This window comes from Bacteroides salyersiae WAL 10018 = DSM 18765 = JCM 12988 (assembly GCF_000381365.1).
GTDB lineage: Bacteria > Bacteroidota > Bacteroidia > Bacteroidales > Bacteroidaceae > Bacteroides > Bacteroides salyersiae.
Genome location: NZ_KB905467.1, coordinates 525632 through 640974 on the forward strand (window position 1 = coordinate 525632; position 115343 = coordinate 640974).

77 protein-coding genes, 4 pseudogenes and 2 riboswitches (1 of these 83 cut by a window edge) are annotated in these 115343 nt (G+C 43.5%); of the genes and pseudogenes, 36 read left to right on the forward strand and 45 right to left on the reverse strand.

Annotation, left to right across the window (positions count from 1 at the left end; translation table 11 throughout):
* From pglZ to HMPREF1532_RS13515, 4 genes are all read left to right on the forward strand, one after another.
* On the forward strand, positions 1-2321 hold the 3' portion of the coding sequence (pglZ, locus tag HMPREF1532_RS13500) for a BREX-4 system phosphatase PglZ (protein WP_005930492.1). It extends 112 nt beyond the left edge of the window; the window shows 2321 of its 2433 coding nt (coding positions 113-2433); its start codon lies off the left edge, out of view; it ends in the stop codon at positions 2319-2321.
* Between the two features lie 12 nt (positions 2322-2333).
* Positions 2334-3824, forward strand: coding sequence for a BREX system Lon protease-like protein BrxL (gene brxL, locus HMPREF1532_RS13505; protein WP_005930496.1), 1491 nt, complete (start codon positions 2334-2336; stop codon positions 3822-3824).
* A gap of 34 nt (positions 3825-3858) precedes the next feature.
* A complete protein-coding gene (locus HMPREF1532_RS13510; protein WP_005930498.1) occupies positions 3859-5307 on the forward strand; it encodes an ATP-binding protein in 1449 nt (482 codons plus the stop codon).
* Positions 5308-5758: 451 nt separating this feature from the next.
* Positions 5759-7321 carry a glycoside hydrolase family 43 protein gene (locus HMPREF1532_RS13515; protein ID WP_025819083.1) on the forward strand — a complete coding sequence of 521 codons (1563 nt, stop codon included), beginning with the start codon at positions 5759-5761 and terminating at the stop codon, positions 7319-7321.
* A gap of 137 nt (positions 7322-7458) precedes the next feature.
* Here the strand turns inward: HMPREF1532_RS13515 and tnaA are convergent, their stop codons facing one another.
* The 9 genes from tnaA to HMPREF1532_RS13560 form a co-directional block, all read right to left on the reverse strand.
* Positions 7459-8835 carry a tryptophanase TnaA gene (tnaA, locus tag HMPREF1532_RS13520; RefSeq protein WP_005930503.1) on the reverse strand — a complete coding sequence of 459 codons (1377 nt, stop codon included), beginning with the start codon at positions 8833-8835 and terminating at the stop codon, positions 7459-7461.
* Positions 8836-8978: 143 nt separating this feature from the next.
* Entirely contained in the window at positions 8979-10331 is a 1353-nt protein-coding gene (locus tag HMPREF1532_RS13525) for a DUF5074 domain-containing protein (protein WP_005930506.1), read from the reverse strand.
* Between the two features lie 39 nt (positions 10332-10370).
* Positions 10371-12350: a DUF5074 domain-containing protein gene (locus HMPREF1532_RS13530; RefSeq protein WP_044094326.1), complete on the reverse strand. Its 1980-nt coding sequence runs from the start codon at positions 12348-12350 to the stop codon at positions 10371-10373.
* A gap of 17 nt (positions 12351-12367) precedes the next feature.
* Positions 12368-14416, reverse strand: a complete 2049-nt coding sequence (locus HMPREF1532_RS13535) for a TonB-dependent receptor plug domain-containing protein (RefSeq protein WP_005930511.1) — start codon at positions 14414-14416, stop codon at positions 12368-12370.
* A gap of 167 nt (positions 14417-14583) precedes the next feature.
* Positions 14584-14783, reverse strand: a riboswitch (cobalamin riboswitch).
* A 118-nt stretch (positions 14784-14901) separates the two neighbouring features.
* Positions 14902-15828, reverse strand: a complete 927-nt coding sequence (locus HMPREF1532_RS13540; protein WP_005930514.1) for a DUF5106 domain-containing protein — start codon at positions 15826-15828, stop codon at positions 14902-14904.
* Positions 15829-15892: 64 nt separating this feature from the next.
* A complete protein-coding gene (locus tag HMPREF1532_RS13545) occupies positions 15893-16126 on the reverse strand; it encodes a hypothetical protein (protein WP_025819085.1) in 234 nt (77 codons plus the stop codon).
* Between the two features lie 152 nt (positions 16127-16278).
* Positions 16279-18057 (reverse strand): sensor histidine kinase, encoded by a 1779-nt coding sequence (locus HMPREF1532_RS13550; protein WP_005930517.1) that lies wholly within the window; start codon positions 18055-18057, stop codon positions 16279-16281.
* A 137-nt stretch (positions 18058-18194) separates the two neighbouring features.
* Positions 18195-18884, reverse strand: a complete 690-nt coding sequence (locus HMPREF1532_RS13555; RefSeq protein ID WP_005930519.1) for a response regulator transcription factor — start codon at positions 18882-18884, stop codon at positions 18195-18197.
* A gap of 140 nt (positions 18885-19024) precedes the next feature.
* Entirely contained in the window at positions 19025-20152 is a 1128-nt protein-coding gene (locus HMPREF1532_RS13560) for a metallophosphoesterase (RefSeq protein WP_005930521.1), read from the reverse strand.
* A 221-nt stretch (positions 20153-20373) separates the two neighbouring features.
* On the opposite strand from HMPREF1532_RS13560, the gene HMPREF1532_RS13565 reads away from it, so the two are divergent.
* Positions 20374-21567 (forward strand): hypothetical protein, encoded by a 1194-nt coding sequence (locus tag HMPREF1532_RS13565; protein ID WP_005930524.1) that lies wholly within the window; start codon positions 20374-20376, stop codon positions 21565-21567.
* Between the two features lie 22 nt (positions 21568-21589).
* Here the strand turns inward: HMPREF1532_RS13565 and HMPREF1532_RS13570 are convergent, their stop codons facing one another.
* Positions 21590-22306, reverse strand: a complete 717-nt coding sequence (locus HMPREF1532_RS13570; RefSeq protein WP_005930526.1) for an SIMPL domain-containing protein — start codon at positions 22304-22306, stop codon at positions 21590-21592.
* A gap of 161 nt (positions 22307-22467) precedes the next feature.
* Here HMPREF1532_RS13570 and HMPREF1532_RS13575 point away from each other — a divergent pair, with 161 nt between their 5' ends.
* The 4 genes from HMPREF1532_RS13575 (at position 22468) to HMPREF1532_RS13590 (ending at position 27871) form a co-directional block, all read left to right on the forward strand.
* A complete protein-coding gene (locus HMPREF1532_RS13575) occupies positions 22468-23289 on the forward strand; it encodes a DUF3805 domain-containing protein (RefSeq protein WP_005930529.1) in 822 nt (273 codons plus the stop codon).
* Positions 23290-23517: 228 nt separating this feature from the next.
* The gene (locus HMPREF1532_RS13580; RefSeq protein WP_005930532.1) at positions 23518-25383 is read left to right on the forward strand and encodes an ABC-F family ATP-binding cassette domain-containing protein; all 1866 of its coding nucleotides are present in this window, start codon (positions 23518-23520) and stop codon (positions 25381-25383) included.
* The gene (locus tag HMPREF1532_RS13585) at positions 25380-26219 is read left to right on the forward strand and encodes a histidinol-phosphatase (protein WP_005930535.1); all 840 of its coding nucleotides are present in this window, start codon (positions 25380-25382) and stop codon (positions 26217-26219) included. Before HMPREF1532_RS13580 ends, HMPREF1532_RS13585 begins: the two co-directional genes overlap by 4 nt.
* A gap of 80 nt (positions 26220-26299) precedes the next feature.
* Complete coding sequence (locus HMPREF1532_RS13590) at positions 26300-27871, forward strand: ATP-binding protein (RefSeq protein ID WP_005930537.1); 1572 nt, start codon at positions 26300-26302, stop codon at positions 27869-27871.
* A gap of 156 nt (positions 27872-28027) precedes the next feature.
* On the opposite strand, the gene HMPREF1532_RS13595 is transcribed toward HMPREF1532_RS13590, so the two are convergent.
* Complete coding sequence (locus tag HMPREF1532_RS13595) at positions 28028-29263, reverse strand: hypothetical protein (protein WP_005930540.1); 1236 nt, start codon at positions 29261-29263, stop codon at positions 28028-28030.
* A gap of 176 nt (positions 29264-29439) precedes the next feature.
* Between HMPREF1532_RS13595 and HMPREF1532_RS13600 the strand changes: the two genes are divergently transcribed.
* Complete coding sequence (locus HMPREF1532_RS13600; protein WP_005930543.1) at positions 29440-30639, forward strand: pyridoxal phosphate-dependent aminotransferase; 1200 nt, start codon at positions 29440-29442, stop codon at positions 30637-30639.
* A gap of 79 nt (positions 30640-30718) precedes the next feature.
* Positions 30719-31963: an ABC transporter permease gene (locus tag HMPREF1532_RS13605; protein WP_005930546.1), complete on the forward strand. Its 1245-nt coding sequence runs from the start codon at positions 30719-30721 to the stop codon at positions 31961-31963.
* 39 nt (positions 31964-32002) lie between these two features.
* On the opposite strand, the gene HMPREF1532_RS13610 is transcribed toward HMPREF1532_RS13605, so the two are convergent.
* From HMPREF1532_RS13610 to HMPREF1532_RS13620, 3 genes are all read right to left on the reverse strand, one after another.
* Complete coding sequence (locus tag HMPREF1532_RS13610; RefSeq protein ID WP_025819087.1) at positions 32003-32935, reverse strand: endonuclease/exonuclease/phosphatase family protein; 933 nt, start codon at positions 32933-32935, stop codon at positions 32003-32005.
* Positions 32936-32972: 37 nt separating this feature from the next.
* Entirely contained in the window at positions 32973-34145 is a 1173-nt protein-coding gene (locus HMPREF1532_RS13615) for a glycosyltransferase (protein ID WP_005930551.1), read from the reverse strand.
* Between the two features lie 69 nt (positions 34146-34214).
* The gene (locus tag HMPREF1532_RS13620; protein ID WP_005930553.1) at positions 34215-35225 is read right to left on the reverse strand and encodes an AI-2E family transporter; all 1011 of its coding nucleotides are present in this window, start codon (positions 35223-35225) and stop codon (positions 34215-34217) included.
* A 767-nt stretch (positions 35226-35992) separates the two neighbouring features.
* On the opposite strand from HMPREF1532_RS13620, the gene HMPREF1532_RS13630 reads away from it, so the two are divergent.
* From HMPREF1532_RS13630 to HMPREF1532_RS13685, 11 genes and pseudogenes are all read left to right on the forward strand, one after another.
* A complete protein-coding gene (locus HMPREF1532_RS13630; protein WP_005930555.1) occupies positions 35993-37489 on the forward strand; it encodes a PAS domain-containing sensor histidine kinase in 1497 nt (498 codons plus the stop codon).
* 158 nt (positions 37490-37647) lie between these two features.
* Positions 37648-38196, forward strand: a pseudogene (locus HMPREF1532_RS13635) (hypothetical protein); the annotation flags it as partial.
* Between the two features lie 377 nt (positions 38197-38573).
* The gene (locus HMPREF1532_RS13640; RefSeq protein WP_005930559.1) at positions 38574-40616 is read left to right on the forward strand and encodes a hypothetical protein; all 2043 of its coding nucleotides are present in this window, start codon (positions 38574-38576) and stop codon (positions 40614-40616) included.
* Positions 40617-40630: 14 nt separating this feature from the next.
* Positions 40631-44605 (forward strand): hybrid sensor histidine kinase/response regulator transcription factor, encoded by a 3975-nt coding sequence (locus tag HMPREF1532_RS13645; RefSeq protein WP_005930561.1) that lies wholly within the window; start codon positions 40631-40633, stop codon positions 44603-44605.
* Between the two features lie 95 nt (positions 44606-44700).
* Positions 44701-45789 carry a metallophosphoesterase gene (locus HMPREF1532_RS13650; protein ID WP_005930564.1) on the forward strand — a complete coding sequence of 363 codons (1089 nt, stop codon included), beginning with the start codon at positions 44701-44703 and terminating at the stop codon, positions 45787-45789.
* Positions 45790-46285: 496 nt separating this feature from the next.
* Complete coding sequence (locus HMPREF1532_RS13655) at positions 46286-48169, forward strand: ELWxxDGT repeat protein (RefSeq protein ID WP_005930566.1); 1884 nt, start codon at positions 46286-46288, stop codon at positions 48167-48169.
* Positions 48170-48316: 147 nt separating this feature from the next.
* Positions 48317-51487: a SusC/RagA family TonB-linked outer membrane protein gene (locus tag HMPREF1532_RS13660; protein ID WP_224203260.1), complete on the forward strand. Its 3171-nt coding sequence runs from the start codon at positions 48317-48319 to the stop codon at positions 51485-51487.
* 11 nt (positions 51488-51498) lie between these two features.
* Entirely contained in the window at positions 51499-53178 is a 1680-nt protein-coding gene (locus tag HMPREF1532_RS13665; protein WP_005930572.1) for a RagB/SusD family nutrient uptake outer membrane protein, read from the forward strand.
* 20 nt (positions 53179-53198) lie between these two features.
* Complete coding sequence (locus HMPREF1532_RS13670; RefSeq protein WP_005930575.1) at positions 53199-54179, forward strand: DUF5017 domain-containing protein; 981 nt, start codon at positions 53199-53201, stop codon at positions 54177-54179.
* Positions 54180-54268: 89 nt separating this feature from the next.
* The gene (locus HMPREF1532_RS13675) at positions 54269-55054 is read left to right on the forward strand and encodes a glycerophosphodiester phosphodiesterase family protein (protein WP_224203258.1); all 786 of its coding nucleotides are present in this window, start codon (positions 54269-54271) and stop codon (positions 55052-55054) included.
* 818 nt (positions 55055-55872) lie between these two features.
* The gene (locus tag HMPREF1532_RS13685) at positions 55873-57468 is read left to right on the forward strand and encodes an arylsulfatase (RefSeq protein ID WP_005930589.1); all 1596 of its coding nucleotides are present in this window, start codon (positions 55873-55875) and stop codon (positions 57466-57468) included.
* A gap of 255 nt (positions 57469-57723) precedes the next feature.
* Here the strand turns inward: HMPREF1532_RS13685 and trxA are convergent, their stop codons facing one another.
* Positions 57724-58206, reverse strand: coding sequence for a thioredoxin (trxA, locus tag HMPREF1532_RS13690; protein ID WP_025819090.1), 483 nt, complete (start codon positions 58204-58206; stop codon positions 57724-57726).
* Between the two features lie 220 nt (positions 58207-58426).
* On the opposite strand from trxA, the gene HMPREF1532_RS13695 reads away from it, so the two are divergent.
* Together HMPREF1532_RS13695 and HMPREF1532_RS13700 are read left to right on the forward strand one after the other, a co-directional pair.
* Positions 58427-58999: a sugar O-acetyltransferase gene (locus HMPREF1532_RS13695; RefSeq protein WP_005930595.1), complete on the forward strand. Its 573-nt coding sequence runs from the start codon at positions 58427-58429 to the stop codon at positions 58997-58999.
* Positions 59000-59089: 90 nt separating this feature from the next.
* Positions 59090-59284: riboswitch (cobalamin riboswitch) on the forward strand.
* Between the two features lie 168 nt (positions 59285-59452).
* Positions 59453-66532, forward strand: coding sequence for a DUF4465 domain-containing protein (locus HMPREF1532_RS13700; RefSeq protein WP_005930597.1), 7080 nt, complete (start codon positions 59453-59455; stop codon positions 66530-66532).
* Between the two features lie 131 nt (positions 66533-66663).
* Here HMPREF1532_RS13700 and HMPREF1532_RS13705 read toward each other — a convergent pair whose 3' ends face one another.
* The 6 genes from HMPREF1532_RS13705 to bioA form a co-directional block, all read right to left on the reverse strand.
* Positions 66664-67755, reverse strand: coding sequence for a T9SS type A sorting domain-containing protein (locus HMPREF1532_RS13705; protein WP_005930600.1), 1092 nt, complete (start codon positions 67753-67755; stop codon positions 66664-66666).
* Between the two features lie 146 nt (positions 67756-67901).
* Positions 67902-68543 (reverse strand): dethiobiotin synthase, encoded by a 642-nt coding sequence (gene bioD / locus HMPREF1532_RS13710; protein ID WP_005930603.1) that lies wholly within the window; start codon positions 68541-68543, stop codon positions 67902-67904.
* Between the two features lie 96 nt (positions 68544-68639).
* Positions 68640-69440 carry a malonyl-ACP O-methyltransferase BioC gene (bioC, locus tag HMPREF1532_RS13715; protein WP_005930607.1) on the reverse strand — a complete coding sequence of 267 codons (801 nt, stop codon included), beginning with the start codon at positions 69438-69440 and terminating at the stop codon, positions 68640-68642.
* Entirely contained in the window at positions 69437-70138 is a 702-nt protein-coding gene (locus HMPREF1532_RS13720) for a DUF452 family protein (protein WP_005930610.1), read from the reverse strand. The genes bioC and HMPREF1532_RS13720 overlap by 4 nt, the downstream gene beginning before the upstream one ends.
* Positions 70139-70149: 11 nt before the next feature.
* Positions 70150-71295 carry an 8-amino-7-oxononanoate synthase gene (locus tag HMPREF1532_RS13725; RefSeq protein WP_005930613.1) on the reverse strand — a complete coding sequence of 382 codons (1146 nt, stop codon included), beginning with the start codon at positions 71293-71295 and terminating at the stop codon, positions 70150-70152.
* A gap of 130 nt (positions 71296-71425) precedes the next feature.
* Positions 71426-73867 (reverse strand): adenosylmethionine--8-amino-7-oxononanoate transaminase, encoded by a 2442-nt coding sequence (gene bioA, locus HMPREF1532_RS13730; RefSeq protein WP_005930616.1) that lies wholly within the window; start codon positions 73865-73867, stop codon positions 71426-71428.
* Positions 73868-74088: 221 nt separating this feature from the next.
* Between bioA and HMPREF1532_RS13735 the strand changes: the two genes are divergently transcribed.
* The 3 genes and pseudogenes from HMPREF1532_RS13735 (at position 74089) to HMPREF1532_RS13745 (ending at position 77077) form a co-directional block, all read left to right on the forward strand.
* Positions 74089-75648 (forward strand): ATP-binding protein, encoded by a 1560-nt coding sequence (locus HMPREF1532_RS13735; RefSeq protein ID WP_005930618.1) that lies wholly within the window; start codon positions 74089-74091, stop codon positions 75646-75648.
* A 318-nt stretch (positions 75649-75966) separates the two neighbouring features.
* Positions 75967-76167: pseudogene (locus tag HMPREF1532_RS13740) on the forward strand (helix-turn-helix domain-containing protein); the annotation flags it as partial.
* Between the two features lie 7 nt (positions 76168-76174).
* Positions 76175-77077, forward strand: a complete 903-nt coding sequence (locus HMPREF1532_RS13745) for a helix-turn-helix domain-containing protein (RefSeq protein ID WP_005930623.1) — start codon at positions 76175-76177, stop codon at positions 77075-77077.
* 414 nt (positions 77078-77491) lie between these two features.
* Here the strand turns inward: HMPREF1532_RS13745 and HMPREF1532_RS13750 are convergent, their stop codons facing one another.
* The 4 genes from HMPREF1532_RS13750 to HMPREF1532_RS13765 form a co-directional block, all read right to left on the reverse strand.
* Entirely contained in the window at positions 77492-78085 is a 594-nt protein-coding gene (locus HMPREF1532_RS13750; RefSeq protein ID WP_224206243.1) for a hypothetical protein, read from the reverse strand.
* A gap of 2 nt (positions 78086-78087) precedes the next feature.
* The gene (locus tag HMPREF1532_RS13755; protein ID WP_005930628.1) at positions 78088-79062 is read right to left on the reverse strand and encodes an RHS repeat-associated core domain-containing protein; all 975 of its coding nucleotides are present in this window, start codon (positions 79060-79062) and stop codon (positions 78088-78090) included.
* Between the two features lie 18 nt (positions 79063-79080).
* Positions 79081-80169: a hypothetical protein gene (locus tag HMPREF1532_RS13760; protein ID WP_005930630.1), complete on the reverse strand. Its 1089-nt coding sequence runs from the start codon at positions 80167-80169 to the stop codon at positions 79081-79083.
* A gap of 373 nt (positions 80170-80542) precedes the next feature.
* Positions 80543-81757: a DUF4421 domain-containing protein gene (locus HMPREF1532_RS13765; RefSeq protein WP_005930635.1), complete on the reverse strand. Its 1215-nt coding sequence runs from the start codon at positions 81755-81757 to the stop codon at positions 80543-80545.
* 199 nt (positions 81758-81956) lie between these two features.
* Between HMPREF1532_RS13765 and HMPREF1532_RS13770 the strand changes: the two genes are divergently transcribed.
* Together HMPREF1532_RS13770 and HMPREF1532_RS13775 are read left to right on the forward strand one after the other, a co-directional pair.
* Positions 81957-85085 carry a SusC/RagA family TonB-linked outer membrane protein gene (locus tag HMPREF1532_RS13770; protein WP_005930639.1) on the forward strand — a complete coding sequence of 1043 codons (3129 nt, stop codon included), beginning with the start codon at positions 81957-81959 and terminating at the stop codon, positions 85083-85085.
* A gap of 31 nt (positions 85086-85116) precedes the next feature.
* A complete protein-coding gene (locus tag HMPREF1532_RS13775; protein ID WP_005930641.1) occupies positions 85117-86580 on the forward strand; it encodes a RagB/SusD family nutrient uptake outer membrane protein in 1464 nt (487 codons plus the stop codon).
* A gap of 602 nt (positions 86581-87182) precedes the next feature.
* On the opposite strand, the gene HMPREF1532_RS13780 is transcribed toward HMPREF1532_RS13775, so the two are convergent.
* Entirely contained in the window at positions 87183-88361 is a 1179-nt protein-coding gene (locus HMPREF1532_RS13780; protein WP_005930643.1) for a DUF418 domain-containing protein, read from the reverse strand.
* Between the two features lie 582 nt (positions 88362-88943).
* Here HMPREF1532_RS13780 and HMPREF1532_RS13790 point away from each other — a divergent pair.
* The 3 genes from HMPREF1532_RS13790 to HMPREF1532_RS21930 all read left to right on the forward strand — a co-directional run bounded on the left by HMPREF1532_RS13790 (position 88944) and on the right by HMPREF1532_RS21930 (position 90099).
* Positions 88944-89144: a hypothetical protein gene (locus HMPREF1532_RS13790; protein WP_005930644.1), complete on the forward strand. Its 201-nt coding sequence runs from the start codon at positions 88944-88946 to the stop codon at positions 89142-89144.
* Positions 89145-89152: 8 nt separating this feature from the next.
* On the forward strand, positions 89153-89857 hold the full coding sequence (locus HMPREF1532_RS13795) for a hypothetical protein (protein ID WP_005930646.1): 705 nt from the start codon (positions 89153-89155) through the stop codon (positions 89855-89857).
* A 116-nt stretch (positions 89858-89973) separates the two neighbouring features.
* Positions 89974-90099 carry a hypothetical protein gene (locus tag HMPREF1532_RS21930; RefSeq protein ID WP_262359875.1) on the forward strand — a complete coding sequence of 42 codons (126 nt, stop codon included), beginning with the start codon at positions 89974-89976 and terminating at the stop codon, positions 90097-90099.
* 293 nt (positions 90100-90392) lie between these two features.
* Here HMPREF1532_RS21930 and HMPREF1532_RS13800 read toward each other — a convergent pair whose 3' ends face one another.
* The 16 genes and pseudogenes from HMPREF1532_RS13800 to HMPREF1532_RS13865 all read right to left on the reverse strand — a co-directional run bounded on the left by HMPREF1532_RS13800 (position 90393) and on the right by HMPREF1532_RS13865 (position 105118).
* Positions 90393-91409 (reverse strand): aldo/keto reductase, encoded by a 1017-nt coding sequence (locus HMPREF1532_RS13800; protein ID WP_005930648.1) that lies wholly within the window; start codon positions 91407-91409, stop codon positions 90393-90395.
* A gap of 103 nt (positions 91410-91512) precedes the next feature.
* A pseudogene (locus tag HMPREF1532_RS21635) lies at positions 91513-91737 on the reverse strand (alpha/beta hydrolase); the annotation flags it as partial.
* A 27-nt stretch (positions 91738-91764) separates the two neighbouring features.
* Positions 91765-92014 (reverse strand): annotated as a pseudogene (locus HMPREF1532_RS21835) (5-amino-6-(5-phosphoribosylamino)uracil reductase); the annotation flags it as partial.
* Between the two features lie 94 nt (positions 92015-92108).
* A complete protein-coding gene (locus HMPREF1532_RS13805) occupies positions 92109-93272 on the reverse strand; it encodes an aldo/keto reductase (protein ID WP_005930653.1) in 1164 nt (387 codons plus the stop codon).
* Between the two features lie 26 nt (positions 93273-93298).
* Positions 93299-94051, reverse strand: a complete 753-nt coding sequence (locus HMPREF1532_RS13810; protein WP_005930655.1) for an SDR family NAD(P)-dependent oxidoreductase — start codon at positions 94049-94051, stop codon at positions 93299-93301.
* Between the two features lie 111 nt (positions 94052-94162).
* Positions 94163-95335, reverse strand: a complete 1173-nt coding sequence (locus HMPREF1532_RS13815; RefSeq protein WP_005930657.1) for an iron-containing alcohol dehydrogenase — start codon at positions 95333-95335, stop codon at positions 94163-94165.
* An 11-nt stretch (positions 95336-95346) separates the two neighbouring features.
* The gene (locus HMPREF1532_RS13820) at positions 95347-95919 is read right to left on the reverse strand and encodes a flavodoxin (RefSeq protein WP_005930659.1); all 573 of its coding nucleotides are present in this window, start codon (positions 95917-95919) and stop codon (positions 95347-95349) included.
* Between the two features lies 1 nt (position 95920).
* Positions 95921-96754: a carboxymuconolactone decarboxylase family protein gene (locus tag HMPREF1532_RS13825; protein WP_005930661.1), complete on the reverse strand. Its 834-nt coding sequence runs from the start codon at positions 96752-96754 to the stop codon at positions 95921-95923.
* A 130-nt stretch (positions 96755-96884) separates the two neighbouring features.
* On the reverse strand, positions 96885-97697 hold the full coding sequence (locus tag HMPREF1532_RS13830; RefSeq protein WP_005930662.1) for an AraC family transcriptional regulator: 813 nt from the start codon (positions 97695-97697) through the stop codon (positions 96885-96887).
* A gap of 343 nt (positions 97698-98040) precedes the next feature.
* A complete protein-coding gene (locus HMPREF1532_RS13835; RefSeq protein WP_005930665.1) occupies positions 98041-99036 on the reverse strand; it encodes a flavin reductase in 996 nt (331 codons plus the stop codon).
* Positions 99037-99044: 8 nt separating this feature from the next.
* Positions 99045-100175: an aldo/keto reductase gene (locus tag HMPREF1532_RS13840; protein ID WP_005930668.1), complete on the reverse strand. Its 1131-nt coding sequence runs from the start codon at positions 100173-100175 to the stop codon at positions 99045-99047.
* Between the two features lie 584 nt (positions 100176-100759).
* Positions 100760-101461, reverse strand: coding sequence for a flavodoxin (locus tag HMPREF1532_RS13845; protein ID WP_005930672.1), 702 nt, complete (start codon positions 101459-101461; stop codon positions 100760-100762).
* A gap of 20 nt (positions 101462-101481) precedes the next feature.
* A complete protein-coding gene (locus HMPREF1532_RS13850; protein ID WP_005930675.1) occupies positions 101482-102207 on the reverse strand; it encodes a flavodoxin in 726 nt (241 codons plus the stop codon).
* 21 nt (positions 102208-102228) lie between these two features.
* Positions 102229-102714 carry a cupin domain-containing protein gene (locus HMPREF1532_RS13855; RefSeq protein WP_005930678.1) on the reverse strand — a complete coding sequence of 162 codons (486 nt, stop codon included), beginning with the start codon at positions 102712-102714 and terminating at the stop codon, positions 102229-102231.
* An 88-nt stretch (positions 102715-102802) separates the two neighbouring features.
* Positions 102803-104494 (reverse strand): alpha/beta fold hydrolase, encoded by a 1692-nt coding sequence (locus HMPREF1532_RS13860; RefSeq protein ID WP_025819095.1) that lies wholly within the window; start codon positions 104492-104494, stop codon positions 102803-102805.
* 111 nt (positions 104495-104605) lie between these two features.
* Complete coding sequence (locus tag HMPREF1532_RS13865) at positions 104606-105118, reverse strand: hypothetical protein (RefSeq protein ID WP_005930683.1); 513 nt, start codon at positions 105116-105118, stop codon at positions 104606-104608.
* Positions 105119-105279: 161 nt separating this feature from the next.
* On the opposite strand from HMPREF1532_RS13865, the gene HMPREF1532_RS13870 reads away from it, so the two are divergent.
* Positions 105280-106182 (forward strand): helix-turn-helix domain-containing protein, encoded by a 903-nt coding sequence (locus HMPREF1532_RS13870; RefSeq protein ID WP_044097540.1) that lies wholly within the window; start codon positions 105280-105282, stop codon positions 106180-106182.
* 342 nt (positions 106183-106524) lie between these two features.
* On the opposite strand, the gene HMPREF1532_RS13880 is transcribed toward HMPREF1532_RS13870, so the two are convergent.
* The 3 genes from HMPREF1532_RS13880 to HMPREF1532_RS13890 form a co-directional block, all read right to left on the reverse strand.
* The gene (locus tag HMPREF1532_RS13880) at positions 106525-107742 is read right to left on the reverse strand and encodes a PepSY-associated TM helix domain-containing protein (RefSeq protein ID WP_005930688.1); all 1218 of its coding nucleotides are present in this window, start codon (positions 107740-107742) and stop codon (positions 106525-106527) included.
* Between the two features lie 96 nt (positions 107743-107838).
* Positions 107839-109233, reverse strand: a complete 1395-nt coding sequence (locus HMPREF1532_RS13885; RefSeq protein WP_005930691.1) for a DUF4374 domain-containing protein — start codon at positions 109231-109233, stop codon at positions 107839-107841.
* A 47-nt stretch (positions 109234-109280) separates the two neighbouring features.
* Positions 109281-111581: a TonB-dependent receptor gene (locus HMPREF1532_RS13890; protein ID WP_025819097.1), complete on the reverse strand. Its 2301-nt coding sequence runs from the start codon at positions 111579-111581 to the stop codon at positions 109281-109283.
* 428 nt (positions 111582-112009) lie between these two features.
* On the opposite strand from HMPREF1532_RS13890, the gene HMPREF1532_RS13895 reads away from it, so the two are divergent.
* The 3 genes from HMPREF1532_RS13895 (at position 112010) to uxuA (ending at position 115211) form a co-directional block, all read left to right on the forward strand.
* Positions 112010-113083 carry a LacI family DNA-binding transcriptional regulator gene (locus HMPREF1532_RS13895; protein WP_005930697.1) on the forward strand — a complete coding sequence of 358 codons (1074 nt, stop codon included), beginning with the start codon at positions 112010-112012 and terminating at the stop codon, positions 113081-113083.
* A 19-nt stretch (positions 113084-113102) separates the two neighbouring features.
* Complete coding sequence (locus HMPREF1532_RS13900; protein ID WP_005930700.1) at positions 113103-113915, forward strand: SDR family oxidoreductase; 813 nt, start codon at positions 113103-113105, stop codon at positions 113913-113915.
* A gap of 117 nt (positions 113916-114032) precedes the next feature.
* Positions 114033-115211 carry a mannonate dehydratase gene (gene uxuA / locus HMPREF1532_RS13905; RefSeq protein WP_005930703.1) on the forward strand — a complete coding sequence of 393 codons (1179 nt, stop codon included), beginning with the start codon at positions 114033-114035 and terminating at the stop codon, positions 115209-115211.
* The last annotated feature ends 132 nt before the right edge of the window (positions 115212-115343 follow it).

Here is a 115343-nt window from a genome sequence, read left to right on the forward strand (position 1 = left end):
TGTTCGATAATTTTTCCGACTTCAATGAATTTATTGTAAACCGCCCGGTCGGTATTTACAAACATTCCATTGATACGATGATTGATGTTGAGCATCCTGATGACTTTCTGTCATATACCGAACTGTCCGGTGAGATACGCGCTTTTACAAAGAAAATACCAATAAATGATTTTATCATTTACCCGTTTTCTGAAATGGCTCGCTTCTATGACAACGAAGAATACAAGGAATTTGATGCTCTGATTACCACCATACGCGGTTCACAAGCTCCGGAAGATGCTCAAAGAGAGCATGTACGCATATATATACCGATAGTGGGAATGCAGAAGAAAATGGGCAAGTTTATGAACGATAATTCTACGTTTGTCTGGGAGCTTAAATCAGAAACCGATAAAGGCATTTATAATTTGGTTGTAACTAATGGCACTACCTATGGCGTTTCCGGACTTTCCGACAAATATACGTATGTCAAGAATTTACATGACTGGCTTAAATTGTGGGAGAAAGGGAGTAAGATACAACCAACTATCATCAGTAGCTCACCGAACATTTTTGCTAATGCACATTTTGCTAAACCTGATAATGCTTTTACATATACTGAATGCAAAAATGCTTACGAATTTCTTGTTAAAGGTTTGCATCTTGATTTTGGTGTAACAGAATACCCCTGTGAAGAAGAAATGTGCTATTGGGAACAACTGGCTGCAGAGATAGATGTAAACACTTTCAATTTTGACGAGTTCGTGAAAGAACGCCTTGATATATTTGCTCTGCAAGACGGTATTGATTTTATAAAATCATGGTTTGATTGCGAAACAGATTTTGACCGTTGGCTGTTATCAATGTATTTCCGTAAGATTGCCAACTCAACCGGATATATTTATCGCGTTCTTTGTCAATGCTCAAACCTTAGCAAGGCGGAGCTATTCTCAAATATCGCTACTCTCATATTTGAAGAACCGAATAAAGAAGTATATATTTCAGAGCGTTTCCAAGCGATGAATTTGGCAGCCCAAAAAGGTGTTAAAATCACCGATATGGCAAAGACTAAATTAAAAGCTAAACTTAAGTCTATTGTAACATCTCCCGAACAGGGCGGATATTATCTTGCCTCCAAACTTCTGACTCCGTTAACGGAAGAAGAATTGCAACTTGCCATTCTTTGGGTCGCTCAGGAAAATATCAATCTCAATGATGTAAAGAGTGTTTTTCCCGAGTTATATTCTTATATGCAACCTATAGAACTAAACTCTTTGGAGGCATCTAATCAGTGGATATTGGAATATTTCAATGGCTATCGCTTATCTAAAATCTCAAATAACATCAATGAACGTGTTTCTGAAATTATTTCTGATAAAAACGCTAATTCTGCATCTTTCTTAAGTTGGTATGACAATTTCAAAACAGTCAAAACAATATTACATAACCGTTCAGATATTGATGTTTTTTATTGGATAGATGGGTTGGGCGTTGATTGGATACCATTTATCCGAAATATTATAGGAATATTTTCAAAAGAGCACGTGTATCTTAACGAAATACATATTGCAGTGGCAGACCTGCCAACAACTACCGCAACCAACAAGCCTATTTTGCAATCGCTGTTACCAGAAGACCGACACCTTGAAAAGGTTGGTGATTTGGATAGCTTTGCTCATTCGTCAAAGAATTATCCCCAATATATTATTGACGAAATGAATATCTTAGAAAAAGCGATAACCCAAGTGCTTGATAAATACACAGGAAAGAAAATAGCTTTCATCTCTGACCATGGTGTTACTTACCTTTCACAACATTCAAAAGGTCTTAAACTGTCTGGGCTTACACCCAACCATGAAGGCAGATTAGCTGATATTATTGGAAATAATTATGTTTCTGATGACAACTATATTGTCCTTGACGACAAGAAAACAATATGTTCGTTGACCCACAAGTCATTAACAGACAAAGTGAACACCGGACACGGCGCTCACGGAGGTTGCCTTCCCGAAGAAGTATTAGTTCCCATTATTGTGGTTTCTTCTCAGAAAAACGCAAACACCTATTCTGTTGCTATTGATAATGACGAAATAAACGGCAGACAACCTACGCTGAAATTTACCATTAAGGGACTTGCTTCTGTAGATGTTCCCACGCTTGAATATAACGGTGTTATATATCATCTACTGAACCATGGCAATGATAAATTTGAGAGTGAACGTTTGAACTTGGTTGATACTGCTACTAAGGCAATTGTACGTATCAATAATGAAATTTTTAATACATTCAACATCAAAATCTCTACGGGTGCTACCGAAGATGATTTATTTGGTGATTTATAAATATTTATATAGATGGACAAATCCTTATCAGATAAGATTCGTGAGCAATTTGCTGCGATGACAATATATAAAGACCCAACTTCAACAGGCAGCCTTTTTGCAGGAAGAAATTTGCCGTCATTTGTAAAAGATTTTTTACTCAAACGGTATATCAATTTTGACGGTTCTGTTAATCGGCTTAAATTAACAGATTTTCTCGATTCGGTTATTCCTACCGAACAATCTACAGTTAAAGACCGATTGGATTGTGGAGAAGAGTTGACCCTTCTCACTCGCTTTATTGTGTATATTGACCTTGTTAAGGGCATTCGCCGTTTTTCGATACCCGATATGGGTATTAAACAAAATGAAGGGCAAATCCCTGAATATGTTTATAAAGCACACATGGGCGAACTTGTCGATGGTGAAAAATGGGGTATAATTAAATTGGCTCTCCTACCTGATGATGATGGCAAAAAGAACCATGTGGAAATGGTGGACTATAAGCCGTTCAAACCTTATAGGTCAGTTGATGTTGACTATTTAAAAAATGCACGTGAGGCATTCACTACAAAAGAGTGGATTGATATGTTACTATCCGCTATGGAATATGATGCTGATGGCTTCCAATCGCAAACGGAAAAGATAGAGTTCCTTACAAGGTTACTTATTTTCATAGAGCCTCGCTTAAATGTGATTGAACTTGCACCAAAAGGAACCGGTAAAAGTTATGTTTTCGGCAACCTCTCCAAATATGGTTGGTTGGTAAGTGGTGGTAAGGTTACTCGTGCCAAGTTGTTTTACGATAAACAAAAACAACAAAATGGCATTATGAAGAACCATGATTTTACAGCATTTGATGAAATTCAAACTATCGTATTTCAAGAACCTGCTGAAATTCAAGCCGCTTTAAAATCATACCTTGAATCGGGGAAAACCACAATTGACAATAACGAATTTACATCGGAATGCGGTTTGATGCTAATGGGAAATATCCCATTAAATGAGAAAAAACGACCGCTCAATTTCCGTTATTTTGATTCTTTACCTCATAACTTTCGTGAGTCAGCTTTGCTTGACCGTTTTCATTGTTTCATTGAGGGTTGGCATTTGCCTCGTATTCACAAGGGTATGATTTTCAAGGGATGGACTATTAATGTGGAATATTTTTCTGAAATTCTCCATGCTCTCCGCACGCAAAGTATTTATAGTATTGTATTCGACCAAATAGTAGACTATGATAAGAACGCAGATACACGCGATTTCAACGCTGTTAAACGTATTGCAGTGGGGTATATGAAGCTTCTCTTCCCTCATTGGACGAGCTCATCAAAAGTTGATTTTGAAGAATTTGACACCTATTGCTTACAACCTGCTATCCGTAGGCGCGGCATCATTAAGGAACAATGTCACTATATTGATTCTGAATTTAAAACTTCTATGCCTAATTTTTGGATTAACAAGGGCATAGTGAATAATACAGATTCAGATGATAAGGGTATGGAAGAAAATGAGTTATTTTAAGGATTGAATTATTTTTGAGTGATTTTATAGGCATATGGAAAATTTGGATAAGCTTGTACTTGAATTATGTAAACTGCCACAAGAAACAGGTTGGGTAGAGTTCAAACATAACAATTGCGATCCTAAAATGGTTGGCGAGGATATCAGTGCCTTAGCCAATAGTGCTGTTATTGCGGATAGGAGTTATGCCTATATGATATGGGGTATTGATGATAATACCCACGAGATAATTGGCACAAAAGTCAGTTTGAAAAAAGAGAAGAAAGGTAATCAAGAACTTGAGAACTGGTTGCGCTATTTGCTTTCCAAAAATGCCGATTTCGAAATGCACTCTGTTGATATTGATGGAAAGCACATTGAAATACTGATTATCTCAAAAGCAGTAGGCGTACCTGTTACTTTTGAAAAGGTGGATTATATCCGAGTAGGCAGTTATACGAAGAAAATCATTGAATTTCCTGCATTGCAAGCTCAATTATGGGATAAATTGCGAAATCAACAATTTGAAGATGCTTATGCTATATCCGATATACAATTACAGGATATACCTCACTATTTGAATTGCGAGGTATATTTTGATACTCTAAATATGCCAATTCCAACAAGCATTGATAAATATGCACATTATTTGGTAGAGGACGGTATTATTGTCAAACAGGACAATGGACTCTATGCCATAACAAACCTTGGGGCTATTCTCTTTGCAAAGAAACTTTCGGAGTTTCCGCGTGTAGGACGAAAAGCAATAAGAATTGTACAATACGAAGGTCTTAACAGACTTACAATACTAAAAGAAGAAACTACCACAGAAGGATATGCCATTAGTTTTGAAAACGCAGTAAAATATGTAAATACACTACTTCCTACAAAAGAAGATATTGATTCTGTGCGTAGAAAGTCTATAAGCACATTCCCCATACCGGCTATCAGAGAAGCAATAGCAAACAGCCTTATTCATCAGGATTTTTTCATTACTGGAACAGGACCGCTTATTGAAGTATTTGAAAACCGGGTAGAAGTTACAAATTCGGGAACACCATTAGTAGATATTATGAGAATAGTGGATAACCCACCCAAATCCAGAAACGAAAAATTAGCTTCTTTGATGCGCAGGTTGAACATGTGTGAAGAATTAGGGCGTGGATGGGATAGAATGGTTATTAGCTGTGAATTGCAAAAATTGCCGGCTCCGCGAATTCAAATATATCAAGAATCAACCAAGGTTTCATTATTCTCTCGTTTAGATTTCACAAATATCCCAGTGGAAGATAAAATATGGGCAACATACTTACATGCTTGTATAAAATATATAGAAGGTAATGCTCTTACCAATAGCTCATTAAGGGAAAGGTTTGGTGTTGCAGAATCTTCATCAGGCAGTATTTCACGATTGATAAAGGAGGTTCTAAACAATAAACTGATAAAACCAGTAGATCCTAATACAGCCCCTCGGTACATGAAATACATTCCAACATGGGGGTAATTTAACTTGCTGGTAACTTGCTGTATTTGCAATACCTGCATTAATACACTTGATTAACAGGGATTTGACTATTAAATCTAACTTGCTGGCAAGTTGCTGAATAAGATTATAGAGAATAATACAATTCTTGATTTTGTGAAAAGTCAGGAAAAAATTAAGGCGAAATAAACTGATAATCTATTTATTTTCGCTATCTTTGTTGGTAGCTAATCATACCACTTCTATTTGAAGCAAGATAAAGAAGATAGCACGTTACAAATCCATTACCTATTGCCATAAAATGGTTTTGTAAATATTTGAAAGATAGTGATATACTATTAGGAAAAAGCATTGTTGCTAAATCGTTACCTCTATTTCTCAAATAATTCGCTAAAAGTTTATTCTTCAATCGGTTAAGTCAAACCGATAAAAATCTAAAATAAAACATAAAAACTATTTGAACACAAAATTTATGAAAACAATGACACTACTTTTAGGATTGGCTTTGAGCTTATCCTGTTTTTCGCAAAATCAACAAGGGTATCAGAATCCGGTTATTCCCGGTTTTTATCCAGATCCGAGTGTTTGTAGCGTAGGTGATGATTATTATTTGGTCGCCAGCAGTTTCCAGTATTTCCCCGGTGTGCCGTTATTCCACAGTAAAGATTTGATCCATTGGGAACAGATCGGTAATTGTCTGACCCGTCCCTCGCAAGTATCACTTCAAGGGGCCAGTATCTGGGGCGGTATCTATGCACCTACTATTCGTTATAATGACGGTACGTATTACATGATTACGACCAATGTTACCGATAAAGGAAACTTTATCGTACATACCACTGATTTGTATGGGGAATGGTCGGAACCTGTATCAGTTAAGCAAGGTGGCATCGATCCTTCTCTTTATTTCGAAGGAGGGAAATGCTATCTGGTCAGCAATCCGGACAACTGCATTCAATTGTGTGAGATAAATCCGATGACCGGTGAGCAGTTGACCGAATCTAAACGTATATGGAATGGTACCGGTGGACGCTATCCCGAAGCACCGCATATTTATAAAAAGGATAATTGGTATTATTTGCTGATTGCCGAAGGGGGCACGGAATACGGGCATAAAGTTACTATTGCCCGTAGCCGGCATATAGACGGCCCCTACGAGTCTAATCCCGCCAATCCGATTCTTACACATATCAATATGAATGCGCAGGGCAATCCGATACAGGGGGTAGGACATGCAGAGTTCGTACAGGCTTCTGACGGTTCCTGGTGGGTACTTTGCCTTGCGTTTCGTCCGCAGACCGGTTATCATCATCTGTTAGGTCGTGAAACGTTTCTTGCCCCCATGCGTTGGGATAAAAATGCGTGGCCGGTGGTGAATGGAGATGGAACCATTGCACTGCAAATGGATGTTCCGACTCTTCCTCAGCAACCTCTTGCCAAGAAATCGCCCCGTACTGATTTTAAGGGGGAGAAACTTGGCCCGGAGTGGGTGCATATAAGAAACAATCACCTTGAGAATTACACGCTTGTTTCCGGCAAATTACGTCTGAAAGCAGCTCCTGTCAGTTTGAATGATGACAAAGCCAGTCCTACTTTTGTCGGACGCCGGCAGCAACATACCGATTTTACAGCTACCACTTCTATGCAGTTGCAAAAGGCATCTCCTGCCGATGAAGCGGGATTGACAGTATATATGTGCGAATCGTCTCACTATGATCTTTATGTCAAGCAACTGGCGGATGGAAAGCAGGCAGTCGTACTACGCTATCGTTTAGGTGAATTGACACACACGCAAAAGGAAGTGATTGTGCCGCAAGGAAAAATTCAGCTTCGTGTAAAAGGTAACAATGAGTTTTATTCGTTTGAGTATGCTACGGATGGAAAGAATTTCCGCAAATTGGATAAAATGAACACACGCTATGTAAGTACGGAGACTGCCGGTGGTTTTACAGGAATTATTTTAGGATTATATGCTGTTGCTACTTCCGACAGTTCAAAAGCACATGCCGATTTCGAGTATTTCGAATATGAATAATAATGTGCCAATGTGCCAATGAAAGAGTGAAGGAATGAATCATAATGTACCAATATGTCAATTATGCTGAAGTGTGTTGTTTATAACACATTTATAGCGTAGTAATTGGCATATTAGTACATGATTCAATTGGCACATTATTCAATTCTTTCCAATTGCACTGTGAAGTGTCTCATCAGAGGAGCTTCCCATGCAATGCGTACGCCGCGTGTAATTTCTTCTCTGCGGTCGTATACGTTTTTGAGTGCGGCGGCAATTACATCCATGTGGTTATCGGTGTAAACACGACGTGGGATAGCAAGGCGTAGTAGGTCTAATCCGTTGAAACGGTTTTCGTGGGTTATCGGATCACGATCTGCCAATAAATAACCTATTTCACATCCGCGTATGCCGGCTTCAAGATACAGTTCAACAGTCAGTGTTTGTGCCGGGAATTCTTGTTTGGGGACGTGGGTCAATACCTTTGGGGCATCTACGAAGATGGCGTGCCCACCGGCAGGACGTTGATAGGGAATACCGTATTCATCAAGTTTTTTTGCCAGATATTGCACTTGATGAATGCGTGTCTCCAGATTATCGAATTCTGTGTTTTCGTCCAGGCCGATGGCAAGGGCATTCATATCCCGTCCGTTCATTCCACCATAGGTAAGATAGCCTTCGAATTGTACACAGAATCCTTTGGCACCTTCGTACCATTCTTTGTGGCGGGTGGCAATGAAACCTCCCATGTTGACGATACCGTCTTTTTTTGCGCTCATGGTCATACCGTCGGCCAGATCGAACATTTCCCGTGTGATTTCCTTGATTGTTTTCCCGGTATATCCTTCTTCCCGTGTTTTAATAAAATAGGCATTCTCGGCAAAACGTGCCGAATCGAAAAGTACCGGCTTTTTGTATTTATCGGCCAAGGCGCGTACTTCCTTTAGGTTTTGTATGGAAACGGGTTGTCCGCCTGCTGTGTTGTTGGTGATGGTTACTATGATAAAGGGAATTTTGTCGGCATGTTCCTGCAATGCTTTTTCCAGTTTGACAGGGTCTACATTGCCCTTAAAGGGGATTTCCAATTGGGTTTGTTTGGCTTCGTCAATGGTGCAGTCTAATGCTATGGCTTTGCGCCCTTCGATGTGTCCTTTGGTAGTATCAAAATGCGAATTTCCCGGTACGATGTCTCCTTCATGAACTAAATAGGAGAACAATACATTCTCGGCTGCGCGTCCTTGATGGGTTGGTATGATATATTCAAAACCGGTGAGCCGGGTGATCATTTCTTTCAGTTTGAAAAAGGAAGAAGCGCCGGCATAGCTCTCGTCTCCCAACATCATTCCTGCCCATTGACGGTCACTCATGGCACCCGTACCGGAGTCGGTAATAAGGTCGATGTATACTTGTTCGGCTTTCAGTTGAAATACATTGTAGTGCGCCTCTTTTATCCATTGCTCGCGTTCCTGACGGGTACTTTTACGGATAGGCTCTACCATCTTGATTTTCCATGATTCTGCAAAAGGTAATTCCATATTCTTAGATATTTGGTTTTATTCGTCGAATTTAAGGAAAACCTTTGGAATATGCAATAAACATATGACATTTTGATATTCGGATATAAAAAAGAGGAGAGTACGAATATGGTACTCCCCTCTGATTATAATATGATTGAATTTTATTTAAATACAATTTTGGATGGGAACCAGAAGTAACCGGAATAGTCAATAATTTCAAGAGGCGTTTCATTGATGCCGTCTGCTATGACAATTTTATTATTCTTATAGTGATCACCATATCCGTCTTCCGTAAATGTACCATAAACATTTCCGGTAAAAGGGGCAACGGCCAGTCCGGCACCATAGAAAGAGTAGTTTTCCGGTGCTGTCATGATCTTTTTCAAGTCTCCGGAAGTGATATCGTATTTGTATGCATCTTTAGAATTCCATCCGTCTTTTTTGACAAAGTATAAGGCGTTCTCGGAAATTGACGCACACAAACAGGAAGGGGTATATGCAAAACTATTATAGTTTACTGCATAACCTTCCGGCAAGTCGATTGTTTCAGATGTTAGGTCTTTGATATTTATTTTTGCCAATTGGGTCTCGTTAGCTGCCCAAAGGGAACCGTCTTTAGCTCTGGCAAAACCTGTATTAGCGGCTTCTAAATCTTTTATGTAAGAGAGGTCGTTCGATTTATATACCTTAATAGTATTGTCTACGATGATAAATAAATAATCTCCAGATACATACATGTCTTTGCAAGAGCCGTCTATTACTTTTTCCGCTTTTGTACCTTCGGCTGGTAATGGGTTTATGGTTATTTTATATGCTCCACGGGCAGTTGCAATGATGCCGGTAGTGCTGTTGATGACAGCAAAGTTGTACGCTTGATTATCGTCAATAACAGCTTTGGTTATAGAAGATGTTTTCTTGAAAGTGGCAGCATCGGCTTCTACCAAACAAGGATTATCTTTGGATACGATGTATACTTTTCCGTTATTGAATACAGCTGTCGTTGAAGTTGTGCCCAGTTTCTCATCGGCATTGCTTGCCTGATAGATGTTGTAGTTCCATGTTCCATCGTTATCGTAAAAACAGATAGAACCATTAGCTTGCCCTTCATTGACTACATAAAAACTACGGTTTTGGGCAACATTTATTGTTAAGGTTGCTTCGGCTTCAACAGTTTTATAAGTGGCACGATATAAGATAGTGTGTGAACCTATACCTGCTTCGGCAGCATTGAATGTATAGCTTGATTTATCTGATACCTTTGTACCGTCTACAATCCATGCGTATGAGATGTTTTCTGCCTGACTTAGTACAGGGGTAATAGTAAGGGACTCATCAATGGCAATTGTGAATGTTAATCCGGACTCTGGGGCATGGTTACCAATTCCCAAGTCTAATATTGATAGTTCATCTTGAGGTGTTTCATTATCATCATCTTCACAAGATACAAATACCATTGGTAATGCCAATAGCATTACCATACATAGTCTGCTGAAAAAAGAATTTAATTTTCTCATGTTGTTTTTTTAAATGTAATTATTGATAATAAAATATTTCTATTTATTGTAATGCAGGTCTTCCACTGCCTGTATCTCTGTTGATATTTCTCCTGTCCATCCGCAGTCTTGGTTGACAGCCGTGTATATCTTTACAAAATCAATTCCGTCAAGATGTACCGGATTACCGTTTTTGTCTACTGCCCAATCGATTTTGAATTTAGAATATTCCGTATCATTCGGGTGATTGTCGGCATATCCCCAAGCATAGCAATAGCCTACCCAATGTTCCGGCATGTCAGGACGTGGCTCGTTTACTGCATTGTCGGCTAAGCGGCTTCCGGAGAAGGTGATCCGGTCTTCTTCTATCCATTGCGGATAATAGGAGTATTGGGTATTAAAGTCATTTCTTTTTATCTCTCCTTGACCACCTTGGTTATCCGTCCATTGTACATTGTCTCCGGGCAGTTCGGGACGGTAATAGGTGATTTCATAATTCCGGATGGTGGAGGGAGAGTTGTATTCGCTTCCTGCCAGTTCATACCACTCGTCATCGGGAAGTCCGTTTCCATTGGTGTCTTTGGAAACCAGTACGATGCCTGGTTCTGCGCTTCCGCCGGGTTTGTCTTCATTGGTGCCATATATGTCATAGGCGGCATTCCCGTATATCTTGAAATCATATTCGCCCGATACATTAGGTACAGTATGGTCGAAACCTACTGTAATGTATCCCCCGAAAGCACCTAATGAAAGTAAGCATACATTCCGGTCTGATAACAGTTCCGTAGCATATTCCAATACTTGCTGATAGGTAAATCCCTCCTTATAAGCGGTGGCGGTGGTATTCATGAACTGCGTCGGGGCGGGGCGATACTCCAATACTTTGTTGGCGAAGGCGGCTGCCTGCGGGGTATCCGGATCGTCGTTGCCACTTTGCGTATCTTTGTCGGAGAAAACCACTGTATTGGGATTTTGTCCGATATTAGTGAGACGGTATATTAATTTTCCTTGTGGATTGAAACAGAGTACATCACCTCTTACCAAATAGTTATAGGCGTCTGTAATGTATATATTTCCACTATACGGATTGACATGGATGCCATAAGGGGTGTTGATCTCGGTCTCGTCTGTAATGAAATCCTCGCGCAGGGTAGTTCCCGTTTGCAGGTTGAATACCTTTATCTGCGAATCCTGTGTGGTGTAGTTGAAATTATATAAGTAAGCAAGTTGGTCGTTGATGGCAAAATTCATTACCTTTTCGTCATAAATCTGTTTCACTTCATCCGTGCGGGTGTCTATCTGAACAAAGTTATAATCGCCCGCACTGATGTCTTTACCGCGTGTTGCCACATAGACGTGGCCGTAATTGTCCGCCCTGATCCGCCCCGGATTGTAACCTACCTGTATTTTCTTTATTTCTTTGAACGGTTCTGTGCTGACTACGGACACGGTGTTGTCCACGCCAATTCCGTCCCAATCCAACCCTCCGGAATTGGATACATAGAGTTTATCTCCCTGCACGCAAATTCCGTCCGGATTCCGTCCTACTGTGGCATACTCTTCGATTTCCAATGAGGTGGTATCTATTCGGGCCACAGTGCCGTCGAACGAGCAGACATATGCTTTGTCTTTATGAAAAGCGATGTAACGCGGTTGCCGCGAACTACCGTTCTCATTCAGTACCGGTATCCGTTTCAGAGAGAGTCCTGATACCCGGTCTATTACCTCGATCTGGCTCGAAACATTCACTACGATATAGAGTTTGCTGCCGTAAATAGCCATATCATTGGCGGTATCGCCCAATCCTCGATGGTTTTTACTGCGGAAATAATCAGTGTCCGTCTGCCCGTTTTTGAGTGAATGAAACATGAGTGTGCTGTTGTTCAGGTTAAACAGTCCTTCACTCAATACATAAATACCGGCGGTTCCGGTTTCTGTGTTGCTCCCTTCGTTGTCTTCGGGGCTATCTTTATCTGTAATATCATCACAGGCATGAATTAACAAGCCGAATACGAATAATATGAGATATTTATATTTCATCATAAGATATATGTATTTTAATAAGTAATTTTCAATGTTGCACGTACCGAACGTCCCGGCATAGGGAAGCTCTTTATGATTTCGTAATTCTTGTTCAGCAGGTTGAGCACCTCGATGCTGAGTGATGTATTTATATTGCGTATTTTTAAATTGCGGCTGGCCGAAAGACTGTGGTCACTATAGCCATCCAGACGGTTCTGGCTTATGTTTTCTCCTTGTGTGTAGCGTTTGCCCGAGAAGAGGAAAGCGTAGGACAGGTTGATCCAGGGTGTTTCGATGCCTGCCTGCCCCGAACCGGATACACGCGGAGTATAGGCGATCTGGTGTTTATAAGTTTTTTTATAAGTATTGTCTGTTGCACTGGTGACATCCAGTGCACGTTGGTAAGTATAGTTTCCGGAAAGGTTGATTTGTAATTTCTCCATTGGATGCAAGGATATGCTTCCGGTGACATCCAAACCTTTTATATCTACTTTTCCCAGATTGGTCATGGTCCATACAAAAATGTTCTTGTTGGGAATAGCGACTATTTTATCCGTCACTTTATTGTAATAGGCATCTATCGTGGCCGATACATAGGGCAGAAATGTACAGACAGATTTACTGTACGTAATGCCTATATTATACTGCCGGGTGCTTTCCGGACGCAAATCTCTCGTTCCTACCCGGCTGTAATACAGATCGTTGAAATTGGGTAACCGGAAAATGTCTTTATAGAAGAAGCGGATACGGAACTCTTCACTCCTGAACGGTTTGAAAGAAGCGCTGACGTAAGGGGTCAGTCTGCGGTGATTATCCGCTTTGGTGCCTTGCTGCACCTTTTCATTGGTGACCGTGGCCAATGCCGAAGCGGAGAACGTAAGCCATTCGTTCACGTACTTTCCGGCGAGTGCGGTCAGCCATGAATATCGTGTAGGATAAGCAAAATCGGTTAAGTTGGCATTCAGCGTATTGATGCTACCGTCTGTGGAAAGAGAAAAAGACAGATTATCCAATACCCGGTAGAGTGCCGAAGCCGACAGATAGTATTCTTGTTGGTAATAACTGTTATCTTCTTTACCGGCTGAACTGGCATAATCAGGGTTCAGGTAACGCTGATAACTCCAATTCCATTTGGCCGATGCCTGGAATGCCCATTTCCGGTTGAATTCTTTTTTATATTGGCTTTGTACGAACGTGTTTTTATCCCACAAGTGTTGGTTGGCAAAGTCGTAATAGAAGGTAGTGGCATTGGGCAACCCGCGAGACGATTGGTAGTAGTATGCTTTCAGCCTCCATTGTTCGTTGTCGGAGAGGTTACCGAACAGGCCGGCTTCGGCACGCAGGCTTTCCACTTGCGTGTTTTTTCTTTTCTCGCGTGAGGTTAAATCATCCTTATCGCCATAATAGAGGGTATAAGGGTAGTGGCCGTCTGCCGACATCCATTCGGCATTGGCAGATAGTGCCCATTTCCGGGCTAATTTCTGCTCTATCAGTACGGACGGATTCACCAATCCCCAAGAACCGGTTTTGAACGAACCGATGATATGGGTGTTTTTATTATTCTTGAATTGCGGGGTCAGTGTCTGGATATTCAGTAGACCTGCGGAAGCGAAAAAGCGTGCCGGTTGGAATATGTTATCACTCTGCCCGTTGTTGAGGGAAAGGCGGTCTACATTATCCAAGGAGAAGCGTCCGATGTCGATTTGTCCTGTCTGGCAGTCGGTTATGGCAATGCCGTCATATCCTATGGCGGTATGTTGTGCTCCCAAGCTGCGGATGGATACGGTTTTCAATCCGCCAATGCCTCCATAGTCTTTTACAGTTACTCCTGCAAAGTGTTTTACAGCATCGGAAACCTGTAATACATGCAAGTTGTTTAATTCTTCTTTGGAAAATATCTGGGTGGGTGCCGTTGCGCGTACTTCCCGTGTCTGATATCGGTCGGAAACCACTACTTCGGGAATAGAATAAACATGTGTCGTATCTACCTTCTGCTGTTGGGCGGAAAGTAATGCAACAGGGCAAAGGCAGTAAACTACTGCACTGAAAAATTTGTATTCAAAGATCCGGTTCAATCTGTTCATCTAATCAGTTTTGATTAAAATGTCCGGGCGAAATCACTTCGACCGGACACATCAATAAACTTGGCAGAGTTTATTTGTAAATTATACTTTCTCTGAATCAGAGTGATGAATGAAATGATGGATAGAATTTATCCGGTTCATTAGACTCAACGCTTTTTCCACGAAAGCAATGAAAAGATTGCATGGCAGGTCTTCTGACTTGTTCCTGTGGCGGACGCCTTCCCGGGATTTCCCAGTGGCTAAAGGTAGTTGTCCGTAACGTTTTTATGGAACTTACAGCAGCGGGACTGTTCAGGATTTGCACCTGATTCCCTTTTTAATCACATCTTCCGAAGGAAGACTATGAACCAATGCGTGGCAAAGATAGAAAGAATATTCAGAATGGCAAAGGAATGGTACGGACTTATTATTGTGCCGATACATCATTTATCTATCTATAATCTATTTGGCTATAATATACTTTGCCGGACTGTATGGAGTATACTTTATTTCATCAGATATTGGGTTATTGCTTGCACGGTGGCATCTTTCAATAGCACTTTCTTATTTGCATCCAGCAGATAAAGGGTGGGTACTGCTTTCAGGTCATATAGATTTTGGGTTTTGATGGTAAGTGATTTGTCATATCCGTTGATCCACTCTTGGGGAAACTCATCACGGTGTCGTCTCCATTCGTCCAGTTCTTCGTCCGGATAGAGGGCAATTACTACCAGCTGTTTCTTTTGGATCAACTCATTGATAATAGGAGAGTCTTTTAGTGCTTCTATGTTTTCCGTACAGGCATGGCAGCCCGGGTTATTGATAAACAATACGGTGTATTGGGATTTTATTTTATAGAGTGTGCTTTGCGCACCCGATTCTAATGTATAGGTAAAATCGATCGCTTTTGTATCGACCCGGTTTTTGTATGCCATCTCTATGCGTGCTTGAGGACGGATTTTTTCTGTTTCTGTCAGAACAGATGAAGAGATCATTGCTTCCAGCACCGGAATATAAAATTCTTCATTTCTTAAAGGGGAATTCGGGTCATAAAGGTATTTGTCGGCCAGTCCGGTGATATAATCGAAAACTTTTTTCTCGGTTTCTGTTCGGGCGATTGTTTTCTTTATCGCCTCCTGCGCCGTACTCAAAGGAACGTGATTCAGTAAATCGCAGTAATCGGCCCAGGCCTGTTCCGTAATATCAGGATGATGGATATAGTTTGTATCGGCAAAGTTTACATTGTCCCAATAATGCTTCACCAGAAAATCCGCCCGTAGTTCGGGAGTGTTCAGCATGGCCGGTATAGCCGGTAAATAAAAGGCAGTGAGGGTATCTTGTGGTATATAGGATACTTGACTTGAAGATTTTCCGTTTTTACAGGAAAAGAGACAGAATACGAGAGCTATCGGAAGATGTTTTATATAATTCATTTTTCTTGTTTTAATCGTTCTACAAAATTATGCGATTATTCCGTCGAAACAACAAGAATCCGTTTTATTTTTCCTTTTTATTGTGACGATAGCTTAAATCTCTTCTTAATTTATATTGCTCCATATAATGGTGTAAATATTTGTGCTGTAAAGTAAGATTTGAAAATACAGTGATACGATTTGTTTTGAAATGAAAATGTATAACAACTTGCTTTGCTTGTAATGCTTTGTTTATCAGAGTGCTATATAATATTGTTTTTGCCCGTAGAGAAACAAGTCTTTTCTCTACGAGTTTCATCTCGTTTCTCTACGGGAAACGGGTCGTTTTTCGTAGAGAAACGAACAAGATGGTTAGGTAATATGACAAGAGGTGCTTTATTGAATCTTGGCTGTCATTGTTAGGTGTAAATTTAATTCTGGAAGAAGAACTTCCTTGTTGCCGGATGCTTTTTATCTTTCCTTTGCTAACGTGAATACGAATTCCAGTCCTCCGCCTTGATTGTTTTTGGCAGAGATGCTACCGCCATGTATGATTACCGCATTTTTCACAATGGCCAGCCCTAACCCGGTACCGCCCAATTTACGTGAACGGCCTTTATCTACCCGGTAGAATCGTTCGAACAGGCGGTTCAAATGTTCCGGAGATACTCCTATGCCGGTATCGGCAAAACTAAAATAATAGAAATTCTCGTCTTCGCGGAAACAGTTGATATTGATTTGGATATTGGTACCGGCATAGGCAATGGCATTATCCATCAAGTTTCGGAAAATGGAATACAATAGCGAATAGTTACCCCGTATCTGAATATCTTTTTTCAGAGAGTTGACCACTGTGATCTGCTTTTCTTCGAGTTCCAGAGAAACTTCATTGACGATATTGGTGACCAGTACGCTGATATCCACCTTTTCCATATCTATCATGTTGGCTGCTTCGTCCATGCGGGTCAGCACCGAGATGTCGCGTAACAGGCGGCTCAGACGATTGCTTTGTGCATAGCAGCGTTCCAAGAATACGTTTATTTTATCATGTGGGATGTGATCGTTGTTGACGATGGTTTCCAGATATCCCTGAATACTGCTTACGGGAGTTTTCAATTCGTGTGCGATATTTTGGGTTAGCTGGCGTTTCAAGCGTATCTGTTCTTCCTCCATCGTCACGTCATTGATACTTATTTCGAAGCTCATATCCTGAAAGATGATACATTCTACAATAAATGTTTTCCCGTTTTTATTGATAGTGATAGACATTCGTTTTTCTTCTTTACCGGAAGGCCGTTTAGGGGCTTTGTTGATAAAGTCGGTGATCTCTTTCAATTCATTGATTGTAAACACTTCTTCGGCTGTCTCTAAGTTGGAGTCAGAGATGAGATTGCTATATTGTGTAAAGAGGTTATTGACAAGAATTTCTTTTTTATCTTTGTTGAACACACCAAGTCCTTCGTGAGAAATTTGCAGGTGGGTGATCAGTTTTTCCCGTTCGATGTAAAGGGCTTCTTTGGTTTCGTGCAGTCGTTTGTATATCTGGATGATGTGCTGTGATATTTCTCCCAATTCGTTATGAGGAAAAGCGGATTGCATGGCCATTTCGATCGGCTCATTCCGGTCGGCACGCATGGCGAATTCTCTCAACTGGCTAATGGAGGTACCTAATTTATTGGTGAATTTGTAGAAGATGACGACCAATAACAGGGTCACAATAGCAGTGAACCAGAGGTAATGCGAATCGGCTTTCAGATTGTTAATCAGGCTGACATTGTAAGGCAATGCCGAGCGTATGATATAATCATTGTAAAGAGTAGCCGAATAAAAATAAGGTACTCCTGTTGTTTCCGAAGTACGGCGAACATCAAATCCGCTACCGGTTGCCAATGCTTTTTCTACCTCCGGGCGAGTGATATGGTTTTCTAAAAGGGAGTTGTTTGTTTTATAGCTGTCATACAATACATTTCCCTGGAGATCGATAACTGTCACGCGTAAATCTTGCAATGCGTGGTTATTGATATACTCATTCATTTCATTCCGGATGCCCGAAAGCGTATCTATCTTTTCATTCAAACGTGCGTTATAGTCTTGCAATTGGGAATGAAGAAGCTCTACTTTGTACTCTTTTTCCCGTTGGTACTGATAAGCAATGAAGCAAGCGGCAAAAACCAGAAACAATGATATGACCGAAAGAAAGAGCTTCCGGCTGAATGAAAGAAAATGCTTTTGATTGACAGGTAGGTTCATGGTGGAATGATGAAAAAATGAAAGAATGAAGGAATGAAAAATAGGAGGGCTATGTGGTGTGTCTCTTTATCACGCATTTATGGCGCAGCCAATTGGCACATTGGCACATTGCCCGATTGGCACATTATTTTATTATTTCATTCTGTTTCAAAGCAATATCCGTATCCCAGGCGGGTGACGATCCGCTTGCCATATATGCCGATCTTTTTACGCAGACGGGTGATGTTGACATCGATCGTACGGTCGAGTACGTATACTTCATCGCTCCATACGCGGGCAAGGATGTCCTCGCGCGAAAATACCCGTCCTTTGTTCTGTAATAGCAGGAATAGGATTTCGAATTCTTTTTTGGTCAGTGCCACTTCTTCTCCGTCTATGCTGACTTTCTTTTTTGTAATGTCGATTACCAACGTCTGGTAAGTGATCTGTTCCGGTGCTTTTTCGGTTTCGGGGGTAACGGTACGCCGCAGAACCGCTTTTACGCGTGCTATCACTTCACGCAGGGAGAAAGGCTTCGAGATATAGTCGTCCGCACCGAGGTTAAAGCCGGTCACCGTATCATTTTCCGTATCTTTGGCGGTGATGAAGATGATAGGTACATGAGCCGTCTTTTTATCTTTTTTCAGTATATTAGCCATTTTGAATCCGGAGATTTCTCCCATCATCACATCCAGCAATAGCAAATGATAACTGCTGATATCCATTTTCAGAGCTTCTTCGGCGGAATTGGCAGTATCTACTTCATAACCTTCATTTTCAAGATTGAATTTCAGGATTTCACAAAGGTCTTCTTCGTCGTCGACAACTAAAATGCGGTAATCGTTCATTGTATTCTCTGTTTATATGACATTACAAATATAATCTTTTATTTTATTTCGCAGCAAAGGTGAGCGATTTTTGTTACGACGGGGTGAAACACGTGTTACAATTACGTTACAATTTGTAGCTTTTCAATAAAAAGGGATTATTAAAGTAATGGCGATGAGGTATTTGAGATGTCGGTACTTCCGGCAGACAGTTCGAACACCACCATTTCGCTTTCTGTTCCTATCCGGAAGGGAGGTCCCCATAGTGATAATCCACTGGATACATATATGTGCGTGTCTCCCCATTGGCGGTAACCGTGGCTCTGTTCATAGATATAATCCGTAACCAGACTCATAGGCCACACCTGTCCGTGGTGGGTATGCCCGCTGAATTGCAGGTCGATGCCGGCAGCTTCTGCGTCTGTCAGGTTATAGGGTTGGTGATCCAGCAGGATGATGGGACGGCTTTTATCGATATTCTCCATCAATTCCTGTAAGGAACGGCGGGAGGGGTTATGCCGGTCGTCACGTCCTATCAATTGTATGCCATTGGGCAAAGTTACCACCGAATCTATCAGGAGTTGTATCGGAGTACTTTTTATGAACCGGGCACTTTCGTCGATGCCACTGATGTATTCGTGATTACCGGGAACCATGTAGATACCCATCGGTGCTTTTAATTCCGATAATTCTTCGCTCATTTTTTCGGTGTAGAGGGGAACGACACTGTTGTCGATCAGATCGCCGCCGATCAGTATAAGGTCCGGCTTCTGTTCATTAATCATATCGACGTACTTTTTCAAGGCGCTTTTTCCCGTTCCGTATCCTAAATGAATATCGCTTACAGCTACGATTTTTATCGGTTGCGAGTTGTTTTCATACGGTTTGTTGATTGTTATATCGACTGCATTCGTTTTCGGATGGCGGTAATTGTAGTATCCGCATCCCAATAGGATGAATGTTAACAGCAATGACACGGGAAATCCGTATCTGAAAGGCGTATAGAATCGTTTCAGTATGTCGGTCAACAACAGGAATATCACCATGTATAGGGTGAATATCAACCAGCCTGTACCTATTTCGTACATCGTATGCGAAATGAAAGAGGGCATTTCTACATTGCGGCTCAGCAAACTGCCGAATAGTGACAAGGCACCGCACCAGAACAGAATGCCTGCTGCTACTTTTATTCCCGAATGGCAGGTAGGCAGTGCCCGTAATCCTTTGATAAATATGTAAATGTTTCCTGCGAGGTATACGCTGATAAGAATAATGAAGAATGTCGGCATAAGTCAATGTATTTGGAGTCTGTTTTTAGAAATGGACAAAGATAAGCCATATTCATGAATAAAAAGAGCGAATATTACTGATATGAACCTAAAAAAATGAAATAAGGGTAGGGCAGGCATCCGATGAGAAATACAACCTTTTCTTAAATGTTGTATTTCATTCAATCTATCGATTTTATTTTTTTACCTTTGTATGTGCTACAAAAAAAGTAGAGGGAAAAATGATAAAGATAGATTTGAAACAGCGAAAGCGGGAAGTGCTGGGAGTGATTGCCATATTATTTGTTATTGTGACAGGAATGTCCATCTATAAATATGCCTCTTTCAGTTCCGGTTTTGAAATAACGGATGATTTGGGAGGAAACATATTTCCTTCTGCTATCCTGTCTGTGGCTACTACCGATGCCCAGGTCATCGAACCGTCCGATTCTTTTTATATCGGTAATCCGAAATCGTGCATCGCCATCAGGGTGAAATCCCGTTCGGCATATAGCCGGGTACGTATTGAAGTGGCGGAGACTCCTTTCTTTTCACGTTCCGTATCCGAGTTTATTCTTGAGAAACCGCATAGAGAATATATGATTTATCCCGATATTATCTGGAACTACGAAGCGTTGAAGAATAACGTGCAGGCAGAACCGGTCAGTGTAGCGGTAACGGTAGAGATGAATGGGGATGATCTGGGGCAGAGGGTACGTACCTTTTCGGTGCGAAGTATCAATGAATGTCTGTTAGGATACGTCACTAACGGTACGAAATTCCATGATACCGGCATATTCTTTGCCGCCTATGTCAATGAAGAGAATCCGATGATCGATAAATTGCTGCGTGAAGCATTGAATACCCGGATTGTGAATCGTTTCTTAGGATATCAGAATGCAAAGGCGGATGCGGTGGATAAACAGGTGTATGCCCTTTGGAACGTGTTGCAGAAGCGTAAGTTCCGTTACAGTTCGGTGTCCAATACCAGCTTATCCAGTAATGTGGTTTTCTCACAGCGGGTACGTACGTTCGATGATGCTTTGGAATCGTCGCAGATAAACTGTGTGGATGGCAGCGTACTGTTCGCTTCTCTGCTTCGTGCCATCAATATCGATCCGATTCTGGTGCGTACGCCGGGGCATATGTTTGTGGGATATTATACGGACAGTTCCCATCAGGATATGAATTTCCTGGAAACGACGATGATCGGTGATGTCGATCTGGACGACTTTTTTCCGGATGAGCAATTGGACTCTACCATGGTGGGAAAATCTCAGAACCAGATGTCTCTGCTTACTTTTGAGAAGTCGAAACAGTATGCCAACAAGAAATATAAGGAGAATGAAGAAGGTATTCATTCCGGTAGGTTGAACTACATGTTTCTGGAAATATCAAAAGAGGTACGGAGGAAAATCCAGCCGATAGGGAAGTAAGATCTTCCTCCGTGTGGGGTAACTATTCGGCAGGGAGTATTTCAAAACGGGCCGTCATCTGGTATCTGAGCTTGATCGTTCTGAAATTTTCCGGATTACTGTCATAACTTGGTATTGCCACGTTGCTCATAGCCGACTGTGGTTGGAAATAGCTGAAACTCCGTTCTTCCGGCTCCACGATACGAAGAACGTTCCCGAGTTTCTGTCCCATTGCCGCCACCAGATAATCCGCCTTTTGGCGTGCTGCTTTTAAGGCTTCTATTTTTCCTTGTTTGCGGTATTCCTGCAAATCTTTATTTTTTAGTTCGCCGATGTTCATCGATTGAATCCCTTTGGTATTTACTGTCTGTATGATCCGGTTGATCTGGTCGGGATTTTGTAACTTTATATCAAAGGTTTTGGATATGAGAAAATCTTTTCCACGTTCGCGCCAGTAATCACCTACTTCTTTGGTCTGAATATCCGACGGAGCGATACCCGCTTGCTTTAAGGCGCTCATCAGGTTATGTTCAATCTCATTGACGGGTACTTTGGTCTGGTAATCTTCCGGCTTGCTTTTTTTTTCGAATTCTTCCTGCCAGTATTCCTTTATGGTAATCATAAAATGAATTTCGTCCGGGATGATTTCCGTTTCGGAACTGCCGGTCACTTCGATGTAGCGGGAGTTGTTGTCTTCTTGTGCGGAGATTGCCAGGATGCCACTTAGCCATAGAGTGACAAGTACTACGAATGTTTTCATATTCTTGCGGTTTTAGTTATTGCATTTGCTCCAAAGATAAAGGTTCTTTGAAGGAAAAACAAATGAGACAACATTTATTGTTTCCTGTTTTTTGCATATCCGCTTCGGGAGTGTTATTTTTGTCGAAATATCTGTTGAGTAGAAGAAAAAAACAAAATAAGATGATACAAGGTAAGAAATTTATTTCTCCGGGAGCGTGGTTCACCATGGTTTATCCTTCAGATTGGAATGAGTTTGAAGACGGTGAAGGTTCCTTTCTGTTTTACAACCCCGATACCTGGACAGGGAATTTCCGGATTTCGGCTTTCAAGGCGGATGCTGCTACACGCGGCGCTATGGATTATGGCAAAGAAGCTGTGAAGCAGGAGCTAAAAGAGAATCCTTCGGCTTCATTGGTGAAAATCGGAAAATTAGCATGTGCTTACAGTAAAGAAATGTTTCAGGAAGAGGGGGCTTATTACACCACTCACCTTTGGATTACCGGCATTGGGAATGTGGCGTTCGAATGTTCGTTTACCGTGCCTAAAGGCGGAAGCGTGAAAGAAGCGGAACAAGTGATCGGTACGTTGGATATACGCAAAGACGGACAGAAGTACCCGGCGGAAGTAATTCCCGTGCGTTTGTCCGAAATCTACGTGATTAATGAGGGGTATGAATGGGCCGTGAATACCGTAAAGAAGGAGTTGAAAAAAGATTTCCAAGGTTTGGAAGAAGATTTACCGAAACTCCAGCAGGTGATTGATAGCGGCGTGATAGGAAAAAAGAAGAAGGAAGAATGGCTGGCTATCGGCATCACTGTCTGTACCATATTGGTCAATGAAGCGGAGGGATTCGAATGGATGACTTTAATCGATGGTAACCGGGAAGTGCCCGTACTGCAATATAAAGATGGAAAACTCATCGATCCTCTGAAACTGTTTTGGAGTAAAGTGAAAAATGACGAGACGTGTGATGTGGAGGAAGTGTTTAAATCGGCGGTATAGAATTAGTAGTTAAGTAGTCAAGTAGTTAAGTAGTTAAGTAGCTGTGCAGCGTGTAGGGGGCTATGGATTTTAATGCGATCTTTCACTCCTATATTTTTAATTGCTATTTATTACTTAAACTATCTACTACTTACTACTTATCTACTTGACTACTAAATCACTTACCTGCTAAACCTCTTACCTACCCACCAGCTCCTTTTAACCATTTACTACTAAATTACTGATTTTATGGTTCCTTATTTACAAGTAGATAATCTTACTAAATCCTTTGGAGATTTAGTTTTGTTTGAAAATATATCTTTCGGTATTGCCGAAGGGCAGCGTATCGGACTGATCGCTAAAAACGGGACGGGAAAGACGACCCTTCTGAATATACTTTCCGGGAAGGAGGGATATGATAACGGGAATATTGTTTTCCGTCGGGATCTCCGTGTAGACTATTTGGAGCAAGATCCGAAATATCCCGAAGAACTGACTGTGCTGGAAGCCTGCTTCCATCATGGCAACAGTGTGGTAGAACTGATCAAGGAATACGAGCATTGCATGGAAACGGAGGGACATCCGGGACTGGAAGATTTGCTGGTACGCATGGATCATGAGAAAGCATGGGAATATGAGCAGAAGGCTAAACAGATTCTGTCGCAATTGAAAATCCGTAATTTCGACCAGCAGGTGAAACATCTTTCCGGAGGACAGCTAAAGCGCGTGGCTTTAGCGAATGCCTTGATTACCGAGCCCGATCTGCTGATTCTGGATGAGCCTACCAATCACCTTGATCTGGATATGACGGAGTGGCTGGAAGATTACTTACGGCGCACAAACCTAAGCTTGTTGATGGTGACGCACGACCGCTATTTCCTGGATCGTGTCTGCTCCGAGATTATAGAGATCGATAACCGGCAGTTGTATCAGTATAAAGGAAATTACAGCTATTATCTGGAAAAACGGCAGGAACGGATCGAAGCAAAAAGTGTGGAGATAGAGCGTGCTAATAACCTTTATCGTACGGAACTCGACTGGATGCGTCGCATGCCACAGGCACGCGCACATAAGGCGAAGTACCGGCAGGATGCTTTTTACGAAATAGAGAAAGTGGCCAAGCAGCGTTTCAATAATGACAATGTAAAACTGGATGTAAAGGCATCCTACATTGGCAGCAAGATATTCGAAGCGGATCATCTTTATAAGGGTTTTGGTGATCTGAAGATATTGGATGATTTCTCTTACATTTTTGCCCGTTATGAAAAGATGGGTATTGTCGGCAATAACGGGACAGGGAAATCTACTTTTATCAAGATACTGATGGGAGAGGTACAGCCCGATAGCGGTACGGTGGATATAGGCGAAACGGTTCGTTTCGGTTATTACTCTCAGGACGGGTTGCAGTTTGACGAACAGATGAAGGTGATCGACGTGGTGCAGGACATCGCGGAGGTTATCGAATTAGGTAACGGCAAGAAATTGACTGCTTCACAATTTTTGCAACATTTCTTGTTTACTCCCGAAACCCAACACAGCTATGTCTATAAACTGAGCGGGGGAGAGCGCCGGCGGTTGTATCTGTGCACCGTACTGATGCGTAATCCGAATTTTCTGGTACTGGATGAACCGACGAACGACCTCGATATCATTACACTGAATGTTCTTGAAGAGTATCTTCAGAATTTTAAAGGATGTGTGATTGTAGTGTCTCACGACCGCTATTTCATGGATAAGGTGGTAGATCACCTGTTAGTATTCAACGGTCAGGGGGATATTCGTGATTTCCCCGGAAATTACAGCGATTATCGTGATTGGAAAGAAGCCAAGTCCCAGAAGGAGAAAGAGGTCGAGAAATCTCAGGAAGAGAAGACTGCACGTGTGCGCCTGAATGAAAAACGTAAAATGAGTTTCAAGGAGAAACGTGAATTCGAACAGTTGGAAAAGGAGATAGCGGAGCTGGAAACAGAGAAAGCGCTTATTGAAGCGCAGCTTTGCAGTGGTACGCTTTCTGTAGACGAGCTTACGGAAAAGTCGAAACGCCTGCCCGAAGTGAACGATCTGATTGATGAGAAAACCATGCGTTGGTTGGAATTAAGCGAAATAGAATCATGAACCTGACGAACTATCATAGCCATTGCCTTTATTGTGACGGACGTGCCGATATGGACTCTTTCATCCGCTTTGCCATAAGTGAAGGATTTACATCGTATGGTGTTTCATCACATGCGCCGTTGCCTTTTCCCACTGCATGGACGATGGAATGGGACAGTATGGAGGACTATTTAGAGGAGTTTCGCCGGGTAAGGGAGAAGTATGCCGGCAAGATCGAATTTTATGTCGGCCTGGAAATCGATTATCTGAATGAAGAGAGCAATCCGTCGGTTTCCCGTTTCCGGGAATTGCCGTTGGATTATCGCATCGGTTCCGTGCATCTGTTGTATAATGACAAAGGAGAAGTGGTGGATGTCGATGTGGCTCCCGAAGTATTCCGTAAGATAGTAGACGGGCATTTCGGCGGCGATCTCGATCGGGTGATCCGTCTTTATTACGACCGTCAGCTTCGCATGATCGAGTTGGGTGGTTTTGATATTTTAGGGCATGCGGACAAGATGCATTATAATTCGGCTTGCTATCGTCCCGGTCTGTTGGACGAACCGTGGTATGAGAAACTGATGCAGGATTATTTCGCCCGGATCGCAAAAAAAGGGTATATGGTTGAAATCAATTCCAAGGCTTATCATCTTTACGGCACATTTTTTCCGAACGAACGTTACTTTCCGTTGTTGAAAGAATTGGGTATCCGTGTGATGGTGAATAGTGATGCCCATTATCCCGAAAAAATCAATGCCGGACGTCCGGAAGCGCTGGCGGCTTTAAAACGTGCAGGATTCAGTACGGTGATGGAGATGCATCAGGGAAAGTGGGTGGAATGTGATTTGGCAAAGTGAAAGAGAAAAAGGCCAATCATTTCCGGTGGAAAGATTGAAAGTAAACAGGAAATGCCTATCTTTATAGAGAATAAAAATATATGGAAAAAAGAATTTATCCTATTGGCATACAGAATTTTGAGAAGCTGCGCAAAGACGGTTATGTCTATGTGGACAAGACCGCATGGGTACATCGGCTGGTGACCACCGGCAGTTACTATTTTCTGAGTCGTCCGCGCCGCTTCGGTAAAAGTCTGCTGATTTCCACCCTTGAAGCCTATTTTTTAGGAAAGCGTGAACTGTTTAAAGGGTTGGCGATAGAACAGCTGGAGGAGAATTGGACGGTGCGTCCGGTCTTTCATCTCGACTTGAATATCGGCAAATATGACATACCCGGAAGTCTGGATGACATGCTGGAAAAGAACGTTGCCAAATGGGAAGAGCTTTATGGCGCCAACAAATCGGAACGTACGATTGCCTTGCGTTTTGCCGGTGTTATAGAGCGTGCTGTGGAAAAGACGGGACATCGTGTCGCTATTCTGGTGGACGAATATGACAAGCCTATGTTGCAGGCCATCGGTAATCCTGAATTGCAAAAGGAGTTCTGTAATACCTTGAAGCCTTTCTATGGTGTGTTGAAAAGTATGGACGGCTACATCAAGTTAGGATTTCTGACAGGAGTCACGAAGTTTGGAAAAGTGAGTGTGTTCAGTGACTTGAACAACTTGAAGGATATCTCCATGCGTCGTGATTATAACGATATTTGCGGTATCACGGATGAAGAACTGCATCAGTATTTTGACAAAGACCTGCATCTTCTTGCCGAAGCGCAGAATATGGATTATGATAGCGTGTGCCTTGAAATGAAGAAACGTTATGACGGCTATCATTTTAATTTCAACACTCCCGGTATCTACAATCCTTTCAGTCTGCTCAATACGTTCGACTCTATGGCATTCGGCAATTACTGGTTTGCTACAGGTACTCCCTCTTACTTGGTTTACCTGCTGAAAAAGCATAATTACCGGTTGGAAGAAATTCAGGGAGTGGAGGTTACGGCAGATGTGCTGGACAGTATCGATTCGGAAGGTACTCATCCCATTCCTGTTATCTATCAGAGCGGATATCTGACTATAAAGGATTACGACAGCCGTTTTAGACTTTATACGTTGGATTATCCTAATCAGGAAGTAGAGGAAGGCTTTTTGAATTATCTGATGCCTTTCTATACAGACAAGAGTGAATCTGAAGCACCGTTTGAAATCCGCAAGTTTGTATCTGAGGTGGAACATGCGAAAGTGGACGGTTTTTTCCGTCGTCTGCAGAGCTTCTTTGCGGATGCTCCCTACGAGGTGATTGTCGGTCAGGAGCCGCAACGTAATGTGGAGTTGTTTTTTCAGAACGTGCTTTTTATCGTGTTCAAGATGATGGGCTTTTATGTTCGGGTGGAATACCATACGAACCGGGGGCGTGTGGACTTGGTGCTGACAACCGATCATTATATCTACCTTATGGAATTCAAACAGGACGCTACGGCTGCAGAGGCTTTGGCGCAAATCAATGAGAAACGTTACGGGCAATCTTTTCAAAATGATCCTCGACGGCTGTTCAAGATAGGTGTGAGTTTTAGTAGTAAGGCCAGAAATATAGAGGAGTGGGTAATGGAAGAATAAATTCAGTTTCTTCCGTCATTTCAAAAAGAGAGATCATCCAAGATAAAAGAAGAGACCATTCATAATACTTGTATATTGGCAAGTATATGAACGGTCTCTTTTTTGGGGTCAGTAGGGATGAGAAGATTTTTGGGGAAGCGTCTGATTCTTTCCTCTCTATTCCGTTCTTTTACAGGAGTTAGCTTGCAGGAACTCATTGAGTACCGTCTCATAATTTCCGTGTATCAGGATGTGATGATTTCCTAACGGGTTCTTTAAGAAATAATCGGCAGGTGTATCCAGTTTGACGCGTACCTGTGTGCGGCACATATTGATATAGTTCGTATTTTCGGTGAGTGTGCCTGTGGAAAGATAATATTCGTCCAGGCATTCTCCACCACATTTTAGGATGGTGACGTCTCCTGTAGGCAAAATTCCTTGAATACCGATCCCTGTTTCCGTTTCAAAATGATTACGGATCACATACTTTTCCGTCTGTTTTAATCCAACGGTACAGTGAGCCAGAATAATCTCATTGGTTCGGGCATTGATCATGGAAGGATTAGCCATAAATCCGGCCTTTCCGGTCAATGCTTTGGCTGCTAACAACGTGAATATGGATTGCAGGTCACCCTCACATCCGGCAAGTATACCTTCATCGTTCAGCATAGCCAATGCCAGACAGCCGGTAGTGCCGATCTGCTCTATTATCTTGAAACAACTTAAAGTGACTGCACTCAGCTTTTCTTCTTTGCATATTCTTTTCACGGCCCGGTAGAGACGCATTGCTTTTAGCATGTCTTCCGGAGTCCCCTCCCGGCAAGCCAGTGCCTGCGAAGCGACGGCAGCGCAGGAAGCACCCACCTCATTGTCATTGATGCGTTCGTAAATTTTGTACACCCGTTCGAGGGGGATATTGATGTATTCCACTCCCCAGCGACGCTTGGCCAGCAAATAATCTACATTGCTGGCTACGAGCCATGAAGAGGGTGTTCCGATAACGCCTATGCGCATTCCGTACAAAGAACGTTGTGCCTGGAAGTTATTATATAAAATCTGTATACGTTTTATGATGGATGGGAGTTCTCCGTGGAGAATTTCGCTTTTCATACCCCGGTTACGGAGCCAGGAAGATATTTCAAGCGCTGCTGCGAGTGAGTTTTGCATGCCGTCTGCCAGAAGGATGGCAGGGCGGGGGAGAGATTCAAAATGTTGTATAACCAGTCTTTCTACTCCGCCGGTGGCTATGAAGATGATTTTGAAATCATCATTGCTCAGCTTGTCGATATCCTCATAATTAACAAACCGGACCGTGAAATATTTCTCTAATTCATTCAATATCACTTCGTGCGAATTGAGTGCAGAAGCCTGTTTGTGTAGTAGTGACGCAAACGTAATGAGGTTTATGGTCATTATGGTATTGTTTTGGGTTTTGTATATGACAAATGTATAGCTTTCTTTTCATAATACCATAACGTTTTTACCCTTGATAAGGTTTTTAAAGTTTTTATGTCTCTGTGTCCGATTTATTGTGTACATTTGCCCTCTCTAATTAAAAATAGTAAATCGATAAATAAGTAAATAACATTATGCCAACAATATCCATTCGCGGAAACGAGATGCCTGCATCTCCTATCAGAAAGCTGGCTCCTTTGGCTGATGCAGCAAAGCAAAGAGGGGTACATGTGTTTCACCTGAACATCGGACAGCCGGATCTGCCCACACCTCAGGTCGCGATTGATGCCATACGTAATATTGACCGTAAAGTATTGGAGTATAGCCCGAGTGCGGGATATCGCAGCTACCGGGAGAAATTGGTAGGATATTATGCAAAGTTCAATATCAACCTGACGGCTGATGATATAATTATCACTTCCGGAGGTTCGGAAGCGGTGCTTTTTTCATTCCTTTCCTGTCTGAATCCGGGTGATGAAATTATTGTACCCGAACCGGCATATGCCAATTACATGGCTTTTGCCATCTCTGCCGGAGCAAAAATACGTACCATTGCCACTACCATCGAAGAGGGCTTTTCCTTGCCTAAGGTAGAGAAGTTCGAAGAACTGATCAACGAGCGTACCAAAGCGATCTTGATTTGTAATCCGAACAATCCTACCGGGTATTTGTATACTCGCAGAGAGATGAATCAGATACGTGATCTGGTGAAGAAATACGATCTTTTCCTCTTCTCCGATGAAGTTTACCGTGAATTTATCTATACCGGTTCTCCTTACATTTCTGCCTGTCATCTCGAAGGCATTGAAAACAATGTGGTGCTCATCGACTCGGTATCGAAACGCTATTCTGAATGTGGTATCCGTATCGGTGCCTTGATCACGAAAAATAAGGAGATACGTGATGCTGTGATGAAATTCTGCCAGGCCCGTCTGAGTCCTCCCTTGATCGGTCAGATTGCTGCTGAGGCTTCATTGGATGCCAATGAAGATTATCTGCGTGATACCTATGATGAATATGTGGAACGTCGTAAATGCCTGATTGACGGTCTGAACCGTATTCCGGGTGTATATTCTCCTATTCCGATGGGAGCGTTTTATACTGTAGCCAAGTTGCCAGTAGACGATTCGGATAAATTCTGTGCCTGGTGTCTTTCCGATTTCGAATACGAAGGCCAGACAGTTTTTATGGCCCCTGCTTCCGGTTTTTATACTACTCCCGGAGCCGGACGGAATGAAGTCCGTATCGCCTATGTCTTAAAGAAAGAAGACTTGAACCGCGCGCTCTTTGTGCTTAAAAAGGCGTTGGAGGCATATCCGGGGAAGACGGAATAAATAGAAGTGAATTGGTGATACCCCGTCAGTCACTCGAATTGCTAATCAATTATCACTAACCCGCTAATCACTATTTTCTATGTCTTTTCCCCTCTTCATAGCTCGTCGCCTTTATCGTGATACCGATGGTGGGAAACAGGTATCGCGGCCGGCTGTTCTCATCGCTATGGTGGGGATTGCTATTGGTTTGGCAGTGATGATCATTACGGTGGCCGTAGTGATTGGATTTAAGAGGGAGGTGCGTAATAAGGTGACCGGTTTCGGGTCTCATATCCAGATTACTAATTTCGATGCTGTCCGGTCATACGAAACTCATCCTGTGGTGGTGGGTGACAGTATGTTGGCTGCTTTGGCGGCTAATCCGGACATAAAGCATGTGCAGCGTTACTCCACAAAGCCGGGGATGATTAAGACGGACGATGCTTTCCAAGGAATGGTTCTGAAAGGAGTAGGGCCGGAGTTTGATGCCACGTTTTTTCGTGACAATCTGTTGGAAGGTGAGATTCCGGCTTTCAGCGATTCGGCTGCCACCGGACAGGTGGTCATATCAAAAGCACTTGTCGATAAGTTGAAGCTAAAATTGGGGGATAAGATATTTACTTATTATATCCAGGACAATGTGCGGGTTCGTCCGTTGACCGTTACCGGGATTTATCAGACTAACTTTTCGGAATATGATAACCTGTTCCTGCTGACGGATTTATATACCGTAAACCGGTTGAATAATTGGAAACCCGATCAAGTGAGCGGTGCGGAGTTGCAAGTGAAGGATTATGACCGTTTGCCAGACATCACCTATGAGGTGGCCGAAAGCACGGATAACCGGGCGGATAAATATGGCGGTGTATATTTTGTGCAGAATATAGAGGAGTCCAATCCTCAGATATTCGAGTGGCTTGGCTTGCTCGATCTGAATGTGTGGGTGATTTTGATTCTGATGATCGGGGTAGCAGGCTTTACCATGATTTCCGGTTTGCTGATTATTATTATCGAACGTACCAACATGATCGGTATCCTGAAAGCTTTGGGAGCGAATAACCTTACGATCCGTAAAGTGTTTCTTTGGTTTTCGGTATTCCTGATAGGCAAGGGGATGATTTGGGGAAATGCTATCGGATTGGTATTCTGTCTCATACAGTCACAGTTTCATCTTTTCAAATTGGATCCCGAAAGTTATTATGTCGATTCGGTACCTGTCTCTTTTAATGTTTGGCTTTTTCTGCTCATCAATGCCGGTACCTTGCTTGCTTCTGTACTAATGTTGTTGGGGCCTTCTTATCTGATTACCAAGATAAATCCGGCCAGCTCCATGCGATACGAATAACAGGAGGGCCGGATCTGTTCTGACGGGATATTATGATTGTTAATATTCCAGTTCTACTTTGACCGGGAAATGATCCGACGGTGTACGTGCTTCATAACTTTCAATGGAGATCTCTTCCGGGCAGTCCTTGACATTTGCTTTTTCCGTACCTGTGGCTTTAGTGCTTCTGTAAGTATCTGTCAATACCCCGTATTTTTTTACTTTAAATAACGGCGATACGAATACATGGTCGATGCGGCTTTCTGTAAAGTTGTTCGGATCGAAGCTGTTGAAAGTTCCGTTGGTTGCATAGCGGAAATCTGCGGATTCATAAGAGTCTTTCAACACTCCATTGCTTACTAATGCTTTATAGGAACTGTGTGTCTGGTCTACATTGAAATCTCCTGTGAGGATAGCCGGCAGATTGGCTCCGAGTTCTTTCATCTTCTCCTGTACGAGGAAGGCACTTTCCACCCGCGCTTTTTTTCCGATGTGATCCATATGCAGATTGAAGAAAAGGAACTCGAATCCGGTATCTTTGCATTTGAAGTGTCCCCAGCTACAAATACGGGGCAATACCGCGTCCCATCCGATACTTGCCGTATCGGGTGTTTCCGAAAGCCAGAAATCTCCTTTTTTAATAAGATCGAATTTATCCGTACGATAGAATATAGCCGAATGTTCTCCTGCTTCTTTGCCGTCATTACGCCCTACGCCGATATATTCATATCCCGGTAAAGCGGCTTTCATGTCTTCCAGTTGCCGGATATATCCTTCTTGAGTACCGAAAATGTCGAAACCGTGGTATTGTATCAGTTTGGCCATCACGGGATAACGTTTTCCCCAGCCATTGCCTGCGGCAGAATCTTCTGCATTGGCATAACGAAGGTTGTAAGATGCTGTCGTAAACGAACCGTTTTCGGCTGTTTTTTGATTCTGGCAGCTCAATAGTCCTATTAATAGGACAGTCATAATTAAAATTTTGTTTTTCATAAAATATCTGATAAGAGTTTTTTAGAATTGAGTGCCTCTAACGTCTCATGAAGTCTCCTTTACCGCGATATAGGCGGTAAAGCTTGAGTTGGAGGGTTTGTAAAGGCTGCAGCAGGTCGAATAGGAGCAGGGAGAAGTAATAATGACGGTTTTCTTCCTGATCGGTTGCTGTTTTATTGATGACGATGGCTTGCACGGTATAACGCAACAGCCAGATAAAGAAAGCGATGCCGGCTACCAGCCAGTGCGAGTGAATGATTCCGAATACGATACCGGCTATACAAGCCACATAGAACAGCAGGCGGGAACATGTCTCGAAGCCCAGCAGATAGCGTTGGGCACCTTTGTAGTAACGTGCCGTAGCCATATAGCTCACTCTTTCTTCTTTCCAGTCCTTGTATCTTTCTATGGGTTGCATTCTCATGATGGCACGGGCATTGGTTTCCACCCGGGTATTTTCCGTATTGGCTATCTGATTGATGAACAGGTCGTCTTCTCCCCGTTGCAGGTTCAAGTGCGTGGAATATCCTTTTTGTTTGAAAAAAAGTTCTTTTCTGTAAGCGAGGTTTCGTCCCAATCCCATGTAAGGCTTTCCGGCAAGGGCAAAGCCTAAATAGCGCAGTGAAGTAAACAAGGTATTGAACGATATTCGTTTGTGCAGCCATCCTTTGCCACGTTCATATCCACTGTATCCCAATACGATTTGGGTATGCGGAGTAAAGTTACGGGCCATCAGGCGCAGCCATTGATTGCTTGCGGGCTGGCAGTTGGCTTCGGTGAACACCAGCCAGTCATGTTTGCTTGCCTTGATACCCAATGTCAGTGCCAGTTTTTTACGGCTGATATACCGGGCGCTGTCCGGAGTGAAACTGTGATACAGGTGTTGGTATTTTTCTTCAAAAGCGGACAGTACGGCTTCGCTTTCATCCGTAGAGCCGTCATTGATGACGATTACTTCAAACTGCGGATAATCCTGTTCCAGGATAGCCGGAAGGAAACGGCGCAGATTTTCTGATTCGTTACGTGCACAGATCACGACCGACAGGGGAGGAAGTTCCTTTGTGAAGTGCAGTTCGTTTTTCCGGTCGGTGATATTCCGCATATGTATCCGGTTGTAAATTCCCAGATAGTAAATGTATTGGATAATCAGAAAAACTCCTGCCACTGATAATAATATCAGTTCTGCCATACTGAATGTAAATGCTTCCATTGATGTAATGTCGTTTTTAGGATACAAAAGTACGCAAATTTTCGGTAGGATACATGCTTTGCCAAGCGGTTATTTTCGTGTGTCGAGATATTCTCTTTTGAACATATCGACAAACAGGAAGAACAAGGAAAGCAGTAACGGTCCGAAGATCACTCCCATGAATCCGAACAACGACAGGCCGATGACTACCCCGAAAATAGTAATGAGCGGATGAGTGTCGGCCATCTTCTTTTGTAGGATAAAGCGTATCAGGTTATCGAGTTGCGAGACGATAATACCACCGTAGGCTGCCAGCCCGATGGCATTTGGCCAGTCTCCGGTCAGGGCCATATAGACGGCGACGGGGAACCAGATCAAGCCTGTACCCACCATTGGGATAACCGTGGCGAAACAGGTGAGGAAACCGAGCAACAATGCATTGGGGGCTCCGAATATGAAATAGCCGATCATGGCAACTCCTCCTTGTATGACGGCTAAAAGAGGAATACCTATGGCATTGGATCGGACAATCATATTGATCTCATGTATCACGTGTTCCGTATTGGTTGCATTAAAAGGCAGGATGGCATTGACATATGTTTCCATCTTTATACCGCCGATCAGCATGAAATACAAAACGAAGACCAGTACGAACAGATTGATGACAAAGCTGCTGATCCCTCCCATTACGGCTTGCCCGATGCGGGGAAGGGCGGATACGATAAACGAGGTCGTATCACTGCCCAATACGTCATAGCCTGTTTTACTTTTGATGATTCCGGCTATTTCTTCGATAGGAGCAATGATGGATTGCGGATCGAGATTGAGGTTTTGCAGTTTGTCGACCAACATCCATACTACCAATGAAATAGGTATCAGGAAGAAGAAGACGGCTTCGGTCGTGATCAGCAGAGCGGCAGTGCTCCGTTTCATTTTTCGTTTTGTGGTAAGGCGTATCATCTGTTTTCTGACAAGGATATAGATGGTCAGTGCTCCCAGCAGTCCGCCTAAGAAAGGGGTGATTTGCTGGAACAGGACAATGCCAAGTACGATAATGATAGCAATAAGTGAATATCTCCAGTATTGTTCTTTTACGCTCATAGTTTTATGTTTTATCATTCATATAAACGCGAAATAAGAGAGAAAAGTTCTGGTTAGGAAAAAGTTCTTCGTACTCTTCTTTTCTTAATTAACGGTCATTGTTTCTGTTATGATTTTCTCCGTGTCTTTTCTCTTTTTCTTTTCTGTTTTCTTTGTCTGATTTTGTATAAATCCCAGTATAGTAAAAGTACAAAAACAGTGGTTGAAGCTATATAGAGCGTGAATGCATACAGGTATTGTTCTTTTGCAAATGTGAACATGCAGAGAGCCATTCCTAATGAAGCCAACGGTAGGCCTACGTTGTCATTCCTTTCCGAGTTCCGGTATAATTTGTTGAAATAAGGGCAATAAATCCACAGGAAATAAACAAATGCACTGATTCCGAACAGAATGAGAATGCCGTATTGCCTTGATAAGCAAGTTGTCATTTCCATTTTGCTCGTTTTGAATAGAAGAACGATTATTACCCATCCACATATCATTATAGTATTGACCCGTATAAACGGCAATACATATTGTTTTAATGTACTTTGTTTTTCCAATTATATTGATTGCTTTGAGTGTTTTCTGTTTTCCTGCGCCGTAAAGTTATAACTTTTTATTTTATATCCAAATCAGAATACCATTTGTTTTTATGGGTAATGGTTTCTTTTTCAATGGTTCTAATGATAAATAATGTATTCTCATGATATTTTTTCTCTTTTTGATTTGTATGGAATCAATAAAAATATCTTTTGTTACAAACCGAACAAAATAAAAAAGCAGAGATGAATACTGTAGATAATATCAGTTATGCCGATAGTTTGTTGAATATACTGCCCGATGGCATTGTTATTCTGACATTTGATGAAAGAGTTTTGCAAGTTAACTTGCAGGCAAAAACGGGACTTCACATTAATATTTCCTCGGATTCTTATGAAAAAGATCTATATGCCGGTGAACTGTTTGAACTGATTTATCGGGATAAGAATATCCTTACATCTGCTTTGGATGTGATACGTCAGGGAAAAGAAGAATTAATTTTACCTCCTAATACCAGTATCCGTGAGAAGTCTACCAATACGATATTTCCGGTGAAAGGACGTTTTTGCAGACTTCCTTTTGACGAAGGAGTAGAAGTTATTATCTTTTATTTCCGGAATATAACTAGTGAACTGACGCAGGAATATATTCTGAACACGGCATTGAACCGTACCCGTATTTATCCTTGGTTTTTTGATTTGGATCGCCAAATATTCAGTCTTGATGCGCGTTATTTCGAATATCTGGGTATTGAACCGGAACCGGGTTATACTTTATCTATGGACAGGTATCTGAAATTGATTCATCCGGATGACCAAAAACAGTTGTTCGATGCTTTCAGTGTTCAGTTCAGTGGTGATACCATATACGAAAAGCCTGTCCCGTTCCGTATATTGCGTGGAGACGGAAGATGGGAGTGGTTTGAAGGGCAATCCACTTACATCGGAAAACTGTCCGGCTTGCCTTATCGTTTGGTCGGTATCTGTATGAGTATACAGGAACATAAGGATATTGAGGATACCTTGATCAGCGCCCGGATGAAGGCGGAAGAAAGTGATCGGCTGAAGACTGCTTTTTTAGCCAACATGAGCCATGAGATCCGTACACCTCTGAATGCGATTGTGGGATTCTCTGATGTACTGAGTTCTACTTTCGAGGAATTGTCGCATCAAGAACGTGAAGAATTTGTAAACCTGATCAATACGAACAGTGAACATTTGCTGCGGCTGATTAACGATATTCTTGATTTATCAAGGATTGAGTCGAATACGATGGAGTTTGTATTTGCTCCATGTTCTCTTCGGGCATTGATGAATGAAATTCTTACCGAACAGAATATGAATTTCTATTCTGAAAAGATGCAGATTACTGCTGTGTTTCCGGATGACGATTTATGTATTGTGACAGACGCCTCCCGATTGAAACAGGTTCTCGGCAATTTACTGAACAACTCTCGCAAGTTTACTAAGGAAGGTTACATTAAATTAGGCTATACTCTTCTTGAAAAAGAAGAAAAAGTGGCACTGTTTGTGGAAGATACAGGAGAAGGAATTGCTCGTGAACACTTGGAACATATTTTCGAACGTTTCTACAAGGTGAACAGTTTCAAGCAGGGTACCGGTTTGGGATTGTCTATTTGTCTGACAATTGTGGAACATCTTCGCGGAAAAATTTCGGTAGATTCGGAGATGGGACGCGGTACTCGTTTTATTGTAAGGCTTCCATTGAGTTTGGGCGAATAATAATCTATCGTATTGACTTTCTTTTTTATGCTGTATCCCTTTATGTGGTAGGCATTTCTTCCGGGTATATACATTTTGTCTCAGAAATTCTGCGTTACGTCTCATTTATTACGACAGTCCTTTCGTCTGACGTATCTTTGTCGGAAAATAATGGAAAGGATAAGATGAATAAGATGGTCCTGGCTGGTGCCCGTATGCTGAGTGTGGAAGAGGCGAGTCATTATGCCGGCGGTTTCGATGATCCTGCCCGTCTGGTAGCTTCGTTTGCCGGAGTGGCACCGGGTGTTTCTACCAATGGTATCTCTATTCATGGTAATGCGCCCCATTTGTTGCAGTGGCGGCTTGAAGATGTGGAGATTCCCAACCCTAATTATTTTGCGGACATTACCTCTTTAGGCGGGGGAATACTCTCATCTTTGAGCAGCCAGGTATTGAAGAACTCCGATTTCTTCACCGGTGCTTTCTCTTCCAAATATGGGAATGCCGTATCCGGAGTGTTCGATATGAAGTTGCGCAACGGCAATAATCAGAAAAACGAGAATGTGTTTCAAGTGGGCATTATGGGAATTGATTTTGCTTCCGAAGGGCCTTTGAGCAAGAAACATAAAGCATCTTATCTGTTCAATTACCGTTATTCTACCACCGGATTGCTCAATTTGGAAGGGGGAACGATGGATTATCAGGATTTGAATTTTAAATTGATTTTTTTTCAATTATTAAATAAAGGCGGATTTACACAGCAGCCAGATCGCAAATATACGGTCTGGTCTCTGTGTAAATCCGCCTTTATTTATCGTGTCTCTGAATTGTGAACAAATATCTTGTGTCTGTAATTTGAAGAAAAGGCAAGTTTTGCTGATTTCTCTTATAAAAATACCTATTTGTGGTACTGCAAGATTGTATCATTCCCGTATTTTGCATCTATAATTATGGATGAAGGTTAACCGATTTTCTTTTTTCGTAATGTGTGGTATTAAAGATACCTTGTTAACATTACCTTTTTTATTTTTTGTTTAATATTGCTGGGAAGAAATGCCTTGAAAATAAAAGTTCCGGAAACTTCCCGCTGTTAAAATCATGTTTTATGAATATAAAATCTTTAATTTGTGCTATGATTGTCGGGGTGTTTGTTACTACTGCCGAAGCTGTTGAAAATTTGCCCGGGCAGTTATCTGCGTGTATCTCATTGAAAACACCGGGAAATAATTCCAGACAATATCCTTTAACTTTTCTGGAGTCTGCTTCCGGGAAAGGATGTTTTTCTTTGGAAGCATCTCAAGAGTTACCATTGGTAATCACGGAGCGTGTCAGAAACCAAAGTGATTGTTGGGAGATGGAGGTGACACTCACTGCTTTGGATGATATTTATTTCAATTTCAGCCAGCAATTTTCCACTTCTTTCCGTCATGGTGACTGTCAGTTCTATATGCCAGGATTTTGGTACAGACAAAACCTCCGATCGCCACAAGGGGCGCCTGCTTTTCATACATCCGATAGCTGGGAAGTTCGTGAAGATCGTCTCAGTACTCCTTTGACGGGAATTTACAATGTAAAAGACGGGCAGTATCTGGCGGTGATCCGCAAAGATGAATTCTGTCATGACGCTTTGACTACTCACAGTGAAGGGGAAGTAATTCTCTCGGGTAAGACTTCCATCGGATTTACAGGTTTTGCCAATCATAACGGAAAGGCTACTCTTTCCTTTGGTTTTCCCTATCGTGAAGCCCCTAAAAGTTATGTCCGTAAGTTGACTCTGGCACCAGAGGTCGAAGCGTATCAAAAGTTGGGAAAAGGAGAAACAGTGATGCTTACTTGGGAAATCGCATATGGCAGTTCGGATGATTTTTCCGGTTTTGTGCGTCGTACTTGGGAGTATAGTTACGACATGTATCGACCGCAGCCCGTAAGTACATCCTATTCTTCTGAAAAGATGAAAGAGGTAATGAGCAATTATTTCGTTGAAAGTTTTATCGATGGTCCTGTTCTCTCTTATTATGCAAGTCCCAGAATGCATGTCTTGACGTGTGATAGCCCTCCTGTGGCCGAAGTAGGATTTGTCGGACGTGTTTTGCTTAACGCTTTCAATGCTTGGGAATATGGGTATGGACACGACCGGCAGGAGTTGGTGGAAGATTGTAGAAAAATATTCGGTAGTTATCTGGAAAATGGCTTTACGCCGGGAGGGTTCTTTCGGGAGCGTGTAAGTTTTATCAACGATCCGAAGGGAGAAGACAGACCGGCTAATAGTATCCGCCGTCAGTCGGAAGCGGTGTATGCAATGCTGCATTATTTGGATTACGAGAGGGCGAACGGCAGGAAACATCCCGAGTGGGAGTATAGATTAAGGAATATACTCGATATGTTTTTAAAGATTCAGAATGCTGATGGCAGTTTCCCCCGTAAGTTTAAGGATGATTTTACCATTACCGATAAAAGTGGTGGAAGTACTCCTTCTGCAACACTTCCACTCGTCATGGCTTATAAGTACTTCAGGGATAAACGCTATCTGGAGAGTGCCAAGCATACGGCTGATTATCTGGAGAAAGAGTTGATATCTAAAGCCGATTATTTTTCGTCTACGCTCGATGCGAATTGTGAAGATAAGGAGGCTTCTCTCTATGCAGCTACAGCAACTTATTATCTGGCACTGATTACGAAAGGGGAAGAGAGAAAACATTATGCCGATCTTACGCGTGAAGCTGCTTATTTTGCACTTTCCTGGTATTATGTGTGGGATGTTCCGTTTGCTGATGGTGAGATGCTGGGAGATCTTGGTTTCAAAACGCGCGGTTGGGGAAATGTATCGGTTGAGAATAATCATATAGATGTTTTCGTTTTTGAGTTCGGTTCTGTACTCAATTGGCTTGCAAAAGAGTATGATGAGCCGCGTTTCTCCGCATTTTCTAATGTTATCTCCACTTCCATGCGGCAATTGCTTCCGTACGAAGGACATTTGTGTGGTGTGGCTAAAGTGGGGTATTATCCCGAAGTTGTTCAGCACACAAACTGGGATTATGGTAAAAACGGCAAGGGGTATTATAATAATATTTTTGCTCCCGGCTGGACAGTCGCTTCACTTTGGGAATTGCTTACTCCCGGGCGGGCGGAAAAATTCATGAAAGATTAAAAAAGAAATATAGTATGAAAACACGTCGTGTATTTATCTTTTGCTTTTTTCTGATATTATATTGTTCCTCTATGTTTGCTGGTACGGGTATGGGGCGTTATGCTTTCCGTTCGCTCGACATTAATAACGGATTGTCGCAGAATACTGTCGCCGCTATTATTCAGGACCGTTTCGGGTTCATGTGGTTTGGTACAAAGGATGGACTAAATCGTTATGACGGAGTCTCTTTCCAAACATTTATGAAAGAGTCGGGAACGCTCGGAAATAATTTTATAACATCATTGTACGAAGATTGCCTCGGGCAGATATGGATCGGTACGGATGTCGGAGTCTATATTTACTCTCCTTCTGGAGAGAAAGTGGAACGCTTCGTTATACAGAGCAATTTGAATACTACGATTGAACAGACTGTTCATACTATAAAAGGCGATCGTAAAGGAAGGGTCTGGATTGTTTCGGAAAGGCAAGGGATTTTTTGTTACGATACAAACAGAGGTACATTGGAACATTTACAGACTGATGCATCCGGAAAGAAACGGTTAAGGAATGCTGGTCAGATTGTGTTTGATCAGGATGACGTGTGTTGGTTGGATATACACGATGGTAATCTATACAGTTCCAGAGACGGGCTTCATACGTTGAAACCTGTTTTCTCTCCAGAAATCAAAGCGCCCTTCAAAGGCAAAAGAATCAATAAGTTACTTCCCGGTCCTTATAATTGCCTTTATGTAGGGACAGACGATGGATTAATGGAGGTGAATTTAACCTCCGGGGCATTGTCTTCCCTGCTCCCGGGCACTGCTGCTGCCGGAGAGAGTCTTTTTGTAAGAGAGATGGTTTTCTATTCCGATGATGTCCTGTGGATAGGTACGGAGTCCGGTATCTATGTATATAATTCACGTACAGGTGAAACAACTCATTTGCAAAGTATATACGGTGATTCCTATTCCATATCCGATAATGCGGTCTACGCGGTTTGTAAAGATCGTGAAGGAGGAATGTGGGTGGGAACCTGGTTTGGCGGAGTGAACTATTATCCTCGGCAATATACCTATTTTGAGAAGTTCTATCCTCGCTCGGAAACAGACCGGATGGGGAAACGCGTCAGAGAATTTTGCGCAGACCGAAGCGGGACTTTGTGGATAGGTACGGAAGACAGGGGGTTGTTTCATTTTAATCCGGTAACACGTTCGGTAGAACCTTTTAAAGATCCTTTGATCTATCAGAATATTCACGGGCTCTGTCTTGATGATGATGCTCTTTGGGTAGGTACCTTTTCGCAAGGTTTAAACAAAATTGATCTGAGAACTCGGAAGGTTAAGCATTATGCCCATCTCCCGAAAAACATTTTTTCTGTTTTCCGGACAACTTCCGGACAATTATATCTGGGAACGCCTTCCGGTTTGATAAGTTATGATTCGGAAAAGGATACATTCTCTTCTGTTCCGGAACTGTCGGGAGTGTTTGTTTATTACATTACCGAGGATAAACAGGGAAACCTGTGGCTTGCGACTTATGTTAACGGCGTTTACAGACAGAATATTCGGACGAAGAAATGGGAACATTTTGTGCACGATGAGAATAAGCCGCGCAGTCTTCCTTCAAATAAAGTACTTACTGTCTTTGTAGATAGCGAGAACCGCGTTTGGCTTACTACCCAGGGAGGAGGATTCTGTCGTTTTGATCCGTCCACTACCGATTTTACTTGCTATGATTCTGAAAAAGGACTGCCGAGTAATGTCGTTTACAGGATTGAAGAAGATAATAAAGGCTTGTTCTGGATTTCTACCAATAAAGGGTTGCTTTGTTTTAATCCGAAGAAGGAGACTTTCAAGGTATACACACGGGCCAACGGGTTGCTGGATAACCAGTTCAATTATCAGTCCAGCTATAAGGATGAGAACGGTAACCTGTATTTCGGGAGTATTAACGGGTTTATTTCTTTTGATCCTTCCACTTTTATAAGCAACGACTATGTGCCACCCGTTGTTATAACCGACTTTATGCTTTTCAACAAGAGGGTGACGGTGGGTGATGAGGGGTCTCCTTTAAAGCAGAGCATTACCTTATCCGATGAAATTGTTTTGAAACCGGACCAGAACTCATTCTCTTTTCGTGTGGCTGCGCTTGCATATCATGCACCTGAGATGAATACATTGATGTATAAATTGGAAGGATATGATTCTGAATGGCGTGTCGCCGGTAATGCACCGATTACGTATTCGCATCTGCCTTTTGATACTTACAGACTGATGGTGAAGGGAGCTAATAGTGACGGATTGTGGAATCCGGAAATCCGTTCGCTTGAGATACGGGTTCTCCCTCCTTTTTATTTGTCTACGGCTGCTTATGTTGTCTACATATTACTTCTGTTGGGATTAATTTGCTCTGTGTTTTTCTATTTCCGAAGAAGGGGAGTCGAAAAACACCGGCGTGATATGGAAAAATTCGAGCAGGAGAAAGAAAGGGAACTGTATATTTCGAAAATAGAATTCTTCACCAACGTGGCTCATGAGATACGTACTCCGCTTACTCTTATTAAAAGTCCTCTTGAAAGTGTACTGAAAGAGAAAGCGTTGCCGGAAAGTATAAAAACGGAACTGGAGGTTATGGATGAGAATGCCGAGAGATTATTGGCTTTAACCAATCAATTACTTGATTTTCGGAAAACAGGGAATAAAGGGTTTAAACTTAACCTTGCGGAATGTAATATGGGAGCTGTCATTCATTCGGTGTACAAACGTTTCATTCCGCTTGCCCGTAAAAGGGGGATCGACTTGAAAATCGAGTTGCCTGAAGCGGATATTTATGCGGGCGTCGATAAGGAAGCGATTATTAAAGTATTGAGTAATCTTTTCTCTAATGCGTTGAAGTACGCCGGGACTTATGCACACTTGTACTTGTCTGCCGATGATGAGGAAAGTAGTCTTTTGATTGTAATGGACAATGACGGTGAAGTGATTCCATTGGAAATGAGAGATAATATTTTTCTACCTTTTGTGCGTTATCGGGATGGGAATAAGGTGGAATCGGGAACGGGTATCGGACTGGCACTGGCTCGTTCATTGGCGGAATTGCATGGTGGGAGCTTGGTGATGGATCGTTCGCTGGATTGTAATCGTTTTATTTTTTCTATTCCGATTGTACACTGTTCTCCATGCCTCGTACCGGACAGTAATGAAGAACTTAACGATTTACCGGAGAAACAGCCGGAAATGGGGAGTTCGGAAATGGGAAACGAGGAATTGACGACGATTCTGGTTGTAGAAGACAATAAAGATATGTTGTCGTTTCTCCAACGCCAGTTTGCCGGCTTGTATCATGTACTGGTGGCAGGTAATGGAGTGGAAGCATTTTCGGTTCTTTCCGATGCCCGGGTAAGTCTGGTAATTACGGATATTATGATGCCCGAAATGGATGGACTGGAATTGTGTGAACATCTGAAATCTAATTTGGATTACAGTCATATTCCCGTTGTGTTGCTCACGGCAAAAACTGCTATGGAACAGAAAATAGAAGGATTGGAGCATGGTGCCGATGCTTATATCGAGAAACCTTTTTCAGTAGAATATTTACGTGTTACTGTTGCCAATCTACTGAAAAACAGGGAACAACTGTGCCGGCACTTTATGGAATCTCCCTTTATTAAAGCTGACACCATAGCGCAGTCGAAGGCCGACAAACAGTTTATCAGCAAGTTGGAGGAGTACGTAGCTCGGCATTTGGAGAATCCTGATTTATCTGTCGATGATATGGCGGGAGCGATGAACATGGGGCGGTCCAATTTCTTTAGAAAACTGAAAGGAGTGTTGGGAATAGGGCCTAATGAATATCTACGGCTTACACGGCTAAAGAAAGCGGCTGCTTTATTACAGGAGAAAGAGTACGGAATTGTGGAAATAGCTTATATGGTGGGATTCAGTACCCCTTCTTATTTTTCGAGCTGTTTTAAAAAACAGTTTGGTGTGTTGCCGAAAGACTTTGTTTAGCAGTAGAGACAAAATGTTTGCCGGAAAATCCCGGTAAGGATATATTGAGATGTGTGTATTTAGAATAAAGTATAAAAAAAGGAGAAATGTAAATTATGAGAAAGTTCTTTTTATGTTTAGCTGTTGTCTCAGGAGCTTGGATAGGCTTGGGCGCTCAAAAGAGAGCCGACCAGCAACATCTGATTGATCCGGAATCATTCTCGATGATTCTTTTGGGGGATCCGCAGGGATATGTCAAGTACGATATTAATCAGCCTTTGTTTGAATTGTGTACGGCATGGATTGTAGATCATATTGAAAATTTAAAGATTAAAGCAGTGTTATGTACGGGAGATGTCGTAGAGCAAAATGAGAATATTGTGCGTAACCGGAAGATGCTTAATCAAACCAGTCGCGAAATGTGGGAAGCCAGTTCGAAGGCATTTGCCAGGCTCGATAACAAGGTTCCTTACATCATATCGACAGGTAATCATGAATATGGTTATAAACGCTCTGAAAACGGAATGACGCATTTCCCCGAATATTTTCCTTTTGAAAGGAATACGGCATGGAGAGACCTTTGTGTCAGTGCAATTCCAAACCGTAACGGTGTTGCTTCTTTAGAGAATGCCGCTTTCGAATTCAATGAACCGACATGGGGAAAGATTTTGATTATCACCAGTGAGTTTGCTCCACGGGATGAGGTGCTCGATTGGGCAAAAAAACTCGTAGCAAGCGAAACTTATAAGGATAGTAAAGTCATCTTTATGACCCACGGATATCTTAATCCCGGTACTCCCCCGAAAGGCGGTACTATCCGTGATAAAGAAAAGTATGCGCTTTCTCCTATGAACGTAGGGACTCAAATATGGGAAAAGCTACTTTATCCTTCTTCCAATATCCGCCTTTTGATATGTGGACATACCGGTAATGGAAATAGTAAATACGAAGATAATGTCGGATACAGAATCGACAATAATACATCTGGTAAACCGATTCATCAGATGATGTTCAACGTACAGTTTTTGGGAGGCGGTCCGGAAGGAAATGGTGGTGACGGATGGCTCCGTATACTGGAATTCATGCCTGATGGGAAAACGATTAAGGTCAGGACCTATTCGCCGTTGTTCGGAATATCGGCATTGACTAAGCATTTAGCCCACCGGACAGAGTCTTACGATCAGTTTGATATTGTTCTCGAATAGATGTTGTAATTCGAATGAAAAAAATATTTAAATGATACTACGTGGCTTTGAAGGGCTATTTTCACGAAAATCTTGTAATATTTGGTCAATTTCTAACATTCGTTTAGTTGCCTTGACCGTACATTTGTGATGTTTTAATAACCTATTGTACCTGCTTGATGCATTCTTTCTATTCTTGATGCACCCGGGAAATATGAAAGAAAACAGAGAATTCATATAGCAGGTGTTATAACCAAAATCTGGTATTAATGGAGTCTTTCTTTACTACATTTTTACAAGGTATTTAACCGGTAGTTCTTTTTCTTTTTGTATCATATATGTAATGGTTTTGATCTATTTTTGTCATCGGGGTCGTGTATCTTTGTACTATGAAAGGAAAAGAACACACTTGCTCGAATTAAAAATGTAGAAACACAACGATTACATTAATACAAAGTTTTGGTTATCCCGTAAAATACGAGTTATTCAGTCTTTTTTTAATTTAATTTTATAGAATATGAAAAAGTTGTGCTTTTTATTTGTCTTTTCATTATTTGCTATGGGAAGTGTTTTTGCTCAAGGAGGAAGACAACCTCAGACATCAGGTGATTTTACTCGTGATCCGGGAGGTGAATTACGAAGTCTCTTACCAGAAGGGGTAACTGCATTTGTTAACAATACTCGTAAACTTATCCAACAAAAGAATATAACGGTTGCCGGAAGTAAGGAGAAAGGTTACCTTGCTTTTTTTGCGGCAACGGATGCTGCGCACGGAGAGGAATTATGGGTGACGAATGGAACTCCGGACGGGACGAGGATTGTGAAAGATATCATTCCCGGGCCGACAAGTTCTAATGTCGTTTGGTTGACGCGGTTTAATGATAAAGTCGTTTTTCAGGCAGACGATGGTGTTAACGGAGCGGAACTCTGGATTTCTGACGGAACGGAACAGGGTACTTATATGGTGAAGGATATTCATGAATTAGCTTCTTCCGATCCGAAAGGTTTTACGCAATTGAATGAAACTCAGTTTGTGTTTGCTGCTAAGAATTTTGACAGCGAGGAGTATAATGGCGGTCAACATTGGCTTTGGGTCAGTGACGGAACCGAAGAAGGAACCAAATTGATTTATGAATGTAAGATGGGGTATCCCGGGACAGATAATGGTTCTCCTTACAGTCCGTATTGCCGGGTGGGTCGCAAAGTGTTTTTTAAGGCCGATGATAAAGATGGAAAGTATGGTGAGGAGCTTTGGGTAACTGATGGGACGGAAGCCGGAACACATTTAGTGAAAGATATGAATGTAGAGCCTAATCCGGAAGTTGCAGGCGCTACTATGAGTGCAGCCATAGATGATATGGTTAACTTCTACAATGAAAAGCTTTTTTTTCAGGCTTGGTCTTACGAATACGGCGGTGAACCTTTTGCCAGTGACGGTACGGAAGAGGGAACTTATCTTATTTATGATACCCGGCCGGGGAAGGATGAGAATAACAGTCCTCAGAGTGGTTGGGTGAGCGATGCCAGTCCTATTCCTTATAATGGAAAAATATATTTCCGTGGTTGGCATGAGGAGTATGGTTCCGAGCTTGCATTTACCAATTTGGAACCGGGTAATTATGGTGCATTCGATGTCAATGAAAATGTTCCTGGAACAGATGGAAAACCCAAAAACAGTTCTCCGGATGCGGGAGTGGAATTTGATGGTGTTTATATGTTTTCGGCCAATTCTGGAGGTACCGGTATGCCGTTGGGATTTGGTGGAGAGTTGCATTATACAGATGGGGAGGATGTTTATTTGCACTCTGATTTAGGTACAGGCAAACTTAATGCTTGGGTGAAAGAGCCGATTGTGGCTTCCGGAAGTATGTATTACTGGGATTCGAGTGTGCAGAACAAGGAGTGGCAGGAAAAATTATTCCGGGTAGACAGTAAATCCGATTTTCCTGTTCGTGTAACGAATATCAAGCCGGGCGAAGGCGACAAGGTACATTCTATGAGAAATTTGGGCGGTGATGTTATTTTTGCCATTAATGAGGGTGAAGGTATTTATTGTTATCACTATCGTAAACCGGATTATGATCCTATAAAAGATGCCGATAATTTGGATATCGAATATCGTACACGTGCGGAGATAGGGACTTCCATTGAAAATATTCCTGTGAACGGAGGAAACAAAGCTCAGATCTATCCGAATCCGGCAAGTGATAAATTCTTTGTGAAAACAACAGGAACCGTTAAAAAGGTCGAAATTTATGATTCTGTCGGCAGACTGGTTAAGGTTGTGGATAAACCGTCCGAGAACGCTGTCGATGTGTCTTCACTGGCCGAAGGCATGTATCTGATAAATGTACAAAGCACAAAAGGCGTTTCGTCTTCCAATCTGATTATTAAAAAATGATCTGATGCCAGTATGAAAACACAGATTTTCAGTGTGTTTTCTGTTATTTCATATTTCATCTGCGGGTGAGGTCATCTATTCCGCATAATCCACGGATGAAATATTTTTTATAACCATTATATAACCGCTTCATTTAATTATTAGCAGATGAATAAAGATATATTACCCAGGATGGCAGTGTTTATCATGGCTATCGTCCACATAGTATCCTCTTATGCGCAGTCGGTTCTACCGATTTCGGGGGAGGTGCTGGATGGTAAGAACAGAGAACCGCTCATTGGTGTTACCGTAGTGGAAAAGGGAACCAAAAACGGTGTGATAACAGATATAGATGGAAAGTTCTCTATGCGAGTGCCTGTCGGTACTATCCTTAAAATCACTTATATGGGATATAGGTCCAGTGAGGTTATCATACGTGATAATAAACCATTGACAATATTACTGGATGAAGAGAATATCCAGTTGGACGAACTGGTGGTCATTGGTTATGGTGTTCAGAAAAAGAGTGATATTACGGGTTCCATATCTTCCGTGTCAGGAGAAGAGCTAACCAATATTCCGGTTTCTTCACCTTTGCAGGCATTGCAAGGAAAAGCTGCCGGTGTCAATATTATACAGAATACCGGTGCTCCTGGTAGCAGTTCTACTATTAAGATTCGGGGTACGGGAACCGTTAATGATGCGGACCCTTTGTATGTGGTCGACGGCTTTATAGTCGATGGTATCGATCATCTGAATGCGAATGATATTGCCAATATCGAAATACTGAAAGATGCGGCTTCGAGCGCCGTATATGGTGCGCGTGCGGCCAATGGAGTAGTGGTGATTACAACCAAGGGCGGTGCTTCGGGGAAGACGAAAATTAGTTTCGATATGATTGTGGGCTTTTCGAATCCTTGGAAGAAAATCGATGTTCTTGACGCAGAAGAGTATGCATTGATGAGGGATTACGTTTCGGGAAACAGTATTTATTCGGTAGACGGTAGATTGTATTATTCTAAAGACAAAGACGGAGGTTATTATTATGATAATCTCAAATATACTAAAGTAGATACTATCAGACGAAACTCTCCGGATAATTGGTGGGATGCGATAACACAAACAGGATTGAAACAACAATATAATTTATCTGTATCTGGTGGTACGGATCGGCATAAGTACATGGTCAGTGGAAGTTATTATAATGAAAAAGGTATTGTAAAAACTTCCGGTTACGAACGGTTTAATTTGCGCATGAATCTGGATAACCAGTTGAATAGCTGGCTGAATATGACTACAAACATGTTCTATACAAATGAAAATAGAAATATTGTACCCGAAGGAAGTGAGAGTGTTTTGAAAAAGGCTTTGTATCAGAGCCCTTTGGAATATCTTTACAATTACAGGGGAAATTATAATTCCAATCATCCCATTGCCGTGATAGACCGGAATCACAATAAAAGAGAAAATCATCGTATTGATTTGAATTTGAACCTCACTGCCAAATTAGGAAAGTTGCTGACTTATCAATTTAAATTTTCCGATTACCTTGTTATCGGGAAGCGGTCACGTTTCTATGAGGTTAATAAACTGGATGAAGACTTTGCGATGCCCAACGATCTGACCCGGATTTACAACCGGCGTAACCAAACCAACAAGTGGGAGATCAATAACCTGTTCACTTTTGCCTGGAAGGACAAAAAACACGATATTTCTGTACTATTGGGGCAGACAGCCGAAGGTTATAAAAACAGTTGGATGGAAGGTACCCGTAAAGGGACTGCGAGCAATTCTTCCGATCTTTGGTTTTTGTCGAGCGGATATACCGGTGATGATGCGGCCGGACTGGATAATGAATGGACTGCATTGGGATTTGTAGGTCGTTTAAGTTATAATTTCCTCGACCGTTATCTTTTTCAGGCTAATTTTCGTGCCGATGCCTCTTCTATCTTTTCCAAAAACGAACGTTGGGGATATTTCCCTTCCGTATCCGTGGGATGGAAATTTACTTCCGAACCGTTTATGCAAAATCAAGACTGGCTTTCGCTTGGTAAGTTACGATTTGGATGGGGACAGTTAGGCAACAATCGTATCAACGAACTTTCCCGTTATACTCTTTTGAATACCGAAAAGAATTATTCGTTTGGTATAGGCAATCACCGGGTTTATCCGGGCACCACTTCCATTTTGATAGGCAATCCGGACATTCATTGGGAGAAGACCGAGACATTTAACGTGGGATTGGATCTCGGTTTGTTCAACAACCGTTTGACTTTAGGCTTGGAATGGTTTACCAAGTTGACGACTGATATGCTTTTACGTGTGCCCGTTCCGCTTTCTACCGGATTCGATGACTTCGATAATGTGGATGATGATGCCCCGATGACCAATGCCGGTTCGGTTCGTAACAGTGGTGTGGAGCTGTCTGTCAATTTCCGTAACAAGATTAAAAAGTTTAGATATGAAATTGGTTTCAACGTGTCTTATATCAAGAATAAAGTTGTAAGTTTGGGATTGGGTGACGAACCGGTTTACGGAGGTTATCTTAGCGAATCGAGTATTCTTGATTATGTGACGAAAACTGCGGTAGGTAAGCCTATTGGAAGTTTCTTCGGGTATGTGACAGACGGGATTTTCAACTCTCTGGACGAGGTGAAAGCCAGTGCCCAGTATGATGCCGGTAAAAATGAATTCGATTTATCTACCCGGCAGGGCGATTTCAGATTTAAAGATTTGAATAATGACGGAAAGATCACTGCCGAAGATCGTACCTATTTGGGTTCACCTCTGCCTGATTTTGTCTTTGGTATCCCGATGTCATTCAGTTATGCCAATTTCGACTTGAAGTTATTCTTCCAGGGACAGACTGGTAATAAGATTTTTAATGTGATGGATTACTACCTTAATAATGCGGCTCAGGGAAATGTATATGCCGACATTCGTGATAAGCATTGGTCGGGAGGAGAAGAGTATGCGATCGATAGCCGCCGGTTCTTTACGCAAAATCTGGATGCTTCTGTTCCTGATTTACGAGGCTCGGATAAAGCCCGTAACTTTCGGGCTTCCGATTTCATGGTGAAGGACGGCTCGTATATACGTTTGAAGGAAGTACGGCTTACTTACAATTTCAGCAACAAGCTGACTTCCCGTTGGCATCTGACGAATCTGTCGATGTTTGTCGGAGCGTATAACCTATTGACATTGACGGGCTATAATGGATTTGATCCGGAAGTGGGCAAGGTCTCCGGAACCGAGAGCAATAATCTTAGCATGGGCGTTGATCATGGAAACTATCCACAGGCACGTTCATTTACTTTTGGACTAAATATTACTTTATAAAAGTTGGGAATATGAATAAGACAGTATTTAAAATTACGATATTTAGCCTAGCTGTTTGCTTCTTGACTGGGTGTGAAGACTTCTTGAATAAAGATGTGCTCGGCTATTCAACGGATGAGAATTTTTATGATACTCAATATAAACTGGAATCAGCATTGAATGCCACGTACGATGTATTACAAATGGAGGTTTATAACCAGTGTGACTGGCGTTTTGGTGAGGCATGTGGAGATGATGTGAAAGGAACCGATGAAGATTTGACTACCCAAATGGGGCAATTGGTCAATTTCCGCTTTAATACGTCCAATGAATGGATTCAGAAGAGGTATACCATTAATTATAAAGGTATATATCGTGCCAATCAGGTGATTGCTAATGCCCACAGGGTGAGATTGGCGGATGAAGAATATTCATCTTATCGTGATATCCGTTATATATTGGGACAAGCAAAGTTTTTGCGGGCTTTGTTCTATTTTAATCTGGTGAAAACTTATGGGGGAGTACCTATTCGTCCGGAGATAGAAATGGTTGACAACTTGGTTGTTCCCCGGTCTTCGGCAGAGGAGGTGTACGCTTACATAGAAAAAGATTTGCGTGAAGCGGCTATCATGCTTCCTGCGAAGTTTATTGACGACGATGCGGGCAGGGCCAGTGAGAGTGCGGCAGTGGCATTGCTTATGAAGGTACTCATGTATCAGGCCACTCCCGGCATACCTTCCGGAAAATGGGAAGAAGTCGTTCGGCTGGGTGAGTATTTTGTAGATGGAACTACAATGACCTTTGGTGACATATTGCATTATGATGCTTCCGAAGAAGATTGGGAAGAGCTTCGCGAACGTCTTTGGTTCAAACCTAAAGCGCTGAATCATTCTGCCGATCCCTATGAACTGCCGGAGACTACACTTCCGATGCTGAAAGGAGCATATTCTCTTGAATATAAGGATTTCTATGGAAATGTACTGAGGTATTACGAACAGTTTTTCCAGTCCGGAGAATTTTGCAAAGGTTCTATTTTTGAAATTGTTTTCAAGGAATCGGGAGATGGTTCTACTGGAAATGACAATGAAGGTGATGCTATCTATCAGACGCTTTATTGTAATTCTCCGTTAATGTGGGCTACGGAAGCTATTTTGGAATCCATGTTCGGAACCGATCCGCGTCGCAGGAGTATGGTAGGCCAAAAGGAAAGTGCTCCCGATTTGGAGATGCTCGACTGTGGTCCGCAACAGAAATTGACTTTGAAATGGTATACACCCATTAAGGAAAGACCTTTATATACGGGCGACAATGGTAAAAACAGGCGGATAATCCGTTATCCCGAAGTAGTGTTGATTTATGCCGAGGCTCTTAATGAATGTGGTGAAGGAGCCCGTGCGCTCGAACAGTTAAATACTAATAAACGGCAGGCAAATATCATCGACGGAAACGGAAATCTTTATTTGGCCGGTGGATATGGTTACATGCGCGATCAGATCTGGTCGGAGCGTCGCAAAGAGTTATGTTTCGAATGGGACCGGTTCTTTGATCTTGTCCGCCAAAAACGTGCTGCGGAAGTAATAAAGGCTTTTGGATTGGCGAATACCAACAAGCGGGGAGTTTATTTTCGGAAAGGGGTGAATGAACTGTTCCCGATCCCTCAAGCCGAGATTGACCTTTCTCAAGGAGCGGTTATGCAAAATCCGGGTTATTAATATCATAAAAAGTAATCAAGATGAATATGAAAGTTCTATATAGAATATTGTCGGGGGCATGTATGACTTTGCTGTTTATAGCTTGTGAAGACGAGTCGTCTGCTACTCCTTATGCAAGAATGACGGTAGATAAGACTACGCTTCAACTCAATGAGTCAATGGTGGTTAAGTTCACAGGTATTGCCGATCAGGTAGCTATTTTCACAGGCGATGAGTCGCATAATTATGAATTACGGAGTCAGAACAATACCGGTATGGTAGTCAATAAGGGAGTATTCACTTACTCATATTCCGTACCAGGTACTTACCGGGTGGTGTGTGTGGCATCCACTTATCTGGACTTGGGTAAAGACATGAGGGTAGACACGGCTTCTGTTATAGTCAACGTGGTAGATAATGTGACGGATATCGATAAACTTTCGTCTAAAATTTATTATGACGAGATATATGCCGAAGAGAAGGAGAATGATGAGTGGTTGTTGATGTTGCCCTATAAAATGAGATATAACAATAAGGATTTATCTATCAGCATGTCTCAGAAATTGAATTTCTCAATCGCTTCCGATTCTACCAAGGTATTTATAAACGATCGGTTATATTCCTCAAATACCAAGTACGATTTATCCTCTCCGATGGATATCTTGGTGGAGGCTTATTCAGGGACGGAACGTCATTATAAACTGTATACTTGCTATTATCCCGAATTTAAATCTTTCAGGGTAGCCGGTGTGGCAGGTATATTGGATAGAAGTGCTTTTGATTATACTACGTTCGATTTATATGTGACTCTTCCCGAAGGTACGGATACAGGTGCGTTAGTTCCGGTTTTTGAAACGCTTTCTCCATCAGATAAGGTTTATATAAATGATGTGGAGCAGATTTCGGGTTCTTCTGCTGTCGATTTTGATAAAGCGGTTTCCTACAAGCTTGTTTCATCAGTTGATGGAGCGAATGAGATGGAAGTGGTTTCTACCGTTAATGTGATGGTCACCTTGAAGTAGCGTACTTTCAAAGGTATAAATATAATATTATGTAATTATTATCATTAAAACATATGCGTGTTTTTTCGATTTGTGTATTAGTTTATTTTTTGGCTTGCCCAAGTGTTTCTCTCCGTTCTCAGAACGGAGGAAACCGGGAGCCGGGCATTGTTGCCCATCGGGGGTATTGGAATACGGAAGGAGCGGCACAGAATTCGGTTACCGCTTTGAAGAATGCCCAAAAAATGGGGCTTTATGGCTCGGAGATGGATGTATGGCTCACTAAAGACGGTTATTTGGTGGTAGGGCATGATAAAAAAATGAATGGTCTTTCCTTTCAAGATACCGATTATGATTTATTGAAAGATATGAAACTGTCTAATGGTGAAAAGTTACCTCAATTGAAGGATTTTCTTGTGCAACTTAAGCAGTCGGAATCTCCAACCAAACTTTTTATCGAGATTAAGAAGCATGATAGTTTCGAGAGAAATATGACTGTGGTAAAGGCTGTGCTGGATACGGTGAGGTATTATAAAGTGGAGAATAAGGTGCAGTATATCACGTTTAATTTGGATATATGCAAAGAGCTCGTTCGGATTGATCCGGAGGCGGTAGTGGCCTGTCTCAAAGGGGGAATGGCACCGGCTGAGGTCTATGAAATGGGGATACGGGGAATTCATTATCATCGGAAAGAATATCGTGACCACCCTCAATGGATCAGGGAAGCGCAGGAATTGGGGATGACTGTGAATGTACAGGGCATCAATACACCTGAAGATTTGCGGGAGATGGTAACGTTGGGTGTGAATCTTGTTTCTACGGATAATCCTGTGATGGTTTTGGATAGTTTGCCTGCTATTGTTAAGAGCCTTGTATCCGTACCTTGTATCCCTTAACCTTCTATTTCCGCGAAACAGATAGCTTCTTTTAGAAGTAAATCTATAAGAGGTATTCTGTTCACTTCCCGTGATATGTCTGTTTATCTGAAGATATTACAGGCGTGGATGGAATTTATATTTTACGAAAATTACCAAAATAATATTTTCTCTGCATTCATATAACCGAATCAGCTCTGTGATTGTACATGTATAACGTTTCTGCTTGATAGAAAGTATAACTACATCGATCAGGCACAAGCAACATAACAGTTCATGTTTGGGAAGAGTCTTAAGATATTCGGGAGAATTCATGCAGGAATAGTTTTCTTCAAGAAAGGATAATTTGTCAACCGCGAGTTCAAGATCTGTTTTCATGAAACAGGGACAAGTTAATTCATTCATAATTATTTGTGTGCTTTTAATTTATTTATGCTCCCATGCATGATGAAAAGGCGTGGGAGCTATATACTATATTATCCCATCATGGCTCTGGTAAGCCCGCATATAAATAATAAGTAATAGCCCCACGCCAAGATGGTATATAACAAAGTCATACACTTCTTGGACGTGGAGAGTCTCACTTATTATCTGCATATGCTAAAATTTACCAGATTTTGATGGCAGATAATAATAAGATTTCTCCATCGTTCTACGAAAACGATGTATCCGTTTTTCAGATACGTGGCAAAGTTAAGAATAATTCAGAAGAACTTATTTGGTTTCTTTCTTTTTTGTTGCAGTTTAGATAATATTAGACAATAAATAATCAAAAGTGAACATTGCCATTCACTGATTAGCGGTATATTTGTCCGTGAGTAACTTTTAAATCCAAACGAATGAATAGACTGTTGATAAGTTCCCTAATATTATCTTCCATAGGGAACAGTGCCGTTGCCGGCAATGCTTCTAAAGAGAACCATCCGAACATTATTCTGATATTGTGTGATGACATGGGATTTTCCGATTTGGGATGTTATGGGGGTGAAGTGCGTACTCCGAATATTGATTTTTTGGCAGAAGAAGGGATACGTTTCAGCCAGTTTAAGAATACGGGACGTAGTTGTCCCAGCCGGGCGGCCTTGCTTACCGGCCATTACCAGCACGAAGCCGGTATGGGGTGGATGACGGCTGTCGATGAGCATCGTCCCGGGTATCGGGGACAGATAGCGGCCAATATCCCTACTATCGCCGAAGTGCTTCGCGACAATGGCTATGCTACATATATGAGCGGTAAGTGGCATGTGACCGTAGACGGCGCTTTTGATGAACCCAACGGAAGTTATCCCGTGCAACGCGGATTTCAAAAATACTACGGTTGCCTCAGTGGCGGTGGAAGTTATTATGCTCCTAAACCGGTATATTCCGGTCTGACAAGGATTACTGAGTTCCCAGATGATTATTACTATACCACAGCCATATCCGATTCCGCCGTGAGTTTTGTGAGGGAACATCCTGTTGATGTTCCTATGTTTCTATATGTGGCGCATTATGCACCGCATCTGCCTTTACACGCTCCGAAAGAGAGGGTGGATGCTTGCCGTGAACGTTATAAAGTGGGATATGACATACTGCGCCGTCAACGTTTCGAACGCCAGAAAGCCTGTGGGCTGGTAAATAAATCGATGGAACTGCCGGTTTATCAGCGGGAGTTCAATGATCAGCGCCCGTCGTGGACGGATCTTACTCCCCGGCAGCAAGAACAATGGATAAACGACATGGCTACTTATGCCGCCATGATCGAGATCATGGACGATGGTATAGGACGACTTATCGAAGCAGTCAAGGAGAAGGGCATTTATGAGAATACCGTTTTTCTGTTTATGAGCGATAACGGGGCAACCAGCGAAGGGGGATATCTGGGACAGTTGATGGCGGATTTGAGTAATACTCCTTACCGCAGCTATAAGCAGTGGTGTTTTCAGGGTGGGACAAGTTCACCTCTGATCATAAAATGTGGTGATTCTGTTAAAAGCGGAATTAAAGAGAAAGGTACGATTTGCCGGGAACCCGGTCATATTATCGATCTGTTTCCTACCTGTCTGGATATGGCATCGGTCCGATACCCTTCTTCTTTTCAGGGAGAGAAAGTGAAATTGTCGGGAACCAGTCTTTTACCTGCCATACAGAATAAAAAATTGCGTTCACGTGATTTGTTTTTCGAGCATCAGACGTCTTGTGCCGTTATTTCGGACGGATGGAAGTTGGTACGTGCCAATGGAAAATCCTCTTGGGAGTTGATAAACCTTTCAGAAGACCCTTTTGAGGAGAAAGATCTGTCTGCACAATATCCTGAGAAGGTGAAAAGTCTGGAGAAGAAGTGGAATCGCTGGGCGGAGCAACAGCATGTGTTTCCTTTTGAGTTCCGTCCCTGGGGAGAACGTATCAAATATTACAAGGCATTATATCCCGAACAAGATGGGAAGTTATTTTGATATCTATATATGTAATGCATCATTACATATATTGGCATTTATATTACAAAATGAATATGTGTTTTGTATATATAAATAAAAATAGAATATAAATCAGACGCAACTTTCACTGGTTACACCCGGTTTACTATTTCATGATAAACCAATACATCGGTGTAACAGTGAAAGTTGCGTCTGAAATAACGAGTCAATTTTAACAAATACTTCTATGTCCCGGAAGTATTTATAAAATCTCTTGGATACGTCCTTCTACCTTTATTTCTTTTCCAATAGAAACTCGTTTACTATTTTAGTAAGTTGATCTTTCGGCATGGCTCCCTGTAAAATTTTAGGTTCTCCCTTTGCCGGAATCATCAATAGGGTGGGAATGCTTTGAATGCCAAATGCTCCTGCAAGTTCAGACTCTTTATCCACATCTATTTTGTAGACATCGATTCTCCCGGCATAGTCTTTGCTTATACTGTCCAGTATCGGTGCCATCGCTTTACAGGGACCACACCAAGTGGCGTAAAAATCAATGATTGCAGGACGACTGCCTTCAAACTTCCACTCATTGGGATTAGCTTCGTAGTTATATACTTTTTTTAGAAAATCTGCTTTGGTCAATGCTATTACTTCCATATCATTCTTTTCTTTTTGAGAGTTAATACTTTTGTTATCTTTATTGCCTGCACAGGCTGTTGTTATAAAAGTCAACATAAGCGAAAATGTCACAGTTAAGATTTTAATTGATTTCATATAGTTCATTCTTTATTGTTTTTTACTATTGCAAAGATAGAGTTGTTTCTAAGACAGGAGAATAGCAATTTTACCGGAATAGTTGACGATTTTTCCCAAAAGGCTTATTTATAGTAAAAAATCAGGTTTCCTATAAGAAATCTTATCCACTTTTCATTAATTCATCTATATTTGTTGTCCTTATGAGTCGGATTTCCCGTAACTTAGGATATATAAAGATATGAAAACAGACAAAGAGAAGATGTTGGCGGGTGAACCTTACCTGGCTTTTTGTAATGAATTGGTGACGGAACGTGCCCGCGCGAAAGAGATATTGTTTGAATATAACAATCTGTATCCGTCGGAAATGGAAAAGCGTACTGAAATATTGAAACATTTTTTAGGTGCTACCGGCAAGCAGCTACTTATCGAACAGCCGTTCCGTTGCGATTATGGCTATAACATCCGTGTTGGTGAGAATTTTTATGCCAATATGGGATGTACTATATTGGATGAGGCTTTGGTGACATTCGGAGACAATGTATTATTGGCGCCGAATGTGAGTATTTATACGGCCGGGCATGCTGTAAATGTAGCACAGCGTGTAGCCGGTTGGGAATACGCTTATCCGGTGACGGTAGGACATAACGTCTGGATTGGAGGGAATGTAGTGATACTGCCGGGAGTTTCAATCGGAGATAATAGCATCATAGGTGGTGGGAGTGTAGTGACAAAGGATATTCCTGCCAATGTGATAGCTGTGGGCAATCCTTGCAAGGTGATTCGGGAACTTACCGAAGACGAACTGAAATAAGAGCCGGTTTTAAATGAGAACGAAATAAACTGATAAAAACATTTAAAAGGAAAATTTAAACAGGCTCTGAGATTACTTCAAAAATAAAGTTTACCTTTGCAAAAAATTGGTTTGCATCGAGTTGTGATGCATAAAAAGGGAATACCGTGCGAATCGGTAACAGTACCCGCTGCTGTAATTCTCGTAGAACCCGGATAAGAATGTCACTGTAAAGCGCCCTGCTTTATGGGAAGGCATCCGGAGGGAGAGACAAGTCAGAAGACCTGCCAATTTTTATAATATCTGATGCTTTCGGGAGTTAAAGCGGAGAGTAATAGACTAAAAGAGACGTTTTAGGACCTATTTCAATGCCTGCATTTCTTAGGGCAATCTCTGTTTTTTTCGTTTGGCAAAAGTTATTCAAGAGTTTGAATATTTAGTTTTAGTTCAAATAATTGTTTAATTAAAATGCTTATGAAAAGAATTACGCATTTATTTTTGATGACACTCGGATTGGTGCTCAGTGCCATCCCCATGTATTCATGGGGACAAGGTTCTGATAACCCGAATGTTGTGCTTATGCCCCAATTCGGAATGCCCGAAGACGGGGCGGTGATCGTTTCCGATGAGATTACGTTTTATGATCATTGGGGAGAAGATATGATAAAGGGTAGCAGTAGCTACAATTCTTTGTCGGCCGTTGTTTTTAAACCGGCGGAAGAAGGGAAAGTAATTCAAATAACTTTTGAGTCGGTAGAGGTATTAAAGTATGAGACTTCATGGACCACTAATCCGGCTTACTTGAATATTTATAACGGAATTTTGGAACCGGGTGCGGACTATAAATTTCCTACAACGACCTATGGAGTTTCAAATACATCTAAATTGCCGGAAGGTGAACTGTTGGAAACGCTTAGCGGGACTTATACCAATAAAACTTATTTTTCTACCGATCCCAGTGGAGCACTCTCTGTCGGGTTTCATTTCGTGAATGCAACCAATTGCTCCGGTTGGGTAGCTAAAGTGAGTTGTGTAAAGGTGGAAGATATGACGGTTATAGGTGCCGGTTCTTCTTACGAGCAAGTGGAAACCGAGCCTGTAGCTAAAAAAGCGGTAAATTTAGTCAGCTTTTATGTAGATACCGAAGGAATCATGAAACCGGAGAATCTGACGAGTGTTTCGTTTACGCTTCCTATAAATGAAGTTGTAGAACCCGGACAGTTGAAACTGTATGCCGGTGCTGAACTGAATTTTGACGGAGAGACACCTTTGGAAACAACTTTTACCGAGAATGACGGTACTTATACCTTGACATTAGCTAAAGCGCTGTCTTCCGGTCGGAACTGGTTTTCCATTGCAGGTGATGTCAAGGCGGATGCAGCGTTCGGAGCAAAGGTGCAAACTGTTGTTTCGAAGGTAACAACGACTGCCCATACCACCGGAGTAGAGGGCTTTATAGCGGCTGCCCCCGTTACTTTGACCATTCCGCATACGGTTCTGATGTCTGCTACTCCCGCCACTTATCAGGTGGGGAGCGATAATCTCTTTTTTTATGATGATGGTGGAAAGGATGGGAAAATCTCTTCAAAGTTTGAAGGGACAGTAACATTTGTTCCGACTACTCCGGGAAATAAAATTCAGATAGACTTTTCCAAAGTAAGCTTATATGAAAATATATATAGCACTTCTACCAATGATGATGTGATGAAGATTTACGATGGAAAAACTGTCAGTGAAGCTGATTTAAATACAATCATGCGCAATGGAGTACCGGCGGTTGTGAAGTCAATGGCGGAAGACGGGTCACTGACTGTCTATTTAAAAACCATACAGATAACTGATTATAACTTAAAAGATGGTTTTGAAGCCGTTGTGTCCGAGTATACTCCCGTGCAAATGGAGGTGAAAGAAATTGTTCCTGCTCAATATACCGAAGGTACTGTCGTGGCCGGTGATGTTTCGCAACCGATTCTTTCTGTCAATATTAAGACGGAAAATACTATTCCTCTTGTTGCGCAAGCATTTAAGTTTACTGCCGAAGGAACTACGGTTTTATCTCATTTGTCAAAAGCTACGGTTTATTATACCGGAAAAAGCAATGTCTTTGCCAATACAGTGAAAGTGGGTGAGGTTGATTTAACAGGGAATGCGGCTTTCGAATTGAGCAGTTGTTCGCAGAGCTTGGTCGAAGGGGATAATTATTTTTGGTTGGCATACGATTTGAAAGCAGATACACAGAGCGGTGAAGTGATTGATGGCGGCTGTACCGGGATCACTCTTTCCGGACAGTCTCATGCAGTAGCGAACGGTAATCCGGAAGGTTTCCGAACGGTGAAGAATGAATATCTTTCAGTGGTCGGTACATTTGAAAAGACCATTTTCGGAACGTGGGACTTTGCCAGTACCAAGAATCCGTCTTCATACTATGATGGATATAATCCTGTTGAGGGCGATCAGATCGTGACTTTTATTCCCGGGACGAAAGGAATGATTGCGGAGTTGGAATTCAGCGATTTTCATCTGTATTATTATCCTACTGCTTCTTCTTATTATCCAAGAGCTAAATTTGAAGTTTATAGCGGAAAAGGAACCGGGGGTAAGCTGCTTTGGTCATTGACTACGGCAGATGACAAGGATAAAGGTCCCGAACGTATTCTTCGTTCGGAATCGGCAGACGGAGCATTGACCGTTGTATTTGATGCGAAGACCACTTCTGCTTCTTATACGGCAAAAGGCTGGCAAGCCGAGGTGCGTGAATATCTTTCCGTACCGATGGAATTTAGTTCGGTGAATGCTTTTCAGGCAAGCACCCAGGTTATTCCTACCTCTCCGGCAGCGGCCAATCAAGAGGTTATCGGCTTTAAGATACTGACAGCCGGAGATAAGGCTCCTCTTTCACTGGAAGAAATCACCTTGAATATGAAAGGCGCCCAAGATAAAGTAAGCAAGGTGTACGTATATACATCGGGCAAGGATAGCGTATTGAACCTTGCTTCACCCATAGCGGAAGCTCTTCCGGATGCTTCATCTGCTGCCTTGAAACTGACATTGACCAATCCGTTGGAACTTCTTGAAGGAGCTTCTTATTATTGGATTGCTTATGATATGAAGGAGAATGTTGCTGCCGAGCAATCCATCGATGCTGCTTTGACATCTGTGAAAGTAAGTGGTGATGTAAAAGAGCCGGTATCCGGTGACCCTGCGGGGGAACGTGTGACAAAGAGTATCTATGTCATGAAATCCGGAGAGAACGGAACAATCAAGGTTGGTTCTCAATCTCTGATGTTCTACGACGAAGGCGGAGTAGAGGGTGGTATCACTCGCGGCTTTAAAGGAACGGTGACTTTTGAACCCGAACATGCCGGAAAAACGCTTAAACTGACATTGAAAAAATGGAATATCGGTGGCAGTGATAAGATGTATGTGTATTACGGAGGAGAAAAAGGGGATAAAGAAGATTTACTGATCGAGTCTACCAAGTATCCTCAGGAGGTCGTTTCATTCTCCGAAGATGGCAAGATAACTCTGTATTTCCAGACAGCCAGTTACGGTTCCAGTACCGGACTCGATGGATTTGAAATAGAGGTAAGCGAATACGAGATACAACCTCTGTCGTTGGGTGGACTGAAAGTTGTTCCGGTAAATGAACGTTCTTTCCTCAGAGGAGCTAATGCAGTGATGCTTCGTGTAGATGTGGAAATCAAAGGCGATAAAGGAGAATTCACGCTCGATGCCTTGAAGTTCAGCAATGAAGGCACTTCATTCTCTACGGATATTGCTTCGGCAAGAGTTTATTGCACGGATACCGTGAGCGTATTTATGAACACGAATCAATATGGTGAAACACTGAAAGAACTGCCTTATCAGTTTGACGGAAACTACACGGCTACTTTACCCGGTATCTATAAATTCTGGTTGGTTTATGATATATCCGGAGATGCCTTGACAGGAAATACGATTAAGGCAACACCTGTGAGTGTAACGGCACAGGGCACCGAAACTCAGATAGAAGAGCCGTTCTCTGCCGAAGGGTATATTGTGGAAGGTTTCAAAGGTACTTATACGGTCGGTGTTTCGGACAAGGCCGATTATGCATCTATCGGGGATGCCGTAAATGCCATGAAAGATGGTATCGACGGTCCTGTGGTATTTGAACTGGAGAACGGAACTTACAATGAAGTGGTAAATATTGCGGAGATAAAGGGAACATCTGCTGTCAACACCATTACCATTAAGTCGAAAAGCGGTAGTTACCGTGATGTGAAGATTGTCGGTGGCAGATACATTGCTCCGGATGTCGATTCGAATGAAAAAGTACATGCCGGCTATGGTGTAGTCACTGTTGCAGGCGCGGATTATTTTACATTGGACGGGGTGACGGTGACTTCTTCGGATGTCTCTTATCCGGCCATCGTTCGTTTGAAAGATGCCAGTTGTTATGTGACGGTCAGGAATTGTTATCTGTATACGGAAATGTCGGCAGACATGTCTTTGATCGAAACGTATAGCCGTAATATAGCTGCCGATACAAACGATCATCTGGTTGTTGAGAATTGTCTTTTGGAAGGAGCTAACAAAGGAATGTCTTTAGGGGCCAGTTGGGTCAATACTCCGTCTTATGAGGCAGGAGCTTGTGTCCGGAACAATACTTTCCGTAATCAGGGTGCTAAAGCGATTTATCTGCAAGGAATGAAAGCTTATTCTGTTATCGGTAATGAATTTTATAACGACCGGGCTACTGCGTCTTACACTGCACTCGATATGAGAAGGGGATTTGAACAGTGTGTCATTGCGGATAATATCATAAATCTTGCTACTTCCAAAGACGCCACCGGTATATATACCGAGTATATAAAAGCCGGTCAGGAAGCTCCGGGAAGCATTCATAATAATGAAATAAACATCGTTTGCAATGCAAATGCGGGAGCTTACAGTTCTTTCTATGGTATAAAAGTCGGTAGTAAAGAAGTGTCTACTAACTTGAATATCGTTTATAATACGGTGAGGCTGACCGGTGTGTACAATTCTTCTGCAGCTCTGTTTATCAATAGCAGCATAAGCAATGGTGCGGTTCGGAATAATATTCTGCAAAACGAAGCGACCGGGCATGTTTACCGGATTTACAGTAAGGATTATTTCACCGGAATCGTTTTCTCCAACAATATGACCTATACTTCCGGTACTGCATTTGCCTATGCCGGTACTGCCGTCAATGATTTTGAGGCCTGGAAAGTACTTTCCGGAGAAAAGGACAGCTACAACGAACAAACGTCTTTCCTTTCGGAAACAGTACTCGAACCTGCACAAGCCGGTAATTTGAAGAATGCGAAGCCGTTGGCATTTGTAACGACGGACTTGAACGGTACTGTCCGCGATGAGCAGACTCCTACCATCGGTGCCTATGAATACGGTGATGTTTCTGATAATACTCCGGTTCTGGTAGAGAGCTATCCTTCTTTCAGTAACATTACGCACGAGGAAGCTACTGCCGTATTGAAGGTCGATCTGAGCGGAAAAGCATTCCTGTTAGTGAAAGAAAAAACAGCGGTTGCCCCGACGCAGGAAGAAGTTTTGGCTTCCGAGCAAGTGCTGCAACTGAGAAAGGGAAAAGAGTCTTCTGTTGTTCTGAGAGGTTTGGCGAATCAGACGGAATACATACTTTATGTGGTTCTGCAGAATCTGAAAGAGGTCAGTTCCGAAGTAATTGCCAGTGACGTGTTCACCACTACCTATACACCGACCGCAGTTTCTACTTTCGAGAAGGTTACTGCCGTTGAGGGCGACTTTGAAGACGGAACTGCCAAGTTCTCCGGATTTACGGTAGAAGATGCGGACGATACGGTAGTCGTTGGTAAGAAGGTAGCTAAGATAGGAACCAAAGGAACCATTACTTTCACCAATTCCGATAAGGGAATTCCTTTGACCGGATTCTTCCTGAAAGCCGGTGAACCGGTGACAATGGATGTTTATGATGAAGCAGATCAGAAACATACCTTCACTTTAGGAGCAACGGATGGTAAATGGGTATTCAGCAATTTGAAGGACAAAGGTCTGATAACGAAGATCGAAATGACTTCTACGGGAGATGCTTATCTGGATAACTTTAGTGGCGAACCTCTTGACCTGTTGGTTTATATAGCCAACCGGACGGTTCAGGAAAAAGACCGCGTGACGCTGACTGCTACGGTTTCTACCGGTGTGGCACCTTATACCTATGTGTGGAAAAATGCTATGCAGGAAGTGGTTTCTACGGAGGTCTCTTATGCATTCGATGCTAAAAATACAACTGCATGTACGTTGACGGTAACCGATGCATGGGGAGCTACGGATACGGATGAGGTAGTGATTACCGTAGAAGGTAATGCGTATACGGCTACTTTCGAAGATGTTTATCTGAAAGAAGAAAGTTATTGGAACGGTGAAGGGGAAGATGATTTTGCCGGTAACGGAACTTTCTCTACACTTTATAGCGGTTCGTACGCTTTCAGTAACAATAGGCATACATCTACCTATTGGTCGGGTTTTGCATGTTCCAATCAGACATCTGTGGAATATTCCGGTTTGAGCGACCAATATCGTTCGGCGGTAGGAAGTGGACACAATTCTGATAATTACGCGGTTTCTTATGTCTATACAGGTATTCCTCATGCAATCGATGTGACGAATAATAAGGCCGAAGGAGACTCCATTCGTGGATTCTATGTATCCAATACGGCATGGGTGAAAGAGTCTGTTCTGAAGGGGGACGGACAATCGGATGTTGCCGGAGGTTTCGTAACCGGTGATTATCTGAAATTGATCATTACAGGAAAGGCGGTAGATAATACGACTACTTCACTGGATTATTATTTAGCTGATTATACTTCGAAGAAAGAAGCAGATCATTACTGTCTGGATACTTGGCAGTGGGTAGATCTTCGTCCGTTGGGTAAGGTGAAAGCAGTTTCGTTCCGGATGGAGGGTACGAAGCAGAATTCATACGGACTCACTACACCGACCTATTTCTGTATGGACGACTTTAACGGTTATCGCGAAGTGAAGCAAGGAGCTAAACAGGATGTCGGTTTTGAGGAGACGGTTATCAATCTGGCTCAGTTCTTTACCTTTGATGATGCCGATGCTTCTATTGACTATCAGATCGAAGAACCGTTTGATGATGAAGTAGCAACCATCACATTGGAAGATGGAAAACTGTTGGTTACCGGTAAGGAAGCCGGTTCATCCCTGTCGTTGCTGGTTAGTGCCGTTCAGAAAGGAAAGATACAGTTTGTACAGATTCCGCTTACTGTCAATAAAGCGATCGGTATGGAAAGTAACCGCGTTCGTGTTTCTACTTCTATCTATCCGGTTCCGGCTATCGACAAGCTGAATATCGTGACTGAGTTGGAAAATTACACCATCGAAGTGATTGCTGTAAGTGGTGCGAAAGTACTGATACAGGAAAACAATTCCGGTGATGCCACCATCGTAGTCGGCGGTCTGGAAAAGGGTATGTATCTCTTGAAGCTGTATAACGCAGAACAGACAGTTGTGAAACGGTTTACAGTGAAATAATTAATTCAAGGGAGAAGGAAAAAAAGGGAGATGGGAGAATGGAGAGTGGAGAAGTAGGCTGCGCTATCATGCTGCATAGTACTTCTCCCATCTCAAATCTCCCATCTCCCTTTAATTAATTTTCCTTTGAATTAGTTTATAGTAAGTTTTCTGCTTGTTTCTTCCGTTCTGATCAGATAAATGCCTTTAGGTAACAGAAGAGGTAGGGTGGATTTTCCTTGACCGATTCGTTCTGATTTTAGTAATATTCCTTGCAGGTTATAAATTTCTAAGGTACATTCACGTTTGCTTGTAACTGTCAGATTTCCGTCCCGGTAGTCGATTTCGGAGTTCAGATCGTAAGAATGGATAGAAGTGGCTGTCGGATGCAGGTCGTCTATCGACAGGATTTCAGTAGATAATTCGCCGAGCCATCCGCATTGCTGGTTTACGGCAGTATATATTTTGATAAAGTCTATTTTATCGAGGGAAACAGTTTCTCCTTTTTCGTTCACTGCCCAGTCGATTTTGAATTTGGCACCATCGGTATTATTCGGTTTGTTATCGGCATAGCCGTATGCATAAGCTACTTGTTTCCACTTTTCCGGATTGCTACTGATTTTTACCGCATTATCCGGTAGCCGTGTTCCTGTAAAGGTCAGTGTCCGCTCGCTAATCCATAGAGGGTAGTGGTCTTGCTTATGTCCTTGTGAACCCATATATTGGATGACTCCGCTTTCCCCTTTATTATCGATCCACTTGATGTCTTCATCGTTTCGGTCGGGCTTGGTGTAAGTCACCGTGTAATTCTTGATACTTTGCGGGTTATTGTATTCCGAGCCTTTCAACTCGTACCATTCATCGTCCGGAAGTCCGTTACGGTTGGAGTCTACGGATACCAATACAATGCCGGGTTCCGATGAAATGCCGTAGGGGCCGTCCATGGCATTGGCATCTATTTTGAAGTCATACTCACCGGGCACATTGATGATGCTGTGGTCGAATCCCACAACGATGTATCCCCCGAAGCCTCCCAAACTGACCAGTTGGGTTGTTTTGAAAGCCTCCAGACATTTGTTGCAGATCGTTTGTTCATTATCTCCGTTTGCGTAGGCGGGCAAGAGGTTGATGAACTGTCCGGGTGCCGGCCGGTATTCGAAAACTTTGGTGGCAGAGGATTCTTGCGCTTTCAATAAAGAGGTGAAAGAGAGCAGAATGCTTACCGAAAGTATTATTTTTCTCATACTGATATTGCTTTTATGCCGATATTGCTTTTTATAATCCGGCTGTTATCTCTGTCCAGTTATTATTGCAGATCCGGTTATCATTACAGATTCGGCTGTCATTGCAGACAGCCGGGGATACAGGTTGTAAAGATAAGCAATTAATTCTATATTTCCGGTACAAGTATGAATTGTGCATCCGGGAAATATTTTTCCATCTGTTTCCGGATAAATATCAAGGTGTCCTCCTGTATCGTTTTATCTGCTACGGTGGGGTAAAGATTGTACATCACGGTGTCGAGACGGATTCCCCGGTGGCGTATGGCTTCGAAGCTGAGCAGTGTATGATTGATGCTTCCTAATTTGCCGGATGTGACAAAGATAAGCGGGTATTTTTTTTGTGCTATATAGTCGATTGTGAGCAGGTCTTCGGTCAATGGTACCATAAGTCCGCCGGCACCTTCCAGCAGAACGGTGTCATATCGGCGACTGAGCTCGGCTGTGGCCTGTTCCATTTTATTGAAGTCGATGGCGCGTCCGTCCAGCCGGGAAGCGAGATGCGGGGAAGCGGGGTAAGAGAAGATTTCGGGCATGGTAAGTCCTGCGCGGTCCTCTTCGGTAGGGGGGATGCCCATGATGCGGCGGTGCAGGTCGATGTCTTCGGAATGGCCGACATTCCCCGTTTGGATAAATTTTTGTGTGATCGTCCGGTTGCCTTTTTGGTTGAGTTCACGAGCCAGGAATCCGGTGGCGTAGCTTTTTCCGGCATCTGTATCGATACCGGAGACAAAAAATACATTCTGTTTCATTGTTTCTGTGGGCCTCTCCCCCGGTCCCTCCCCGAAGGGAGGGGAGAGGGGGAGAGTATTGTTTTATAAATTAATAGTTGTTATTAGCTTAATGGTTTACAATACATTCTCCTCCTCCCCTCCCTTCGGGGAGGGGCCGGGGGAGAGGCTTCTCTTTTTTGCAATGATATAAATCGGGTGATAAGTGAGAGGTACGGATTGGTTGTCGCCAAACAAGCGGATGTACTCTTCACAAAAACGGTTTAGTTCGCGCCGGGTCCAGTGCTGTTTTCCGGTTCCCGTCACTCCTGTCTCTTTCAGATGGTAAAGCACTTGCAGGGGGGAGGGAAAAGAACGATGCAGTCTCTCCTCTTCCGAATGAATGAGGTCGTAGTGAGGGGTGAGTGCTGCTTCGAGTTCCGAAAGCGAGCGGTAAGGAAGTCCTTGTCCGGTCACGCTGCGTATTTCTTTCATGTTTTCCTGCCCGAAAGTGGTGATTGCGAGGTAGCCATTCCTGCTTAGGCGGTGGTGGCAACGGTGGAAGAAATTTTCCGGACTTTCGAACCATTGTAGGGTAGAACAGGAGGTCAGCAGTTCCGTATCTTCGGGGAAGTCGAGTGTTTCGGCATCTCCGGTGAGGAATATGGCACCTTGATCGAGCAGATCGTGGCAGCAGGCCTGCATTCCGTTGCAGAGGTCGTTCAGGAAAAACTGTTTCGGTTGTAAGGTGTGATAAAGCAGGCGGGAATAGTTTCCGGTGCCGCAGCCGAATTCCACTACCTTATTGAAAGGAGTTGCCGGGAGATGTTGCTGTAACAGGCAGGTCATCTTTTCCGCTATTTGTTGTTGTATGTCTGCTTTCTGGGCATAAGTGCCGATGGCTTTTGAGAAGCGTTCGGCTATCAGGGCTTTATTCATATTTCTTTCAGATACTTGATAAAGAGGGATTCGTCATAGTGGGCTTCGTTTCCGTCTATATTAGACATGGAAATTCCTTTCCAGGCTGCGCGCTGGTTAGTGGGAGGAAAAATACGATCACTCTCACCGATAATAGCCTGTTCCCATGCAAATGTCCCGGTAGGGAGCATTCGGTATTGTTCTGCGACGGCAGTAAGTTCTTCTTTCAGTTCTTCTATGCTTCGTTCGGGGGCTGTAAGCTGAAAGCGGGCAAAAACGTTTCCGTCCGCACACATCCTGCGTTGGAATTTTCGGAGGGATGCTTCGTTCAGCCCCTCCAACGTTCCCATGAAGATAGCGGGCGGGATGCCCCGCTTCTCGTCAATAGGAAAAGGGGTGCCGTTAATGGCAATGCGTCTGCGAATGGGTAGTGAAACCTTTGACAGAACTTGTGAAGCGGCCCAAACTCCCATCGACCATGCCACTACATCGATAACAGTGTAACCGGTTAAAGGGGAGGTGTCGAAATCAAGTGTCCGATAGTTATAGCAGATCATAAAGTCACTGTCTGGGGGAGCATATTGTAAAAAGGGATGTTCATCCATTCCCCAGCCTGCAAAAAAAAGTAAAAGGCGCGGATGTTTTTGCAGAGACGACGTATGGATATGCGACGGTTCTGTGTGGGTATACAGCGATGGCGTATAGATATATTGTTTCATCAATTCTTGTGTTAAGTGGTCAATCTTACTATTTCTTCTTCACTTATTTCTGCTGTTAATGAAAAGCGGATACGTGATGTTCCTTCCGGTACCGTAGGCGGACGGACGGGCAAGGCATAAAAACCTTTACGCTGTAACTCTTCCGCTTTCCGGACGGCTATGCTGCTTTCTCCTGTGATCATAGGTATGATATGGCTGTTTGAGGGGCAGACGTATCCTTTGTGTTCCAATGCTTCTTTGAGCTTACTGCTTACCAATTGCAGCTTTTCACGTCTCTGCCGGAAATTGGGCAGACGGGTGAATACGAAAGAAGTCCACTGAATGATTACAGGCGGCAGTGCAGTTGTAAAGATAAAAGTACGCATTTTATTGACGAGATATTCCCGTATCACTTTCCGGCAGACAATGTAAGCGCCTGCCGATGCCAATGCCTTGCCGAATGTACCTACCAGAAAATCGATGTCAGAGATGCATTCCTGTTCTTCCGCACATCCCAGTCCTTTGTCCCCGCGTACTCCGAAAGCGTGTGCTTCGTCTACATACAGCCATACGTTAGCATATTTTTTTTTCAGACGAACCAGTTCGCGGAGATCCGCTTCGTCTCCGTCCATGCTGAAGATGCTTTCCGTGACGATGATGATCCGTTCATATTCTGTGTGGTTTATTTCTATCAACCGTTCCAACTGGTCGTATTGGTTGTGCCGGTACCGGATGCTTTTGGCTGCCGACAAACGTATACCGTCTATTAGGCTGGCATGTACCAGCTTATCTGCTAAAATCAGTGTCCGGGCATTGCTTACAGCCGGAAGGATACCCGTATTGGCATGGTATCCGCTGTTGAATACCAGTGCTGCTTCCGTACCGAAAGCCGTAGCGAGTTGTTGCTCCAACTGTTCGCAGGCTGTGAAGTTTCCCGTCAGCAGACGTGAGGAAGAGGAAGTAGGCAGGAATGTTTCCGGTGTCAGTGTTTCCAAAAAATTCCTACGCAACTCTATATCGTTTGCCAACCCTAAATAATCGTTTGATGAGAGGTTCAGCATCCGTTGTCCGTTTACAATAACGTCCCGTCCTTCGTGCAGGATACCGGGCAATTTTCGCAGGTTACTCTTTGCTTCCAGTTCCTGCAATTCCTGTTGCATTTGTTCGATGAGGATCATATATAATAATTATTTAATGTGCCAATATGCCAATGTGCCAATGGGCTGCGCTATGAAAAAGGATGTGCCATATGGTGGAGATTGGATATTATATTTCTTTTATTCTTTCATTCTTCCATTTTTTATTTCTTCATTCTCTCATTGGCATATTGGCACATTGACACATTGGCAAATTATTCATTATTTTTACAATTCCGTTTGTCAGTCGGGTTAATTGTTCCGGTGTGATGATGAATGGCGGCATCAGGTATACCAGCTTACCGAAAGGCCGAACCCAGATACCTTCTTCTATGAACCGTTGTTGCATATAGGCCATGTCTACCGGTTGTCGGGTTTCGATCACTCCGATGGCTCCCAATATCCGTACATCGGCTACGGAAGAGAGTGCACGTACCGGGGCCAGTTCCCGTTTCAATTGCTCCTCAATGCATTGTACCTTCTTTTGCCATCCGGATTCTAATAATAGCTTTACCGATGCGCAAGCTACCGCACATGCCAACGGATTTCCCATGAAAGTGGGGCCGTGCATAAAAGCTCCGGGGGCATGATTGGAGATTTTGTCCGCTACTTCATTGGTGGTCAGCACGGCGGATAGAGTCATATAACCTCCCGTCAACGCTTTACCGATACACATGATATCCGGTTCTACTCCTGCGTGTTCCCATGCGAAGAGCTTCCCTGTACGGCCGAATCCGGTGGCTATCTCGTCGAAGATGATTAGTATTCCGTGCTCGCGACACAGCTTTTCGGCTTCCCGGAGATATTGGGGATGGTAAAACCACATACCGCCTGCCCCTTGTACGATGGGTTCGAGGATTAGTGCCGCCAGTTCGCAGGCATGTTCTTCTATCACTTTTTTCAAGGGCAGGATATCTTCGGGGTTCCACTCTCCGTCGAAACGCGATTTTGGTTGTGGTACGAAATAGCGGATAGGCAGGGCAGAGCCGAACAGAGAATGCATACCGGTCACCGGATCGCAGACGGACATGGCATTCCATGTATCTCCATGATATCCGTTGCGGATGGTGACGAAATTGCTCTTTTCCGCTTTCCCGGCAGCATACCAATATTGCCCGGCCATTTTCAAGGCCACTTCTACTGCCACCGAGCCGGAGTCTGCATAGAATATCTTCTGCATGGAAGGAGGAACCAGCGGCAACAGCAGCTTGCCCAGTTCGATAGCGGGATCATGGGTGAGCCCGCCAAACATCACATGCGACATCTTCGCCAGCTGTTCCTGTGCCGCATTGTTCAGCACCGGATGGTTGTATCCGTGCACGGCACACCACCACGAAGACATCCCTTCGACGAGTACGGTTCCGTCGCTCAAGGTAATTGTTGCCCCATCCGCCCGTGCCACTTTGTATACCGGCAGTGGGTGAGTGGTCGAGGTGTATGGATGCCATAGGTGTTCACGGTCGAATGGTGAAGACGGAAGTTCATATCCGGCTTCCCGGATCATTTGTTTGTCTTCCGACACCTTCGAACCGAGGGTAGTCAGCAGATCTCCCACGATCGCCGAATTGATGCCGATGTGCAGCGCGCGTTTCATCGTTTCCGGTGAGAGCTGCGAACGCCCTCCTGCAAAGCGGAGATAGGCTGTCGGATTAATAAAGCGGAAAAGTGCGATAGCGGTTAAGACTTCTTCTTCGCTTAAGGAAGGCGTATGTTCGAGGGGAGTTCCCGGAATGGGGCTGAGCAGATTGATCGGGATGGACTGTACTTCGAGTTCTTTGAGAGTAAAGGCGAATTCGATGCGTTGCTCCATCGTTTCTCCCATGCCGATGATACCTCCGCAACAGATGTCCATGCCTACTTGCCGTGCGGCGCGCAGGGTAGTGAGTTTCTGCTCTTGCGTATGGGTAGAGCAAAGCCGGGGAAAATAGGAAGGAGCTGTTTCCAGGTTGCAATGATAGCGGGTGACACCGGCGTCATACAAAGCACGAAGTTCATTTTCTTCCAGCAGGCCTAATGAAGCGCACAACCGGATAGAGGAATGCCGTCGCATGTGGCGGACGGAGTCGCAAAGCAGAGTAAGTTGTTTCGGAGAGGGTTTTCGTCCGCTGGTGACGAGGGAGAATCGGGCTATGCCTTGTGCTTCATTGTATTGTGCTTGTCGGAGGCATTCATCTTTACTGACGAGGTCGTATACCTCCGCTTGGGTTTGGTAGTGGGAAGATTGCGTACACCATTTACAGTTTTCCGGGCAGCGTCCGGACTTGGCATTGATGATGGAACACATGTCGAATTCGTGCTGTGCACGGGCCACGGTAATCTCATGGGCAGCTGCATAGAGCGCCTCTTTATCGGCTGTATTAGCCAGCCAGGCTGCTTGCTCGGGCGTTATATCGATACCGCCCAGCACCTGGTCTTTCATTTCTTCAATAGTCATAAATAAATTGAATGGGATTGTTTGAGCCGCTTTCTGTTTGGAGAGTGAACGTTCCGTCACGTTGAGATGCAGTTGCCCGATAGTGACCTGGCGCCCCAGGCTGGCAAAGGCAGCATACCCTTTCCGGCTCCAACAGCGGAAGCGGACAACAGGTTTATGGGTATGGCGGAGGGTTTTCATTCTCTTTCTTTATTTTTTCAGAATGCAGCAAATGTTTTTTTTGAACGCGGCAAATGTACAAAGAATCTTTTGAATCTATGTAGAGCCTGCTTAAATAATGCTGAGGAAAATTTGAACAGGCCCTACGCTTTCTTTTTTTCTTTCTTTCATCTGCATCCTGATATTGAACAGAAAAGTGTATCTTTGCGTTTAAGTATTTTCATTATTAAAACAACGGCCTTATGATTGATTTGAATCGTAAACTTCCTATAGGAATACAGACTTTTGAGGATATTCGTAAAGAAGGATATCTTTATGTGGACAAGACTGAATTAGTTTGGAGGATGGCTAATACGGGAAAACCTTATTTTTTAAGCCGTCCCCGCCGTTTTGGTAAAAGTTTGTTGTTGTCTACTTTCGAAGCTTACTTTGAAGGGAGAAAAGAACTTTTTGAGGGTTTGGCCATAGAGAAACTGGAAAAGGAATGGAATACTTATCCGGTGCTGCATCTTGATTTGAATGCCGAAAAGTATGATTCTCCGAAAGGACTACATGCTATTCTTAGCAATCACCTTACTCAGTGGGAGGCTAAATATGGAAAAGGAGACGATGAATTAACTTTGTCCAATCGTTTTATGGGAGTTATTCGTCGTGCTGCAGAATCAACTGGCAAGAATGTTGTTGTCTTGATCGATGAATACGACAAGCCGTTACTTCAAGCTATGCGGAATGAGCCGTTACTTTCTGAATTCCGGGATACTCTAAAAGCCTTTTACGGTGTACTGAAGAGTGCCGACCGTTACTTGCGTTTTGCTTTTCTGACGGGGGTAACAAAGTTTGCACAAGTCAGTGTATTTAGTGACTTGAACCAGTTGCAGGATATAAGTTTATGGTATGACTATGCCACTGTTTGCGGTATAACGAAAGAGGAGCTGACGGCTGTTTTTCGTCCGGAACTGGAGGTTCTCGGTAAGGTCAGCGAGTTGTCTTATGAAGAAACGGTGGATGAGATGACGCGTTTGTATGACGGTTACCTTTTCCATCCGGCCGGTGAGGGAGTCTTCAATCCGTTCAGTGTGCTCAATGCGTTGAAAGCAAAGGAATTCAATGATTATTGGTTTCAGACCGGGACACCTACTTTTCTTGTAGAGTTGCTCAAGCAAAGTGATTACGATCTTCGGGTTCTGATTGACGGCGTGGAAGCTTCTTCTGCTGCTTTTTCCGAATATCGTGCTGATGCGGAAAATCCTATTCCGTTGATTTATCAAAGTGGTTATCTGACGATAAAAGAGTATGATAAACGTTTTAAGGTATATCGTTTGGGATTTCCGAATGATGAGGTGAAGTATGGCTTTATGAACTTTATTCTGCCCTTTTATACTCCTATACCGGATGGGGAGCGTCGTTTCTATATAGGTAAGTTTATTCAAGAATTAGAAAGTGGTGATGTTCCTGCCTTTCTTACCCGTTTAAAGGCTTTTTTTGCTGATTTCTCTTATGAACTGAACGAAGAAAAGGAACGTTATTATCAGGTCATTTTCTATTTGGTATTTAAATTAATGGGGCAGTTTACCGAAGCGGAAGTACGTAGTGCTTGCGGCCGTGCGGATGCTGTCGTAAAAACTCCTAAATATATTTATGTATTCGAGTTCAAGCTGAACGGTACTGCAGAACAGGCTTTGCAGCAGATAGATGATAAGGGATACTTGATTCCTTATCTGTCTGATGGGCGTGAGGTTGTAAAAGTGGGAGTAGAGTTCAGTGCCGCCACCCGGAATATCAGCCGGTGGCTGGTGGAATAAAGTGTTATTTTTCTTCTTGTATTTCTTTTTTAGATAGAAGTTGAATCCGATTATTTAGACCTCAATTACAGATTTTATGATACTGATACAAGGAGATTATATGTAATCTGTAACTGGGGTTATACAATCCGTAATTAAGGTTGTCGGAGTGACAGGATTATCTTGTACTTTTGTAATTGATATGCAACCGAGGTACTTTTGAGGATTAAATAGCAATAATTATGGATAAGATATTCAACTTGGGCAGTGTAGACCAATACCACAAATTGTACGGTTTTGAAACTTTGAATCCGTTGGTCAGTGCAATCGATTTGAATGAAGCCACCCGGCAGGATACCACAGGAACACATTCAGGAGAAAGTGATCGGAATGGCAAAGGAACGTATGGGCGGTACAGAGGATACCGTCAGCCAGATTGCCTATTCGCCGGAATTCCAATACCCGCAGCACTTTTGTCGTCTGTTCAAAAAGAGGGTGGGGTACACTCCTAATGAATACCGTGTACCGAATAATCAGTGAGAAGAATATGGAGAAGAAAAATACATTGGACTTTAATACCGTGCATGAATGTAACCGTTGTTTGGACTGCAAGACATTGCATCCTCAGGTGAGCCTTATTAATCTGGAGAATCCGTGTCTGGAGCAGAATACTGTTAAGTTCGAGTTCTACGCTATCTTGCTGATAGAAGACTGTCCGGATGAATGTTCATGTTGCGGCCGGAAATATTATGATTATTCCAATGCGACAATGGTATTTCTTAAACCGGGTGAAGTTTTCCGTATGAACGAGGAAAAAACCTTACCCGGTAAAGGCTTTCTGCTGGTATTTCACCCGGACTTGTTGTTTCAGACCACATTGAGGAACCATATTAATAATTACACATTTTTCTACTATCATAAAGAAGAAGCACTGCATCTGTCGCAGCGTGAAACGGAGAAAGTTACTTGTTGTCTTTGGAATATAGAGGAAGAACTGCATCATTCGATTGATACGCATAGCAGGACTATCCTTTCACGGCATATTGAATTATTGCTGGATTACTGCACTCGTTACTATGAACGTCAGTTTATCACCCGTGAAAACAAGAATAAGGCTATTCTGAAAAAAATGGAGCAGCTACTTGAGGATTATATAGGTTCTGGAAAATTGCAAAACGGGAAACTTCCTGCACCCGATTATTTTGCGGAAAGACTCAACCTCTCTTCTGCTTACTTTACGGACCTGTTAAAATTTGAAACGGGTAAGACTTTGGAACAGTATTTCCAATTCAAACGACTGGAGGTTGCCAAACGAATGTTGATGGAATCCGGTACAACGTCCACCGTTGTTGCCCGGCAATTAGGTTATCCGAATGTACAATATTTCAGTTTTGTCTTCAAGAAAATAACGGGTGTTTCACCAAGCGATTACCGATATTCACAAAGCTAAAATCAACAATGGAAGAATTTTAGGATTGATATGCGCAAGCCTGAAAAGATCAATTCCGGTGAAGGAGTTCGTTGTGTACAACTCTACTTTTAGATTAATCATATTATGATAAGGTATTTTGCTTTTCATAAATGACAATATTGTACTTATGAAGGTGGTCTATTTGTTTTGAAATGCCAAAACCTGCATGGTAATTGATTTTAGACGTTATAGTGTACTCTTCTAAGTTTTTAAAAGTAATTGATTAATTTCCAAATAAGTGTTTGCTGTTCTTTTGTAAATGGCAATTTTTAATAGAAAATAGGTGAATATCCTCTAATATGTATTTTTTTGTTATACATTCCTTCTCGGGATATACCTTTGTATACTATAGAAATAAGGGTTGTCTTATTTAAGTTATAAGAAATAATAAATCTAATTATTACATTTCAACTCAGGTTGCTTATAATGGTGGTATATTGTATTGAATCCAGTTTTTTTATAAATAGTAAAATCATTTTTACAAATGTAGTAAACTATACCTTTCTGTGCATCATCAATCACCATCGGAGGTATATAGATTATTCTCGGATCGCCGTCAGGTATATTTAGAGGTATATTATACTCACGATTTCTCCAATCTAAATCTATCGCATCATATCGAGACAAAACATCAATAATTTCTTGGGTAATCTCTTGCTTGGGATCATTCCAATAAAACAGTTTTCCTTCTCGGATTATGTATTTATTGGGGAAAAGATCGTTTTTAGCTCCAATTGTATCTCGAATGTGCGGATAGATTTTATTTACTGCTCCACCAATGCCAATAACATAGATATCTTCGTTTTCAATGATATCTATAGCGAATATACTGTCAGCTTTGAATAAATTAGAAGTATTGATGAAGTCAATAATACAATTATTGATTGCGACATAGATATCTCCATTGGCAGATAACGATTTTTTCCATACAGCACAGCCCGAAACTGCAAGCATAGTGATTAATAAAATATAATATCTTATTTTCATAATCAATAAAGTATTGGAGGATATCCTTTTGTCAGTATTATGAAAGTATGAAAACCTTGCGGAACATGATTTTGTTTATGCTCCATATCTCCGCCCGGAGTAGTTAATCCGGAAGGTCGTAATCTATCTGCAAGAGGTGCTGTGGATGGATGAGTATGCCATGAAGTATGTGGAGCTATATTACCATACAAATCCGGTCTGACACTATATATACTCGGGGTTGAATGAGATTTGTTATATCTATTGTTTTCGTATTTCCCCATATGGATATAGCTTACATCGTTTTGCTCTGGATCTGAAAAATAAAAACCTGGAACTTCTCTTCCGATCATTTCGGAAAAATCGATGGCGAAATTTTGGAATCCTTCAACAGTTGGTTGCTCTTGACCTCCTACTTCCCAAACATTAGCATTAGTCTTAAAATTCATACCATCACTTAAGATGCCTTTTTCTATATTATCAATTCGGGTTCGAGCTTCTCCATTTTTATTTGTTTTAAGCACATAAGTATCTGTCTTTTTATCATATTTAAAACGACCAATCTGGTCAAAGTCGTCATCGGTTTGTAGAAATAAATGCATTTCTCCTGTTTTATCATCAAAACGATACACATCCATACCATTTGGATCAATATATCTTATAGGATTATTCATACAATACGCATAAGGACTGATATGATAATATTTTTCAGTAAGTGGATCTATCGATGTAAACTTCTTATCATTTGGATTAAGAGTAATTGATTTGAGAACACTGTCACTTTCGTTTAATAAATTCAAAGATAAGGTGTTTTTATCAAATTCTATGCTACGTATTTCGCTATTGAGGTTTGTGTTTGCCACTTTAAAATGCATTTTAGGCATTTCAATGATTGGCTTTACACTTTGTTCCGGTGCAAAGTTGTCATAAGGAGTTTGTGCTAAAGCGTTCAACGCAAAAAAGGTTGTCATACTCAAAAATAAGACTTGTCTTTTCATAATGTACATGGATTTATGTTATTTTTTTGTATTCAGTTTTGTTTGCTTTACTTTTATATCATTGACCATTCTCTCATAATCTTCTGATTTTAACGTAGAATAGTCAATTTTTGTAAGATATTTGAATGTGGAATCCATTACTTCAAACTCTTTCATAAGTTCTGGGAACTTGGCGATATCTCTATATCCGTTCAAACCCATATCGATTATTTTACTGTCTAATCGGAATTTTAAATCGTTTCCTTTGCTAATTTGTAATTGGCTATTGGGATAGTACCGTAGACCAATGTCGTAACACCTCTTGATAAAGTCATCTGAATATCTTCCTGTTTTATGCTCATAATAATTTAATAAGTCACATATACAAAATGCAACAGATTCAATTTCTGATAATGGTTTCATAAATAAGCCACTTTCTATAGCAACTTCAGAAACATTGAAGGTTTCCATGATAAAGCTTGATCGGGAAAATGTTCCTGTTGTCATTTCCAGATTCCACCAATTTCCCTTCTCATCTTTGTGTTTTACATAGCAGTGCATGGGGACAACCGCTATAAACGCCTCCACATGAACTTCATTGGCTAAAATCTTATAAAGAAATGGTAATGACCTACAATTACCTCTTTTTCTTTTCAAAAGACGTGAAACCAATGAACTTTCTATATTTGAATTACTCATAAAATTTTCAAAGTCATACTGATACGGTTTGAAATCATTTTCAGGAATACTATCAGACATATATGTAAAGACAGCCCAATTTCCGGCAGTTTTATACTGCCTTAAATTACGATTATCTATCATTTTATCAAGTATAGGTTTTATTCTCAATATTTCATTGTTATAATCCTCCCAACTCATTTGGCCTTCATAATAGGCATTTTCTACAAGAAAAACCGCCTTTTTAAAACTTAGAGGTTTTTCCCCTTTCAACATCTGGCTTATTTCATTTATGGCGATGTCGAAGTTCTTTTGGATATTAGTTGGTACGGGATGGGATAAAGCATTCTTGTTGGTATTAAAATCTGTCCATTTTTGGCCAGAATTGAATGTTTGTGCATTCATTTGTAAAAAGATTGCAAAGGATAATATGTAGATTAATCTTTTCATTTTTACAAAGATTATATGGGTGTAGTCAATATTATCAGTTAATTAACTCTGTAAATTACGTTGTTCAATAGATATTTTACGTTACCAACAAAAATACAAAAATATTTGAGATAAAATTGCTGTTATATAATAAATTTTTAAATGCTTTCCATTTATTTCTTCGTAGGGTTTGATCCCTAATACAGAAATAAATCCTTGCATAAAGAAGATGTTGCGGCATGATACTTTTACTGATACCATTGATAATACATTTTCTTTTTTCTAATACTCTGATTTTTGTTAGATTTATTCTGGTCAGATTGTTCCTAACCTTTGGGGAGTAGAGTTCAGTGCCGCTACCCGGAATATCAGCCGGGGCTGGTGGAATAAGGCATTATTTCTTCTTCTTGTATTGCTTTTTTAGATAGAAGTTGAATCCGGCATATACCTGTAATGTGCCGAAACCATTGTTCATCGAGAAATTATCCCGGTAATAGTCATATGATCTGCCGACGAAAGAAGTGCCGGCAAAGTATTTACTGTTGTTATAAACCACTCCTGCACGCAGGATAAAATCAATGTTGAAGTTTTTGTACCAATCATTGGTTTGTGATTCTATCTTTTCGATGCGTGATGTCTTGTAGGCTACGGCGGGAGTGAGCGAAAGGCAGGCCAGCCAATTACGGGCAAATACCCAGTTGTAGGCATATCCAAACGTGAGGCTGATGTTGGTATATTTGATGTGTTCTACTTTCATATCCTCGTTCATACTTCCTTGGATAGCCTGCGGCAATCGGGTATAGTCGAAGTTCAGATCATGCGTGGAGATAGAGAAACCGGCGATCATTGAACCGGCACTTCGTCTTTGGTTGGTACTTTGGCTGAAAGCCGCCGGATAAGAGAAGCGGCGGTAGTTGAATACATAGAAGAGATTTAACCCTTTCATGTCTACTTTCAGACCGTCAAAGCTTTCGGAATAGTCACTGGCAATATCATCGAAGCCGGTCACTTTATGTATTTTATAATCGTTACCCGTGCGACGGTAGAAGATATCCACTCCTAACTTGGCGCTGTAAAGGCTCAAATCGAATTCCGTACCTTTTCTTTTTCCTTTTTGCTTGCCGTAAAGTCCGTCCGTGTCGATAGACCATCCTAAGAAGATCCATCGCCAACCGAAGTAAGGGCCGATCTTGTTGCGCGGATTGGGAGAGAACCGCAATCGTTGTGATTCGGGAGTATTACTGCCTATGGCGTAATATTCGTAATTCGTGAAATGATCCAGCATTAAAGCATAGTTATATCGGTTGGGCCCGATATAAGTCGTATCGATATCATTGGGATTAAACAGATAATTGAAAGCCCTTACGAATCCATTGGGACGCTTTTTCGTTTGCAAGCTATCTGCTACTGCAACTGTTTTTTCAATTTCTCCGTTTTGGGCAAACGAAGAAAGCGGAAATGATAAACAAATGAATAATAATAATGTGCCAATTAATAATGTGTCAATGTGCCAATATGCCAATGTGCCAATGGGCTGCGCTGTCCGGTGGGGGAGCACATTGACATCTTTTCTCATTTTCTTATTTTCTATATCGACACTCTTTCCCATTATTCTGATTCTTTACATTCCCCAATTTTTTCATTCTTCCATTGGCACATTGGCACATTGGCAAATTATTAACGCGAATGTAGCGTTTCCTCTCCGTTTATGCTAATATTCCTCTAAAATTTGTTTTCTTTCTAAAACAAACTTCCGTAATTTTCTGTTTAATAACACATACAATTCAATCCTAAACCACAAAAAAATTATGAGAATCAATCTACGTTTAGTATTAACGTTTCTTGCTATTGTTGTGTCTGCTACTTTGTGGGCGGCCGTGCAGCAAGAAATACGAATTTCGGGTACGGTGATATCCGATGGAGAGCCGTTGCCCGGAGTCTCTGTACAAATAAAAGGCGAGACTACCGGAACAATCACCGATATGGATGGAAAATATTCCATTTCCGCCCCTTCGGATGCCATACTCGTTTACCGCTTTGTCGGATTAAAAACGGTGGAACAATCGGTCAACGGGCGGAACATGATAAATGTCACTTTAGAGTCTGACAGTAAAGAACTGGATGAAGTCATGGTAGTGGCCTATGCCACCGCTAAGAAATATAGTTTTACCGGAGCTGCTTCTACCGTAAAGGGAGACGAGATAGCGAAGTTGCAGGTAGCCAGCGTTTCCCGTGCCCTTGAGGGTACGGTTTCGGGCGTACAGGCCAGCGCAGCCAGTGGCCAGCCCGGTACGGATGCGGAAATCCGTATCCGGGGTATCGGTTCTATCAATGCTTCCAGTGCACCGCTTTATGTGGTGGACGGTGTCCCTTTCGATGGTTCTGTCAACTCCATCAATCCCGATGACATTGCTTCGATGACTGTATTGAAAGATGCCGCTTCGGCCGCCCTTTACGGTTCACGTGGTGCCAACGGTGTGATTATCATCACCACCAAGCAGGGGCAGACGGACTCTAAAACGACCGTCAACGTGAAAGCCTCGTTCGGAGGGTCCAACCGGGCTGTACGCGATTATGACCGTATCGGTACCAATGACTATTTTCAGCTCTATTGGGAAGCGTTACGCAACCAATACGCCAAGGATACGGAAAACTATACGCCTGCCACCGCTGCCGCACAGGCTTCTAAAGATCTGGTGACAAAGCTGATGGGTGCCGGCCCTAACCCTTATGGCACTAACTATCCGCAACCGGTGGGCACGGACGGCAAGCTCGTGGACGGTGCCCGGCCCCTTTGGGATTTTGACTGGAGTGATGCCATGGAGCAACAGGCTTTGCGTACCGAACTCAATCTGAATGTATCCGGTGGCGGGCAGAAGAACCAGTATTTCTTTTCCGCCGGCTATCTGAATGACAAGGGTGTTGCCCTCGAATCGGGTTACCAGCGTTTTAATCTCCGTTCCAATATCACCAGTGAGATGACTTCTTGGCTGAAAGGGGGAGTGAATATGAGCTTTGCGCATTCCATGCAGAACTATCCGGTTTCTTCGGATACGAAAACCAGCAATGTGATCAATGCCGGCCGCACCATGCCGGGGTTTTATCCCATTTATGAAGTAAATGCCGACGGCTCTTTAAAGACTGATGCGAACGGGGAACTTATTCCCGATTTCGGGTCGTACCGGCCTTCCGGATCGACGTCGAACTGGAACTTGCCGGCTACGCTTCCTCTCGATAAGTCGGAACGTATGAAGGATGAATTTTCCGGACGTACTTTCCTGGAAGTGACCTTCATTCCCGGATTGAAATTCAAGACGAGTTTCAATTTCGACCTGATCAACTATAACTCACTCGACTTCACTAACTCCCTTATCGGACCTTCCGTGACCACCGGAGGTGGATCGAGCCGTGTGAACACCCGTACTTTTTCATGGACGTGGAATAATATCGTCACTTACGATAAAACCATCGGCGAGCATCATTTCAATATCCTTGCCGGGCAGGAAGCCTATTCGTACCGTTATGACGAACTCTCTGCATCGCGTACCAAGATGGCTTTGCCCGATATGCCCGAACTGGTGGTAGGCTCGCAGCTTACGGGCGGTTCCGGCTATCGCATCGACTATGCTTTGGCGGGATATTTCACCCAGTTGCTTTATGATTATCAGAGCAAGTATTTCTTTTCCGCTTCTTATCGTCGTGACGGTTCTTCCCGTTTTGCACCGGAGACGCGTTGGGGTAATTTCTGGTCATTGGGCGCTTCCTGGCGCATCGACCGGGAGAATTTTATGATCTCCACGTCCGACTGGCTTTCTGCTTTGACTCTGAAAGCCAGCTACGGCGCACAGGGAAACGATAACTTAGGTACCTATTATGCCAGTAAGGGACTTTATGCCATTGTCTCCAATTTGGGAGAGAATGCGCTGGTTTCCGATCGTATTGCCACTCCGAAATTGAAGTGGGAAACCAATCTGAATTTTAATGTCGGCATCGATTTCTCCTTGTGGAACAACCGTGTATCCGGTTCGTTCGATTTCTTCCAGCGTCGTTCGAAAGACCTGCTCTATTCGCGTCCTGTGGCTCCGTCATTGGGGTATAAGTCGGTGGATGAAAACGTGGGTGCTTTGAAGAATACGGGTATCGAGCTTTCTCTGAACGGGACGCTGATCAATACTCAGGATTTTATCTGGAAATTGGGTCTCAATCTGACACATTATAAGAATGAGGTTACCGAGTTGCCTTTGAAAGACATGCCGCCTTCCGGAGTCAATAAGTTGGCGGTGGGACGTTCCGTTTATGACTTTTACACCAAAGAGTGGGCGGGGGTGGATCCCGAAAACGGCAATCCGTTGTGGTACATGGATATTCTCGACAAGGATGATAACGTTGTAGGGCGCGGGACTACCAGTGTCTACAAGGATGCTACCGATTATTTTGTCAATAAGTCCTCTTTGCCCAAAGTTTATGGCGGTTTCAATACCTCCTTCTCTTACAAGGGGGTGGAGCTGTCGGCTATATTTGCTTATAGTGTAGGCGGGTATATCATGAACCGGGACATAACGATGATTCTGCACAACGGCAGTTCTGCCGGCCGCGCGTGGTCGAAGGAGATATTGAACCGTTGGACTCCGGAGAACCGTTATACGGATGTGCCGGCATTGGCTACCACTACCAATAACTGGACGTCCTATTCCACTCGTTTTTTGCAGAATAACTCGTATATGCGGCTAAAGAACCTGACTTTGTCTTACACGCTTCCGAAGCAGCTTGTCAGCAAGGCGGCATTGAGTAACGTACAGGTTTTTGTGCAGAGTGATAACTTGTTTACCATTCACCGCAATCAAGGTCTCGACCCTGAACAGGGGATTACCGGATTGACTTATTACAGGTATCCCGCCATGAGATCTTTTACCGGGGGGATTAATGTGACGTTTTGATTTATGATTCACAGTTTAAAAATTCACGATTATGAAATATATATTTTCTTTTATGGCTTCTCTGCTTCTATTGGCGGGATGTAGCGGTGATTTTCTCGATAAAGAGCCGACAGATTCCGTAAGTTCCGATGAAGTCGGTGTGCCCGGCAATGCCGAACGGTTGTTTAACGGTGCCTGGTACAATCTTTTCGAATATGTTTATACGCTTGCCAATAGCGGTTACCGTGGGCTTCAATGCCAGGACGACATGATGGCGGATGATGTTGTTTCCCGTCCGGCTTATGGCTTTAACTCGTCTTATCAGTTCAACGACATCGCCATACCCAACAATACCCGTACCTCTTTTGCCTGGTATCTGATGTATAAGACGATTGATAACTGCAACACCGCCCTTGCCATACAGGGCGATACGGAAGCGCTCCGTCAGGCACAGGGGCAGGCATTGGCGCTTCGGGCTTTCTGCTATCTGCATCTGGCACAGCATTACCAGTTTACCTATTTGAAAGACCCTGCGGCTCCCTGTGTCCCTATCTATACCGAGCCTACTACGGATGATACCGCTCCCAAAGGGAAATCGACCGTGGCACAGGTCTACCAGCGTGTGTTTGATGATCTGGCTCTCGCTAAGGATTACCTGAAGAACTATACACGTAAAGGTGACGGGCAGAAATTCAAGCCGGATGTAAATGTCGTCAATGGGCTTTTGGCCCGTGCCTATCTGCTCACCGGGCAGTGGGAGGAAGCTGCAAAGGCTGCCGCCGCCGCCCGTCAGGGCTATTCGCTGATGACCACTGCCGCCGAGTATGAAGGGTTCAATAACATTTCTAATAAAGAGTGGATCTGGGGGCATCCGCAGACGCTTGCCCAATCCAGTGCTTCTTATAATTTCTATTTTCTGGATGCCACCTATGTGGGGGCTTACAGCAGTTTCATGGCCGATCCCCATTTCCGGGATACATTTTCGGACGGGGATATCCGCCTGGAGCTTTTTCAATGGATGCGTGAGGGATATTTGGGATATAAGAAATTCCACATGCGTGCCGATGATACGGCCGATATTGTATTGATGCGTGCTTCCGAAATGCTATTGGTAGAGGCGGAAGCATTGGCTCGCGACGGTTTCCCGGAAAAGGCGGTAGTGCCTTTGAATGAATTGCGTCATGCCCGTGGCCTGGGTGATTATGATTTAACCGGCAAGTCGCAGCAGGATGTTATCGACGAGATCTTGATGGAACGCCGCCGGGAATTGTGGGGTGAAGGATTCGGGATCACCGATATCTTGCGTACGCAGCAATCCGTAAAGCGTACCGTGCTTTCTGCCGAGGAGCAGAAACAGGAAGTGGATGCCTGGCAGGAAGGCGGAGGGTTCGCTAAAAGGAATCCGTTGGGACATTGGTTTGTTACTTTCTCCGAGGGAGAGGTATTTGTCCCGAACAGTACCAATTATCTGTATGCCATCCCGAAAGAGGAGATGGATGCGAATCCGAATTTATGATAAGAGTTGTTTCGTTGACACATTGTCAACTTTGACTTTTTGCTAAAGCTGATCTTGTAGAATTGCTTTGTTAAGGGATGGATAGGAATGGCTGCCGGAAATCTTCTTTATTGGAAGTGTTGTTGGAGTGAATAGTTTGTATTAGAGGCAATTGTGTGATAAATAGGCCGTATATGTTTCTTTTATTGTGCATTTTGTCTTTATAATCTGTATTTACTGCGATTTTAGATAATTGAGCATGATCGGGATTCGGGCATCAACCAGCGTGAAAAAGTGCCTTTTGAAGAGGAAATAATTTATCTCGTAGAGTCTCTTGTCGTTTCTCGTAGAGTTTCGGACTGTTCCTCGTAGAGAAACCGAACTTATCATGCCGGGATAATGGAGTTGACATACCGGGATAAATCACATATTTATCCGGATAAGGTAAGAATATACAGAAAAAGCTGCATGATATTTGTTTTATTATGCAGCTTTTTCTCTGGTTGCGACTTTGCTTAGAAAGTGCTTGTTATAAAAATCATCAATAAGAGAACAAAAAGATGTTTATAAGGCGGTTTTGATGATATTTGGCTAATACCGTTCTCCATTCTTGATGGCAAATTTTACTTGTTGGAGAACATCCAAGTCCATTTATGCCAGATGCTTTCCAAAGGTCCTTGCTTGTGTCCGGATAGCCACCATTTACAGAACCGTACTTGCAGGAGGAACAATACAAAACCGATCAATACACTGACTGTATATCCGCAATAAGGGGCTAAGTAAAGTCCGAAGGGGAAATAAATAATAGCTCCTGCTATGGATTGGGTGATATAGTTCGTCAAACTCATCTTGCCATAAAAACGTAGGCTGGCTACTGCATTTTTGAATTTCTCTTTCTGATAGAGAATAACGAAAGAGGCTACCAGTACAATGGTGAATGCAAACTTCTGCCACATGTCGAAAGCAGTGCCTACGGTTTGCTTAACTAAGTCGCTGTCGCTCTGCATAATCAGCTCTTTGAGTGAATAGAGTGGTGCAAAACTGATAGCTGCAAGGATCAACGCCTTTATCCAGAATTTGAGATGCAGTTCCGAAGTGACGAACAGTTCCTTTCTTCCTATATACAGTCCCATGAGGAAAAGCCCGGCTGTCTGCAGGAAGCGTCCTGCACCGATTGCCCAAAACAGGCTCGCCTTTTGTCCTAATGTGATATTTCCTATTAGGAAATCCCAGAAGTTTCCGGCTTTTGTATAATCCGCTACTTCCTGATACATGGCTCCTACGCCTAAGTCGGGTAATGCATGCGAAGGATCGAAAAGAAACATGAAGTAATGATACCACTCTATGGGTTGCAACAAGAGGAAAATAGCTGTGATCAGGATCGCTTTATCACTCCATTTGCGTACTAAAAACAAGATAATTCCCACGATAGAGAAAAGCAACAGAACATCTCCGGCAGGGAAAAAGGCTGCATTCAGCGTGGCAAAGGCCACCAATAAAACTAATCTCCAGAGAAAGCGATAACCAAAATCTTTTCCTTTCTTTTGCTGATTATGACATTGGATATAGAATGTGAATCCGAAGAGCAGAGCAAATATTGCATAAGATTTTCCGGCAAAGAGCGAAAAGATAACGTTGAAGGTTCCGTTATCGAGTATGTTCAGCCATTCGGGCGAATCTGTCGGATAGACAGGAAAGATGAAATGCTCTACGCTGTGTACAAGGAGAATAGCCATTACAGCAAAGCCTCTTAAGGCATCTACCACTTCGATACGTGGTGTTTTGTTTACGGTTGGTTGCATGTGGTTAGTGTTTTATCGTTTTTTTTGTTTAATTTATTTTGCCTGTAAAGATAGAACAAAAAAGGGGAAAAAGTGGGATATATAGATAAAGTAATTGTTTTTTTCTTATGAAATATAACCGGAATTTTAATAAAAAGAGGAGTTGATGAAACCTTTTGGCATACCTTATTCATTTCTTTGCACAAAATAACGGCAGCCTGTGATATGCGGAGATTTTTTGTTTTATAAATCCAACTGTTTTTTGTAGCTTTGTAAGCAGATAAATCTTGTGTAGGAGAAAAACAGAACTGATTTATAAAAGACATATTGCATAACTTGCAGACGATTATTTGATTTGGTTAAATCTGGTAAATTTAAAATGAGATCAAAAATAATTAGTCTAAGCATGTTTGTACCCTTCATAAAGGGCACAGGCTGCTTTTACTTATTTTGATCTCGGGCTTACCAGAGCCTAACCAAAGAAATAAGAAAAGGAGTGTTGTGTCCTTTTCTTATTTGATAACAAGCAGTATTTTGATAAAAAACAATATAATGGGGGAGGCCGAAAAACCGATAGAGTAGGTAACTTAAAAAAATAATAGTATGAGTAGTCATTTATGGAAAGTCACTGCCAAGAAAGCGGTGGGAAAAGTTGCTAAAGGGATGGAAGCGGAAGTAGTGAAAAGCGGAACTACTGCCAAACCGGTTATTAAAGAGATAGAAGAAGCGTTTAAGCGCAAGTATGGAATTTCTTTGATTTCGGGATGTAGCTTGGCAAACTTCGATATGGTGGAAGTAAAATAATAGATATTATGAGTTTATTTACAGAAGAAGATAAGATTTTCGAAGCGTGGAAAAAGGTATTGGAGAACTCGCATTTAGTAACAGACGGCATTGTCGATGAGAAAAAATGGTTAGAGTCTTCACCAAAAATATTGTTTGTATTGAAAGAAGCCAATCATAAAGGTAAACCACATTCTGCTTCTCTTTCAAGAGAATGGTTGTATGATGGAGCCGGAAGCAATACTTGGGGGAACATTGCGCTGTGGACACATGCTATCCGGCATTATAAAGAGAATCTTCAATGGTCGGATGAAATCAATCTACGTTCATTGGAAAAGGCGAGACGCAAGCATCATTTACAAACGGTCGCGGCGATGAATCTGAAGAAGACTCCCGGAGGTGCAAATACCAATAAAGCCGAACTTCGTGAATTCGTGAAAAAACACAAGGGCTTGCTGCGCAGTCAGGTTGATCTTTATTGGTTTCAAACCGATATTATTGTTTGTTGTGGGGTAGAAGTTGGTAGCTTGTTCCGGAGCCTTATAAAAGACATTTCGTTGCAAAAGCATGTATTTGAAACTGCTGATAAGGAGATGGCAAAGAAAATTCTTTATTATCAGACCGGTGATGGAAAGCTGATTATTGATTTTTATCATCCGCAGGCTCATATAAGTAAGGGGTTTATGTATAATTCTATTCGCGACCTTGTGTCGTTCTTCTCAAATCTTAGTTGAATAGGATTGGATATGAGTGCTGATGAGGTAACATTAACTAAAATTTCTGAGCTTCTGTATGAAACGCGTGCCAAAGACTTCATCGAGCATAGCTATCCGGCAACAATGCCAATACAATGATATTCTTTACTCAAAAAGGTAAATGTTACTGGTTAAAAGTATATGAAATTCCTGAAGGAACGAAGAACTCAAAAGAATGTGTCATTCAGAATCTGCTGAATATCGATTCTGACGATGCATAAGCCATGCAAAGAGAAATAAGAGTTTCGTTTTCATATCTGTTATTTTTAAGTTATTCCTTTGATGCAAAGGTAAAAGCAAGAGGGTGTCGAAACTTTCATAAATTAAAAATCACCCTCGCCACAGGCTGAACTGCACCCCAAAAGTTGGACATAAAACTTTAGGAGTGTAGTTCAGGCAGTTGTAGCGAGGGTGATTTCAATAAAAGGGGAGTTTTGACACATCCCCCAATTTGTTTTATCAGGAAGTTCACTTCCTTTTTTTGATTATTCAACCGGACTGAATGTGACTTGATTCACTTATCTGTTCCTTCACTCCATTGTTTACCGAAACTCGTCTGTTCTGTTTCCACGCATCCACGATGTCCGTGCACCTTACATTCATCCAACGCTGATTGTAACTGCTGGAATTCATCATCGGAAAGCGTGACGTTCCAAGCCCCCAGATTCTCCAGAATCCTTTCCTGATTCTTGGAGCCGGGAATAGGTACGACATTGGGATATTTATGGAGCATCCACGCGAGCGATATCTGGGCGTTGGTAGCCTTCTTCTCCACGGCGAACCGATGCAGCAAATCAAGTATGGGCTGGTTGGCCTCGATATTCTCTTTCGATAATTGGGGGACGAATTTCCGCACGTCATCGAAGCCGAACTGCTCCTGTGCCGTAACCTTGCCCGACAGGAACCCGCTTGCAATCGGCGAGAACGGTACGACTCCGATTCCTTCCTCAAGACACACCGGGAAAATCTCCGTTTCGCAATCGCGTTCCACCATCGAATAGATGTTCTGGACGGCAGACAAGGGAGTAACCTCATGCGCCGTCCGTATTTGGTCGGCCGATACTTGCGACAATCCCCAACCACGTATCAATCCCTCCTGAATAAGCCGCCCCATGACGGTTGCCACATCCTCAAGCCGGACCGTCTCATTGATGCGATGCAGGTAATACAGGTCGATATAATCCGTGCGAAGTCTGCTCATGGAATCTTCAAGATGCCGACGCACTTCCCGGTAGAGATTCGTCCCGTCCGGCTTCGGGAGTTCACCAATATGAAATTTGGTGGCGAGCACCACTTCCTTACGGAACGGCTCGACAGCTTTACCCACCAACTCCTCGTTATGTCCGGCATAGAATTGTTCTTTGCCATAGGCTTCCGCCGTATCAAAATGCGTGCAGCCGTAGTCATATGCCTTGCGGATTGCTTCTATGGCATACGCTTCGGGCGGCACTTGTCCGTAACCGTGGCTGAATCCCATACATCCCATTCCTATCGGAGATACTTCCAATTGTCCTAATTTTCTTTTATCCATATTGTTATTTTTTTTAGAGTAAGATTGTTGTTGAATTATTTTAACTCGGTTCATACCGTACATAGTGGATATTACCGTCGCTTTAATACGTGGATCAACCTCATTCGGCAAGCGTCTGGGCATAACGGCTTGACACTTGTTCTTTCACCACACCGTAAGGGTCACTGGCGGCAATGGCTGCCAGATGTCCTTGCGTATTTTTCGGCTTGTAAAGGTCTGCGGCAAGCGTAATGCCGTAGCGGTTGTGGAACGTGATTCTCGTATGTTCCACCTTATCGCTCTACGGAAAGGTCTTATCTCATTCCTGCGTCAATTCCAATGGTTTCATACCGGTTGAATTTATATATTTTGTTGTTGTCGTTTTTTGTGCCTTACTGGCGACATATACGGATTTATGACCTATCGGAGTTCCCTCCATGGGGGTACTTTCCTCTTTGACGGCGGAACATTCGAGTGCGGTAGTTATCCGTCCTGACAGTTTCGAGCAAGGGCCCAGTTTTTTTTAAGGCTATGTAATACTCATCTGTACTCAGTTGCCCGACCATCGGGCAGTTGATGCGGCCATCGACCGAAGTCATCATGTGACTGATTATGTATGGTCTCATATTTTTGATTTTTATTTATAATGCAAAAGTAAGGCAGCTTCTCCGCTCTGCCGGTAGACAAATTACGGATTATACTACCTTATTTACTGATTCCTTATCGGCCTACCTGACGTTGCTGTTCGGCATTGTACCGGTCTCCCACAACGGGCATAGCAGCCACGGTATCCTCCAGTTCTTTCCACTCCTCGGAGCTGATGTTGAAGTCGAGTGTGCGCAGGTTCTCCTCCAGGTGAGACAGTTTTGTTGTTCCCGGAATCGGTACGATCCATGGTGCTTTCTGAAGTAGCCAGCCAAGAGCCACCTGCGCCGAGGTCATGCCCCGTGTGCGACCAAAAGTTTGCAGTGCATTTACAATGCGGGTATTTGCACGCATTGCTTCCGGCTGGAAACGCGGCAGGGTCTGACGGTTGTCGTTGTTTACATCGAAGACCGTGTATTCGTTGATGCAGCCTCCCAGAAAACCCCGGTTGATCGGGCTGTACGGGACGAAGCCGATACCCAACTCCCGGCATACATCGAGAACTCCGTTCTCTTCTACCAGGCGGTGCATCAGATGGTACTCGCTTTGGATAGCCGTCAGCGGACAAATGGCGTGGGCCTTACGGATTGTTTCGGCACTGACCTCGCACATACCCCAGCGTTGCACTTTACCTTCCTTGATCAAGTCGGCAATGGTAGCCGCTACCTCCTCGGCCGGAGTATTCGGGTCGGCACGGTGCTGGTAGAACATCGGCAGTGAATCGAGTCTTAATCGGTGAAGCGACTCCTCGCAATAGCGTCGGATGGTTGCCGGACGGCTGTCTTGACGACCGGTTCCTTTGCCGTCGATCACTTCATGTCCGAATTTGGTCGTCACGTTGATCCGCCCTTTGAACTCGGACAGCGCTTCTCCTGCCAGATTCTCATTGGTCAACGGTCCATAAATGATAGCTGTGTCGAAGAGCGTTACACCACGCTCTACCGCCTCATGCAGCAGACGGATACACTGTTTTTTGTCGGGATGTTGGCTGCGGTTGTAGGTCATTCCCATCACGCCGAAACCGAGTGCCGACACCTCGAAGGCCGCTTTGCCCGTACCCAATACACGATGTCCCTTGATGCGGACAGCATCGGTATCGACATCTGATATGTCTGCTTGCCCCGTTTCCGAAGCGAATACTTCGCTCAATCCCGAAGGCATGGCCATTGCGGCTCCTGCCAATGCAGCCTTCTTGAGAAATCCACGACGGCTGATATCCATTTTATTGTTTTCTTCCATGATTCTATGTTTTTATGAATTATAACTTAATGAATGGAAAATGCCCCGTCCACTAAAAGGGCGTGTCCGTCTACGAAACTTGCCTGCGGTGAGCAAAGCCACAATACGGCGTCGGCTATCTCTTCCGGCTTACCGAGACGTCCGGCAGGAATATCGCGGACCAGTTCCTTTTCCAGATCAGGGTTACGCCGTATCAGTTCTTCGGCCATAGGTGTTCGGATCACACCCGGACAGACGGCATTGATACGAATCCCTTTTGCCGAGTAGTCGATGGCAGCCGTACGGGTCAGACCGATCACCGCATGCTTGCAAGCGATATAGGCCGCTTGTCCGGGGAAGCCCGTAACACCGCCTTGAGACGAGGTATTGACAATAGCGCCACCGCCTTGTTTCAGCATCTGGATGATTTCGTAACGCATACAGTTCCAGACACCTTTCAGATCGACAGCTACCGTGCGGTCGAACTCCTCGTCGGTAATCTCGGCCATCGGTCGTTGCGGTGTCTGTATCCCGGCATTGTTCAATGCAGCGTCCAGTCTGCCGTAAGTCGCAACGATCCAGTCGATCATCTCCTTTACAGCCCGTGTGTCGGACACGTCGCAGCGATATGCCACGGCTTTATACCCTTCTGAAACCAACTTCTCGACTTGTTCTTTCGGTTCATTGATGTTCACCAATACTACGGTTGCACCCGCTTTTGCAAATGCTTCTGCCGAGGCCTGCCCGATACCTGCCGCTGCCCCCGTTACCATTGTCACTTTTTCATTCATTGTTTCCATGATTCTTTTGCTTTAATGTTCTGATGCAAAGTTACGAAGAGAGCCCCGCAACAACTTTGCTGCGAGGCTCAAATCCTTTTGTTATGAAGTTCACTTTGTTAAAGTAATGTTTTACAAAGATGTTTCAAGTATTTCGTAAATGTCCTTTTCCGTAAGCGGAGCAAAAATGGAAGGATTATCGAGTCCTTCATTCGTCGCGATGTGTGCGGCAATCTCTTTCAGACGGCTTTCGTCGATGCCCACTTCACGCAGAGTCATCGGCATGCGCATCGTGTTCCTGAAGAAATCGTAAGTCTTGTCAATCGCCTGTTCCGCAATCTCGTAAGGCGGCAGTTCGGCAGAAATGCCATAAATGTCCACACCGAACTTCACAAAACGTTCCAGCGTGCGGTCGTTCAGGATGTGTCGCATCCATCTCGGTGTGATGATGGCAAGCCCTTCACCGTGCGTGATGTCGTAGTAGGCCGATAACGCATGCTCGATGCCGTGCATGGGCCATCCCGACATGCCTGCCCCCAGATTGAGCAACCCGTTGCAACCGAAAGTGCAGGCAAGCATGATTTCGGCGCGGGCTTCGTAGTCATCGGGATGATCCAAAGCGACGGGACCGAACTTCATCAGGGTTTTGATCAGCGTTTCGCAGAAACCGTCGGCAACCGAGTTAGACGGATTGACAAAGAACTGTTCCATCGCGTGGTTGATGGCATCGGCCACACCGGCCGCAGTATGTTTGGCATTGACCGTTTCGGTATAGGCAGGGTCAAGCAGAGAGCAGACAGGATAAAGAAGCGGGTCCACATATCCGATCTTGTCGTTGGTCTCTGTCCGGGAAATAACACCGCCGCAATCATATTCACTGCCAGTAGCGGCAAGCGTCATGACATCGACAATGGGAAGAGCATCCTCTGCTTTTACCTTATACGAAATTAAGTCCCAAGGGTCACCATCATATCGGGCGGCTGCGGCAATCGCCTTACAGCAGTCGAGGACTGAACCTCCACCTACGGATAAGATAACATCAATCTGTTTCTCCTTGCATATTCTCTGTCCGTCGAGTACGCTCGGATTGTATTTGGGGTTGGGTTCGATACCACCCAATTCGTGGATTTCAAAATCCTTGAGCAGTTCCTTCACCTTGTCGTAAAGCCCAAGGCGTTTGATGCTTCCCCCGCCGTATGCAAGAAGGACTTTATTTCCGATGGGGCGCATCACTTCGGGCAGTCTGTCGATAATACCTTTCCCGAAAATCAAACGGGTCGGGGTATGATATTCGAAATTTTCCATATCTGTCGTTTTTAGAGTTTTTCAATAATCTGCTTCGACCATCCGGCGACGTTTGCCGTACCGCCGTTGAACAGTCGGCCTTCTTTCCATTCAATTTTGGGATAGAGTTTCTTGAGTTGTTTCACGCTACCCGTGATTGAACTGCCACCCGATGTGGCAAAAGGAATAACGGTTTTACCCGCGAAATCATATTTCTCAAGAAAGGTATTGACCGGACGTGGACACAAGTCCCACCATATCGGATAACCGAGGAACACCACGTCGTAATCTTTCAGGTCAATCGTTTCTCCGCCCAGCGCAGGACGTGATTTTTCGTCTGCCATCTCCACCGAACTGCGGCTCGCCTTGTCGTTCCAGTCGAGGTCTGCCGAAGTGTAGGCCGTAGCCGGAGTAATCCGGTAAAGTTTACCGCCTGTCTCTTTTGCGATAGCGGTTGCCACTTTCTCTGTGGTCCCCGTGCAGGAGAAATAGGCTACAAGGATTCTCTTGTCGGATTGCCTGTCGGTATCCGCTGTCTGTTTTTGTGCTTTCGACGAGCAACTGAATGTAAGTAGGCTCATAAGTATCAATACTATCTGTTTCATGTCATTTTAATTTAGAATATACTTCATCACCGACAGGTTCCAGCCACTCGGTACTGTTGTTCTCACCGGGTACTTCGATGGCTAAATGCGAGAACCAGCTGTCGGGAGCCGCCCCGTGCCAATGTTTCACGCCTGCCGGAATATTGATGGCATCCCCGGGACGCAGTTCCACCGGCTCTTTGCCCCATTCCTGATAGTAGCCGCGACCGCCCACGCATACGAGTGTCTGACCGCCGCCTTTTGTTGCCTTGTGCACATGCCAGTTGTTGCGGCAGCCCGGTTCGAAGGTCACATTTACCACGGGGACTCCGTCCGTTACTACGGGAGCCGTGTAACTTTGACCGATGAAATACTTGGCGTAGGCATCGTTGGGGTTCCCCACGGGGAAAATGATGGTTTGCGCGTACGCTTCGAGCGAACCTGCCGCTACGCTGTCGGCATTGCCATCGGTCCAAACTTCTTTTGCCATACGGAAAGCCGCCCACGCTTTCGGCCAGCCCGCGTAGAATGCGGCATGGGTGAGTATTTCGGCTATCTCGGTTCGGGTCACTCCGTTCTTCTTCGCCGATTCGAGATGGTACTTGAACGAGGAATCGGTCAGTCCCTGTGACATCAGGGCCACCACGGTTACTATGGAACGGTCGCGGAGCGAAAGCAGATCGTTCCGGCTCCACACTTCCCCGAAAAGAATATCATCGTTCAAACGTGCAAATTCGGGGGCAAATTCTCCGAGCGCATCGCGTCCGGCAGTTTGTTGGATTTTTACTTGTGATTTTGCCATGATCGGAAAAATTAAAATCAATAATAAAGCTAATGATGCTACTTTTGTTTTCATACGATATGATTTTTAGTTCGACATTTCCAAGACAACCGACAGGTCTTTCCTGTTTCCGATACAAAAGTACGGGCATTATTCCACAACAGCTTTGCTGCAAGGCTCAAACTGTTTTGTTCTGAAGTTCATCTTACCATGAAGGAGCGACACCATAAGCCTCCTTGTATATCTTGGAGAAATGCGACAGGTTCTTGAAACCCACATCGAAACAGGCTTCCGTCACTTTCTTCTTGCCTGATTTTATCAGGCTGTGCGCGGCTTCCAGCCGGCGTTTGATAATCCACTTTTGCGGTGTCAGGTTACTGACTTTGGCAAAGTCCCGCTTGAAGGTAGCCAGGCTGCGTCCCGTGTAACTGGCGATCTCCTCCAGAGAGAGATCACACATGTAGTTCTCGTTCAGATAGTCGAGAATGTCGATTTTCCACGGCTCCACGAAGTCGAACAGCGAGGCATAGAGATTCCGGTCGGTATTAAGCAGTACATATATCCCTTCTACCATTTTCAGCTTCAGTACGTCTTCGGACGGTTTTTCGCCTGCATCGAAATAGGGAATGACGGATTCGAACAGCGAACGGATATCAAGCCTGTTACTGGGCAACACACGCAGGCTTACCTTCTCACGTTCGGAGTCGTTCGGAATCTGTTGCCGGTTAAGCGTCTGGTAAAATTCTCTTAGAAACGGTCTTGAGAACTTCAGTACGACAGAACGGTAAGGCTTTCCGTCTTCTACCTTTTTCTGCAACCACATCCGGTTATCGCGCCGCATGAAAGCACAATCCCCCGGATGCAACACGGTTTTCTTACCACGTTCTTCTATCTCCAGCTCACCGGAGCACAAATAAATAAGCGTATGCTCCCTGTTTTCATGGGCGCATCCCCGGTCATCGGTGAAATAACTCGCTATAAGCACGTTCGAGCAATCGAATACATCTAATCGTTCCATATTGTCAGTCTTTAATTTTCGCAAATATAACGCATTCCAATCACAGAATTTTTGTTGTAAAGCTCAAATTTGTAAAACGGATAAAATAAACTGCAAACCGAGAACAGAATTGCCGAGCTGGCTCGGGCAGTTATGCCGAGGCGAAGTGATTTTAGATTGAAAATCTAAAATATTTTTGTACTCTTGACCTCGTATGGCAGCTATTACCTTACAGATTACAGTACAACACATTACGGTTTCAACGGGCCATAAAAGTACGATGCCGTAGCACCGCCGTTGATCAGAAATCATGATTGTAGCTACACTCCGAATCCATTCCAATAACCTGAATAAAAAACATTATCTATTGCATGAAGTTATTGAGTTTGTTGGCCGGATTGAGCGGTGTCTGGTCGGATAATACCAACGATTTGACCATATGCAGCGTCCCCTGTTTGTACTTCTGAAAGTGTTCCGAAGCGATATGCTGCCCGTATGCTTCACGGCTTGCATAGGTTTCGAGAATCGTTACTTTGCAGGGATTCTCCTTTTCGCCGACCGCATACATCGTCAGTACGCCCGGTTCGGTGCGCAAGGAGATTTCGCCCACTTCGGTTGCGTATTTCATATACTCGTCGAGGTACTGCGGGTAAACCTCTATCTTCGACAAACGCACGATGCCGTCGGTCGTCATCGGCTCTTTGGCGCACATCCCCAGCTGCTTGTCCAAGTTCAGGCATTTGCCGATAATCTCTCCTGTAGTGAGATAGGAGTAGGTAGGGAACTCGAACAAGACGGGTTTCAGTTTCGTATAGTCGAGTTTGCCGTCGCTGTCGAGCACATCGGAAGCGGCGTATGTATTGACTATTGCGCAAATGAAATTGTCGAAGCCATCGGTTTCATAAATATCCACTACTTCGCACTCCATCGTCAGTGGCGACGCGTCTATAACGGGCGTACCATGCTCTCCGATGTGGTAGGCGAAAACCTCAGACTTATCTACCGTTGCTCCACTGACACTTCCTACATAATCGGCTTTCGGCAGTATCTCATGGTTCACGAGATTGACGGAGAGTCGTTTCGATTGCTTGATACCTTGATTGGTATGATGGCTTTTGCTCATGCTGACCAGTATCCGGTCATGGCCGATAACTCCCGTGTGTCCTACCACGAGCCAGTTTACTTTCCCTTCGACTTCCGCCCCTACAACCGTCATAGGTTTGGGATAGAGTGCCAAGAGATTTCCGAGATTTTTCTTGTTTGTTTCCATTATATCGGGTTGTGTGGTGTTCTCTTTCACGGCTGTACCGCACGATGACATGACAAGCAGCGACAGAACACCTAAAATTGTTTTTATCATATATTACTTTATTTATCTATTTGACTTTCGGTGAACAGGTCGGCACGGTGTCCCATGAGGTCGATTCGGGCATATTCCTTATCGAATTCCTCCATCTCCCAAGCTGAGAGACGGACCGTTCCCGCGCCGAGCAGGTCATCCAAATGTACCGGATTGGTCGTCCCTGGTATCGGGGTTATCCACGATTTGCGCGATAACATCCATATCAAAGCGAATTGCGCAGGTGTCACTCCCTTGCGCTCAGCCCATTCGCATACTAAGGCGACAAGCGGCATATTGTGCTTCAAGGCTTCGGGCGTGAACTGTGGCAGGTTCCAACGGCGGTCGCCCTCGTAGAAATGGCTGTTCTCGTTGATTGCGCCCGTGAGGAACGCACGCCCCAAAGGACAATAAGGCACGAAGCCGATACCGAGTTCTTCCAATGTCGGGAAGATCTTGGTTTCCGGCTCCCGCCACCAGATAGCATATTCGCTCTGTACGGCGGAAAGCGGGCAGACGGCGTGCGCCCGACGGATGGAACGGGCACTGGCTTCCGACAGCCCCCAATGCAGCACTTTGCCCTCCTGCATCAAATCCTTGACTGTCCCGGCCACATCCTCCATCGGTACATTCGGGTCCACGCGATGTTGGTACAAGAGATCGATATGGTCGGTACGCAGGCGTTTCAAAGAACCTTCCACCGCCCGGCGGATATGATCAGGGCGGCTGTTGATAGCGGTCGGTTGTTTCTCCTCGACGCCGAAGCCGAACTTTGTTCCGATTTTCACTTTGTTGCGAAACGGTGCGAGCGCCTCGCCGACCCATTCTTCGCTGGTGTAAGGGCCATAGACCTCCGCCGTATCGAAGAAAGTGACGCCTTTATCGTATGCCCGGCGGATCAGAGCAATCATATCCTTTTTGTCGTACTTCCCACCGTAATAACCCACCATCGGCAGGCATCCCAGACCGATAGCCGATACATCCAATCCTCCGAGCTTACGATACTCCATTGTGTCGTCCGTATTCGGTGTATTTTTATCAGACGGATTTCCCGTCCAAGAGGATGAAGGTTCAGCAAACACACGGGAAACACCCGTTGTAGTTCCGGCTGCGAGTAGTGCAAAACTTGATGCCGTCCTTAGGAAATTTCTGCGATCCATAATCTTCTGTTTTTTCATTATTCATTTTCTGATTGCAAATTTACCGCGATTGGATAAGTCTGCTTGTATACGATTTACGGATATTTATACCCGAATCCCCGATTTTAGAATAGAACCGTATGTAATTCAAAAAGATTACAGGAATAATGCCAAAAGAATATAGATGGTTGAATTGAAAATTAATATACAAGAAAAGTAGTGTTATCATCATTATTTGCAAATTAACCCGTTTATCATTTCAAAGATTTCATTTTCATCGAGTTCCGTATCACAAGGAAAACAGACCGAAAATAAACTCAAAATAAACTGATAGAAACTTTTAAGAGGAAAATTTAAACAGGCTCTTAGTGTTATTGGATGATATGGATGTCGCGCAGCCAGCTTTCAACGCCGTCGCCCGTATAGGTGCGCAGATGGACTGAAGTGGGCGTTACCTCGTGGATATTGTCAATGGACTGCTGGAGATACTCTGTCGAGCCGTAAGTGAAGAACCCTCGTTTTACTTTATATACCCCTTATTGAGCAAGCTACCCGACCTGAAATTTGGTCGGGTAACTCATTGGATTGGTGTGAACCGTTATCACTTATTCGGCCATTCCGATTCTTTTCAGCCAGTTCAAGACATTGGGTTTCGCTTCGCTGACACGGTCACGGGGAATTGCATAACCATCCAACACGGAGGCTTTAGGCTCCAGCTCCCGTATGGTCTTGATGGCACCCGAGAAACGGCTGCCGCCATGCGTGCAGAAAGGGATAACAGTCTTACCGCCGAAGTCGTATTCGTCGAAGAACGAGTAGAGCGGCATCGGCATATCGTACCACCAGTTGGGGAATCCAATGAAGACCACATCGTAGTCATTGAGATTTTGGATGTGTGTAGCCAGCTTCGGACGGGCATTGTTGTCTATCTCGACCTTTGCCGCATCGATCAATGCCTTATGCGAGCCGGGATAGGTGTGTACGGTCTTTATCTCGAAAAGGTCGCTGCCCGTAGCTTCACTGATGACGGATGCAATGTATTGCGTATTTCCCATTACTTTACCATTGGAAACAAGGCGGCTGGCTCCGGAAGAGGCATCCACATCATCCGTTTCGGGAACGGAGAAATAAACCACCAAAGTTTTTCCTTTAGCATCTTGAGAGGTAGATTTTACTTGTTGTCCGGATAGGGACTGCGCTGCATTTGCACTCTCCGATACGGTTTCGTTTCCGGCAGCCCAACAATAGGCCGTTATCGTACAGGCAATGATTGCCAGTACACTCATTGTTATAATTCCTTTTTTCATTCTTTACTTGTTTTAGATGTCTATTCAATAATTCCGATTCGACGCAGCCAGCCTTCCGTACCGTTTGCACTGCCCGGCATATCGATGCCTGCATCGTCGGGACGTCCTGGTGTCGTAATGTCGTCCGCATCGAGGTCTTCGGGAAGTGTTTCAGGAATATGCTTCGAATCGGGCGTTACCTTGTAAATTTTCTGCATGGATTCATTCAGATAGGTGGTGGCCCCGTAGGTAAAGAACGGAATAATAACCTTGTCTTTCAAGTCGTATGCTTCGAGGAACGTACAAACCACCATCGCGGGTTGATGCCACCAGCAAGGCGAACCGACGAAAATCGTATCATATTTCGCGATAACTTCCTTGTCGGGCAGGTTCACCACTCCGGGACGCAGGTCGTTGTAGGCTTCACGCTGGATGCGGTCGCTGTCATCGTAAGGATTCGTGGCATACGGTTCGGCAGCCTCGATTCTATGAATGTCTGCACCCGTAAACTCCACAATTCGTTCCGCTACGGCTTGGGTATGTCCCTGTGCGGAGAAGTAAACCACAAGCATATTGCCGTTCCCGGACGGAGTATCGGGTTCATCCGGATTAGCAGGATTTTCAGAATCATCGGGATTCCCTTCATCGCCCGGTTCTTCGGGAGTGGAGGGTTGCTCCGTCGGCGGCACAGGATCATCATCGGGAGAACAAGCGGCCATAGTCGTCAGAGAAAGGAGCAAGAGCGGGATAAAAAGTAACTTTTTCATATTCAATCTGTTTTTTGATGTTTATTTATGGTTGTACTCTTCTTCGGTTACGGGAGCATACCACTGGGTAGTACCCAAATGAACCTTTGTATTGATTGCTATATGCGTGAATCCGCTGTCGGGAGCCGCTCCGTGCCAATGCACCATGTCTGCCGGAATAGTGACCACGTCACCGGGATTCAAAACTTGTATAGGTTTCCCCTTTTCCTGATAGTAACCTTTTCCGGCAGTGGCGATCAGAATCTGGCCGCCCGGATGCGAGTGCCAACTGTTTCGGGCTTTCGGCTCGAATATCACGTCGGACACTACTACATCGAATGTTTCACTGTCGGTCATCAACCGTCTAAGGTAGGCCGTGCCGTTGAAATTAGCACCTTCAATGACATTTCCTTTGGGAAAGATGGAAGAAGGTGCGGCAGGCTGGATTGTTTCAACCTTGTTTTCCGGTTTCGGGGTACAAGCACCGAGTGCCGCAACCAGTAAAAATAAGTAAATTATCTTTTTCATATCGAATCGTTATTTCAAATTTCATTTGCAATGAACGCTGCGCCTCGGCATAGTCCGAACAAGCTCGGCTCTGCACTCGGCTTGCAGTTTATTTTAGATATTGTTTGAAGAAAGCGTCCAGTTTCGGAAGTGTGATTTTCAGATATTCCGGCTGGTCATACAAATCCACGTGCGTTGCTCCGGGTACGACGAACAGCTCTTTCGGTTCGACAGCTTTCTCGTATGCGTCTTCAGAAAAATATTTCGATACCGCATTTTCTCCCACGATGAAAAGCACAGGACGCGGAGATATGGTCTCGATTTGCGCGAACGGGAAGAAGTTCATCATCGACGCAAGGCTCGTGTAGGAGTAATAGCCCGTAGAGTTGGGATGCTGCCCGCGCTGCGGATTGTCATAATAATCGAGGAAGTCAATGGCAAACTTTGGCGTATTCTCATCCACCTTTTCAGGCAGGGCGCGAATATCCCGGCGTGCAGCTCCACCATATTCCACCGTGCGCTGACGACCGATCTCATCGAGAATCGCCATACGCTGCTTGTAGGTCTGCGTGTCGCCCACGCCCTGACGGCGGGCACGCCCCATATCGTACATACTGATGGTGGCAAGAGCCTTAATACGATGGTCTATCTGTGTAGCACTGACAGAGTAGCATCCTCCGCCACAGATACCGATTACACCTATCTTATCGGCATCGACAGCCGGATGGTTCGAGAGGAAATCAACCGCCGCGCTGAAATCTTCCACCCGGACTTCAGGTGATTCCATGCGACGCGGGTAACCGCTGCTCTCACCGTAATAGGACGCATCGAACGCCAATGTCACATAACCCATTTCCGCCAGCTTGCGGGCATGAAGTCCTGAAGTCTGCTCCTTGACACCACCGAAAGGATGCCCGACGATGATGGCGGCATATTTCTTTGCCGAATCATAGTTTGCAGGGAAATAAAGATCGCCGACCACATCAATCAGGAAACGGTTGTGGAAAGTCACTTTTTGCTTCTTCACGCCATTCTCGACTGTCTCGACCGGTGTTTCCGGGTTGGCGATCAATCCTTTGCTTTGCAACAATCCGTTCAAAACCAGTCTGCCACCATCGGCTTCGCTGCGTCCGACGTGCTTTTCGACAATGGCCAGCACACCCCGTAATTCATCCGGTGTTACACCTACATTCAGCGCGATACCCATGTGTCCTTTCAGCATCGGTTCCACGCCTTTGCCCAACGAGGCTATCACGGCAACGGTCGTCAGCTCCCGTTCGGCATAGGTCAATACATCCCGCTCGAAAAGGTCAGCAAAGAGGTGTTCTTTGAGGAATACCTCGATTTCCGGAGCCAGTACTGCATAGTCGGCTTTCGGCGCATCTACCGGAACTCCTGAAATTTCTGCAAGAATATCGCGTCCACGTTCGTACTTGCTGCGGGTATCGGTTATCGGCGACGCTTCGCGTCCCCAATCGTCTTCGATACCTTTTGCCTTACGCTCGTCGAGTACCGCAACTAATGTTTGCAGTCCACGCAGGGCACGGGGAAAACCGCAATAGGCGTAGGCATGTACCATCACTTCTTTCAGTTCACCGACGGTCATGCCGTCATTCAATCCGTCCGTGAGGACGGTTTTCAGTTTGTCGAGGTCTCCCGTACTCGTAAGGGCTGCAACCTCTGCAATGTGTTGTCGTTTACTGTTCATAGCTTGTTCTGCTTTCGGTGTTTGAGAGGCTGCGATTCCGCATCCGAAGAAGACACCGAGTAGCGTTGTCCTGATTTTCAATTTTATTTTCATAATCTCTATCGTTTTATTTATCTGTTTTACCTGATGCAAAATTAGGCTGGAATTTTCGCCCAGACCGGTCATAAATTACGGTTTGAAGGATAATTATTACGGTTTTGTAGTTCACTGACTGCAAAAGCGTACACAGTAATTGAGTAGCAATTCGATATGCGAGGCGATGATCGTTGCGCTATGCCGGTCGATGGCATGGTGCAACTCTTCTCCGATTTCCCGCAGGTTATCGGTTATGATTCTCCTTTCGTACTCCGACAATGCGCCCTTACAGCAGCAGCGTTTCGGATAGGTCTCGATACGGTTTTCAAGCGATGTGTCGCATAACAGATCGGGATGAAACAACACACCCGAATAGTATCCGGTATGTCGATGCCGGTTCGAGGGTATTTCAACCGTTTCGCCGGGATAAACCAGTCGCAGCCACTCTTTTTCAGATGCTTTTTCTTGCTCTGAATCGTTGTAATACAACAGCCCGTAAAAATTGCACATCATCCGGATATCCTCGGTCAGATTTGCTTTTGACAAATCGACCATACAGATCAACGGATGCAGTGTTTCATGCCCCGTCAATTTATTGAACCTGTCAATGGTCATAAGTCCCGAATTATTCATTTGTATCATTGTTCTTTACTTTTATTCAGTTTTCCACGATGCAAAATTACAGGCTGTCCGAGTGCTCCATAGAGTATGAATTACGGTTTCATGTATAATTATTACAGATTGGAACCGATAAGCCGAAGATATTTTCTACATTTGCATAGAAACCAATGAAAGAGACTGTTATGGAGAAGATTATGCAACTGAAAACGATAAAGGAGTACAATGATTACATGGGCGTGGAAACGAGGCATCCGTTGGTCAGCGTCATCGAGGGAAGCCGTATGCCGCACCCCGTACCCCATGCACGCAAGCATGTGGGAATGTATGTGGTTTTCCTGAAAGAATTACGATGTACGGATGATTTGACCTATGGCAGACGCTCCTATGATTTTCAAGAGAATACGTTGGTGTTTATCGCTCCGGGGCAAGTGTTCGGACATGAAGCCGACGGGACGACTTTTACCGGTTCGGGCTGGTGTCTGCTGTTTCATCCCGACTTGCTGCGGGGCACACCGCTCGGCCGCCATATGCAGGATTATACTTTTTTTTCCTATGCCGCCAATGAAGCGTTGCATCTCTCCAAGCAGGAGCAGCAGACCGTCATCGACTGCCTGACAAAAATCGATGAGGAAACGTATGACAAGGCAGATCGCCACAGCAACTTGATTATCACTTCCGCCATCGAGTTGTTGCTCAACTATTGTCTTCGTTTCTATGACCGGCAGTTCATTACCCGCAAAAAGGAGAACAAGGACACGCTCGGTTCTTTCGAAGCCTTGCTAAATGACTATTTCACTTCGGATAAACCCTCTAAATTCGGTACACCGACCGTTGCTTATTGCGCAGACCAGTTGCATCTGTCTGCGAATTATTTCGGAGATTTGATTAAAAAAGAGACCGGTTTATCTGCACAAGAATATATATTGGCAAAAACAATGGATACAGCAAAAGAGCTGCTTGCCGATCCTACAAAATCTGTCAGTGATGTGGCTTATGCTTTAGGGTATCAATATCCGCAGTATTTCAGCAAGGCTTTCAAGCGTGTCGTGGGATGTTCACCGAATGAGTACAGAAATTCAAACTGATTTCTAAATAATTATATAATAAATAATTAAGGTAAAATATTCATGAGTCATTCTTTGGCATTCATCTTGTTACCAACGTAATAATCATTTTTCCTCACCAACAGGTAATTGTATATCGCAATATTTCTTTCTGTATTGCAAAGGAGTCATATTGGGATATTGTTGAAACGACATATACAAGTAACACGGATCGGTAAGCCCGTTCTGTATGAAATCCTCTCCAAAATTCCGTTTAAAGAAACGTCCTGTATAAGTGGGGGAAAGGTGAAATTTTTCAGCCGCAATATTCAATTTCAGAAGTTCGGGCTGGTGGATATGTTGCCTGATATCTTCGTTGTTTTTTTATTGTTTCCTTTTTCTTGCCGACCGTCCCATTTCCTTTTTTATCCACAGATAATATCCCGTCAACGGCAATGTACCTCCGACCAATGCCGCGATAAAACTCAGGATACGAGTGAGCATACCGCCCCAACTGCCTACGTGTACAGAGAATATCCATCCGCGTATCTTTCCCGATTTGTCGAGGTCTTTGTAAAGAGTCGTTTCGGTGATTTCGCCGTTTTTCGGATTAAAGTTGTACCGGTCTGCTGCCCGTTGGTTGCCCAAACGATTGAAAGAGACAGTTGCAGTACCGTTTGATACGGTGATTTGTCTGTAGCCGGGATTTTGTGCTTTCAGTTGCTCATACACCCCTTGCCATGAAGTATATGGAGACTGTTCTCCGTTGCTTTTGCGGCGTCCTTCCCGATCATCTTCTTTGCCCTCTTTGCGGTTCGGATTTCCGGCATCACCTCTTTCGTTTTTTTCTCCCCGGTGTCCTTTTTCTTTCTCCGTTGTTTGAGAGAGGGCGCCGTGATGGGAAGTCCCTTGTGTAGTCTCCACACCGAATACTTTGTAGAATCCTGTACGATACCATCCGAAAGACCATGTCAGCCCGGTGAGCGACATAACCAGCAGGAAGAGGAAAGTGTACAGTCCTCCTGCAATGTGCAGGTCGTACCAGAATCTTCTCCACCCTTTATTGACGGATATCTTAAAGCTATTCTTCCATGCTTTGGCAGTACGGGGTATCCAAACGACGATACCGGATATCAGAACAAAGATAAACATCAACGTGCTTGTTCCTACGATCATTTTTCCCCAGAAAATCCCACCATCCGGTTTCATGCTGTCCAGTAGCCACCGGTGTAGTTTGAACATTGTAGTGAAGAACGGCGTACGTTCGTATTTACCTTTTATTTCTCCTGTATACGGATCGATGTATACAGATGCCCGTCTGGGCTTGGAAAGGTTGACTTGATAGGCCCTTGCCGGATCGGCCGGGATACTGATACCTGTGACCGATACACTGTCGGGCAAAGTTGCCGCTACCTTTTTTGCCAGTTCTCCGGCAGGCAAGGGAGTCGATCCTACATTTTCCACATAATAGAAATCGTGGTTGAGTGCTTCTGTTATTTCGTTTTCAAAGACGAGGGCTGCTCCCGACAGGCAGAGGATGGAGATGATGATGCCGAAAGGAACGGAGAGCCAGAGATGTATTTGGCGAAATTTCTTTTTCATATAAGCTTTTTTCGTGGAGTTATGAGTAGAGCTATAAAAGGAGCCTGCATAAGCGCATACGGCTTGCAGGCTCTTTTATATTATCTGTTTGCCTATTTAAGGTTTCAGTCTTCCGACACCGCTGATTTGTGTGGCTTCTACTGTAACACCTCTTGTAGCCGTGGCATTTACCGGATCGATTTTATAGATACCGGGATGGCCGTCGGTAGTGGTTACGGCAATATAAGTAAGGCCGTTTTCCGTATATGGTGTATTGCCGAATCCGGAAATCTGGTCGGTTGAAGGCAGCCCCTCTACATAGGTGAGTTTTCCGGTTTCTCCTTTGTAAATAGCCAGTTGGTTGGCTGTGAAGTCTTCTTCGTCCAAAGGACGGTCATACATTAACAACAGGAAGTAGTCTCCGGTGAGGTGCCAGCAACGAAGGAAAGATTTTCCATTGGTCTGGTCTTCGATGCTATAATAATAACTCGGGTCGAATTCTTCTGTTCCGGCTTTGATACGTACGACACCGGCATCCAAAGTCGTCTGTTGGCGGGCATCGTCCATTGTTTTGGCATAGCTCGGGGAGAATACGTAGATATCGCCGTTGTCTGCAGCCCAGATAGTCTGATAATATTGCGATTTCATACGTCCGCAGGCATAGCTGATTTTGTCTGTCTTGATGAGTTTCTTGGTAGTAAGCGTCTCATCATCAAAGATAGCCACCCAACATTCATTGGGATATTGCGTCCACTGCAATTCACCTTTCTTGTATTTGCTGCTGTTCGAACCGCCATCTTCTTTTTTCACGAGGTCTTCATTTCCCGGAAGTATCCATTTCCCTCCATCTGCTTTTCCTCCGTACTGGCTTAAACCCATCGGAACTGCGGCGCTATAAATTTTGCTGTTATATTCCAGGATACCGGCCAATGTTACATATTCGCCATTACCCAGGAAGTTTTCCGACATGTAGGCCTTATTCTGGGTGTCATTTGTGGTAAATGTCTCATTCGGTACATCAAGATAAGAGAGCAGGAACATTTTAGGTAAATAGCCGTTCTCATCCGCGTACTGTGTAGGACCGTCACCGGTAGAGGAGGTCATGATATATTTGTCATAGATGCCGTAAGTAGTGAACCGTTTCACTGCATACTCGCCCGAACGGGCCTGCATTTCATAATTGGCATTCATGAAAAAAGAGCGGGTCGTACCGGCATTGCCTTGATTGTAGGTCAATCCATACAGGTATTGGTCTTTATAGAACACCCATTGTGTGGCGCCGTCGTTTACCAGACCATTGTTTATCGTAGAAACCGTCCCTCCGTTCAGAGTTTCGGAAGTCACCAGTACATTGGTTGTATTTCCGGATGCGGTAACAGAAGATGCGATGACATATTCGCCTTTGCCTACAGTACCCGATCCGTTGCCCTTTTCGTCATCAGAACAAGCTGTCAATGTCAATCCGACCATTGCTGTTGCAAGGAGTCCGTTAAAAAAGAAATTTTTCTTCATGTAATTTTTAATTTTAAGCTAATTGTTATTTACTTATTTGTTTATTTTTAATTGCCGAAGTGGATACGTACTTTTCCATAGAACGCGCGTCCGGCTTTTTGGAGACTAAAGTTGTCATACAGTTTCTCGTCTGTAAAATTGCGGCATTCGAATGACAGGTTATATCGTCCGTTTTTCAAACTGTAAGAGAGTGCCAGATTGTGTGAGAACTGGTTGGGTACTACATAATCACCCTTATTCGAACCGATATTGGACGAATAATACGTGAAACTGTGCAGATATTGGTTGTCATAAGATACGGTCAGCGTATTGCCCTTTTTCCAAAGATTATTCCAGAAAAAACTTACATCCGAATCGGCAAACATATACGGGAGGTTGGGCATACGTTCACGATAGGCAAGGTTTACGGCATTGCTGGAAATAGATTTCTCCATATTATCGCGTACATCCATTTTCGTGAAATTTCCTCCTACACTGAGCCATTTGGCGAAGTTATAACGGGCGGAGATATTAAATCCTTTCGTCAGCACTTTGCCGTAGTTTATGTAAGTAGCAGCGTATTTACCACCACTCAGGTCGGCAATGTTGCGCTGGATGTAATCTTTGGTGTTCCGGTAGATCAGCCCGCCATCCACATATATCGAATGTTTACCGAAAGTTCTGTTATAACTCAGGCTGAAATTCAGATTATCGCTGTTTTCGGGTTTTATGCCGATATCTCCCATTTCAAGGTCTTCATCACCGAACATCTCTTCGATGGTAGGCAGGCGATAAGCTTTCTCATAAGACAGTTTTGCTTGAAGTCCTGTCAGGATGAAGTAGGTACCTGCCGCGCCATAACCCATGGAACTGATACTGCGGGTCGTTCGTTCATAATTGCTTTGATTGGCGGTGGTAGCCATCGGACCTGCCACGAATTGATCGTAATACTTGCCGAATACGGAGAAATTCCATTTATCGGAAGGCATCAGACGATAGGACAGGCCGGAAATATTCTTGCGGGTCTCTTTGGCAATGGCGTCTTCCTGTTTTTCTTTGGCAAGTAGTGAGGTGTTGGACCGGTGGAACGTATTCAGCACATGGTTGAACGTAAACATATGGGCTTTACCGATACGGTATCTTGCGGTGAACGTACCGTTCCAGTTATTGTTGTCCGCCTCTGAATGTTGGTAGGATTGTTCACCGGGCGAATTTAATAATTTCTTTTCTCCGTACCAGTTGTATTTATAAGAAGCGGTATCCACATTGGTAGTCGTATTCTTGTTATAGTTTACAGTCAGCACTACATCCAGTCCTTTGGTGAACAGATTCTGCTTGCTATATTCCAGTGACGGCATCAGCGAATGGCCTTTGCGGTGTTTCTGTCCATATACTATTTCCTGGCGTACCCCCGTCTGTATCTCTTTGTACATGTGCGAATAAGTAAAACCGAACATCAGGCGGTCCGCCCATTTTTTATCCACGATTCCGATTTTACCGATAACGGCCTCATTATGGTAAGTGTCGTTGAAACGCTTTACACGTACCCTCTTATCCTTATCGATTCTGCCGGTTTCAAAATCTTCTACCGGAGCATATACATGATAATCGTTGTCCGAATAGTTCTGGAAAGCATTGATCTCGTAAGTGAGCCCGTTACCGAAAGTCTGTCCGAAATTGACATAAGATTTATGTGTATTGAACGAACCGTAGGAGTAGGAAGCATCCAGAAACCAACGCTGACGTTTCTTGTTGGTGACGATATTGATCACTCCGCCAATGGCATCTGTACCGAAACCTACCGGTACTACCCCTTTGTATACTTCGATGCGGTCGGCAAAGTTTACAGGGATGTTGTTCAAGCCGAAAGAGCTTCCTACACCTTCCTGTGGTACACCGTCAATAAACACCTTGACGTGCTTGCCGCTAAAACCGTCCAGCATGAGCTGCATGTCCGAACCTACGCCGCCCGATTCACGGAGTTTCATTCCCGGTGCTTTGGCCAATGCGTCGCTCAGATTCTTCGTTGTATTCTGAAGTTCTTTTGTATCGACAGCCACTGCGTTGAATGCCGATCTTTTGATTCGGCTGACTCCCGTAGAAGTTATCACCACTTCATCCAGTTCGGTAGTAGACGGTTTTATCACGATGTTCAATTTGTTTCTTTCCCCTTCGGTTAGGTGCACTTTTCTCTCTACCGTTTCGAATCCTACGGCAGATACGATTAATGTATAGTCTCCTGCGGGGGCTTTCAGATGATAGATTCCTTTTTCATTAGTAGTACAGCCGAATTGTGTACCTTTCAGGTAGACAGTGGCAAAATCAATGGTTTCTTTATTCTCGGCAGATATAATTTTGCCGGAGAGCATTGCCCTGTGTTGCGCATATGCAGAAGTCGATAGACAGGCAATTATCAAAAAAGTCAGAGTTAATTTTAGGCTTCTTGTTTTCAAAATATCCTTTGTGTATTAAACGTTTTTAATGCGTTGCAAAGGTCTTTATTTATCGTCATTTGCACAATCGCTACTATTAGGTAATCTGCATAGATCGAATATCGGATATAGTATATGATGCAATCACCATAATAAGGTATATTACCGGAATAACCTGCGTTGGGATGAAATTTCCATTCTTTATATGTTTGAAAACATATTATTACTATTAGATAATTATTAAACTGTTGATATATAGTGTTATATTGTTTTTATTGCAGAATGTGTGTGCGTACACACTATTGCTTATCCGGGTTATTCATTTTACTTTTGCAGAAGAAAAAGAGTTTTAAGGTATTTATCCTATGAACAAAGAATCTCCAAACATTCGCATTATAGACATTGCCGAAATGGCCGGTGTATCCGTTGGCACGGTAGACAGGGTGATACATAACCGTGGCCGTGTGTCGGAGGAAAATGAGAAAAAAGTAAGAGCGATCCTTGAGAAAGCGAATTATCAGCCTAATCTGATGGCCCGTTCCTTAGCTTCTAAAAAGCAGTACCATTTCCTTGCCATTACTCCTTCTTTCAAACCGGGAGAATATTGGGAAGCCATTTCCGAAGGGATAGACAAAGCCGCTTCCGAGACCGAACTTTACAATGTCAATGTTACCAAACTTTTTTTTGACCAGTACGATAACCATACTTTTGATGCAATTGTGCGTACCCTTTTTGATGAAGAAGATATTGACGGTGTGCTGATTGCTACTTTGTTCACCGATTCCGTAGTCCGTCTTTCGCGCGAACTCGATGCCCGGGATATTCCTTACGTTTATGTGGACTCTAATATTGTGGGTGAGCATCAGCTTGCTTATTTCGGTACGGAGTCTTATGATGCCGGATTCATTGCGGCCAAATTGCTGATGAGCCAGCTTGGCAGCCATTCGGATATTCTGATATCCCGGATTGTGCATAGCGGCAAGAACGACTCCAATCAGGGAAAGAACCGGAAGGAAGGCTTTTGCCAATATCTCACCGAACAGGGATTTGAAGGAAATATCCATGAAGTGGAATTAAGGATAGACGATACGGATTATAATTTTGCCAGACTCGATGAGATATTCCGTGCCAATCCCCGGATCGAGGGAGCGGTTATTTTCAATTCAACCTGTTATATTTTGGGAAATTACCTTAAAGAGAGAGGGTTGGAAAATGTCAAATTAGTAGGCTATGACTTGATAGGGAAGAATACTCAATTACTGTCCGAAGGCATTATCACGGCCTTGATAGCCCAACGGCCGGAACAGCAGGGATACGATGGCATTAAGTCTTTATGCAATTATCTTGTGTTGAAGCAGCGTCCCGATAAGGTAAATCTGATGCCGATAGATATTCTCATTAAAGAGAATCTGAAATATTATCTGAATAAGAAATTATAACTTTATAAAACAGGAAATCATGAACGAATTATTTAGTGTAAAAGACAAAGTTGTTGTTATCACCGGTGGAGCCGGTATTTTAGGTAAAGGTATTGCTGCCTATCTGGCAAAAGAGGGAGCTAAGATTGTTATTCTCGACCGCAGCGAAGAAGCCGGAAATGCTCTGGTGCAAGGCATCAAAGCGGAGGGGGGAGACGCCATGTTTCTTTATACCGATGTCATGAATAAAGAGGTACTCGAAGGAAATAAAGTGGAAATCATGAAAGCTTACGGCCGCATCGACGTATTGCTGAATGCCGCCGGCGGAAATATGCCGGGAGCCACCATTGCACCGGACAAAACTTTCTTTGATCTTGAGATCGACGCTTTCAAAAAGGTGGTCGATTTAAACCTTTTCGGAACCGTTTTGCCTACAATGGTATTTGCCGGTATCATGGTCGATCAGAAAAAAGGCAGCATCGTCAACTTCTGTTCAGAATCTGCACTCCGTCCGTTGACTCGTGTGGTCGGTTACGGAACAGCCAAAGCTGCAATAGCCAATTTCACCAAATACATGGCCGGTGAACTGGCTCTTAAATTCGGTGACGGCCTTCGTGTCAATGCCATTGCCCCCGGATTCTTCCTCACCGACCAGAACCGTACTCTATTGACAAACCCTGACGGCTCTTTGACCGATCGTTCCAAAACAATTTTAGCCCATACTCCGTTTGGCCGTTTCGGTGAACCGGAAGACTTGTACGGAACTATCCAATATCTTATCAGCGATGCCTCAAAATTCGTAACCGGTACTGTAGCTGTTATCGACGGTGGCTTCGATGCTTTCTCAATTTGATTGGGAGGTGGGAGTTAGAAGTTAGGAGTTAGTAGCTAATAGCTTGAAATAACTGTAATTTCAATCGTAAATCGTAAATCGTAAATCGTAAATCGTCAAATCGTAAATAAAATTATTATGTACCTATGTGAACAAACTTGGCGCTGGTACGGTCCTAATGACCCTGTAAGCCTGTGGGATATCAAGCAGGCCGGTGCCACCGGAATAGTAAATGCCCTTCATCACATCCCTAACGGAGAAGTGTGGACAGTGGAGGAGATCATGAAGCGGAAGCAGATGATTGAAGAAGTCGGTCTTACCTGGTCGGTAGTCGAAAGTGTACCCGTACACGAACATATCAAGACTCAGACCGGAGATTTCATGAGATATATCGAGAATTATAAAGAGAGCATCCGTAATCTGGCGAAGTGTGGAGTGATGGTTGTCACTTACAATTTCATGCCGGTGCTCGACTGGACCCGTACGGATCTTGCTTATACTCTGCCCGACGGTTCTAAAGCCCTTCGTTTTGAAAAGGCGGCTTTTGTGGCTTTCGATCTGTTCATCCTCAAACGCCCCAATGCCGAGAAGGATTATACAGCCGAAGAAATTGCCAAGGCGAAAGCCCGTTTCGAACAGATGAGCGAAGACGACAAGAAACTTCTTGTCCGTAATATGATTGCCGGTCTTCCCGGTTCCGAAGAGAGTTTCACCGTTGAGCAATTCCAAGAAGCCCTCGACAGATACAATGATATCGATGCCGAAAAGCTCCGTGCCAATCTTATCTTCTTCTTGAAAGAGATTGCTCCGGTGGCCGATGAGGTGGGGGTGAAGTTGGTGATCCATCCGGATGATCCTCCTTACTCCATTTTGGGTCTGCCCCGTATCATGAGCACGGAGGAGGATTTCATTAAATTGATAGAAGCGGTTCCTAATGAATCGAACGGCCTTTGTCTCTGTACCGGTTCTTTTGGTGTACGTGCCGACAATGATCTTGCCGGAATAATGGAACGTCAGGGAGACCGCGTTAATTTTGTTCATCTGCGTAGTACCCAGCGTGATGCCGAAGGCAATTTCTACGAAGCCAATCATCTGGAAGGAGATGTGGATATGTACAACGTCATGAAAAACTTGTTGAAGTTGCAGCAACGTCGCAAATGTTCCATTGCCATGCGTCCGGATCACGGCCATCAGATGATTGATGATTTGAAGAAAAAGACCAATCCGGGCTATTCATGTCTCGGTCGTCTTCGGGGACTGGCAGAATTGCGCGGGCTCGAAATGGGCATTGCAAAATCTATTTTTGATAAAGAGTAGTTAAGTGATAAGTAGTTAAGTAATAAGTAGTCAAGTAGTTAAGTAGTCAAGTAGTTAAGTAGTCAAGTAGTAAGTAGTTGAGTGATTAAGTAGCAAATAGTTAAGGAAAATATATCAGACAAGTCATTTCTA

Coding starts and splice junctions, on each gene's coding strand:
- brxL (WP_005930496.1), top strand. CDS start 2,334: ATGGACAAATCCTTATCAGATAAGATTCGTGAGCAATTTGCTGCGATG.
- HMPREF1532_RS13510 (WP_005930498.1), top strand. CDS start 3,859: ATGGAAAATTTGGATAAGCTTGTACTTGAATTATGTAAACTGCCACAA.
- HMPREF1532_RS13515 (WP_025819083.1), top strand. CDS start 5,759: ATGAAAACAATGACACTACTTTTAGGATTGGCTTTGAGCTTATCCTGT.
- tnaA (WP_005930503.1), bottom strand. CDS start 8,835: ATGGAATTACCTTTTGCAGAATCATGGAAAATCAAGATGGTAGAGCCT.
- HMPREF1532_RS13525 (WP_005930506.1), bottom strand. CDS start 10,331: ATGAGAAAATTAAATTCTTTTTTCAGCAGACTATGTATGGTAATGCTA.
- HMPREF1532_RS13530 (WP_044094326.1), bottom strand. CDS start 12,350: ATGAAATATAAATATCTCATATTATTCGTATTCGGCTTGTTAATTCAT.
- HMPREF1532_RS13535 (WP_005930511.1), bottom strand. CDS start 14,416: ATGAACAGATTGAACCGGATCTTTGAATACAAATTTTTCAGTGCAGTA.
- HMPREF1532_RS13540 (WP_005930514.1), bottom strand. CDS start 15,828: ATGAATTATATAAAACATCTTCCGATAGCTCTCGTATTCTGTCTCTTT.
- HMPREF1532_RS13545 (WP_025819085.1), bottom strand. CDS start 16,126: ATGAAACTCGTAGAGAAAAGACTTGTTTCTCTACGGGCAAAAACAATA.
- HMPREF1532_RS13550 (WP_005930517.1), bottom strand. CDS start 18,057: ATGAACCTACCTGTCAATCAAAAGCATTTTCTTTCATTCAGCCGGAAG.
- HMPREF1532_RS13555 (WP_005930519.1), bottom strand. CDS start 18,884: ATGAACGATTACCGCATTTTAGTTGTCGACGACGAAGAAGACCTTTGT.
- HMPREF1532_RS13560 (WP_005930521.1), bottom strand. CDS start 20,152: ATGCCGACATTCTTCATTATTCTTATCAGCGTATACCTCGCAGGAAAC.
- HMPREF1532_RS13565 (WP_005930524.1), top strand. CDS start 20,374: ATGATAAAGATAGATTTGAAACAGCGAAAGCGGGAAGTGCTGGGAGTG.
- HMPREF1532_RS13570 (WP_005930526.1), bottom strand. CDS start 22,306: ATGAAAACATTCGTAGTACTTGTCACTCTATGGCTAAGTGGCATCCTG.
- HMPREF1532_RS13575 (WP_005930529.1), top strand. CDS start 22,468: ATGATACAAGGTAAGAAATTTATTTCTCCGGGAGCGTGGTTCACCATG.
- HMPREF1532_RS13580 (WP_005930532.1), top strand. CDS start 23,518: ATGGTTCCTTATTTACAAGTAGATAATCTTACTAAATCCTTTGGAGAT.
- HMPREF1532_RS13585 (WP_005930535.1), top strand. CDS start 25,380: ATGAACCTGACGAACTATCATAGCCATTGCCTTTATTGTGACGGACGT.
- HMPREF1532_RS13590 (WP_005930537.1), top strand. CDS start 26,300: ATGGAAAAAAGAATTTATCCTATTGGCATACAGAATTTTGAGAAGCTG.
- HMPREF1532_RS13595 (WP_005930540.1), bottom strand. CDS start 29,263: ATGACCATAAACCTCATTACGTTTGCGTCACTACTACACAAACAGGCT.
- HMPREF1532_RS13600 (WP_005930543.1), top strand. CDS start 29,440: ATGCCAACAATATCCATTCGCGGAAACGAGATGCCTGCATCTCCTATC.
- HMPREF1532_RS13605 (WP_005930546.1), top strand. CDS start 30,719: ATGTCTTTTCCCCTCTTCATAGCTCGTCGCCTTTATCGTGATACCGAT.
- HMPREF1532_RS13610 (WP_025819087.1), bottom strand. CDS start 32,935: ATGAAAAACAAAATTTTAATTATGACTGTCCTATTAATAGGACTATTG.
- HMPREF1532_RS13615 (WP_005930551.1), bottom strand. CDS start 34,145: ATGGAAGCATTTACATTCAGTATGGCAGAACTGATATTATTATCAGTG.
- HMPREF1532_RS13620 (WP_005930553.1), bottom strand. CDS start 35,225: ATGAGCGTAAAAGAACAATACTGGAGATATTCACTTATTGCTATCATT.
- HMPREF1532_RS13630 (WP_005930555.1), top strand. CDS start 35,993: ATGAATACTGTAGATAATATCAGTTATGCCGATAGTTTGTTGAATATA.
- HMPREF1532_RS13640 (WP_005930559.1), top strand. CDS start 38,574: ATGAATATAAAATCTTTAATTTGTGCTATGATTGTCGGGGTGTTTGTT.
- HMPREF1532_RS13645 (WP_005930561.1), top strand. CDS start 40,631: ATGAAAACACGTCGTGTATTTATCTTTTGCTTTTTTCTGATATTATAT.
- HMPREF1532_RS13650 (WP_005930564.1), top strand. CDS start 44,701: ATGAGAAAGTTCTTTTTATGTTTAGCTGTTGTCTCAGGAGCTTGGATA.
- HMPREF1532_RS13655 (WP_005930566.1), top strand. CDS start 46,286: ATGAAAAAGTTGTGCTTTTTATTTGTCTTTTCATTATTTGCTATGGGA.
- HMPREF1532_RS13660 (WP_224203260.1), top strand. CDS start 48,317: ATGAATAAAGATATATTACCCAGGATGGCAGTGTTTATCATGGCTATC.
- HMPREF1532_RS13665 (WP_005930572.1), top strand. CDS start 51,499: ATGAATAAGACAGTATTTAAAATTACGATATTTAGCCTAGCTGTTTGC.
- HMPREF1532_RS13670 (WP_005930575.1), top strand. CDS start 53,199: ATGAATATGAAAGTTCTATATAGAATATTGTCGGGGGCATGTATGACT.
- HMPREF1532_RS13685 (WP_005930589.1), top strand. CDS start 55,873: ATGAATAGACTGTTGATAAGTTCCCTAATATTATCTTCCATAGGGAAC.
- trxA (WP_025819090.1), bottom strand. CDS start 58,206: ATGAAATCAATTAAAATCTTAACTGTGACATTTTCGCTTATGTTGACT.
- HMPREF1532_RS13695 (WP_005930595.1), top strand. CDS start 58,427: ATGAAAACAGACAAAGAGAAGATGTTGGCGGGTGAACCTTACCTGGCT.
- HMPREF1532_RS13700 (WP_005930597.1), top strand. CDS start 59,453: ATGAAAAGAATTACGCATTTATTTTTGATGACACTCGGATTGGTGCTC.
- HMPREF1532_RS13705 (WP_005930600.1), bottom strand. CDS start 67,755: ATGAGAAAAATAATACTTTCGGTAAGCATTCTGCTCTCTTTCACCTCT.
- bioD (WP_005930603.1), bottom strand. CDS start 68,543: ATGAAACAGAATGTATTTTTTGTCTCCGGTATCGATACAGATGCCGGA.
- bioC (WP_005930607.1), bottom strand. CDS start 69,440: ATGAATAAAGCCCTGATAGCCGAACGCTTCTCAAAAGCCATCGGCACT.
- HMPREF1532_RS13720 (WP_005930610.1), bottom strand. CDS start 70,138: ATGAAACAATATATCTATACGCCATCGCTGTATACCCACACAGAACCG.
- HMPREF1532_RS13725 (WP_005930613.1), bottom strand. CDS start 71,295: ATGATCCTCATCGAACAAATGCAACAGGAATTGCAGGAACTGGAAGCA.
- bioA (WP_005930616.1), bottom strand. CDS start 73,867: ATGAAAACCCTCCGCCATACCCATAAACCTGTTGTCCGCTTCCGCTGT.
- HMPREF1532_RS13735 (WP_005930618.1), top strand. CDS start 74,089: ATGATTGATTTGAATCGTAAACTTCCTATAGGAATACAGACTTTTGAG.
- HMPREF1532_RS13745 (WP_005930623.1), top strand. CDS start 76,175: ATGGAGAAGAAAAATACATTGGACTTTAATACCGTGCATGAATGTAAC.
- HMPREF1532_RS13750 (WP_224206243.1), bottom strand. CDS start 78,085: ATGAAAATAAGATATTATATTTTATTAATCACTATGCTTGCAGTTTCG.
- HMPREF1532_RS13755 (WP_005930628.1), bottom strand. CDS start 79,062: ATGAAAAGACAAGTCTTATTTTTGAGTATGACAACCTTTTTTGCGTTG.
- HMPREF1532_RS13760 (WP_005930630.1), bottom strand. CDS start 80,169: ATGAAAAGATTAATCTACATATTATCCTTTGCAATCTTTTTACAAATG.
- HMPREF1532_RS13765 (WP_005930635.1), bottom strand. CDS start 81,757: ATGGGAAAGAGTGTCGATATAGAAAATAAGAAAATGAGAAAAGATGTC.
- HMPREF1532_RS13770 (WP_005930639.1), top strand. CDS start 81,957: ATGAGAATCAATCTACGTTTAGTATTAACGTTTCTTGCTATTGTTGTG.
- HMPREF1532_RS13775 (WP_005930641.1), top strand. CDS start 85,117: ATGAAATATATATTTTCTTTTATGGCTTCTCTGCTTCTATTGGCGGGA.
- HMPREF1532_RS13780 (WP_005930643.1), bottom strand. CDS start 88,361: ATGCAACCAACCGTAAACAAAACACCACGTATCGAAGTGGTAGATGCC.
- HMPREF1532_RS13790 (WP_005930644.1), top strand. CDS start 88,944: ATGAGTAGTCATTTATGGAAAGTCACTGCCAAGAAAGCGGTGGGAAAA.
- HMPREF1532_RS13795 (WP_005930646.1), top strand. CDS start 89,153: ATGAGTTTATTTACAGAAGAAGATAAGATTTTCGAAGCGTGGAAAAAG.
- HMPREF1532_RS21930 (WP_262359875.1), top strand. CDS start 89,974: ATGATATTCTTTACTCAAAAAGGTAAATGTTACTGGTTAAAAGTATAT.
- HMPREF1532_RS13800 (WP_005930648.1), bottom strand. CDS start 91,409: ATGGATAAAAGAAAATTAGGACAATTGGAAGTATCTCCGATAGGAATG.
- HMPREF1532_RS13805 (WP_005930653.1), bottom strand. CDS start 93,272: ATGGAAGAAAACAATAAAATGGATATCAGCCGTCGTGGATTTCTCAAG.
- HMPREF1532_RS13810 (WP_005930655.1), bottom strand. CDS start 94,051: ATGGAAACAATGAATGAAAAAGTGACAATGGTAACGGGGGCAGCGGCA.
- HMPREF1532_RS13815 (WP_005930657.1), bottom strand. CDS start 95,335: ATGGAAAATTTCGAATATCATACCCCGACCCGTTTGATTTTCGGGAAA.
- HMPREF1532_RS13820 (WP_005930659.1), bottom strand. CDS start 95,919: ATGAAACAGATAGTATTGATACTTATGAGCCTACTTACATTCAGTTGC.
- HMPREF1532_RS13825 (WP_005930661.1), bottom strand. CDS start 96,754: ATGAAAACAAAAGTAGCATCATTAGCTTTATTATTGATTTTAATTTTT.
- HMPREF1532_RS13830 (WP_005930662.1), bottom strand. CDS start 97,697: ATGGAACGATTAGATGTATTCGATTGCTCGAACGTGCTTATAGCGAGT.
- HMPREF1532_RS13835 (WP_005930665.1), bottom strand. CDS start 99,036: ATGATAAAAACAATTTTAGGTGTTCTGTCGCTGCTTGTCATGTCATCG.
- HMPREF1532_RS13840 (WP_005930668.1), bottom strand. CDS start 100,175: ATGGATCGCAGAAATTTCCTAAGGACGGCATCAAGTTTTGCACTACTC.
- HMPREF1532_RS13845 (WP_005930672.1), bottom strand. CDS start 101,461: ATGAAAAAAGGAATTATAACAATGAGTGTACTGGCAATCATTGCCTGT.
- HMPREF1532_RS13850 (WP_005930675.1), bottom strand. CDS start 102,207: ATGAAAAAGTTACTTTTTATCCCGCTCTTGCTCCTTTCTCTGACGACT.
- HMPREF1532_RS13855 (WP_005930678.1), bottom strand. CDS start 102,714: ATGAAAAAGATAATTTACTTATTTTTACTGGTTGCGGCACTCGGTGCT.
- HMPREF1532_RS13860 (WP_025819095.1), bottom strand. CDS start 104,494: ATGAAAATAAAATTGAAAATCAGGACAACGCTACTCGGTGTCTTCTTC.
- HMPREF1532_RS13865 (WP_005930683.1), bottom strand. CDS start 105,118: ATGATACAAATGAATAATTCGGGACTTATGACCATTGACAGGTTCAAT.
- HMPREF1532_RS13870 (WP_044097540.1), top strand. CDS start 105,280: ATGGAGAAGATTATGCAACTGAAAACGATAAAGGAGTACAATGATTAC.
- HMPREF1532_RS13880 (WP_005930688.1), bottom strand. CDS start 107,742: ATGAAAAAGAAATTTCGCCAAATACATCTCTGGCTCTCCGTTCCTTTC.
- HMPREF1532_RS13885 (WP_005930691.1), bottom strand. CDS start 109,233: ATGAAGAAAAATTTCTTTTTTAACGGACTCCTTGCAACAGCAATGGTC.
- HMPREF1532_RS13890 (WP_025819097.1), bottom strand. CDS start 111,581: ATGCTCTCCGGCAAAATTATATCTGCCGAGAATAAAGAAACCATTGAT.
- HMPREF1532_RS13895 (WP_005930697.1), top strand. CDS start 112,010: ATGAACAAAGAATCTCCAAACATTCGCATTATAGACATTGCCGAAATG.
- HMPREF1532_RS13900 (WP_005930700.1), top strand. CDS start 113,103: ATGAACGAATTATTTAGTGTAAAAGACAAAGTTGTTGTTATCACCGGT.
- uxuA (WP_005930703.1), top strand. CDS start 114,033: ATGTACCTATGTGAACAAACTTGGCGCTGGTACGGTCCTAATGACCCT.